127 protein-coding genes and 2 pseudogenes (2 of these 129 running past the window's edge) are annotated in these 115,343 nt (G+C 35.1%); 22 read left to right on the forward strand and 107 right to left on the reverse strand.

All coding sequences use genetic code 11. The features are described from left to right. Positions 1-1,153: the 3' portion of a beta-N-acetylhexosaminidase gene (nagZ, locus tag M948_RS35890; protein ID WP_021291334.1), read on the forward strand. It extends 89 nt beyond the left edge of the window; the window shows 1,153 of its 1,242 coding nt (coding positions 90-1,242); its start codon lies off the left edge, out of view; it ends in the stop codon at positions 1,151-1,153. A gap of 28 nt (positions 1,154-1,181) precedes the next feature. On the opposite strand, the gene M948_RS35895 is transcribed toward nagZ, so the two are convergent. The 22 genes from M948_RS35895 to M948_RS35990 all read right to left on the reverse strand — a co-directional run bounded on the left by M948_RS35895 (position 1,182) and on the right by M948_RS35990 (position 26,952). Next, on the reverse strand, positions 1,182-1,808 hold the full coding sequence (locus M948_RS35895; RefSeq protein WP_021291335.1) for a chloramphenicol phosphotransferase CPT family protein: 627 nt from the start codon (positions 1,806-1,808) through the stop codon (positions 1,182-1,184). 39 nt (positions 1,809-1,847) lie between these two features. After that, positions 1,848-2,510 carry a CPBP family intramembrane glutamic endopeptidase gene (locus tag M948_RS0121955; RefSeq protein ID WP_021291336.1) on the reverse strand — a complete coding sequence of 221 codons (663 nt, stop codon included), beginning with the start codon at positions 2,508-2,510 and terminating at the stop codon, positions 1,848-1,850. A gap of 92 nt (positions 2,511-2,602) precedes the next feature. Then, on the reverse strand, positions 2,603-3,526 hold the full coding sequence (cysK, locus tag M948_RS35900) for a cysteine synthase A (RefSeq protein ID WP_021291337.1): 924 nt from the start codon (positions 3,524-3,526) through the stop codon (positions 2,603-2,605). A gap of 31 nt (positions 3,527-3,557) precedes the next feature. Next, on the reverse strand, positions 3,558-3,971 hold the full coding sequence (locus M948_RS35905; protein ID WP_021291338.1) for a PH domain-containing protein: 414 nt from the start codon (positions 3,969-3,971) through the stop codon (positions 3,558-3,560). Between the two features lie 120 nt (positions 3,972-4,091). Further along, positions 4,092-4,892 carry an ABC transporter permease gene (gene fetB / locus M948_RS35910; protein WP_021291339.1) on the reverse strand — a complete coding sequence of 267 codons (801 nt, stop codon included), beginning with the start codon at positions 4,890-4,892 and terminating at the stop codon, positions 4,092-4,094. Continuing rightward, entirely contained in the window at positions 4,885-5,535 is a 651-nt protein-coding gene (locus M948_RS35915; RefSeq protein ID WP_021291340.1) for an ABC transporter ATP-binding protein, read from the reverse strand. Before M948_RS35915 ends, fetB begins: the two co-directional genes overlap by 8 nt. A 274-nt stretch (positions 5,536-5,809) precedes the next feature. After that, positions 5,810-6,673 (reverse strand): 5'-3' exonuclease, encoded by an 864-nt coding sequence (locus M948_RS35920; RefSeq protein WP_021291341.1) that lies wholly within the window; start codon positions 6,671-6,673, stop codon positions 5,810-5,812. Further along, positions 6,670-10,341: a dynamin family protein gene (locus M948_RS35925; RefSeq protein ID WP_021291342.1), complete on the reverse strand. Its 3,672-nt coding sequence runs from the start codon at positions 10,339-10,341 to the stop codon at positions 6,670-6,672. Before M948_RS35925 ends, M948_RS35920 begins: the two co-directional genes overlap by 4 nt. Before the next feature lie 63 nt (positions 10,342-10,404). Then, the gene (locus M948_RS35930) at positions 10,405-10,875 is read right to left on the reverse strand and encodes a CBS domain-containing protein (protein WP_021291343.1); all 471 of its coding nucleotides are present in this window, start codon (positions 10,873-10,875) and stop codon (positions 10,405-10,407) included. Between the two features lie 108 nt (positions 10,876-10,983). Then, positions 10,984-11,460 carry a flavin reductase family protein gene (locus M948_RS35935; RefSeq protein ID WP_021291344.1) on the reverse strand — a complete coding sequence of 159 codons (477 nt, stop codon included), beginning with the start codon at positions 11,458-11,460 and terminating at the stop codon, positions 10,984-10,986. A 190-nt stretch (positions 11,461-11,650) separates the two neighbouring features. Further along, the gene (locus tag M948_RS35940) at positions 11,651-13,180 is read right to left on the reverse strand and encodes an acyl-CoA carboxylase subunit beta (RefSeq protein ID WP_021291345.1); all 1,530 of its coding nucleotides are present in this window, start codon (positions 13,178-13,180) and stop codon (positions 11,651-11,653) included. Between the two features lie 20 nt (positions 13,181-13,200). Further along, on the reverse strand, positions 13,201-13,980 hold the full coding sequence (locus tag M948_RS35945; protein ID WP_021291346.1) for an enoyl-CoA hydratase: 780 nt from the start codon (positions 13,978-13,980) through the stop codon (positions 13,201-13,203). 33 nt (positions 13,981-14,013) lie between these two features. Beyond that, complete coding sequence (locus tag M948_RS35950) at positions 14,014-14,223, reverse strand: acetyl-CoA carboxylase biotin carboxyl carrier protein subunit (protein WP_021291347.1); 210 nt, start codon at positions 14,221-14,223, stop codon at positions 14,014-14,016. A gap of 13 nt (positions 14,224-14,236) precedes the next feature. Next, positions 14,237-15,595 carry an acetyl-CoA carboxylase biotin carboxylase subunit gene (locus tag M948_RS35955; protein ID WP_021291348.1) on the reverse strand — a complete coding sequence of 453 codons (1,359 nt, stop codon included), beginning with the start codon at positions 15,593-15,595 and terminating at the stop codon, positions 14,237-14,239. 13 nt (positions 15,596-15,608) lie between these two features. Next, on the reverse strand, positions 15,609-17,243 hold the full coding sequence (locus tag M948_RS35960) for an AMP-binding protein (protein WP_021291349.1): 1,635 nt from the start codon (positions 17,241-17,243) through the stop codon (positions 15,609-15,611). A 25-nt stretch (positions 17,244-17,268) separates the two neighbouring features. Next, positions 17,269-18,411 (reverse strand): acyl-CoA dehydrogenase family protein, encoded by a 1,143-nt coding sequence (locus tag M948_RS35965; protein ID WP_021291350.1) that lies wholly within the window; start codon positions 18,409-18,411, stop codon positions 17,269-17,271. Positions 18,412-18,464: 53 nt separating this feature from the next. Further along, entirely contained in the window at positions 18,465-19,085 is a 621-nt protein-coding gene (locus M948_RS0121960; RefSeq protein ID WP_031335546.1) for a TetR/AcrR family transcriptional regulator, read from the reverse strand. Positions 19,086-19,249: 164 nt separating this feature from the next. Next, positions 19,250-21,700, reverse strand: a complete 2,451-nt coding sequence (gene parC, locus M948_RS35970; protein WP_021291352.1) for a DNA topoisomerase IV subunit A — start codon at positions 21,698-21,700, stop codon at positions 19,250-19,252. A gap of 26 nt (positions 21,701-21,726) precedes the next feature. Then, the gene (gene parE / locus M948_RS35975) at positions 21,727-23,691 is read right to left on the reverse strand and encodes a DNA topoisomerase IV subunit B (protein ID WP_021291353.1); all 1,965 of its coding nucleotides are present in this window, start codon (positions 23,689-23,691) and stop codon (positions 21,727-21,729) included. 237 nt (positions 23,692-23,928) lie between these two features. Beyond that, a complete protein-coding gene (locus tag M948_RS35980) occupies positions 23,929-24,345 on the reverse strand; it encodes a CoA-binding protein (protein WP_021291354.1) in 417 nt (138 codons plus the stop codon). A gap of 13 nt (positions 24,346-24,358) precedes the next feature. After that, positions 24,359-25,888, reverse strand: coding sequence for an ABC transporter permease/substrate-binding protein (locus tag M948_RS35985; protein WP_021291355.1), 1,530 nt, complete (start codon positions 25,886-25,888; stop codon positions 24,359-24,361). Next, entirely contained in the window at positions 25,885-26,952 is a 1,068-nt protein-coding gene (locus M948_RS35990) for an ABC transporter ATP-binding protein (protein ID WP_021291356.1), read from the reverse strand. The genes M948_RS35985 and M948_RS35990 overlap by 4 nt, the downstream gene beginning before the upstream one ends. 209 nt (positions 26,953-27,161) lie before the next feature. On the opposite strand from M948_RS35990, the gene plsY reads away from it, so the two are divergent. The 4 genes from plsY to M948_RS36005 all read left to right on the forward strand — a co-directional run bounded on the left by plsY (position 27,162) and on the right by M948_RS36005 (position 29,320). Then, a complete protein-coding gene (gene plsY, locus M948_RS35995) occupies positions 27,162-27,743 on the forward strand; it encodes a glycerol-3-phosphate 1-O-acyltransferase PlsY (RefSeq protein WP_021291357.1) in 582 nt (193 codons plus the stop codon). A gap of 77 nt (positions 27,744-27,820) precedes the next feature. Next, complete coding sequence (gene folE2 / locus M948_RS36000; RefSeq protein ID WP_021291358.1) at positions 27,821-28,747, forward strand: GTP cyclohydrolase FolE2; 927 nt, start codon at positions 27,821-27,823, stop codon at positions 28,745-28,747. Between the two features lie 17 nt (positions 28,748-28,764). Next, a complete protein-coding gene (yidD, locus tag M948_RS42885; protein ID WP_038244018.1) occupies positions 28,765-28,989 on the forward strand; it encodes a membrane protein insertion efficiency factor YidD in 225 nt (74 codons plus the stop codon). Between the two features lie 31 nt (positions 28,990-29,020). Continuing rightward, the gene (locus M948_RS36005; protein WP_021291359.1) at positions 29,021-29,320 is read left to right on the forward strand and encodes a HesB/YadR/YfhF family protein; all 300 of its coding nucleotides are present in this window, start codon (positions 29,021-29,023) and stop codon (positions 29,318-29,320) included. Positions 29,321-29,356: 36 nt separating this feature from the next. Here the strand turns inward: M948_RS36005 and M948_RS36010 are convergent, their stop codons facing one another. The 7 genes from M948_RS36010 to M948_RS36035 all read right to left on the reverse strand — a co-directional run bounded on the left by M948_RS36010 (position 29,357) and on the right by M948_RS36035 (position 35,604). After that, on the reverse strand, positions 29,357-29,659 hold the full coding sequence (locus tag M948_RS36010) for a hypothetical protein (RefSeq protein WP_021291360.1): 303 nt from the start codon (positions 29,657-29,659) through the stop codon (positions 29,357-29,359). Positions 29,660-29,661: 2 nt separating this feature from the next. Further along, positions 29,662-30,084, reverse strand: coding sequence for an acyl-CoA thioesterase (locus M948_RS36015; RefSeq protein ID WP_021291361.1), 423 nt, complete (start codon positions 30,082-30,084; stop codon positions 29,662-29,664). Between the two features lie 109 nt (positions 30,085-30,193). Further along, positions 30,194-30,421 (reverse strand): small acid-soluble spore protein Tlp, encoded by a 228-nt coding sequence (tlp, locus tag M948_RS36020; RefSeq protein WP_021291362.1) that lies wholly within the window; start codon positions 30,419-30,421, stop codon positions 30,194-30,196. A gap of 113 nt (positions 30,422-30,534) precedes the next feature. Next, the gene (locus M948_RS43850) at positions 30,535-30,678 is read right to left on the reverse strand and encodes an FbpB family small basic protein (RefSeq protein WP_074436678.1); all 144 of its coding nucleotides are present in this window, start codon (positions 30,676-30,678) and stop codon (positions 30,535-30,537) included. Positions 30,679-30,734: 56 nt separating this feature from the next. Further along, positions 30,735-31,331 carry a TlpA family protein disulfide reductase gene (locus tag M948_RS36025; protein WP_021291363.1) on the reverse strand — a complete coding sequence of 199 codons (597 nt, stop codon included), beginning with the start codon at positions 31,329-31,331 and terminating at the stop codon, positions 30,735-30,737. A 197-nt stretch (positions 31,332-31,528) separates the two neighbouring features. Next, the gene (gene acnA, locus M948_RS36030; RefSeq protein WP_021291364.1) at positions 31,529-34,240 is read right to left on the reverse strand and encodes an aconitate hydratase AcnA; all 2,712 of its coding nucleotides are present in this window, start codon (positions 34,238-34,240) and stop codon (positions 31,529-31,531) included. Between the two features lie 239 nt (positions 34,241-34,479). Then, the gene (locus M948_RS36035; protein ID WP_231378685.1) at positions 34,480-35,604 is read right to left on the reverse strand and encodes an ATP-binding protein; all 1,125 of its coding nucleotides are present in this window, start codon (positions 35,602-35,604) and stop codon (positions 34,480-34,482) included. Positions 35,605-35,853: 249 nt separating this feature from the next. On the opposite strand from M948_RS36035, the gene M948_RS36040 reads away from it, so the two are divergent. Beyond that, positions 35,854-36,327, forward strand: a complete 474-nt coding sequence (locus tag M948_RS36040) for a DUF2621 family protein (protein WP_021291366.1) — start codon at positions 35,854-35,856, stop codon at positions 36,325-36,327. Positions 36,328-36,353: 26 nt separating this feature from the next. Here the strand turns inward: M948_RS36040 and M948_RS36045 are convergent, their stop codons facing one another. From M948_RS36045 to M948_RS36085, 9 genes are all read right to left on the reverse strand, one after another. Further along, on the reverse strand, positions 36,354-36,833 hold the full coding sequence (locus M948_RS36045; protein WP_021291367.1) for a CcdC family protein: 480 nt from the start codon (positions 36,831-36,833) through the stop codon (positions 36,354-36,356). Positions 36,834-36,856: 23 nt separating this feature from the next. Next, complete coding sequence (locus M948_RS36050; RefSeq protein ID WP_021291368.1) at positions 36,857-37,243, reverse strand: response regulator; 387 nt, start codon at positions 37,241-37,243, stop codon at positions 36,857-36,859. A gap of 14 nt (positions 37,244-37,257) precedes the next feature. Then, a complete protein-coding gene (locus M948_RS36055; RefSeq protein WP_021291369.1) occupies positions 37,258-37,686 on the reverse strand; it encodes a Na(+)/H(+) antiporter subunit B in 429 nt (142 codons plus the stop codon). 65 nt (positions 37,687-37,751) lie between these two features. Then, a complete protein-coding gene (locus tag M948_RS36060; protein WP_021291370.1) occupies positions 37,752-38,456 on the reverse strand; it encodes a cytochrome c biogenesis CcdA family protein in 705 nt (234 codons plus the stop codon). A gap of 185 nt (positions 38,457-38,641) precedes the next feature. Further along, on the reverse strand, positions 38,642-38,863 hold the full coding sequence (locus M948_RS36065) for a YneF family protein (RefSeq protein WP_021291371.1): 222 nt from the start codon (positions 38,861-38,863) through the stop codon (positions 38,642-38,644). Between the two features lie 45 nt (positions 38,864-38,908). Beyond that, complete coding sequence (sirA, locus tag M948_RS36070) at positions 38,909-39,367, reverse strand: sporulation inhibitor of replication protein SirA (protein ID WP_021291372.1); 459 nt, start codon at positions 39,365-39,367, stop codon at positions 38,909-38,911. Positions 39,368-39,505: 138 nt separating this feature from the next. Beyond that, positions 39,506-41,509 (reverse strand): transketolase, encoded by a 2,004-nt coding sequence (gene tkt / locus M948_RS36075; RefSeq protein ID WP_021291373.1) that lies wholly within the window; start codon positions 41,507-41,509, stop codon positions 39,506-39,508. Positions 41,510-41,622: 113 nt separating this feature from the next. Then, the gene (locus tag M948_RS36080) at positions 41,623-41,853 is read right to left on the reverse strand and encodes a DUF896 domain-containing protein (protein ID WP_021291374.1); all 231 of its coding nucleotides are present in this window, start codon (positions 41,851-41,853) and stop codon (positions 41,623-41,625) included. Between the two features lie 121 nt (positions 41,854-41,974). Next, positions 41,975-42,613, reverse strand: coding sequence for a YneB family resolvase-like protein (locus tag M948_RS36085; RefSeq protein WP_021291375.1), 639 nt, complete (start codon positions 42,611-42,613; stop codon positions 41,975-41,977). Between the two features lie 283 nt (positions 42,614-42,896). Here M948_RS36085 and lexA point away from each other — a divergent pair, with 283 nt between their 5' ends. The 4 genes from lexA to M948_RS36105 all read left to right on the forward strand — a co-directional run bounded on the left by lexA (position 42,897) and on the right by M948_RS36105 (position 45,014). After that, positions 42,897-43,520, forward strand: a complete 624-nt coding sequence (gene lexA / locus M948_RS36090) for a transcriptional repressor LexA (RefSeq protein WP_021291377.1) — start codon at positions 42,897-42,899, stop codon at positions 43,518-43,520. Positions 43,521-43,967: 447 nt separating this feature from the next. After that, positions 43,968-44,270, forward strand: a complete 303-nt coding sequence (locus M948_RS36095) for a hypothetical protein (protein ID WP_021291379.1) — start codon at positions 43,968-43,970, stop codon at positions 44,268-44,270. 64 nt (positions 44,271-44,334) lie between these two features. Continuing rightward, on the forward strand, positions 44,335-44,634 hold the full coding sequence (locus M948_RS36100; RefSeq protein WP_021291380.1) for a hypothetical protein: 300 nt from the start codon (positions 44,335-44,337) through the stop codon (positions 44,632-44,634). Positions 44,635-44,771: 137 nt separating this feature from the next. Next, positions 44,772-45,014: a hypothetical protein gene (locus tag M948_RS36105; RefSeq protein ID WP_021291381.1), complete on the forward strand. Its 243-nt coding sequence runs from the start codon at positions 44,772-44,774 to the stop codon at positions 45,012-45,014. Between the two features lie 10 nt (positions 45,015-45,024). On the opposite strand, the gene M948_RS36110 is transcribed toward M948_RS36105, so the two are convergent. Next, positions 45,025-45,885 (reverse strand): manganese catalase family protein, encoded by an 861-nt coding sequence (locus M948_RS36110; RefSeq protein WP_021291382.1) that lies wholly within the window; start codon positions 45,883-45,885, stop codon positions 45,025-45,027. Positions 45,886-46,133: 248 nt separating this feature from the next. On the opposite strand from M948_RS36110, the gene M948_RS36115 reads away from it, so the two are divergent. Continuing rightward, positions 46,134-46,748: a hypothetical protein gene (locus tag M948_RS36115; protein ID WP_021291383.1), complete on the forward strand. Its 615-nt coding sequence runs from the start codon at positions 46,134-46,136 to the stop codon at positions 46,746-46,748. A 579-nt stretch (positions 46,749-47,327) separates the two neighbouring features. On the opposite strand, the gene M948_RS36120 is transcribed toward M948_RS36115, so the two are convergent. Together M948_RS36120 and M948_RS36125 are read right to left on the reverse strand one after the other, a co-directional pair. Then, entirely contained in the window at positions 47,328-47,678 is a 351-nt protein-coding gene (locus M948_RS36120) for a DUF2200 domain-containing protein (RefSeq protein ID WP_021291384.1), read from the reverse strand. A gap of 316 nt (positions 47,679-47,994) precedes the next feature. Beyond that, positions 47,995-49,401: a MocR-like pyridoxine biosynthesis transcription factor PdxR gene (locus M948_RS36125; protein ID WP_021291385.1), complete on the reverse strand. Its 1,407-nt coding sequence runs from the start codon at positions 49,399-49,401 to the stop codon at positions 47,995-47,997. 138 nt (positions 49,402-49,539) lie between these two features. Between M948_RS36125 and M948_RS36130 the strand changes: the two genes are divergently transcribed. Continuing rightward, entirely contained in the window at positions 49,540-50,460 is a 921-nt protein-coding gene (locus M948_RS36130; RefSeq protein ID WP_369759890.1) for a DMT family transporter, read from the forward strand. Between the two features lie 176 nt (positions 50,461-50,636). Here M948_RS36130 and M948_RS43245 read toward each other — a convergent pair whose 3' ends face one another. From M948_RS43245 to M948_RS36250, 22 genes and pseudogenes are all read right to left on the reverse strand, one after another. Further along, positions 50,637-50,792 carry a VOC family protein gene (locus tag M948_RS43245; RefSeq protein WP_148530699.1) on the reverse strand — a complete coding sequence of 52 codons (156 nt, stop codon included), beginning with the start codon at positions 50,790-50,792 and terminating at the stop codon, positions 50,637-50,639. A gap of 173 nt (positions 50,793-50,965) precedes the next feature. Further along, complete coding sequence (locus M948_RS36135) at positions 50,966-51,535, reverse strand: nucleotidyltransferase domain-containing protein (RefSeq protein ID WP_021291387.1); 570 nt, start codon at positions 51,533-51,535, stop codon at positions 50,966-50,968. 534 nt (positions 51,536-52,069) lie between these two features. Continuing rightward, on the reverse strand, positions 52,070-52,702 hold the full coding sequence (locus M948_RS36140; RefSeq protein ID WP_021291388.1) for a DUF421 domain-containing protein: 633 nt from the start codon (positions 52,700-52,702) through the stop codon (positions 52,070-52,072). A gap of 176 nt (positions 52,703-52,878) precedes the next feature. After that, the gene (locus M948_RS36145; protein ID WP_021291389.1) at positions 52,879-53,319 is read right to left on the reverse strand and encodes a cell wall hydrolase; all 441 of its coding nucleotides are present in this window, start codon (positions 53,317-53,319) and stop codon (positions 52,879-52,881) included. Between the two features lie 267 nt (positions 53,320-53,586). Next, entirely contained in the window at positions 53,587-53,898 is a 312-nt protein-coding gene (locus tag M948_RS43680) for a hypothetical protein (RefSeq protein ID WP_021291391.1), read from the reverse strand. Between the two features lie 304 nt (positions 53,899-54,202). Further along, positions 54,203-55,540, reverse strand: a complete 1,338-nt coding sequence (gene glnA, locus M948_RS36155; protein WP_021291392.1) for a type I glutamate--ammonia ligase — start codon at positions 55,538-55,540, stop codon at positions 54,203-54,205. Positions 55,541-55,628: 88 nt separating this feature from the next. Beyond that, positions 55,629-56,003 carry a MerR family transcriptional regulator gene (locus tag M948_RS36160; RefSeq protein ID WP_031335552.1) on the reverse strand — a complete coding sequence of 125 codons (375 nt, stop codon included), beginning with the start codon at positions 56,001-56,003 and terminating at the stop codon, positions 55,629-55,631. Between the two features lie 133 nt (positions 56,004-56,136). Then, positions 56,137-57,390, reverse strand: a complete 1,254-nt coding sequence (locus M948_RS36165; RefSeq protein ID WP_021291394.1) for a methionine gamma-lyase family protein — start codon at positions 57,388-57,390, stop codon at positions 56,137-56,139. Between the two features lie 10 nt (positions 57,391-57,400). Beyond that, positions 57,401-58,636: a GTPase HflX gene (gene hflX, locus M948_RS36170; RefSeq protein ID WP_021291395.1), complete on the reverse strand. Its 1,236-nt coding sequence runs from the start codon at positions 58,634-58,636 to the stop codon at positions 57,401-57,403. Positions 58,637-58,807: 171 nt separating this feature from the next. Continuing rightward, complete coding sequence (spoVK, locus tag M948_RS36175; RefSeq protein WP_021291396.1) at positions 58,808-59,722, reverse strand: stage V sporulation protein K; 915 nt, start codon at positions 59,720-59,722, stop codon at positions 58,808-58,810. A 1,007-nt stretch (positions 59,723-60,729) separates the two neighbouring features. Beyond that, the gene (locus M948_RS36180) at positions 60,730-61,050 is read right to left on the reverse strand and encodes a hypothetical protein (protein ID WP_021291398.1); all 321 of its coding nucleotides are present in this window, start codon (positions 61,048-61,050) and stop codon (positions 60,730-60,732) included. Between the two features lie 1,921 nt (positions 61,051-62,971). Then, positions 62,972-63,160: a helix-turn-helix transcriptional regulator gene (locus tag M948_RS36195; protein ID WP_021291402.1), complete on the reverse strand. Its 189-nt coding sequence runs from the start codon at positions 63,158-63,160 to the stop codon at positions 62,972-62,974. Further along, positions 63,153-63,485, reverse strand: coding sequence for a hypothetical protein (locus tag M948_RS36200; protein WP_231378686.1), 333 nt, complete (start codon positions 63,483-63,485; stop codon positions 63,153-63,155). Before M948_RS36200 ends, M948_RS36195 begins: the two co-directional genes overlap by 8 nt. A 191-nt stretch (positions 63,486-63,676) precedes the next feature. Beyond that, entirely contained in the window at positions 63,677-63,841 is a 165-nt protein-coding gene (locus M948_RS43480) for a hypothetical protein (RefSeq protein WP_188941966.1), read from the reverse strand. A 113-nt stretch (positions 63,842-63,954) separates the two neighbouring features. After that, entirely contained in the window at positions 63,955-64,557 is a 603-nt protein-coding gene (locus tag M948_RS36210; protein ID WP_021291405.1) for a DedA family protein, read from the reverse strand. Positions 64,558-65,045: 488 nt separating this feature from the next. Then, complete coding sequence (locus tag M948_RS42580; RefSeq protein ID WP_021291406.1) at positions 65,046-65,231, reverse strand: hypothetical protein; 186 nt, start codon at positions 65,229-65,231, stop codon at positions 65,046-65,048. A gap of 2,505 nt (positions 65,232-67,736) precedes the next feature. Next, positions 67,737-68,051 (reverse strand): hypothetical protein, encoded by a 315-nt coding sequence (locus M948_RS36230; RefSeq protein WP_021291411.1) that lies wholly within the window; start codon positions 68,049-68,051, stop codon positions 67,737-67,739. Between the two features lie 279 nt (positions 68,052-68,330). Beyond that, a pseudogene (locus M948_RS43690) lies at positions 68,331-68,520 on the reverse strand (DUF6366 family protein). 77 nt (positions 68,521-68,597) lie between these two features. Then, positions 68,598-69,161, reverse strand: a complete 564-nt coding sequence (locus M948_RS36235) for an alpha/beta fold hydrolase (RefSeq protein ID WP_196806078.1) — start codon at positions 69,159-69,161, stop codon at positions 68,598-68,600. Between the two features lie 592 nt (positions 69,162-69,753). After that, positions 69,754-70,485 carry a CPBP family intramembrane glutamic endopeptidase gene (locus M948_RS36240; protein WP_021291413.1) on the reverse strand — a complete coding sequence of 244 codons (732 nt, stop codon included), beginning with the start codon at positions 70,483-70,485 and terminating at the stop codon, positions 69,754-69,756. Between the two features lie 282 nt (positions 70,486-70,767). Beyond that, complete coding sequence (locus M948_RS36245; RefSeq protein WP_031335557.1) at positions 70,768-71,985, reverse strand: MFS transporter; 1,218 nt, start codon at positions 71,983-71,985, stop codon at positions 70,768-70,770. 669 nt (positions 71,986-72,654) lie between these two features. Continuing rightward, positions 72,655-73,068 (reverse strand): MerR family transcriptional regulator, encoded by a 414-nt coding sequence (locus tag M948_RS36250; protein WP_021291415.1) that lies wholly within the window; start codon positions 73,066-73,068, stop codon positions 72,655-72,657. Positions 73,069-73,339: 271 nt separating this feature from the next. Between M948_RS36250 and M948_RS36255 the strand changes: the two genes are divergently transcribed. From M948_RS36255 to M948_RS36260, 3 genes are all read left to right on the forward strand, one after another. Next, positions 73,340-74,086, forward strand: coding sequence for an SDR family oxidoreductase (locus tag M948_RS36255; protein ID WP_021291416.1), 747 nt, complete (start codon positions 73,340-73,342; stop codon positions 74,084-74,086). 96 nt (positions 74,087-74,182) lie between these two features. After that, positions 74,183-74,317 carry a DUF2255 family protein gene (locus M948_RS43695; RefSeq protein WP_231378687.1) on the forward strand — a complete coding sequence of 45 codons (135 nt, stop codon included), beginning with the start codon at positions 74,183-74,185 and terminating at the stop codon, positions 74,315-74,317. A gap of 329 nt (positions 74,318-74,646) precedes the next feature. Then, on the forward strand, positions 74,647-75,225 hold the full coding sequence (locus M948_RS36260) for a DapH/DapD/GlmU-related protein (protein WP_021291417.1): 579 nt from the start codon (positions 74,647-74,649) through the stop codon (positions 75,223-75,225). 848 nt (positions 75,226-76,073) lie between these two features. Here M948_RS36260 and M948_RS36265 read toward each other — a convergent pair. Beyond that, complete coding sequence (locus M948_RS36265) at positions 76,074-76,391, reverse strand: hypothetical protein (RefSeq protein ID WP_021291418.1); 318 nt, start codon at positions 76,389-76,391, stop codon at positions 76,074-76,076. A 139-nt stretch (positions 76,392-76,530) separates the two neighbouring features. On the opposite strand from M948_RS36265, the gene M948_RS36270 reads away from it, so the two are divergent. Genes M948_RS36270 through M948_RS42585 form a run of 3 tightly spaced genes read left to right on the forward strand, consistent with a single transcriptional unit; the run spans position 76,531 to position 77,769 of the window. Continuing rightward, entirely contained in the window at positions 76,531-76,917 is a 387-nt protein-coding gene (locus M948_RS36270) for a MerR family transcriptional regulator (RefSeq protein WP_155974808.1), read from the forward strand. 34 nt (positions 76,918-76,951) lie between these two features. Then, complete coding sequence (locus tag M948_RS36275; RefSeq protein WP_021291420.1) at positions 76,952-77,407, forward strand: hypothetical protein; 456 nt, start codon at positions 76,952-76,954, stop codon at positions 77,405-77,407. Further along, on the forward strand, positions 77,404-77,769 hold the full coding sequence (locus M948_RS42585; protein WP_021291421.1) for a hypothetical protein: 366 nt from the start codon (positions 77,404-77,406) through the stop codon (positions 77,767-77,769). The genes M948_RS36275 and M948_RS42585 overlap by 4 nt, the downstream gene beginning before the upstream one ends. A 479-nt stretch (positions 77,770-78,248) precedes the next feature. Here the strand turns inward: M948_RS42585 and M948_RS36280 are convergent, their stop codons facing one another. From M948_RS36280 to M948_RS36410, 29 genes and pseudogenes are all read right to left on the reverse strand, one after another. Then, a complete protein-coding gene (locus tag M948_RS36280; protein ID WP_021291423.1) occupies positions 78,249-78,785 on the reverse strand; it encodes a GNAT family N-acetyltransferase in 537 nt (178 codons plus the stop codon). A 199-nt stretch (positions 78,786-78,984) separates the two neighbouring features. Beyond that, positions 78,985-79,451, reverse strand: a pseudogene (locus M948_RS36285) (VOC family protein). 392 nt (positions 79,452-79,843) lie between these two features. After that, positions 79,844-80,722 carry a VanY-A/VanY-F/VanY-M family D-Ala-D-Ala carboxypeptidase gene (gene vanY / locus M948_RS36290; RefSeq protein ID WP_021291426.1) on the reverse strand — a complete coding sequence of 293 codons (879 nt, stop codon included), beginning with the start codon at positions 80,720-80,722 and terminating at the stop codon, positions 79,844-79,846. 133 nt (positions 80,723-80,855) lie between these two features. Next, a complete protein-coding gene (locus M948_RS36295; protein ID WP_021291427.1) occupies positions 80,856-81,950 on the reverse strand; it encodes a sensor histidine kinase in 1,095 nt (364 codons plus the stop codon). Further along, entirely contained in the window at positions 81,943-82,638 is a 696-nt protein-coding gene (gene vanR / locus M948_RS36300) for a vancomycin resistance response regulator transcription factor, VanR-F/VanR-M family (RefSeq protein ID WP_021291428.1), read from the reverse strand. Before vanR ends, M948_RS36295 begins: the two co-directional genes overlap by 8 nt. Positions 82,639-82,956: 318 nt before the next feature. Then, positions 82,957-83,289, reverse strand: coding sequence for a hypothetical protein (locus tag M948_RS36305; RefSeq protein ID WP_021291429.1), 333 nt, complete (start codon positions 83,287-83,289; stop codon positions 82,957-82,959). Then, positions 83,279-83,518: a helix-turn-helix transcriptional regulator gene (locus tag M948_RS36310; protein WP_021291430.1), complete on the reverse strand. Its 240-nt coding sequence runs from the start codon at positions 83,516-83,518 to the stop codon at positions 83,279-83,281. The genes M948_RS36305 and M948_RS36310 overlap by 11 nt, the downstream gene beginning before the upstream one ends. A 304-nt stretch (positions 83,519-83,822) precedes the next feature. Beyond that, on the reverse strand, positions 83,823-84,032 hold the full coding sequence (locus M948_RS36315; RefSeq protein ID WP_021291431.1) for a helix-turn-helix transcriptional regulator: 210 nt from the start codon (positions 84,030-84,032) through the stop codon (positions 83,823-83,825). Next, positions 84,033-84,338, reverse strand: coding sequence for a hypothetical protein (locus tag M948_RS36320; protein ID WP_021291432.1), 306 nt, complete (start codon positions 84,336-84,338; stop codon positions 84,033-84,035). It lies immediately after the preceding gene. A gap of 376 nt (positions 84,339-84,714) precedes the next feature. Continuing rightward, complete coding sequence (locus M948_RS36325) at positions 84,715-85,041, reverse strand: DUF3221 domain-containing protein (RefSeq protein ID WP_021291434.1); 327 nt, start codon at positions 85,039-85,041, stop codon at positions 84,715-84,717. 226 nt (positions 85,042-85,267) lie between these two features. Continuing rightward, complete coding sequence (locus tag M948_RS36330) at positions 85,268-85,783, reverse strand: GNAT family N-acetyltransferase (RefSeq protein ID WP_021291435.1); 516 nt, start codon at positions 85,781-85,783, stop codon at positions 85,268-85,270. A 301-nt stretch (positions 85,784-86,084) separates the two neighbouring features. Continuing rightward, positions 86,085-86,228, reverse strand: a complete 144-nt coding sequence (locus tag M948_RS44020) for a PhzF family phenazine biosynthesis protein (protein ID WP_155974822.1) — start codon at positions 86,226-86,228, stop codon at positions 86,085-86,087. Positions 86,229-86,467: 239 nt separating this feature from the next. Further along, positions 86,468-86,863: a VOC family protein gene (locus tag M948_RS36335; RefSeq protein WP_021291437.1), complete on the reverse strand. Its 396-nt coding sequence runs from the start codon at positions 86,861-86,863 to the stop codon at positions 86,468-86,470. Positions 86,864-86,925: 62 nt separating this feature from the next. After that, on the reverse strand, positions 86,926-87,186 hold the full coding sequence (locus M948_RS42915) for a DinB family protein (RefSeq protein WP_021291438.1): 261 nt from the start codon (positions 87,184-87,186) through the stop codon (positions 86,926-86,928). After that, the gene (locus M948_RS36340; protein WP_021291439.1) at positions 87,187-87,537 is read right to left on the reverse strand and encodes a VOC family protein; all 351 of its coding nucleotides are present in this window, start codon (positions 87,535-87,537) and stop codon (positions 87,187-87,189) included. 563 nt (positions 87,538-88,100) lie between these two features. Next, on the reverse strand, positions 88,101-88,718 hold the full coding sequence (locus tag M948_RS36345) for a DUF4352 domain-containing protein (RefSeq protein ID WP_021291441.1): 618 nt from the start codon (positions 88,716-88,718) through the stop codon (positions 88,101-88,103). A 237-nt stretch (positions 88,719-88,955) separates the two neighbouring features. Next, on the reverse strand, positions 88,956-89,078 hold the full coding sequence (locus tag M948_RS43855) for a hypothetical protein (RefSeq protein WP_021291442.1): 123 nt from the start codon (positions 89,076-89,078) through the stop codon (positions 88,956-88,958). A 54-nt stretch (positions 89,079-89,132) separates the two neighbouring features. Then, positions 89,133-89,675: a hypothetical protein gene (locus tag M948_RS36350; RefSeq protein WP_021291443.1), complete on the reverse strand. Its 543-nt coding sequence runs from the start codon at positions 89,673-89,675 to the stop codon at positions 89,133-89,135. A 172-nt stretch (positions 89,676-89,847) separates the two neighbouring features. Then, positions 89,848-90,534 (reverse strand): response regulator transcription factor, encoded by a 687-nt coding sequence (locus M948_RS36355; RefSeq protein ID WP_021291444.1) that lies wholly within the window; start codon positions 90,532-90,534, stop codon positions 89,848-89,850. Beyond that, positions 90,531-91,619 carry a sensor histidine kinase gene (locus M948_RS36360; RefSeq protein WP_021291445.1) on the reverse strand — a complete coding sequence of 363 codons (1,089 nt, stop codon included), beginning with the start codon at positions 91,617-91,619 and terminating at the stop codon, positions 90,531-90,533. The genes M948_RS36355 and M948_RS36360 overlap by 4 nt, the downstream gene beginning before the upstream one ends. Positions 91,620-91,697: 78 nt before the next feature. Next, the gene (locus M948_RS36365) at positions 91,698-91,895 is read right to left on the reverse strand and encodes a DUF5957 family protein (RefSeq protein WP_021291446.1); all 198 of its coding nucleotides are present in this window, start codon (positions 91,893-91,895) and stop codon (positions 91,698-91,700) included. A gap of 1 nt (position 91,896) precedes the next feature. Continuing rightward, the gene (locus M948_RS36370) at positions 91,897-92,316 is read right to left on the reverse strand and encodes a DUF6220 domain-containing protein (RefSeq protein WP_021291447.1); all 420 of its coding nucleotides are present in this window, start codon (positions 92,314-92,316) and stop codon (positions 91,897-91,899) included. 367 nt (positions 92,317-92,683) lie between these two features. Continuing rightward, on the reverse strand, positions 92,684-93,622 hold the full coding sequence (locus M948_RS36375) for a DUF4030 domain-containing protein (RefSeq protein WP_021291448.1): 939 nt from the start codon (positions 93,620-93,622) through the stop codon (positions 92,684-92,686). A 209-nt stretch (positions 93,623-93,831) separates the two neighbouring features. Then, entirely contained in the window at positions 93,832-94,185 is a 354-nt protein-coding gene (locus tag M948_RS36380; protein ID WP_021291449.1) for a hypothetical protein, read from the reverse strand. A 176-nt stretch (positions 94,186-94,361) separates the two neighbouring features. Further along, a complete protein-coding gene (locus M948_RS44025) occupies positions 94,362-94,826 on the reverse strand; it encodes a YcxB family protein (protein WP_021291450.1) in 465 nt (154 codons plus the stop codon). A 230-nt stretch (positions 94,827-95,056) separates the two neighbouring features. Next, positions 95,057-95,875: a CPBP family intramembrane glutamic endopeptidase gene (locus M948_RS36390; RefSeq protein WP_021291451.1), complete on the reverse strand. Its 819-nt coding sequence runs from the start codon at positions 95,873-95,875 to the stop codon at positions 95,057-95,059. A gap of 824 nt (positions 95,876-96,699) precedes the next feature. Next, complete coding sequence (locus M948_RS43255; RefSeq protein ID WP_021291452.1) at positions 96,700-96,867, reverse strand: hypothetical protein; 168 nt, start codon at positions 96,865-96,867, stop codon at positions 96,700-96,702. 1,335 nt (positions 96,868-98,202) lie between these two features. Further along, positions 98,203-99,075: an AraC family transcriptional regulator gene (locus M948_RS36405; protein ID WP_021291455.1), complete on the reverse strand. Its 873-nt coding sequence runs from the start codon at positions 99,073-99,075 to the stop codon at positions 98,203-98,205. 160 nt (positions 99,076-99,235) lie between these two features. Beyond that, entirely contained in the window at positions 99,236-99,736 is a 501-nt protein-coding gene (locus tag M948_RS36410; protein WP_021291456.1) for a DUF4825 domain-containing protein, read from the reverse strand. 292 nt (positions 99,737-100,028) lie between these two features. On the opposite strand from M948_RS36410, the gene M948_RS36415 reads away from it, so the two are divergent. Together M948_RS36415 and M948_RS36420 are read left to right on the forward strand one after the other, a co-directional pair. Further along, positions 100,029-101,045: a DUF3231 family protein gene (locus M948_RS36415; protein ID WP_031335568.1), complete on the forward strand. Its 1,017-nt coding sequence runs from the start codon at positions 100,029-100,031 to the stop codon at positions 101,043-101,045. Between the two features lie 118 nt (positions 101,046-101,163). After that, positions 101,164-101,619, forward strand: a complete 456-nt coding sequence (locus tag M948_RS36420) for a hypothetical protein (RefSeq protein ID WP_021291458.1) — start codon at positions 101,164-101,166, stop codon at positions 101,617-101,619. 147 nt (positions 101,620-101,766) lie between these two features. Here the strand turns inward: M948_RS36420 and M948_RS43860 are convergent, their stop codons facing one another. Beyond that, the gene (locus tag M948_RS43860) at positions 101,767-101,889 is read right to left on the reverse strand and encodes a hypothetical protein (RefSeq protein WP_021291459.1); all 123 of its coding nucleotides are present in this window, start codon (positions 101,887-101,889) and stop codon (positions 101,767-101,769) included. A gap of 213 nt (positions 101,890-102,102) precedes the next feature. Here M948_RS43860 and M948_RS36425 point away from each other — a divergent pair, with 213 nt between their 5' ends. Further along, the gene (locus M948_RS36425) at positions 102,103-102,357 is read left to right on the forward strand and encodes a YolD-like family protein (protein WP_021291460.1); all 255 of its coding nucleotides are present in this window, start codon (positions 102,103-102,105) and stop codon (positions 102,355-102,357) included. A gap of 122 nt (positions 102,358-102,479) precedes the next feature. After that, complete coding sequence (locus M948_RS43260) at positions 102,480-102,635, forward strand: hypothetical protein (RefSeq protein ID WP_021291461.1); 156 nt, start codon at positions 102,480-102,482, stop codon at positions 102,633-102,635. Between the two features lie 79 nt (positions 102,636-102,714). Here the strand turns inward: M948_RS43260 and M948_RS36430 are convergent, their stop codons facing one another. The 13 genes from M948_RS36430 to M948_RS36485 all read right to left on the reverse strand — a co-directional run. Continuing rightward, entirely contained in the window at positions 102,715-103,644 is a 930-nt protein-coding gene (locus M948_RS36430) for a hypothetical protein (RefSeq protein ID WP_021291462.1), read from the reverse strand. A gap of 732 nt (positions 103,645-104,376) precedes the next feature. Continuing rightward, positions 104,377-104,820, reverse strand: a complete 444-nt coding sequence (locus tag M948_RS42590) for a hypothetical protein (RefSeq protein ID WP_021291464.1) — start codon at positions 104,818-104,820, stop codon at positions 104,377-104,379. Further along, the gene (locus M948_RS36440) at positions 104,820-105,014 is read right to left on the reverse strand and encodes a helix-turn-helix transcriptional regulator (RefSeq protein WP_021291465.1); all 195 of its coding nucleotides are present in this window, start codon (positions 105,012-105,014) and stop codon (positions 104,820-104,822) included. The genes M948_RS42590 and M948_RS36440 overlap by 1 nt, the downstream gene beginning before the upstream one ends. Positions 105,015-105,621: 607 nt before the next feature. After that, positions 105,622-106,812 carry a Ger(x)C family spore germination protein gene (locus M948_RS36445; RefSeq protein ID WP_021291466.1) on the reverse strand — a complete coding sequence of 397 codons (1,191 nt, stop codon included), beginning with the start codon at positions 106,810-106,812 and terminating at the stop codon, positions 105,622-105,624. Between the two features lie 537 nt (positions 106,813-107,349). Further along, positions 107,350-107,817, reverse strand: coding sequence for a hypothetical protein (locus tag M948_RS36450; RefSeq protein WP_031335570.1), 468 nt, complete (start codon positions 107,815-107,817; stop codon positions 107,350-107,352). A gap of 21 nt (positions 107,818-107,838) precedes the next feature. After that, positions 107,839-108,849, reverse strand: coding sequence for a DUF3231 family protein (locus M948_RS0122030; protein ID WP_031335572.1), 1,011 nt, complete (start codon positions 108,847-108,849; stop codon positions 107,839-107,841). 67 nt (positions 108,850-108,916) lie between these two features. Then, positions 108,917-109,321: a DUF3231 family protein gene (locus tag M948_RS44030; protein WP_021291468.1), complete on the reverse strand. Its 405-nt coding sequence runs from the start codon at positions 109,319-109,321 to the stop codon at positions 108,917-108,919. Then, complete coding sequence (locus tag M948_RS36455) at positions 109,239-109,928, reverse strand: DUF3231 family protein (protein ID WP_306465037.1); 690 nt, start codon at positions 109,926-109,928, stop codon at positions 109,239-109,241. Before M948_RS36455 ends, M948_RS44030 begins: the two co-directional genes overlap by 83 nt. 407 nt (positions 109,929-110,335) lie before the next feature. After that, on the reverse strand, positions 110,336-110,542 hold the full coding sequence (gene copZ, locus M948_RS36465; protein WP_021291470.1) for a copper chaperone CopZ: 207 nt from the start codon (positions 110,540-110,542) through the stop codon (positions 110,336-110,338). Between the two features lie 30 nt (positions 110,543-110,572). Beyond that, positions 110,573-112,960, reverse strand: a complete 2,388-nt coding sequence (locus tag M948_RS36470) for a heavy metal translocating P-type ATPase (protein WP_369759891.1) — start codon at positions 112,958-112,960, stop codon at positions 110,573-110,575. Between the two features lie 15 nt (positions 112,961-112,975). After that, complete coding sequence (locus tag M948_RS36475) at positions 112,976-113,278, reverse strand: metal-sensing transcriptional repressor (protein ID WP_021291472.1); 303 nt, start codon at positions 113,276-113,278, stop codon at positions 112,976-112,978. A 267-nt stretch (positions 113,279-113,545) separates the two neighbouring features. Continuing rightward, entirely contained in the window at positions 113,546-114,901 is a 1,356-nt protein-coding gene (locus tag M948_RS36480) for an MFS transporter (RefSeq protein ID WP_021291473.1), read from the reverse strand. 121 nt (positions 114,902-115,022) lie between these two features. Then, positions 115,023-115,343, reverse strand: the 3' portion of a protein-coding gene (locus M948_RS36485; protein ID WP_021291474.1) for a nitrite and sulphite reductase 4Fe-4S domain protein. 297 nt of this gene lie beyond the right edge of the window; 321 of the gene's 618 nt are visible here — the last part of the coding sequence; its start codon lies off the right edge, out of view; it ends in the stop codon at positions 115,023-115,025.

Raw genomic sequence — 115,343 nt, forward strand, 5'->3', positions numbered from 1 at the left:
AGCAGCTTCATCCGATCTCACACCAGAGTACAAAGATAATGAACTTCGAATAGGTAATTCAAAAAATAACCTACAAGCTACCATAAAAGATATGAATTTAGATGAAAAAATTGGACAACTAGTAATAGTTGGGGTTGATGGAGATACGATGGATCAAGACATTAATCAATTAATTAAAAAACGGAAAGTTGGCGGCATTATCCTTTTTAGTAAAAACCTATTATCTATCCATCAATCGAAAATGTTGATTAATAAATTAAAACAAGCAAATACAACTAATTCAGTTCCCTTATTTATGGGGTTAGATGAAGAAGGAGGTCGTGTTACTCGTCTGCCAAACGATTTTCTTGCTACTCCTTCTAGTGAAGAAATCGGGAATTCTAATAATCTTGACTGGGCTTATCACACCGGTCAATCCATTGCCAAGAAAGTGAAATCACTAGGTTTCAATATTAATTTTTCTCCAGTACTTGATATCAATAGTAACCCTAATAACCCCGTTATTGGAGATCGATCATTCGGATCGACTCCAAATAAAGTGATTGAATTTGGGTTAAAGCAAATAGAAGGAATGCACTCACAAGAATTAATTTCAGTAACAAAGCATTTTCCAGGTCATGGAGATACAAATGTTGATTCTCATCTTGAAATACCAGTCATTCAACATAATAAATCCCGATTAGAGGATTTCGAATTAGCGCCCTTTAAGGCTGCGATTAAACAAAATGTAGATGCGATAATGATTGGCCATTTACTCGTGCCAGCATATGATAAACAATATCCTGCTACCCTATCAAAGCCAATTGTAACTGAATTATTACGCGGAAAGCTCAACTACGATGGCCTCATCGTAACGGATGATATGACCATGGGTGCAATCAAAGAAAACTATGATCTAGGGAATGCTGCAGTGCTTTCGGTTCAAGCAGGAAGCGACCTAGTTATGGTAGGTCATGGCTATGATGAAGCTAATGATGTATTAACAGCATTGAAGCAAGCAGTTCAATCGGGGGAAATATCGGAGGAACGGATTAATCAAAGTGTGAAGCGTATTCTGGATTTAAAGGAATCTTATCGGCTCACTGATCAACCTATAAAAGATATAAACGTAAAAAAAATCAACAAATTTATTACGGAATTCAATTCTAAGTGAAAACCTACTCACATTGGATAAACATTTTTCAGCTTTGACTGAGGTTAGCAATACGGTTTATAGCTGATGGCTTCGATAGGTCGTTAAGTTCGAATTGAATGAATAAAGCGGCTTCATTTGGAGAGTAAACCGATGTATCTATTTGTAAATCGTAAATACCAACTTTATGAACAGCTTCTTGCCAACGTTTAACGTTAGGAGGAATCGTTCCATCTTCTTCATATTTATTCTGCCAAGTGTTTATTCGACGTTCCATGATGGTGTCAATTGGACAATAAATCCCTACAAGTAACACCGGTAATTCCTTTATGATATTGGCGCAGATAGGTAACAGTTCCAGTGAAGTTGAATAACTATCATGATGACCTACATCAACAACGACATTTAGCCCTAACGTGCTATGCACTCGAATTGACTGATACATGGCTTGATACATGGATACGATAGCTGCTTCTAAATCCGGACGTTCACCTCCAGGGCGTAATCCAATGCCTGGTTGCAGATCATTTGGAATCATTTGCATATATGTATCTACACCGATATTTATCCATATACCGTCAAAGCTATTTTGTATAGCTTTGACGATACTTGATTTGCCTGATCTTGGCGCTCCATTAAGAATAATGATCTTTCCACATTTCGTTTGTTTTTGCATAGGTCCTCCCTCCTTCCATGCATCTTTCTTATTCCACTCTTAGTAAAATAACGTAGTTCCGATCATAATAATCATTATGTCAGCACATATATGAATGATCCACGATGACCAAATGGTTTGTTTTTTTTCATTTACTTTGTGAAATATAAATGCGATAAGCCAGAGTCCAATAAAACAAGCGCCGATTAGATAGGGGCTGAACCATAAAGCGATCATTGGGATATGGTAGGAAGCAAATAATAACGGACTGAATATATATCCTACTTTTCGTGGAAGCTGAAAGAATACAAATCCACGAAAAAAATATTCTTCTAAAAAAGAATTAACAAAAGTGATATATACACCAACAAAAATAAATCCCGTGGCTGTGATACCTAAGCGATCTGTTAAATCATGCTTAATTTGTTCTATATCAAAGAAAGGCTGTAAGAAAATATATGCTAGCAATACAATACTTGCTGAAGCAATCCCCAAAGCTAAAAGACGAAATAAATCCTGTTTTTTTAGTTTCTTTAAGCTCAAAACCGATTTTAAATGATAATCTTTAAAAATTGCTTGATAGAACCAAATGGTTAAAAAGAACATTCCAATTTTGCTAAACGACTTTATCGCATAATTTATTTCTAGTGTATGTTCAATAACGGCTAGTAAGGAACAGGTTATGATTGTACTGCTTATGATAAAGAAAACTTTTTGTCGCACAGTAATTCCACCACTATTTCTTGTTTGTTATGATTTCCTTTATCTTACCATATAAAAAACCAATCATCTAAATGAAGATGATTGGTTTTTTACTATTCGTTGTCAAACAAATTCATGCTTAGGTAACGCTCCCCAGAATCCGGAGCAATACAGACAACTTGTTTTCCTTTGCCTAATTTTTTAGCTACTTGTATCGCGGCATAGACGGCAGCAGCTCCTGAAAGACCAATGAAAATGCCCTCTTGCTTAGCGATTTGCTTAAACATATTCACAGCATCTTCATCGGCTATTTGCATAATTTCATCATAAATATTTGTGTTTAAGATATCTGGAACAAATCCAGGACTCGTACCCACTAACTTATGTTTTCCGGGTTTACCACCCGATAGTACTGGTGATCCTTTTGGTTCGACAACAGCGATGTGAAGATCGGGTATTTTCTCTTTTAATGCTTCTCCCGTGCCAGTTACTGTACCACCTGTTCCTGCCGTACAAATAAATGCATCTAACTCGCCACCCATTTGTTCAAAAATCTCTACAGCCGTTGTCGTACGGTGGATAGCAGGATTCGCTTCGTTTTCAAACTGTTGTGGTATATAGCTGCCTGGATGTTCTTTCTGTAATTCCAATGCTTTTTTTATTGCTCCAGGCATTTTTTCTTCACTTGGAGTTAACACTACCTCTGCCCCGTAGGCACGTAATATATTTCTTCTTTCTTCTGTGCTGTTATCAGGCATAACAATAATTGCTTTATAGCCCTTAGCTGCTGCATTCATCGCAAGTCCTATTCCTGTATTTCCGCTTGTTGGCTCAATAATCGTATCACCCGGTTGAAGTAAGCCTTTTTCTTCAGCAGTTTTGATCATACTATATGCTGCACGATCCTTTACACTTCGACTAGGATTATAAAGCTCCAATTTGACATATACATCTGCAGCATCTTCTGGCAGAATTTTATTTAGTTTAACCATTGGTGTATTACCTATTAATTCACTAACATTATTAACAACTCTCATCTTGTAAAACCACCTTTAGTTGTTGTTTCATTCATACTAACCGTTTATCTATTTCGATCTCAGGATTTATCTCTAATACCGATTTCAGAAATTCCTCTTGATCTCGAGGTGAAATAGAAGTTACATCAAACTTGCCGCAATGTAAAACGATACGATCCAGTGATAATGAAGGAGCAGCGGCGAAAGGATTTTTTCTCGCTTTTATAATCGTTTTAATATCTTTAATTAGAACGGTTTGTCGAATCGGTCCATAACGAATTTTGATTTTATCTTCTTTAATACAGTAGTCCGTTCGAAACCAGAACCATAATAAAAATAATGCAAATGGCAGAATAACGAATGCGGATATAATATCTCCATTAACTAATGGAATGAAAAAGCCCAAACCGGCGATCACCCATAATAAGGTGGATAGCCATCGATCTTTCTTGGAAGGGAACACCATTACAGTTCCTCCTGTTAATAATATTTTACTTCTTTTATTATAAAAGCATCGCTTATTTTTTTCCAACTTTACCTATCAGGATAAACGTAATTATGCTTGAAACGTACGTCCTTTGCATAATCAGTCATTTTGTTTTGTTTCTTGTAATTGCGCGCGATGGTTAAAGAAAGTTTTATAAGCTAAATGCAAAAAGATGATAACAGTAATAGACACCGTACCTGCAACACCAAGCATGATAGCGATTTGATATTTAACAGCACTCACCGGTGAGGCACCAGCGATAATTTGGCCAGTCATCATCCCCGGTAAAAATACAATACCCATGCCAACCATGGAGTTAATAGTTGGCAGCATGGCCGAATCAAAAGCTTCATTTATAATCGAATGGGATGCTTCCTTCGGTGTCGCTCCAAGCATTAATGCTCCCTCTACTTTTGCTTTCTGTTCTCTCATTCCTATTAATAGTTGATTAACTCCTAATGTGATCCCCGTCATTGCATTACCAATAATCATTCCCCCAATCGGGATAAAGAGTTGAGGATTATACCATGGATCTAGTTGTAATACGACAAATAAAAAATAAATCATACTAATCGAAATACCTAGAACCATTGCTACTGCTACTGTTTTCTTCACAGATATATTAATAATGACATTCGCTCGCTTAAACACATTATAAATTGCAAATCCCAACATAAACAGTACGATGACAATCGTAACAATCGGGTGTGGATGTTCAAAAACTATCATTAATAAATAACCGACTAAAATTAATTGTACGGTCATACGTAACGTGGAGATAATAATTAATTTCTCTCTCGGTATTCCCTTTACTCGAACAATGATCCATAAAATAACAATAAATACATAAGCAAAGAGTAATTGCCAAAGTGTAAGATCAATTGCATCTGACTCACTCATTCGAATACTCCTTTCGATCAAGCGACAGAGAGTATTGATTCATATCGATCGTTGCATCAGCAATTCTTTCAGCTAATTGCAAATCATGCGTAATCATTACCATCGTTTTATTTGATTCTTTTACAAATGCTGTAAAGGCATCAATGACTTCAGTCGCAGTCGTATTATCCAATGCTGAAGAAGGCTCATCCAATAAAAACACTTCTGCACTCAATAACATGGCTCTAGCTAATGCCAAACGTTGCTTTTCTCCTCCAGATAAATCATCGGCAGGCATGTCAAGTGATTTATTTAAAAACATCCGATTGAGGACCTGCATTAACTGACTATCTGTTGTTGGGTCCATTCCTGATAAAGTCTGCCCAACTAATAAGTTGTCTCTCACAGTTCCGGGGAAAATTACAGGTGTTTGAGGAACCATGGTAATCATCCGACGTAGTTGAATTGGATCCAACTCAGTAATATCTTGCTCCTTAAAATAGATGTTTCCTTCATCAGGAGAAGTTAACTGATTTAGCAACCTTAGAAAAGTCGATTTACCACTTCCGCTTTTGCCAATGATACATGTTACTTTATTTGCTTCTATTTTAACTTGATCCATCTCTAAAATAGCGTTTACTTTCAAGTTTTCAACTTGCAGCAATTTACCCGATACCACCTTTAATTATCTTATTGCATAGTATTCCTGATTAACTATAAATTATTTTTGATGATTTCGCCAACCCTTCATTACATATGGTGCAGAAGTACCTTACGGCGTATAACCAATACCCCCAGTCCTTCCACTTATACCCTAAAGGGGTATGCGATATACCCCTAACCATTATGAGTTATACCCCCTTTTGTGATGGATTCATCCATGCATAAAAAAATAACTCACAACATCGTGAGTTATTAAAAATTACGATTATATAAAATTAAACTAATTTTTCTAGGTTTTTAAATTCAAGGGACTGAAACTTGTCAGTAATTTTTGTCTTATCATACTTCCAGATTGCATCATCTAAAGTACAGCTTATCGGCACATCACATTTAATTTCAGCTAATGTTCGAGATAAATGGAGCATGTCCAAATTTGCATTTATTTTGGTTTGGACACCTTTTGGAAGCTTGTCTATATTAGTAAGAATATCGTCGATCGTGCCATGTTCTTGAATTAATTTGAGTGCTGTTTTTTCCCCAATACCTTTTACGCCGGGATAGTTATCCGATGTATCTCCCATTAACCCTTTTAAATCGATTATTTGTCTTGGTGTTATTCCTTTCTTTTCGTAAAAGTTCGTATGATCGTATAGTTCATAATTCCCTTGACCCTTTTTCATGATTGCTACACGAATGCCATTATCAACTAATTGTAAAATATCCTGGTCACCTGTTAGAATCGTTACTTCATTATCGATCGCATATTCTCTAGCTAATGTTCCAATGCAATCATCTGCCTCATAATTTTCCAATCCGATATTAGGCATATCAAAACTTTCAACAACCTCTTTGACCAAATCAAATTGTGGTATGAGTTCCACTGGCGGTTCATCGCGATTGGCTTTATAGCCTTCATACATCTCTGTTCGAAATGTTTTACTACCCATATCCCAACAGCAGATGGCATGGGTTGGTTCAAAGGTTTGTACTGCATCTAAGAAGTATCGTAAGAATTGATAGACGCCATTTGTAGGTATTCCTTCACTTGTCTTCATGAAATTTCCACGAAATGCGGTGGCGAAGAAGCCACGGAATAACAATGCCATTCCATCAACAAGCAAGATTTGCTGCTTTTTCATGATTCCCCGTCCTTTTTCTTTATATTGTCTACAATGATTTTAAGTTCTTGTTCTTTCGTAGATAATGTCTCTATCGATATTGTAGAAGTTATCATTGCTAAATAATTTGTTACATGCTGCTGTAACTCTGACCAAAGGTTGTCTTTCATCTCTTTTATTATACCATGCCATTGCCCTTCATAAAATGATTCCATCATCGATTGATTGTCTTGAATATAACGCTTGGCAAAAGGTTGGAAGTTTTCGTAGATCGTTTCTTTCATAACTTCCTTTTCATTCTTTTCAAAGAAAGATTTGGTATTTTTAAACGATCCTAAAGGACGTTCAAATTGTTGAAAGTCAATATCGTCATGCAAAGTACCCTGAAAAGCTGGCGTTTCTATCTCCATTATTTCTGCACCAGGAAGAGAAAAGGAACGATCTATCTGTTTACTTGTTTGGCTGATTTCAGCATAAACAGTCTGAGCCAATTCTTTCATCAGGGACTCTATACGGAGAGAAACGGCTTGCAATTCTCGGATAAGTTCAGATTCGCAATAATTAATTAGGTTTTGTAAACTATCCCATAATTGCCGCTTTGCTTGTTTTCCTGATTCGGTAATTGTTGTTGGATTAAATGTCTCCTTAAACATGTCATGGAAGCGAATGCGAAGTCGTTCCATCACATAATATAGTTGTTTTTCAATTTTTTGATTGATTTGTGTCAAATATGTTTTGGTATGGTAATTCGTTATCACCTCTTGGATCTGCCTTTGTTTGTCATCCTTCTCTTGTTTTAGCGTATCTTTTTGTTGCTGATCGAGTCGCTGTGATTCGATATAGTAGGTCAATTGATCATAGGTTCGTACTATATCCCACTTTGCCGAAGCAATCGTCAGTTGAGTTAAGTCATAGTGAATAAATTGATGAAACGCATCTTCAAAATGCTGCATCTCTGGATTCAGTGGTTTGTTGTTTTGTTTATCACCTAGTGAATTTCGGCTAGATATCGGATACAATCTGGGAAAACGTATCCCTAGTTGTTCTAGTTGCCCTTTTACATAATTCATAACAAGTTCTAACTCTTGTTGATCTTCCGCTAAATCCGAAGCATTGACGATAAAGAACATCTTATCCAATTGGAATGATTCTTTGACTCTTCCTAGTTGCATCAGGAAATCTTTATCTGCACGATTAAGTGCATGGTTATAGTAAGTAACATAAAGGATAGCATCCGCATGTTTAATGTATTCAAAAGCAACATTCGTATGACGAGCATTAACTGAATCTGCACCTGGTGTATCTACCAATCGAATACCTTGACGTGTTAATTCACAGTCATAATAAAGATCAATTGACTCCAAATAACATGCTTTGGTTTCATCCGTTACATAAGAAGGAAAATCATCTAGTCTCAAAGCAATCGTGTCATTTATACGGTGTTTCATATTTTGATAACCGGTAACAACTGCTTTTAAATATGCTTGGTACATATAATCTAAAGAATCATCAAGATATAACTCCTGTTCTGTAATCCAGTCTATTAATTCAGGAAGTTGATCAACCTTCGGAGCGAATTTCTGCGTAATGGTTTTAATATCTTTTTCCAATGATTCTTGTGATTTCACCTTTACTTGAACCGTGCCGTGTTCAAATTCTTGATTAACTGGGTTAATTCGGTTTACCGTTGCTGTTGTAGGATTAGGTGATACAGGAAGTACACCTTCCCCTAATAATGCGTTAGCAAACGATGATTTCCCAGCACTAAATGCCCCAAATAATGCAATTGTATAAGAACGATCCTGGAGCCGGCTTTTTTTAGCATGTAAATCTGAAACAAATGAATGAAATCCAGGAAGATGATAAATTGTGTTCGTTGTACGTTCGAGTGCATCAATGATTCCATCTACCGTATTCGTTGACTGAATAGATGTGCTTGCTTCTTCCTCCTTATCATTCCCTTTGTTCGAAGCAGATTTTTTGGTTGATAATTTCGTTAATTGTTGTCCTTGAATAATGGATTGCTGCAATTCACTTAATTGATCTTCCATCACCTGAATACTCGATGTCATGGAAGGCTGTTCTTCCGTCCATAATTGTTTAATTTCTATTTGCTTTTTCTCCAGTTCCTCTTCAACCATAGCATAATTTTGTAATCTGCTGCGGACTGCTTGTAAATTTGTTAATTGTTGTTGTAGACCATCTATCGTTTGTTTATTTGTATGCTGAATATGTGTCGCTATTTCTTCCCATAAATCATTTGCTTTTTGTTTATATTTACTTTTGATTGTAGCTGCAAGGTCATTGGTGTAATGAATCACATAGTCGCCGTTTAAAGTAGCTCCTTGTTTCATAACCTTGTCAATATCTTTTTGATCGATGGAAATAACAAAGTGCTGTAATACCTCGTGTAATTTAGCATCATCTAGGTGATATTGCTTAAGCATAGTCATCCATTTATCGCGAAGCTTCCATTGCAGCGAAGTATCTGCCGTTTGCTGTAGATGATTTAAAAAATATTCTGTTCGTTGTCTTTTTTCTTCTTCGGTCTTTTTCTTTGACCCAAACAATCCGACCTTAAAGTCTCGTTGTTTTGATTCTAAATAGGAAGCAGCTTTATCTCTTAAATCGGCTGGCATTAGATACGCATTCTTCAATGATTGATTTAATTCTTCAAAGAATACATCCTTTACGTGATCTTCTTTATTTTTCCAATCGTTTATTTCGCGTTCCAATGCTTTTACCTTGGATAATTCTTGCTGTTGTTCAGGCTTAATCCGATACATGGCTAGTTGATCTTCGTATTGAGATTGCAAATAAGCACTATGTTGGTTAATGATGTTATCTACTGCGTGAATGGAATGTAACAGCTCTTGTTTGTTATCGGTTAGCAATAGTTGTAATTGCTGCTTTATTTGATGAAATTGATTATGAGGTACATCCGCATCCTTTAAAGAAGAATAGAAAATTTTCTCTGGCATAATATGCCATAAATCAAACGTTTGTTTAATACTGGCGACAAAATCTTTAAAAGCCAGCTCCTCTTCCTGATGTTTATCAATTTGATTAATAATAATGTAGAAAGGAATCGATTTTTGTTGTAGATCCTTTAAAAACTGCAAATTGACCTCTGATTGTACATGATTATAATCCATGACATAAAACAAAGCATCCATTAGATGTAAGGATGCTTCTGTCATCAAACGATCGGCATCATCCGCTGCATCTATCCCTGGGGTATCAATTAATGCTGTTCCCTTTGGTAATAACGCTTGTGAAGATCGAATCTCTAACTTACGGATCGTATCTTTATCCGTTGAATATTGTTTAACCATATCCATATCATATGGCTCTTGATATTCTACAGGTTGTTCATGATGATAAAATACACGAAGTGTCCCATTACCAGACATAACTTTAACAATATTAGCGCTTGTGGGAATTGGACTATTGGGTAAGATTTCTTTTCCTAATAATGCATTAATCATGGAAGACTTTCCAGCAGAAAAATGTCCGGCAAAACAAATCATTAGTTCCTGCTTTTTATATTTATCATAAAGGTCAAGTATTTTCTTTGCACGTTCCGTATCCTTATTATCAAGTATTTTTTGATATAATGCTGCTAATTGATGTAATAATTTTTCAGTCGAATCCATTGTTACATAACGGCCCATTTTTTCCTCACGCATCCCTTATCCTTTTTACTAGCGTCTATTATACGAGATAACTGTATATATTTCTACTGGTTATATCTACGATTCATCATGACGAACTAATTGATCTGTAATGAACCGAATAACATCCCCTCTACTAATAACTCCTTTTACTACATCGTCTTCTGTAACAACAGGAATCTTTTTAAATGCATGGCTGGAGAATATCTTAACGGCCTCTTCAAAGTTTGAATCTGGATGCACCGTAATAATCTGCTTGTTTCTCATTAGCTCCGTAACATTCATCGTTAAAGCAGCATCTAACTTTTGCTGGAAATTTTGAATTCGATCAATCATCACATGTGCATATAAATCGTACACTGTTCTCCCATTTGGTTGTAAATACCGGATGACATCTCCATCTGTCAGCATACCAATTAATTTCTTATCTTGATTGATGACAGGTACGCCGCCTATCTTATTTGTTGAAAGAACGGTTAAAAGTTCCTTTATCGTTGTTGCAGGTGTCACATATATGACATCCTCTATCATAAAATCGCTAATCTTCATGTAAATCCCTCCATTATCGCTTGCATATATTACTGTTATTGACTTTCAGAGGAAAAATATACAAGTCAAAAAATAACTACCGCTATCGCATTTAGCAAGTAGTTATGTTTATTTAAGTATTTCACTTAGCTTGCGATAGTTTCCTCCGTAAAATATAGATGGGTTCCCTTCATTTTGGTTTATTGCAGTCACTTCCGCAATAAATATCATATGATCTCCTGCTACAACTTTTTCGTTTACTTCACAAGATAGGGTAGCTAACGAACCGTTGATGACTGGAACATCTGCTTGTTGCACAAATGGGATAACTCGGTTTCCTTGATCCAGCTGTCTGGCAAACACCTTTGATAGCTCTGCCTGTTCTTCTGCTAGGATACTGATGCCGAATGCCTTTGTTTCTTGCAGTTTCTTATACATACGTGCATTCTCATCAATGGAAATAGCAATTAACTTAGGGTCTAATGATACAGACATAAATGCATTTACTGTCATGCCGATTATTTCACGATGGTAATTTGCCGATACAACAGTAATACCAGTTGCAAATTGTCCCATCACTTTCCTGAAACTTCGATTATCCACCATTTTGCTCCCCCGTTCCTTCGTGATTCTACTTCTAGAATACCATTTATATAGATAGAATTAAAAGTTATCATTAGTTTACATAATATTTTTATGGTTAATCAAAATAGTTGATGATAACATAATGTATGTTGATTTAGTTACTTTTGATACAAAGTATAAAAAGGTAGCACCATCAAGTGCTACCTTCTTATTATACGGGATATACCCCATGTTTACGTTCTGTGAATGTAACGCTTTTTGAATCATAAAGGGAATATCGTTGAATTAACTCATCTCGTAATTGCTCCGGTTTAATGACTCCGTCAATTACCATTTCAGATGCTAATCGATAAATATCAATGTTTTCTTTATATTCCTCTTGTTTTTCTTTAATAAATGCTGCACGATCTGCTTCCGGTAATTCCTGTATTTTATTGGCATATACAGCATTTACTGCCGCTTCTGGACCCATAACAGCAATTTGAGCAGTTGGTAAAGCTAAGCAGCAGTCCGGCTCAAATCCTGGTCCGGCCATTGCATATAACCCTGCTCCATAGGCCTTACGGACAATAACAGAAATTTTTGGAACGGTTGCCTCGCTCATTGTTGCAAGCATTTTGGCTCCATGCCGAATGATACCAGCACGCTCCACCTTTGTACCAATCATGAATCCAGGTACATCAACTAAAAACAGAAGCGGGATATTAAATGCATCACATAGTTGCACAAATTTTGCTGATTTATCAGCAGAATCTGGAAAAAGAACGCCCCCTTTCATACGTGGTTGATTAGCAATAATCCCAACAGCTCGACCATCCATTCGAGCAAGTCCAGTAATTAATTCAGGAGCAAACTTTTTCTTAATTTCACAAAAACTTCCTTCATCAATAAGTTGATCAATGAGATCATACATATTAAATGGCACATTTTGATTAGTAGGGATTAAATCCGCCAAATTTTTCTCTATTTGTTTAACCCCTTTTTTATCTTTAACTGTAGGTTTTTCTCGGAAATTTTTTGGAAAATAGTCTAAGTATTTTTGTGTATATGCAATGGCCTCTTGTTCTGTTTTAACTAGTACATCGCCAACGCCAGACACAGAACAATGCATCATTGCTCCACCCATTTCTTCCAACGATACTTTTTCACCAATTACCTTTTCTGCCATACGGGGGGAGCCCAAGTACATCGATGCATTTCCTTCAACCATAATAACAATATCACAAAATGCCGGTATGTACGCACCTCCAGCAGCGGATGGGCCGAACAATAAACAAATCTGTGGTACACGACCAGAAAGCTTGATTTGATTGTGAAAAATTCGACCAGCACCTCTTCTTCCTGGAAACATTTCTACTTGATCTGTTATTCGTGCACCAGCTGAGTCAACTAAATAAATCATTGGTATTTCCAATTTCTCGGCAGTTTCTTGGATGCGTAAAATCTTTTCTACTGTTCTTTTTCCCCAAGATCCTGCCTTAACCGTGGAATCATTCGCCATTACACAGACAGATTGGCCATTAATCTTGCCAATGCCTGTAACTACGCCATCAGATGGTAATGATTCGTCCATACAATTTGCAAAGAACGCATCTTCTATATTCATGCTTTCATCAAATAACCGGCGAAGTCTCTCACGAACAAATAATTTACCTTTTTCTTCATTTTTTTGATGGTATTTTGCTTGCCCACCTTGGCTGATTTTGCTCACTCTATCTTGAAATTCTTCCAAATAAGACATGTTGCCCAAGCCTCCTGATTCTAAATTCCCTCATAGTTAGGCATTCGTTTTTCACGGAATGCAAGTAATCCTTCTGTTCTATCTTTAGTAGAAATGGTTTGCTGATAAGCTAGTTGTTCCAATACTAGCCCTGTCCTTAAATCAGTCTCCATTCCTTGATTAATTGCTGTTTTTGCTTGTTTTAATGCAACTGGACCATTGTTAGCTATCGCTTTTGCAAGCTGTAGAGCTGTCTCGTCTAACCGTTCTGATGCACATAACTCTTCTATTAGTCCAATGGATAAAGCTTCATCAGCTGTAACCCGTTTTGCACTATAGATGAGGCGCTTTGCTTGCCCAGTACCGATAAGCCTTGGTAATCGTTGTGTGCCGCCGGCTCCTGGAATAATTGCTAAAGAAGTCTCCGTTAATCCCATTTTTACATGGTTGGCAGCTATACGGATATCACAAGCTAATGCCAATTCTAAACCGCCACCGAAAGCAACCCCGTTTAGAGAGGCGATGACTGGCATCGACATATTCTCAACCGCAGTTACTGTTTCTCCTATGGATGTAACTGCTGCAACCACCTCTTGGTCAGACATCCCTGCTCTTTCTTTTAGATCAGCTCCGGCACAAAAAGCTTTATCACCAGTGCCAGTAATTATGGTACAAATTACTGATGGATTCTGTTCAATTAGTTGAATAACTGAATAGAGTTGTTCTAACAGAGATTTAGACATTGCATTAGCGGCTTCCGGCCGATTTAATGTGACAATGGCAATTGAATCAATATATTCCAATTTTACAAGAGAATTCATTCAAAACCTCCCCCTAATTATTAGATAGTCGATTTATTCAATAACTGCGATGACATCCCCTTCGTTGACGAAATCCCCTTCAGCAACTTTCAGTTCCTTAACTGTACCAGGTGAGTCTGCAGGGATAGGAATTTCCATTTTCATCGACTCTAGTATGACAACATCCTGACCTTCTCCAACAGATTCTCCTTGAGCTACTGCAATTTTCCATACACTTCCAGCCATTGTTGCTTTTATTTCCATCCTCGATTTCCTCCTATTTAGTATTTTCTACTTCCGTTAAATAATATTTATCTACAAAATTAGTAGCCGTATTCCCTCGTTTAAACTGTTCATGATCAGCAATTACTTTTAACATCGGCAGATTTGTTTTAATTCCATCAATTCTGTAGTTCATAAGCGCTTCTTTTAATCGTTTTATAGCTTCTTCTCTGGTTCTGCCATAGACAATTAATTTTCCTATCATCGGATCATAAAAAGGGGTAACATCGTAGCTATTTTTTACAGCAACCTCATTTCGTATATAGGGACCCTCCGGATATTCGAAATTGGTAATATGTCCAGGAGAAGGGAAGAATGTATTCGGGTCTTCCGCATAAATACGTGCTTCTAATGCATGCCCATTCATTGACAAATCTTGTTGATAGATAGATAATGTTTCCCCATTTGCGACTTGAATTTGTTGCTCGACAATATCTAATCCCGTAATTTCTTCAGTAACAGGGTGTTCCACTTGGATACGAGTATTCATTTCTAGAAAGTAAAAATTCTCTTCTTCATCTACTAGGAATTCAATCGTTCCGGCATTGGTGTATTCTATGGCTTTTACAGCCTTTACTGCGGTTTCTCCCATTAGATTTCTTGTATGCTCCGAAATAAAAGGGGATGGCGCTTCTTCAATGACCTTTTGATTCCTCCGTTGAATTGAACATTCTCGTTCAAATAGGTGAACTGCGTTTCCGAAATGATCTGCTAAAATCTGTATTTCTATATGTCTCGCATTTTCAATCTTACGTTCGATAAACATGGAACCATCACCAAAAAAAGTTAAAGCACGTTTTGAATTATGTTCAAAAGCGGTCTGCAGCTCGTTTTCTGAATGAACCACTTGCATTCCTATGCCGCCTCCGCCCGCAGATGCTTTTAACATAATTGGATACCCGATCTCCCGGGCAATGTTTTTAGCTTCTTCAATTGAATTTACTGCTTCTTTCGTTCCTGGTACAATCGGAACTCCTGCCTGCTCCATCGCAGTCCTTGCCGCAATTTTACTGCCCATTTGTCTAATAACTTTACTATTAGGACCAATAAATAATATCCCAGCTTGCTCGCATTGTTCAGCAAACGTTCCGCTCTCACTCAAGAAGCCATACCCGGGATGGATAGCATCTGCCTTTACTTCCTTTGCAACCGTTATAATTTTTTCTACATTTAAATAACTTTCATTTACTCGTGGAGGACCAATCAAGTAGCTTTCATCAGCCATATCCACATGAGGAGAGTTTACATCAGCCTCCGAATACACACTTACTGTTCGTATGTTAAGTCGTTTGCATGTGCGAATGATTCGAGACGCTATTTCACCACGATTAGCAATTAGTATCTTTTCAATCATTTTCAAATCCCTCCTACTTCTGAAATTGCTCTATAGCCATTTCTTTCAATTTATACTTTTGAATTTTACCACTCGCTGTCATCGGATACTCCGAAACAAATTCAATATACTTCGGTATTTTATGCTTTGAGATATTTCCTTCACAAAATGCTTTTATTTCATCTGCGGTGATCATGTTATCGTTTCGCTTCACAATCCAGGCCATGACTTCTTCACCGTATTTTTGGTCAGGAATACCAACAACCTGAACATCTAATACATCTGGATGTTGATATAAAAATTCTTCAACCTCTCGTGGATAAATATTCTCACCACCGCGAATAATCATATCTTTTATTCTCCCAGTAATTTTTAAGTAACCATTTGCATGTTGAACAGCTATATCTCCAGTATGAAGCCAGCCTTCTTTATCTATTACTTCATTGGTGGCTTGTTTATTATTATAATAACCTTTCATTACATGATATCCTCTTGTCAGTAATTCTCCCGGTAACCCAACCTCTTGTTCTTCATTCGTACCTGGAACAACCACCTTTACTTCAACATTTGGATGTGCTTTCCCTACTGTACTTACCCGTAATTCAATTGGATCGTCGGTTTTGGTTTGAGTAATTACAGGAGATGATTCAGTTTGTCCATACGCAATGGTTATCTCGTGTGCCCCCATCTTCTCCATTACATTTTTCATAACTTCCATTGGACAAGCTGAACCCGCCATTATTCCCGTTCGTAAGTTGGATAGATTATATTGGTCAAAATTTGGATGATTCAATTCTGATATAAACATCGTTGGCACTCCATGAAGCGCTGTACATTGTTCAGCAGCTACTGCTTCTAGTACCTTCTCCGGCTGAAATTGTTCTAATAATACCATCGTTGTTCCTTTTGATACAGCTGCTAAGACACCAAGTACACAACCAAAACAATGAAAAAATGGTACTGGGATACAAAGTCGATCATGATTGGATAATTTCATACAGTCTGCGATTTGGTTGCCATTGTTTACAATATTATAATGTGTTAACATAACTCCTTTTGGAAAACCTGTTGTACCAGATGTATACTGCATATTGATAACGTCATGAACATTCAGTAATTGTTTGCGTTTACTTAACTGTTCGTCACTCACATATTTACCAAGCTCAATGACTTCATCCCAGCTATATGCAAACGGCTCGTTTGTATCACTTAATATAATAATATTCTTTAAGTATGGTAAATTTGCAGAAATAAGCTGTCCTTTTTCAGCAGTTTCGAGTTCTGGACAGATTTTCTTTAAAATGTCTACATAAGATGTACCTTTAAAGCTTTCGGCTAATATCAGTGTTGTTGCTTCCGATTGTTCTAATAAATAGTGAAGTTCACTTGCCTGATAACTGGTGTTTACAGTTACGAGGACTGCCCCCATTTTTCCAGTTGCGAATTGGGTAGTTAACCATTCAGGTTGATTATCAGCCCAAATTGCCACATTTTCTCCTTTTTCAATTCCTAGAGACATAAATCCTTTAGCTGCCTCATTTACCATTTCATTGAATGCATGATATGACTTACGTAATTGTAATTCTGGATAGATAACTGCTTCATGATCAGGATATAAATCTACTTGTCTTTCTAATAACTCGCCAACAGTTAAATTTAATAAAGCCATGAACGTTATTCCTCCTTTATTTCAATTAACAACCCAATTGTCTTGCAATCACTAATCGTTGAATTTCTGACGTTCCTTCTCCGATTTCTAATAGTTTGGCATCACGTAAATAACGTTCCACTTCATATTCTCGCATATAACCATATCCACCATGAATCTGTATTGCTTGGTTAGCAGCACGAAATGCCGTTTCAGTTGCATAAAGTTTCGCATAAGCTGCTTCCTTACTAAACGGCTTATTATTATCCTTCAGCCAAGCAGCTTTATGTACCATATTCCTAGCTAGCTCAACCTCCATCGACATATCTGCTAGCTTAAATTGGATCGACTGAAAGTCAGATATTGGTTTCCCGAACTGCTTTCTTTCTTTCGCATAAGCCAATGCCTTTTCAAGTGATGCTTGGGCGATCCCTAATCCTAATGCACCAATTGAGATTCGCCCTCCATCCAATGTATGAAGAAATTGTTTAAACCCTTTTTCTGGGTCGCCAAGTAAATTTTCTTTTGGTACACGAACCCGATCAAGCACGATTTCCGCTGTATCAGAACCTCGAACTCCCATTTTGTCATAGTTACTTGTAATGGTAACCCCTTCTGTGTCTGCAGGGACTATAATGGCAGAGATAATATTTCTTCCTCGATCATTCTTACCTGTGACAGCGGTTACAATTAATGTTTTAGCAAAACTTGCATTTGTAATAAAGCATTTCTCACCAGTAATAATATAATGATCTCCATCTAAAGTAGCGGTTGTTTTTGTACCACCTGCATCTGAACCAGCATTTGGTTCAGTTAGACCAAAAGATCCTAATGCTTCCCCTTTTGCTAATGGCAGTAAAAACGCCTGTTTTTGTGCTTCCGTTCCAAAATAATAAATAGGGCTAGCACCTAGTGAAACAGCAGCTGCATAGCTTAGTCCGGTACTTCCACAAACTCTCCCAATTTCTTCTACCGCTAGCGCATACGAGAGTGTATCTCCACCTGAGCCTCCATATGTTTCAGGAAAAGGAATTCCTAATAAACCAAGCTCGCCCATCTGTTTGAAGATATTGAGGGGAAATTGTGCTTCCTTATCAATTTCTATAGCTCTTGGAAGGATAACTTCTTCAGCAAAGTCTCTTACCATCTTTTTAATCATTGCTTGTTCTTTCGTTAGTTCAAAATCCATGTCACTCCTCCTTAACGATATAGACCGACTGGTTGGTCTGTAACTCAACTAAATTACCCTTTATCAACTAATATTGATTCATACGCATGGCTATTAATGTCTTGTTGGAGAATCGCATGTAGAATCAAGTCGACGAAAATGTCGCTAATTTCTTCAATGGAGTATTTGCCAGTTTGTTGATACCATTTATATGTCCAATTCACCATTCCTAATATTGCCATACCAGTTATTTCAACAGGTAAATCCTGGCGAAATTCCCCATTGGCCTTTCCCTCCTGAATGGTTTGAAAGATAAGCTGTTTAAAGCGGTCGCGTTTCTCTTTTATTAACGATTCATATGTTTGCTTTAAATAGATGTTCTCTTGATAAAAGACTGAGATTTGTGGTTTGTAAATATCAAATACCTTTACAAAATCCTTAATGATAGCTTGTAATTTGTTAGTTGGCGATTGATACATATTATTTGCTTGCATTGCCTTATCCAAAACATAGGTAATGAATGTATCATGAATAAGGTAAAGTAATTCATCTTTTGACGAGAAGTGGTGATAAAATCCCCCTTTTGATGTACCTACATCTTCTACAATTTGGTTTACTGTTACTCCATGATAACCGTATTTTTCAAAAAGTAATAAGGACGTTTGTATAATTTTATCTCGTAATTCCGTTTCAATCCCTCCCCCTGTATTTCTTTTTTAACATACCATAGTTACCTGAAAATTTAAAGTGTTATTACTAGTTATAAAGGATGTCAGAATGGTATTCACACAATCATACAAAAAAACCTGTAGAGAAACCAACTATCCGTTCTCTACAGGCAGTTAACAGAAGCTAACTTTTATTCTTCTTTTTCTTCAAAAGGTTTTTGGTACTGCGCATGCTTCCATACCTGAATTACTTCACCTTGTGTATCTGTATCAACAATAAACGAACCATTACTGTATCGATCACTATTCGATAGCTCTAATGGATAAACATGATGTATTTCACCATTTTTCGTTTGAAAGTTAATCGTATCGTGTTCATTTGCTAAGAAAAATCCTCGAATCCGATGGGCTTTTGTTTTGAGTTCACGAAGCATAACAACGCCTCGTTTTGCACGAGTTGATTTCTCAAACTCCTGCAGTTTCATTCGTTTACATGCACCCCGCTGTGTAAGCACTACAAGAGAAGGCTCCGATAAATCATCAAATACTTGTCCATTTACAACGTGCTCACCTTGCTTTAATTGAATTGCTTTTACACCAGCAGCCCGTTGGCCGACTAATGATATATCCCCTTCGTGATACCACAAGCCATATCCTTTATCCGAGGCAATAAACACATCTGAATAGCCTGAAGTACGATGTACATTGACGACTTCGTCATCACCCTTTAAGTTTAATGCAATTAATGCCTTCGAGTATCGTTGGGCATCATAAAGCTTTAGCTGACTTCTTTTTACCATTCCATTTTTCGTAAAGAAAAGTAAATAGTTTTCTTCTTTAAAATCTCGAACGGGAATACACTCAATAATCCGTTCATTTTTTTCAATGGATACAATATTGGAAATATGCTGCCCTATATCTTTCCAACGAATATCTGGCAATTCATGCACCGGTAAATAAATATACTTCCCTTTATTGGTAAATAACAGAATTTTATCTGTCGTATTTAGCTCAATTAAACGAACTAAATGATCGTCTTCTTTCATTGCAAAATCTTCGCCATTCGAAGCACTATAGGATCGTAAACTCGTTCTTTTTATATAACCATCTCTTGTTACAGAAAGTAATACGTCCTCACTTGCCACCATAACCTCGATATCAATCTTCAATTCTTCAATTTCATCTTCAATCTCGGTTAAACGAGATGTGGCAAACGTTTTTCTTATTTTTCTTAGATCTTTCTTGATTGTTTGTAGTAGTATTTTCTCATTTTGTAAAATGTTCTCTAACTCTCGAATTCGTTTTCGGAGTGTCTCTGCTTCTTCCTGTAGAGATGTAATATCCGTATTTGTTAAACGATATAACTGTAACATAACAATTGCTTCTGCTTGAGCCTCAGAGAATGTAAAGTTAGTAATTAATTGCTGCTTTGCATCTTGCTTATCCTTTGAGGAACGTATCGTAGAAATGACTTCATCCAAGATAGAGATTGCCTTCATTAACCCTTCAACAATATGCGCACGATCTCTCGCCTTTGTTAAGTCATATTTGGTTTGACGAGTAACTACTTCTTTTTGATGTGCTATATATGCATCTAGTATTTGATTTAAAGAGAGCAATTTTGGTGTTTTATCTTGTATAGCAACCATATTAAAATGATAGGTGATTTGTAAATCTGTATTTTTAAATAAATAGTTTAAAACACCTTCACTATTTACATCCTTTTTAAGTTCGATGACAACGCGCAGGCCAGTACGATCTGTTTCATCACGTACTTCTGCAATGCCTTCTACCTTCCTATCAATACGAAGCTCGTCCATTTTCTTAACCATATTTGCTTTATTTACTTCATATGGGATTTCGTCAATTACAATTTGTTGACGATTGCCTCGTATTTCTTCTATCTTAGTCTTTCCTCGTACAATTATTTTGCCACGGCCTGTTTCGTATGCCTTTTTAATTCCTTCAACACCTTGAATGATTCCGCCCGTAGGAAAATCTGGTCCTTTGATAACATTCATTAGCTCTTCTGTTGTTACAGAAGGCTTATCAATCTTAAGAATGACTGCATCCAAAACTTCTTGTAAATTATGTGGCGGAATGTCTGTGGCATAACCAGATGAAATTCCAGTTGAACCATTCACAAGTAAATTAGGGAATTTAGCTGGGAGTACAACTGGCTCTTGAATCGTATCATCAAAGTTCGGAATAAAATCCACTGTATCTTTTTCAATATCCCGTAATAATTCAGATGAAATACTTGACAGCCTTGCTTCCGTGTAACGCATGGCAGCAGGAGGGTCTCCATCAATACTTCCATTGTTCCCATGCATTTCTACTAAAACATTACGAACTTTCCAATCCTGACTTAAACGAACCATTGCATCATAAACAGACGAATCACCGTGTGGATGATAATTACCAATTACGGTACCTACTGTTTTAGCCGATTTTCGAAAATTTTTATCATGTGTATTTTTTTCTTCATGCATAGCGTAAAGGATTCTACGCTGGACAGGTTTCAACCCATCTCTCGCATCTGGTAATGCTCTATCCTGAATAATATATTTACTATACCTTCCAAAACGATCGCCAATGACTTCTTCTAATGGAAGGTCTAAATAAGCTTCTGGTTGTGACAATCCAACCCCCCCTAAAAATTGATATTTTATTGTTGCTCTTCTGTATGGATTCTCTCATTTTCTAATATATTACTTTCGTCGTCTAAACCAAATTCAACATTGCCTTCAATCCATTTTCTTCGCGGTTCTACTTTATCTCCCATTAACGTGGTAACTCTTCGTTCTGCTCGAGCTAAATCGTCAATCGTAACGCGGATAAGTGTCCTCGATTCAGGATTCATAGTAGTCTCCCATAATTGATCCGCATTCATCTCACCGAGTCCTTTATAGCGTTGGATAGTATATCCATTTTTAAACGTTTGGATCGCTTGCTTCATTTCCTCTTCATCCCAAGCATAAACGACCTTTTCTTTCTTCCCTTTTCCTTTGGAGATTTTATATAGAGGTGGAAGAGCAATATAAATCTTACCTGCTTCAACCAATGTTCGCATATAACGATAGAAGAATGTTAGCAGCAAGACTTGAATATGGGCACCATCTGTGTCAGCGTCAGTCATGATAATAATTTTGTCATATTGTACATCTTCTAAATCAAAATCTCCTCCGACTCCAGCACCGATGGTATGGATAATCGTAGAAATCTCTTCATTTTTGAATACATCCTGCAGTTTCGCTTTTTCTGTATTTATTACTTTTCCTCGTAATGGTAGAACGGCTTGAAACTTTCGATCTCTACCCTGTTTCGCAGAGCCGCCAGCTGAATCCCCTTCTACTAGATACAATTCATTTCGTTTTGGGTTTTTAGATTGAGCTGGAGTAAGCTTCCCGCTTAACAATGTATCTTTTCGTCTCTTTTTCTTCCCTGTTCGAGCATCTTCTCTTGCTTTTCGAGCTGCTTCTCTTGCTTCTTTCGCTTTTATCGCTTTTTTAATTAATTGACCGGATATATCCGGGTTTTCTTCAAGAAAGTACGATAGTTTTTCGGAAACAATGGCATCAACAGCGGACCTCGCTTCAGGTGATCCTAATTTCCCTTTGGTTTGCCCTTCAAATTGCAACTTTTCTTCAGGTACACGTACAGAGACAATCGAAGTAAAGCCTTCCCTTATATCCGTTCCTTCCAAATTCTTATCTTTTTCTTTTACTAATCCAGCACGTTTCGCGTAATCATTAAACGTTCTCGTAATCGCTGTGCGTGCTCCAGATTCATGGGTTCCTCCATCTTTTGTTCGTACATGGTTAACAAATGACAACATATTTTCTGCAAATCCGTCGTTAAATTGGAAAGCAAAATCAACTTCGATACCTTGTTGCTCTCCTTCAAACGATACAACCTGGTGCAGCGTATCTTTCTCTTCATTTAAGTAATGAACAAATGCTTTTAAGCCATCAGGAAATTGATATTCTTCCGTTTGATTTTTTCTTAAGTCAGTTAACTGTATTTTTAAACCTTTTAAAAGAAAAGCGGCTTCTCTTAACCGTTCGGATAATGTTTCAAAATCATATATAATGGAATTAAAAATAGCTGGATCTGGTTTAAAGTGTATAATCGAACCTTTCTTTTTCGTAGCCCCTTGTTTTTCTAAAGAACCTACTGGCTTACCACCATTCTCAAATCGCTGAAAATACGTGTGGCCATCTCGATGAATGGTAACTTCCAGCCACTCTGAAAGAGCGTTAACTACAGAAGCCCCAACCCCATGTAATCCACCACTTGTCTTATAGCCACCTTGACCAAATTTCCCACCAGCATGCAGCACAGTGAAAATCACCTCTGGTGTAGGTTTTCCTGTCCGATGCATACCAGTAGGTATACCTCGTCCATTATCCGCAACAGAAATACTATTATCCTTATGTATGGTAACTTTTATAACCTCTCCATAACCAGCTAAGGCCTCATCTACAGCATTATCAACGATTTCAAAAACGAGATGATGAAGCCCTCTAAGATCTGTACTTCCTATATACATACCAGGTCTTTTTCTGACAGCTTCCAGACCTTCAAGTACTTGTATCGAGTCATCGCTATATTGAATGGGTTGTTGCGTCACTCCATACCTGCTCCCTTCTACGCTCTCTTGTATACTCTATAATAGAACGAATGTTTGTTTGTGTAAAGTTTCATCAAAGGCGTTACTATCCTATTTTATTACTTTTTCAACGCTATTTGTCAACATTAACCATAAACATGTACCTAAGTATACTACACTTAAGATTAACTTTCATTGATATTCCGCATGGTAATGCGAAAAGGATGACAATCAGTTGCCATCCTTGTGTACAGATCATTATTTTACTAGTACTGCATGGACTACTTTAATGCAGAGATCCATAACTACTGTAAAATCTCGCTGTTTCAAAAAATCAAACGCTTCTTGATTAATAATTCCTTGTTGTGCCCAAAAGACTTTACAATTGGTTTGTGCAGCTTCGTTTGCAATCTCCGGTAAGAATTCCGGTCTTCGGAAAACGTTTATAATATCAATCTTATCTGGCACCTCTGTTAAGGAAGCATATGATGTTTCTCCTAATACTTCCTCTACAGTCGGATTTACTGGAATAATCCGGTATCCCTGCTGCTGCATTATTTTAGCTATTTGATAAGAAGTCCGACCCGGATTATTAGATAAACCAACGACAGCAATTGTCCTGGCATTCGTTAGTATATCCTTTAAAGTTTCATTTGATGGATTTTCCCAAACCATTATACACACCCCTTTATTCTTTATCAAGTAAACCTTGTTCCTGAAGGTATTGTTTTGCTACTTCATGTGGTGTTTGATCTTCGTAGTCTACTTGGTAATTCATCTGTCTCATTTCATTATCGGTAATTTTTCCAGCAAGTTGATTTAAGATTTCTTCTAATTCAGGGTACTTCTCAAGTGTTTCATTACGCATAAGCGGTGCCCCCTGATAAGGCGGAAATAGATTTTCAGGGTCGTCCAAGGAAACTAAGTCTAATTCTACCATATAACTATCAGTCGCATAAGCATCAATGATGTCAACATCTCCTGTTGTTAGCGCATCTTGTCTTAACCCAGGGTCCATTGTCCGTACATTTGCAATATCTAATTGATATACATCTTGCATTCCTACATAACCATCATATCTGTCTTTAAATTCTAATGTAAATCCAGCTGTTATTTGGTCTTCGATTTGTTTTAAATCACCAATGGTTTTTAATTGATACTGATCTGCTAAGTCTTTCGTAGTTGCAACCGCATAGGTATTGTTAAAAGCCATTGGCTTTAAGTACGCCATATCATATTGATCATCCATTCCTTTTTTTGCCTGTGTATACACTTCACTCGCTTCATTACTTTCTGCTTGTTCTTCTAAATGCGTTACGATTGCAGTGCCTGTGAACTCTGGAAAGATATCGATGCTTCCTTGCTGAAGTGCATCAAATACAAAAGCAGTTTTCCCTAGACCTGGTTCTAATTTCACATTTAAATCGGTTTCTTCTTCAATTAATAATTTATACATATTGATTAATATTGCTGGCTCGGCACCTAATTTACCCCCAATAACTAGATCCGCTTGCTTTGAATTATTAAAAATTAATGGGGAAACAACAATTAAAACAGCGATAATAAGCATGGAAATAAATGATTTAAATCCTGCTCTTCTAGATATACGTTCGAAACCTCTTAGAATAAAATCAAGAATAATTGCTAATAATGCCGCTGGAATAGCACCTAGAAGTATTAAATTAACATCTGCCCCTCGATCCAGTCCAAGTAAGATAAGTTCGCCTAGTCCCCCAGCACCAATTAATGCAGCCAAAGTGGTGGTGCCTACAATTAGAACCATTGATGTACGTATCCCAGCCATGATAACAGGCATTGCTATTGGTAACTCTACTTTTGTTAACCGCTTGAGTGAGTTCATTCCCATTCCAGTAGCAGCCTCTTTTAGTGCTGGATCGACTTCTTTAATTCCAGTATAGCTATTTCGTAGAATAGGTAATAGTCCATAAGCTGTTAAAGCTATAATTGCTGGTAATGTACCAATCCCAAAAAAGGGTATAAGGAAGGCCAACACAGCAAGACTTGGTATCGTTTGTAAAACAGCAGATACGCCTATCATGGGTTCCGCTATTTTTGGATACCTTGTTAACATGAGCCCCAACGGTACAGCAATGATAATCGCAATAATTAAAGAAATCAACGATATCTGTAAATGTTCCCAAATGGTCTCCAACAACATACCTTGTCGATTTTGGAATACCGTAATAAAATCACTCATGATTGGACCACCCCATTTTCCATAGTGGTCTTACTCTTTAAGTACGCAACAATGTCTCGATAGCGAATCACACCCACGAGCTTACTTGATTTGATCACTGGGTAGATTGTTTGCTCTGAAGCTTCAATTATTTCGACTGCTTTATAAAGAGGGAGATTATTTTCTAACGTAACACCTTCTATGAAAGATCCATTTTGTACAATTCCCTCATACATGTTATTTTCATCACGTACGATATAAGTAGTCATTTCATTGCATTCGCCTTTTTCAAATACAGATTTCGATATCACAAATTGCTGTGTCTGATCGGCTATCACATCTACCGCTGTTTGCCATGGCGATTTTCGTTCTCCTATAAATGTTTGAACAAATTGAGTTTGAGGTTGAAGAATTAAATCTTGTGGTTTATCAAATTGGACAATTTCTCCACCCTTCATTAAGCATACCCTATCCCCTAAAGCCATTGCCTCATCAATATCATGTGTAACAAACAGAATTGTCTTTTTAATCTCTTTCTGTAATGATTGAATATCCTGCTGTAATTGCTCTCTGCTGATAGGATCTAATGCACTAAAGGGCTCGTCCATCAAAATAATATCTGGGTCAGCTGCCAATGCTCTAATTACACCGATTCGTTGTTGTTGACCACCTGATAATTCTCTAGGCATCCGTTTTTTAAATGTACTTGGTTCAAGTCCTACCATATCCAATAATTCACTCGTGCGTTTTTGTATATCCTTTTGTTTCCATTTTTTCATCTCAGGAACAACTGCAATGTTCTCTTCAATTGTCATATGTGGAAAAAGTGCAATTTCTTGAAGTACATAACCAATATTCCAGCGAAGTTCATGAATATTAAAACCATTAATCCTCTGATCGTTTATGGATATCTCCCCCGATGTTGGTTCAATTAATCGATTTACCATTTTCATCGTCGTTGTTTTCCCACAACCACTTGGTCCAATCAGGGTTACCATTTCTCCTTTATCTACCCGAAAAGAAATGTCTTTAATCGCTTCGGTTCCATCTGGATATTTTTTCTTCACATGATTAAATTCAATCATAACTTCCTCCTTAGCCTCTCCTTTTAACACTATCATAGAGCATTATAGTGATTTCCCACAATGAAACGATTCCAAACATATTTGAAATTATGGTTCTTAAAACCTTGACTTCATGCTAAAATAAGAAAAGCCTATTTTTTATAGTTTTAAACAGAGATTGATTCACATATCGTTGATAAATTATCATAATTGGGAAAGTAGGAATGCATATGGAATATATTATTTTTGCTATTATTGCTTACTTATTAGGATCCATTCCTTCTGCACTTATAGTTGGAAAAGTTGGTTATAATAAAGACATTCGGTTGCATGGAAGTGGGAATTTAGGAGCAACCAATACCTTTCGTGTACTTGGAATCAAGGCTGGAATAATTGTGACTTTAGCCGATATATTAAAAGGTACAGTAGCAACTCTAATCCCTCTCTTCATGGATGCGGATGTTTATCGGCTTGTCATCGGGCTATTTGCTGTATTAGGCCATACGTATCCTATTTTTGCTAAATTCAAAGGCGGTAAAGCCGTTGCCACTTCCGGCGGGATTATACTTGGTATTAACCCATTATTGTTTTTAATTATGATCTTAACTTTTATTATTAGTCTGTATTTGTCAAAATATGTTTCACTTTCATCCATCATTACTGGAGTCGTTTCAATTATTGCTTCGATTTTCTTTCATAATATCGGACTTTTTATTGTTATTACGGTACTAACTATTTTTGTCATTTATCGGCATTGGGATAACTTAAAGCGAATTAAAAACAAAACAGAACCAAAAATCACATGGATGTAGGAGCACCAAGCCAGAAAATTGAATCTTAAAATGCGGTAAAGTATACTTTTATTATTGAAGAGAAAGGGGACGATGTTATGGAAAACACAAAAACATTCCCACAGAAAAAATTACCTAGCAAAGCACAACGTCATAAATTATTTGGTTCTGTAATGCCGGTCCCAAGATCAAAACCTGTTGATAAAGTTCATATGGCAGATTTACAGAATACAAAAAAAGACTTTTTGTTTGATTTGGATGCCGTCGGAATTACGAAAGTTAAACATCCAATTACGATATATAGTTCAATAGCACCAACTGTTCAAACAAGTATCGGTGAGTTTACTTTTAGTTCTAGCTTAAGCCATTCCAATAAAGGAACCAATATGAGTCGATTTAATGAACAATTAGCTAAGTATCATCGACAAGGGTTTTCCACTGATCTAACGACATTAAAAACCTTTACAAAAGAGTTAGCTGAACGTTTGGACCAGCAAGATGCGTCTTTAAGAGTCGATTATACTTGGTTTTATGAGCGCAATGCTCCAGACACACAACTTGCGGGACTAAACCATGCCGATGTTTCGATTAGCGTAAACTACGACAAGCAACAAGGTTATGATATTCGTTTATCTTTATCTGTTTCTATTACAACACTTTGTCCTTGTTCTAAAGAAATAAGTGAATACAGTGCACATAATCAGCGAGGCAATGTAACGATGGATGTGAAGATTATTGAAGATTTTGATGAAACAACATCCGACTGGAAAAAAATCTTACTAGAAGCTGCTGAGAGTAACGCAAGTGCAAGGCTGCACCCTATTCTGAAACGTACCGATGAAAAAATGGTAACAGAACAAGCTTATGAAAACCCCCGGTTTGTGGAAGATATGGTACGATTAGTTGCTGCTGATCTATATGAGGTCTCAGAAATTAGACAGTTCAAAGTAACTTGTCAAAATGAAGAATCGATTCATATGCATGATGCAGTGGCTTCTGTTACCTACGATAAAGATAATGAATGATAAAAAGAAGGGTAAATATGAAGTATATTTTCATTGGCTTAATAAAATTTTATCGTTCGGCGATTAGTCCTTTTAAGCCTCCTACTTGCCGATTTTATCCGACTTGCTCTGAGTATGGTTTAGAAGCTTATCGGCGATTTGGTTTTTTTAAAGGAAGTTACTTGACAATAATACGAATCAGTAAATGCCATCCTTTTCATCGCGGTGGTGTAGACTACGTACCAGAAGAAAAAAAGAAATAAGGTACTTCCAGTCATAAAGGAGCTGTTTTTCATGAACATACAAATTAGCAAAGAAGCTGCAAAATGGTATAAAAAAGAATTTGATATCGAGGAAGATGAATCTCATATGCGCTTTTTCGTGAGATATGGCGGTATTGGAGGAAATGTGCCTGGGTTTTCATTAGGGGTAAGCAAGGAACAGCCCGTTGATATGCATACTTCTACGGAAGTAGAAGGGATTACATTCTTTATAGAAGGAAAAGATGCTTGGTATTTCGATGATAAAGACCTTAAAATTAATCTTAATCATAAGCAATACGAACCAGAAATGAAATACATTCAAACTAAATAAGCCTATATATTAAAAAGAGCTTGAAACAAGCTCTTTTTAATATAATTGAAACCGATTTATTTGTTCCCACTGTTGTTCTTTATTTAAGATAAAACGCTGTTTCTCTCCAAATAAATCGAAATGTGGGTAATTGTCCTTTTGATCAATCCATTGTGGTGACAGATGATAATTTCTGCCCCACGCCTGTAATTTATGTATATCCTGACACCCCACCTTTGTTACGGTTGTACAATCAGGAAATCGCTCATCCAACCAGTAATGCGTTAAAAAAGCAATTTCTCCAGCTTCTACTTGTTTTTTCCAATTCCTTAGTTCCTGGCGATTGATTCCAAATGCCATATTTATTCTCCTTTGAGTTGTTTCATATATGCTTGATGCCAAGCTGGAAAAGTTTTTCTTAAAGATAAAGGGCGAAATGAATCTTTCTTAACAATTACATGCTCAGTAGTTCCACTTACCGCTATTTCATCTTTTTCGTTTCGTATACAGTAGCCGTATGTGGTTCGAATGCCATTGTAAGCTTCCAACCATGTTTCTATACAAACTTTTTCGCCATAACGAATAGGTCTTTTAAATTGAACATTCGCATTGGTAACAGGAGAAACAATGTCATGCTTTTCCATATCTGTATATTGAAATCCAAGACTTTCAATCAGTTTTGTTCTGCCTATCTCAAACCAAACTAAATAATTTGCATGATAGACTACTCCCATTTGATCTGTTTCTTGATATCTTACTTCAATTGGTGTCTTTACTTTTTGCACGATATTTCCTCCCGTAGTCGTTCTCCCTAATTAGCTTAACATAAATGGAGAAGATCGTAATTTAGAAAGACTCAAAAAACCCGAATGCATGCTGCATTCGGGAATCAAGTTATTGATTATCTCGATGTTCGTCTTTGATTTCTTCTCTCATTCCTTCTATCGCTTGTTCTCTCCGTTTATTCTTTGCTTCTATTGCTTCTTTCTCTTCACCTGATGAAAATTGCATGGTTTCATGTGCTTCTTCTATATTTTGAATTGTATTCTGAACCATGTCTTGCAATTTTTCTTCATTATCACTACGATCATCCGGCTTTGCTCGGTACTTATCTTCGGCCATTTGTTTCACTCCTTTCAATTATCTGCTCCTATTTTTTCAAGTATGCTGTTCATTATACCTAGAAAAAACTTCCACAAAAAAATAACCGCTCCCTTTTGGTAACGGTTAACTAATTATTGTGCTTCTTTTTGTTGGTTCGATTTTCGTTTGCGTTCCAACTGATCTTCAATTCGATCTAATAAATACCTATCTTTTAAAATCTGTTGTCTATTCTCTTTTACCAGTTCATCAAATGTTCGTTTTTTCTTTAAAGAAATGGCTACTCACTCCTTTTTAAAAGAAGCATTTCCAATTCTTTAACAATCTATACGTGTTAATTAAATGAATTAACCGTATCTTCCATAAATTCATAATCCATTGGGCCAGGCTTAATCTGCTGAATATTGCCTTCACTATCAATAAAATAAGTGGTAGGAACAGTTACTACTTGGTAAGCGTTACGAGCATCGGACTTCCGATCCAATGGAATTGGATACGAATATTTATATTTCTCATTATACGTATGTACATCTTCTTCCTTTTTTTCAGAATCTGTTAAATTAACAGCTACAATCTCTACTTCTTCTTGATGATCATTATAAAATTTTTCCATAGCAGGCATTTCTTCACGGCAAGGTGGACACCAGGTTGCCCAAAAGTTTAAGATTACTTTTTTACCACGTAATTCAGACAGTTGCAGTGTTTCTCCATTTAATGTTTCTAATGTAAAATCAGGAGCAGTATTACCTACTTTTAGCATGTTTTCTTCATCCACCGAAGAAATCGAGCCTCCCTGTGTTTCTGAATCACCACTATCATTATACGCATTGGATTCGTCTGATGCGGTTTGATTTTGTTGCTCTATATAGTTAAAGAGAACAATACCAGCCAATACTACAATTACTACAACTCCAAATATCTTTTTATACATATGAAGGACTCCTTGCTTTTAATAATACCTCTATTCAGATATATAAATGCTAATTCAAATAGTATGGAAAAATCAATGCTTTGTAAAGCTCACTACATTAACTTTCGAAAAATAGTCATGTTTTCCTGCTATTTTCATTCTACAAAAAAGTCTCTGTGAGTATGACTCAACAGAGACTTTTTTCCAGATATATATTTCTATACTTCTAACTTATTACGTAGAACCATTTGTAAAATACCACCATGACGATAGTAGTCAACCTCTACCTCACTATCAAAACGTGCAACAGCATTGAATACCGTTGTTTGACCATCTTCATCTACGGCAGTAATTTTAACAAGATCATGTGGTTTCACATTTTCATCAATATCAACAGTAAATGATTCTTTACCTGTTAGACCTAGCTTATCTGCGCTTTCCCCATTTTCAAATTGTAATGGCAGTACACCCATCATTACTAAGTTGGAACGGTGAATTCGTTCAAAGCTTTCAGCGATAACCGTTTTAATACCTAAAAGATTTGTTCCTTTAGCTGCCCAGTCACGTGAAGATCCCATACCATAGTCTTTTCCACCAATAACGATGAGACCTGTACCATCTTGTTGATACTTCATCGCTGCATCATAAATAGGCATGATTTCTTCTGTTGGCCAATACGTTGTATAGCCACCTTCTGTTCCTGGTGCAAGTAAATTACGAATTCGGATGTTTGCAAAAGTACCACGCATCATAACTTCATGATTTCCTCTACGAGAGCCATAGGAGTTAAAGTTACGTGGAGAAACACCTTTATCTTGTAAGAATTTTCCTGCTGGCATATCTTTAGCAATTGCACCCGCTGGAGAGATATGGTCTGTTGTTACTGAATCACCAAACTTACCAATTGCACGTAAATTTTCTAATGGCTTTACAGAATCAGCATTCTTTGCCAGTCCTTCAAAGAACGGTGGATTTTGAATATAGGTAGATTCACTGTCCCAATCAAACAATGGTTCATCTGTTGTATCAATTTCATTCCAACGCTCATTCGAGCTAAATACATCTTCATATTCTTTACGGAAAATTTCTGGTTGAACCACTTTCTCCACTTGTTCTTTAATCTCATCCATTGTTGGCCAGATCTCATTCATATGAACAGGCTTTCCGTCTTTATCTGTGCCCAACGCATCCTTCGTAAGGTCAATATCAACTGTACCAGCAAGTGCGTAAGCCACAACTAAAGGAGGAGAGGCCAAATAGTTTGCTTTCACCAATGGATGGATCCTTCCTTCAAAGTTACGGTTTCCTGATAGAACAGATGACACTGTCAGGTCGTTATCCATAATTGCTTGCTCAATTTCCTCACGTAAAGGTCCGGAGTTACCAATACAAGTTGTACAACCGTACCCAACTAAGTTAAAACCTAATTTATCTAAATACGGCATTAATCCTGCATCTTCTAAATAACGGGTAACTACCTTTGAACCTGGTGCTAGTGAGGTTTTCACATAATCAGGAACCAATAATCCTTTTTCTACCGCATTTTTTGCAAGCAAACCTGCTCCAAGCATTACATACGGATTGGACGTGTTTGTACATGAAGTAATAGCTGCAATTGCTAATGCACCTGTTTTCATAACCGAAGAATTACCATTCGGATGCTCAACTACTGCTTCTTTCTTAAATTCTGATTTATCAAGACCGAAGCCTTGGTTTCCAGAAGGTGCAGTAACTGCTTTATTAAACTCTTTTTTCATGTTAGATAGTGCAATTAAGTCCTGAGGTCGCTTTGGACCAGATAAATTTGGTTCGAGTTCTGATAAATTAATCTCTACTAACTCTGTATACTCAGGATCTTTTTCTTCAGAAGAATACCATAGGTTGTTTAATTTACAATACTTCTCTACTAGATTAATTTGATCTTCACTTCTACCAGTTAACCGAAGATAATTTAATGATTCTTCATCTACAGGGAAGAATCCGCAAGTTGCTCCATACTCTGGCGCCATATTTGATATCGTTGCTCGGTCTGCAAGTGGCATATCTTTTAATCCAGGACCGAAATATTCGACAAATTTACCTACCACATTCTTTTCGCGAAGTACTTGGGTTACCTTCAATGCTAAGTCTGTAGCAGTCGTTCCATTTGGGAAGCTCCCAGTAAACTTAACACCAATAACTTCTGGTGCAGGGAAATAAGAAGGCTGTCCGAGCATACCTGCTTCAGCTTCAATTCCTCCAACACCCCAGCCAAGTACTCCAAGGCCGTTAATCATCGTAGTGTGTGAATCCGTTCCCACAAGTGTATCTGGAAAAGCATCATATTCCCCGTTCTCATTCTCCAATCCGTGAACTACATTGGCAATGTACTCTAGATTTACTTGATGCACGATACCAGTTGCAGGTGGAACAGCACGATAATTGTCAAATGCTTTTTGCGCCCAATTCAAGAATTCATATCGTTCTGCGTTTCGTTCAAATTCTAAATCCATATTTGCTTTAAGTGCATTTTTTGTACCATATTGATCAACTTGTACCGAATGGTCAATAACCAAGTCTACTGGAACCTCTGGATTAATTTCATTCGGTTCGCCACCCATATCAACCATTGCTTTTCGTAACGAAGCTAAATCAACTACGGCTGGTACGCCAGTAAAGTCTTGTAAGATAACACGAGATGGTTTAAATGGTACATCTACTCCATCTCCCTCTTTGCTACCCCATTTGGTTAGTTTTTCAATATGTTCTTCTTTAATTTGATGCCCATCTTGCTGGCGAACAAGGGATTCTAAAAGGACGCGGACTGAAAATGGCAGACGTCCAATTTCCCCTAATCCAGCTTCTTCCAATGTTTTCAGTTGATAATAATTGTAAGTTTTTCCATTGAGTTCAAATTGCTTTTTTGCATTAAATGAATTACTCTTCCCCATGTTTGTACCCCTTTCATCATACGTTGTCGCAAATTGTAACAATCGGCAATACGTATCACTATCTTTGAAACTATAAAAATCAAAAAACTCTTACTCACTTCTTCTATATTAAAGGATATGGCAACATAAAACAAACCATTAACCCTTTAATCCCTATAGCAATAATTTATGAGATGCGATAAGTATTACTTATACATAATTCTGCATCTCCTCATAACTTATTATCAATGAAACTTATATTAATTCATAATCACAGGAAAAAGGATGCGAAATGTACTACCCATTTGTTCATTCGCTTTAATCTCAAGAAATGCATGATGTCTTTCTAATATTTGTTTTGTAATCATGATACCCAGACCAGTACCGCTTTGTTTTGTTGTAAAAAAAGGTTCTCCTAATTTATGTATAATCTCTTCTGGAATGCCCGGACCTTCATCAACAATATTAATCTCTACATGGGTATCTGTGGAATGTGTAATTAGTCGAATCTTCCCACCATCATCCATAGCTTCAATTGCATTTTTCACTAAATTTATAAGTACTTGTTTTACTTGTGATCGATCACAGAATATCTGTTCTTTCTTAGATATCGTATATTCAATTTCAATATTCTTCATTTTTGCCTGGGGTTGCAATAAGACAACGACATCGTGAATCATCGCAGCTATGGATTCCATTTTCTTATTATCTGTTAACGGCTTTGAAATGAAAAGCAGCTCTGAAGTGATGGTTTCCATCTTTTCTATTTCTTCTATCATAATGTTATAGTATTCTTCTTTACGTTTTACACCAGCCTGCAGTAATTGTAAAAACCCCTTTAGCGAAGTTAGCGGATTTCTGATTTCATGAGCAATCCCAGCTGCTAGTTGACCAGCAACTGACATCTTTTCAGATCGAATCATCATCTCCTCTACCTCTTTTTTATCACGAATATCGGCAATTGTGGCTAAATAATAAGTTCTACCATTCTCCTGATCTACGATTTTTGCAGCAGAACACTCAGACCAAATATACTTTCCATCCCTATTTACTACGTTCATTGTAAAACTTTGCGTCTGAGTATGTGTTTCATCAAAATTGTCTTTCATATAACTTGCGTCTTCAGCAGAAATCAACTCATGCCATAACTTTCCCACTAAATCAGATGGGTGGTATCCAAGGATCGATTCGACTGTTTTAGAAACATAAGTAAGCCTCCCTAATGCATCCAAAACTAGAATGATATCATGACTATTATTTTCAACCCATGCAAGCATAAATGAAGGCAGTGAGGATAATTGTGGGTTATTCAGCTGCGTTGGTTCTGTTTCAGCAATATGGATAGTCTCCTTATCATCCCTCATTCGGTTATCGTACCCCATCATTTTTCCCCCTTTATTCGCAAATTTCAACAATTCCTTTCTTCTACAGACTATGATATGATGTAATCTTTGATAGTATGACACTTGTTTGTAAAGCTTTTTCAACTTATAATAATATTATCTACGTACATAACTAAACATCCAATTATTAGTAATCTTACTATAAGTGATCAAAAAAATAAATTAAATAATTAAAAATTTTGTCACATTCCTGCGAATTTTTGGGAAAAAATAGAAGAATAAGGTGAAATTATGTCGGTTATTGTTGATTATTTAATAATTATCTGGTGCTTTTTGATGATTGGGCTTATGACAATCGGTGGTTTTTTCATGTTCCGAAAATTTCTTAAAAAACTCCCAAAAAAAGATGGTAAATCAACGATGGATTGGGAGGAATACTATGTTAATAAAACAAAGGATATGTGGAATGAAAAGGAGAAAGATTTATTAGAAGAATTAGTAGCTCCGGTTCCGGAATTATTCCGTGATGTAGCTCGACATAAAATAGCTAGTAAAATTGGAGAAGTTGCGCTTATGAAGAATCAGCAAGTGATTAATCAAGAAACATTAATTGAAGGCTATATCATTGCAACTCCTAAGCGTGACCATAAGTTCTTACGAAAGAAATTAGCACAGAAGAACATTGATACTGCCCCTTATGAGCAATTTTTTCTTCAATCGAAGGAAGATTACCAAAATAACTGGGAAACCAATTATCGCAAATAAAAGCGCCAGGATTATCCTGGCGCTTTTTATGAATTTATTTTCATATTTAACTGCTTCTCCAGTTGTAGATATTTATAAAGCATAGCCAGCCTCCAAGTTACAATCATTCCGAAAGCTAACATGAAAAACATTCCGCTCGTTTCTCCAACTGATATATGGCTTCCAATCGCAACTTTAACAGCAATTCGAAAAATAAGTAGACCACATAGAATAAAAATAAACGATTTTGAAGGGATTAAATAGATATCTTGATCCCTTATTTCAAACTTGGATGTTTTTATTAAAAAGATAGAACAAATCATTCCAACTGCAATTGCTTCAACTACCTGATACCAGCTTATTTGAAATACGGGAAACAAAAACATTAGCGCACCTGTACTCATAAAAAATGGAGGTAGAATAATTTTCTTTACGGAAGCAGGTTTCTTAGCAGCTTTTAGCCGTATAAAAATCATAGATACCGCCATAATAGCAGCACCTACTGTCGTTGCAATGAACCAAAACATTATGTAATCACTCTTTCTATTGCCTAATTACTCGTCATGGATTCATCCTGTAAATTCAGCACGCGATTGACTGTATCAATTACACGATTCTCATCAAAAGGCTTCATAATAAAGTCTCTGGCACCCGATTCTATCGCTTCAACGACAACCTTTTGTTGACCCATTGCAGAGCACACAATAATAATTGCGTTTTCATCCATATTCATAATTGCTTTAATGGCGTCTATGCCGTTCATGACTGGCATAGTTATATCCATCAGTACTAAGTCTGGTCGCAATTCTTGATAGAGACTGATCGCTTCTTCTCCATTTTCTGCTTCCCCAATTATTTCATGTTGTTTATGCTTCAATAAGGTAGAAAGGGTTGTTCGCATAAATTTAGCATCATCCACAACTAAAATCTTGCTCATCGCCTTCCCTCCTACTATTTCTTATCATTGGCTATCGTTAAGATAATTGTCATCATAACACCCACGACGGTTAAATAAACTCCTACATCAAAGATCATTGCCGTTGCTAATTCTATCTCCCCAAAAATAGGAAAGTGAAAGTAATCAAATGTTTGTGATAGAAATGGAACATCAAATAGGAAAGATCCTACTCCAGTACCAACAGCAATAGCAAGCCCTATTGGAATTAATTTTGTAAAATTAATTGGTAATACTTTCTTAACAACGTCAAACCCATAAGACATATTCATTAGTAGGATGGCACCTGATGTCATTAAACCACCTACAAATCCACCGCCCGGAGAATTATGACCAGCAAGCAGTAAATAAACAGCAAATCCTAGTAATATAAAGGCAATTAGAGATGTAGTGGTGCGTAGGATAAGATCGTTCGTTTTGTACATAGTGTGTTGCCCCTTTTTATAGCGTATATATTATTTATTTTAATATAAAAATAAAAGAAAATCCATTAGAAACCAGTAAAGCCAAATAATCCAGCCAAATAGGAAGTTAAAGCGGTCATCCAATCAAAGAAGAGAGCAACCCCCATAAAAATCATAATATAACCACCAATCTTTACTAGGTTTGAGCTATGTTTCTTGATCCAAGTAAGTCGACCAATAAAGAAAGACAAAAGAAAGAAAGGTACAGAAAAACCTAAGATATAACTGATCATCATGAGCATACCCGTATCCGGATTAGTAGCTGCTAACGATAGTACAATTCCTAATATAGGACCAGTACAAGGTGTCCACCCTAATGAAAACGCTAACCCAATTAAAAAGGAACCAGCAAACCCGGCAGGCCGATTTTTAAAAGTGATTTTTTTATTTTTCATCAAAAAATCAAAATTTAATACACCAATAATTACTAATCCGAAAAAGATAATTAGGATTGCACCTATTTGCCGAATAATATCCTGATACATTAATAAGAATTGCGAAAAGCTGGAGCTTACAAAGCCCATCATAATAAACACTGCAGAAAAACCTAATAGAAAGAACAGTGTATGTAAGATACTTCTAACGTTAAGCATTTTATTATCATCTTTTAATTCACTTACACTCATCCCTGTTATATAAGAAAGAAAAGCTGGATAAAGCGGTAATACACAAGGAGAGATAAAAGAGAGAAATCCTGCTCCAAAGGCAATAAATATATTTATTTCAGACATTGTCCCCCTCCTTCTATTTTGATGTGTTCATTGTATCAAATGACAAGCCTGCTTACGTTATTTATATTTGACAATAAACCAAAAATTCATTATTTTTTTCAATAGAATACCCCTTACTTCATAGAGTTACAAAAGTAAGGGGTATATTTGACGCTATGAACGCTTCTAAGTATATCAATAAGTGCCTATTTTCCTGATTGATTGTTCATTGCACGCATCATTTGATTAATTTTCTTTTGTGATGGCTTTTGCCCCATTTGCATCATTAACGTACGAAGCATTTGCTCATTAATTGGCGGATTCTTTTTTAAATAGCTCATCATATATTTTCTCGCAATGAAAAATCCAAGAGCAACACCAGCAATTAATGCTGCTATAGCAATTAGTACGACCCAAATCGTGTCCATGTAAAGCTTTCCTCCTTCGTGTTGTCTCCTATACAGTATAGTAAATCAAAGAAAAGAATACAATACTTGTTCCCTTCCTGTTTTACTGTATCTCAGAAGTGGTGCTATCCAACCAAAATTTTGAATATTATCTCCAACGATGAAGAGTAATGGCTGAAATTGGCGTAACATCGGGAAAAGCAACGCTTCTGCATCCTGTAATGTTTTACAACGAAATTTTAATTGTTTTTCACTCATATGTAAAGAAATATAGGTTTCTTTGTTATATATTTTTAAAGTATGATGGTTATCTTGCTTCATCATAGTAAATGTTTCATTTTTTTTGAGGTAATCAATGACTACATTTTCATTAAATTCATACGTAATAAATTTAAACTGTTTAGATAAATCCTCTCTTTCTGGATCTGTTTGATAATCTTTGAAGAATCGATATAAGATGCCACTTTTATGGAAGTAATGGGTAGCTACTTCTTCTTTTATCCAAAATATAGAATACGTATACATAGTCTTTTCCTCCTCTATAAAAACTATTATTACGTATTCTAATTTAAAAATCTGTCAGTTTGTATTACAAAAAACCACTTCTTTTGTCGAAGCCAAAAAAAGATGGTCTAAACAATATAGACCATCTTTATATATGCATTAATCTACGTAAGATTCTACCTGTTTAACAACATTATCTACAGTAAATCCATATTCTTCTATTACTTTTTCTCCTTTAGCAGAAGCGCCAAATGTATCAATACCAATTACTTTTCCATGTTCACCTACGAAACGTTCCCAGCCAAATGGAGAAGCCATTTCGATTGCAACACGGTTCTTCACTTCTGCAGGAAGGATCTTTTGCTTATACGTATCATCTTGAGAATTAAAACGGTCCCAAGATGGCATGCTTACAACTCGTACATCCATACCTTTTTCTTTTAATGCAGCTTGAGATTTAATTGCTAATTGAACTTCAGAGCCTGTTGCAATTAAGATTGCATCTGGTGTCACTTTTTCAGCGTCACTTATAACATATGCTCCTTGTTTTACACCTTCATATGCATTGTCTTTCGTTCCTTCTAAAGTAGGAAGATTTTGTCTGCTTAATACAAGCGCTGTTGGCGTATCAGTTGATTCTAATGCTAAGCGCCAAGCAGCTTGAGTTTCATTCCCATCTGCTGGTCTGATTAGCGATAGACCTGGCATTGCTCGTAATGAAGCTAATTGTTCAATTGGTTCGTGTGTTGGACCGTCTTCACCAACTGCGATCGAATCATGAGTGAATACATAGGTTACTGGCATATTCATAATAGAAGATAGTCGTACTGCAGGTCGTAAATAATCACTAAATACAAAGAATGTACCAGCATAAACATTCAATCCACCATGCAATGCCATTCCATTTAATGCAGCGCCCATAGCATGTTCACGGACACCAAACCAAATATTCCTTCCTGCATAATGATTACGTGAGAAATCATTTTCTTCATTAATCGTCGTCTTATTTGAACCTGCTAAATCAGCACTGCCGCCAAAGAAGTTTGGAACTGTATCAGCAATGGCATTAAGTACTTTCCCAGATGAAGCACGAGTAGCTAATGTATCCTGCTCTGGTTCAAATACTGGTAATTCTTTTTCCCATCCTGCTGGTAAATCACCTTTTAATGCTAATTCAAATTCTTGTGCAAGTTCCGGATATGTTTCCTTGTAAGAATCCAATAACTTGTTCCATGATGCTTCCGCTTCAGCACCATCTTTTACAATTTTTTCATTAAAATCTTCATAAACTTCCTCAGGGACATGAAACTCATCATGGGTCCATTTATAGAATTCTTTTGTTAATTTTACTTCATCTCCACCTAATGGTGCGCCATGAGATGCAGCTGATGCTGATTTATTCGGTGAACCATATCCAATAATGGTTTTCACTTCAATCAAAGTAGGCTGTTCTGTATTTTCTTGAGCTAATTTGATGGCATTTCGTATAGCATCTAGATCATTTCCATCTTTTACTGTTAAGACTTGCCATCCATAAGCTTTGAAACGCTCTTCTGTATTATCAGAGAAAGAACGATCTAAATCACCATCAAGTGAGATATCATTCGAATCATATAAGGCAATTAATTTCCCTAATCCTAAATGGCCTGCTAAGGAAGCAGCCTCATGGGAAATACCTTCCATCAAATCACCGTCACTTACAATAGCATAGGTGTAGTGATCAACAATGTTGAAGTTGTCTTTATTGAATTTCGCTGAAAGATGCGCTTCAGCCATTGCCATTCCAACAGACATTGCAATACCTTGTCCAAGTGGACCTGTTGTCGCTTCTACCCCATCCGTATGATGTACCTCCGGGTGCCCAGGAGTTTTAGATCCCCATTGACGGAAGCCTTTCAGATCATCAATGGTTACATTATACCCTGATAAGTGCAACAGACTATAAAGCAGCATTGAACCATGTCCAGCTGAAAGAACAAAGCGGTCGCGATTGAACCACTTAGAATGCTTCGGATTATGATTCATAAAATCAGTCCAAAGTGTATAAGCCATAGGTGCTGCACCCATTGGCAAACCTGGATGACCAGAATTAGCATTTTCAATAGCATCAATCGACAACGTACGAATTGTATTAATAGATTGTTGCTCAATAGTATTCGACATAATAAACCCCTTCCACTTTTTCATCATTGTACTCTTATCATTTTATAACGAAACATTAGTTGCCACAAGCAAAAACAACATTTTCGTTAATTTGTTTTTCTTTTCCTTTATTTTTATTCTTTATCTTTTTTTTGCATATCCTTTACTTTTTGAGGTGTTACATCGTTCCCTTTTGGATCTACCACCTTCATTGATTTAAATTGGTTTTTGAAGGAACTTCGTACATTTTTTAAGTACTCTTGGCGTAATGTTTGTTGTTCCTTCTTCTCCTTATCGGTTAGCCCATCAGCTTTTGCCTTTTTTGCTAACGCATTAATACGTTCGATTTTTTCTTTAGAAAGCATATATATAACCTCCATTAGAGTTTATCAGTGACTTCCGAATTCTTAGTGTTGTTCAACATAAAAAGGCAAGAACACAAACGTTGCTCTTGCCTTTATATCTTACCTATACCCTATCATATATTCAAGTATTTTGAAACTCTTGGTACCTGCGATGAACCGTTGCCTTGGATACAGAATAACCTAAACCATTTAAAGTTGTGGCTATTTCTTTGAAGGTTAAGTTATTTTGTCTTAATCGTACTACCTCTTCTATTGGGAATGTTTTTCTTTCTCTTCCTGGGGCTTTATTTTGGTTAGCTAGATTTTTAGTTGGATCATAGCCATCTTGAATTGCTTTATTCATCCCTCTTTTTATTTTTGCATTATGTATTTTACGTTGGTATTCTTCTACAATCCCAACAATTTGTAATACCATTGAATCCGCCTCGGATAATTCCAGTTTTCCTTCATGATAAGAGGTATAGATAGGTATCTCTAATTTATGTAAATGATGGAAAAGCGCAATCTTGGTGTTTCCCCTTCCTAAACGAGTTTCATCTTGAATAAGTAAGCAATCTGCCTTCCCATCAGAAATTAATTCAAGTATCTCAAATATACCTTCACGATCTACTTTATATCCACTTTCTTGTTCCTGAATACAAGTTACCACTGTAAACTGATGGCTTGCAGCCAATTCTAATAACTCATCTTTTTGTCTTGCTAATGATGTTTCTTGTTCCTTTTTATCTGTACTTACTCTACAGTATATAATGGCGCGCAAAATACCAATCTCCTATCCAAATTCCTTAACTTGTAATAATAGAATAATATAAGAAACCTAAAGTTAGTGCAAAGGCTATGAGGTAAAATGCGTCTGTTTTTGTCAGTTTCTGAAACATTGCAAAAATCCCTCCTCATCATTTAGAACAGTTGTTCGTTTTCCTGTTTATAGTATTACACGAACATATGATCTTGTCAACCGATTTTTCGAACGAACGTTTGCATTTAGAATTACCCGATGGTAAACTAGTAATAATTAATTCTATGCGCGAGGTGATCAATGCATGACCAAACTATCAAAAAGACAACAAATGATACTTGATTATATTAAAGATGAAGTAACGAAAAAAGGATATCCGCCTTCTGTCCGTGAAATCGCTGAAGCTGTTGGTCTAGCATCTAGTTCAACTGTTCATGGACATTTATCAAGAATAGAAAGTAAGGGGTATATTCGCAGAGACCCTACGAAACCACGAGCAATTGAAGTGATTGATCTTTCAGACGATAGTCAAATTCCTAGAGAGGAAGCGAGGTATGCCCCAGTTATTGGTAAAGTTACGGCTGGATTACCGATAACAGCGGTAGAAAATATTGAAGAATTTATTCCGCTTCCAACTACTAGTGCCAATCCAGAAGATAATTTATTTGTATTGGTGATTGAAGGTGAAAGTATGATTGAAGCGGGAATTTTAGATGGGGATATGGTTATTGTTAAGCAGCAAAACACAGCACAAAATAGTGATATTGTTGTTGCGATGACAGATGAAGATGAAGCAACTGTGAAACGATTCTTTAAAGAAAAAGACCACATACGTCTCCAACCTGAAAATGCAATGATGGAACCATTAATTTATGATAATGTTACCATCCTAGGGAAGGTAATTGGATTATATCGTACTATTCATTAAAAACTGCCGCTTGGCAGTTTTTTTGCTACAACAGTAATCAAGTGGTAAACAAAAACCGCATCTTCAAATAAGGAAGACCAAGTATAGGAGAGCTGTTTATGAAAGACAAACTATTGCTTGTCGGTCCATGTCCGACCTACAAGCTATTATCATTGAAGGTATTAATTAAGACAACTGCCTTTTTCCTAACAGCTGTTTTACATATTTCCCTTATCTGAATGCCTATTACGGGCTGGTCATCTTCGCTAGTTTCTCCTCTATTACCCATAAATGAGCCAAATACTTCCTAGACAGTTACCTTATTTTCAATTACCAAAACCTTGTATTCTATGGATTTACGTCATCTTTTCTAGTAAAACAAACTTTTGACATAAGACACAAGCCATTTCAGCTTCTCGTTGCTTGAATATAATAGCATTATCTCAACGAAAAGGAGGAAAAGATGATATGTGGAGAAAGCATAACTGTGGAAGAAACAACCGCGTTTTTGACAACTCTAATGACGATGTAGAAGGTGTAACTGATGCTAATGGTGATAGCTTCGACGGAGAATTCTTCTTTAACGAAAACGATAACGACAATGATAACGACAACGATTTAAAGAACAAAAATCGTAATTTTAACTTTGCAAAAGTCTCTAATAGCGGTAATTCCTATGTGAAATGTGGTTCAGATTCTGATGAAGAATCCGAAGCTGGTGATTCAGATAGAAAGAAGAAGAAGAAGAAAAAGAAGAAATGTGACTATTAAGCATTAAGAAAGTGGGATATGTCTCATATCCCACTACCTTTATTTAGAAAGTGAGGGAAACTCATTGCCAAGAGCAAACAATTTATTTCCAATCCGGCCGAATGAAAATGGTCACTCCGATAATCAAATTTCAAACAAATCTACCGTAAGACACAGCGGTAATTCCGATGTAGATGTAAATGTAATTGTAGATACAACACCGATGGCTTATGCTATGCTTTGCTCAATGTTAGCTTCAAAGCAGATATCCGATCGTGAGTTTGATGATGCTGTGAAGAAGCTAGACGATTTAATTTCTAAAAGAAAAAAACCATCTGTCAAAGAAGTTAATGATATCATCCGACCAAATCAAACAAATCGATGAAATTAAGAAGGCTCCCTTCTTAATTTCTACATATATCTACACTTTTAAATTTTTGTAAAAAATAGGTTATATAGCTATTTTATATGCAGCCACTTTGCTATAATTACTTGGTATTTACATCGTAAGAGAGTGATTAAATGATGGAAAGATATTTAAAAAATGCTATACATATGAAATGTTCTTTAATTGAGATCAGCTTACTTATTGAACTAAACAAGAATTATCCCAAATTTATTGCAATAGATGATGTACAAAGCAATGAGGATCGACATCATATTGCCTATTATTTAAAATGTTTAAAAGAAAAAGGATTCGTGGAAGAAAGAATAGGTGAATTATATAAAATAAAAAAAGAAGAAAATTGGTATCTTTGGAAATGATGAAAAACTATTATTTCATACTTGGTCCGGGCGGATCATCAGATTTACGAAGCGCCCACAGCGGTGTATCGTAAATATATGGTGGTGCTGGTTCTAAATGAGGTACTCCTCCAAAAGCAATTGGTCGATCTACGTAGTTGAATGTACCATATCCGTCCATACTCGGGCCATGAGCCCAGCGTCCCTCGGCGCTTGCGTCTCCCTGAGATAGATTAAATAGCGTATAGGAAACTTGTTGTTTCTCTAATTCTCTAGGAAACGTGCTTGGTACTACAATGTTTTCTTTTTCTTCCAATTCACATATAGCTGCATACCATTGATTTTGATGCATCGTATCGCGGGCTAACAACCAGGAGAGCATATCACGAACACCAGCATCATTCGTCATTTCATATAGTCGAGCTACTTGCAGGCGGCCTTGAGATTCTGCATTTAGATTTGCTCTGAAATCAGCTAACAAGTTTCCACTTGCCGCTACATAACTAGCCGTCCATCGGTTTCCTACACTATCTACAGGCATAGCACCTAACCCAGAAACAATAGCTTGCTGCGGATTCGTTCCACCTATAATCGCAGCAACTACCGGATCTTTCACTGCATCTTCCAATTCTACATCTGGAGCACCATCTAATAACCTAGCTATCATGGTTGCAATCATCTCAACATGAGCAATTTCTTCCGTTCCTGTATCCATTAATAAATCTTTATACTTCCCATCCCCTCTTGTATTCCAACCTTGAAATAAGTATTGCATCATAACCGAAATTTCGCCAAACTGCCCTCCTAAAATTTCCTGCAGTTTCTTGGCATATACAGGATCAGGTCGATCTGGTTTAGCATGGTATTGTAATTCCTTCACATGATAAAACATGCGGTACACTCCCTTATTGTAAATTGTCATTATACTTCCAACTTACAATATGTCGTATAATAGTTGTCTTATGTGTTATTTATATAAATCAATTTTTCACCATCGTCTGACCTAATACTCTTCCTTTGAACTGAGTAATTCGCCTGTCAATAAGATGGCAATCTAATTTAAAAACCTTCGATTTACTTTGAATACATATAAAGGACTTGACAATAATAAAAACAACTTTGCTTATGAGGGAGATTCATATGGTTACCAATGAAGAAATACTTCAAAAATCTAAAGAATTGAACAACTTAGACTTAAATAAATGGCTTAATCAGGAATTATTTTCCCTTCAGTGGTTTTTAATTGTCATTTTAGTACTTGTTTGTTATGTCTTATTTTTTTACTTTGTGGACAAACAGCGATTAATAGAGATACTCCTTTTTGGTTCTTTCGTGTCCGTGTTATTTATAGTTTATCATTCAATTGGAGATTACTTTGGTTACTGGGCGAGTTATATAACTTTGTCTCCTGTTAAACCAGATTTTTTCGGAGATGTCTTTACAGATGTCCCCTTAATTACTATGTTAATATATCAATTCTCATCTTCATGGAAAAAATTTCTACTTATATATATAGGTTTTTCCGTTTTACTTATATTTGGATACTACAATTATGTCTTAGTGAACATAAATGCTTTTGCCTACTTAAAACCATCTGCGACAACCCTTGATTTTATTTCCATGTTACTAATTGGTATTGTTCCTCGTGGCATTATGGTCTATCTATTTAAAATCGAAGCGCGAAATGGAAATAGGAATGCAGAACATTCATTATCAAATCTTATAGCAGAACCCATTACTAATAGAGAGAAATAGAGGGTTGTCGTTTTTTCTGAAATCCTATATTTTAAACGCGTTTTACCGTAACACTACCTGCTAGTTCTAACCTACAATTGTATTATCTATAGCTAGATCAAAAAAGGTAATTCTTTTCCAATGTTTGTCCCTAATATGGTTTGCTATTTTTGTTAGTTGATAGCTTTATTAATTCCTTTAGGGTAAACAAAGAAGTAACAGCCATAGAGATGCCGTATATATAATGCTGTCCTGAAAAATTTAAAAATGCTACGAAAATGCAAAGAAAAACCGATATAATACATGGTACTGGTTTCAAACTTTCACCACTTTTATTAATTACTAGGATTAACAGCTTCTTTCAACAAAACTGTTTTAAATCGATTGTCGAAACTATTATTTAGAATAGATGCTACTTACACCATAATTTGTAACCTATATGTAAGATTTTGTCTTCCATCGGCTCTTACGTCTAAAGAATTCTGTGTTGAGGGTGTGGCAGTTCAATATACGCTTTTTTGTACCCTTCACATCTAATCCGCAAAAAAAACACCGCTTCTTTCTATTTCTATTACAGAATCAGTGATCTCTGGTTTATCATTAGTTTCGTAAAATCTTCTCCATCGCTTTACCTTTCGCTAATTCATCGATCAGTTTATCTAAATAGCGAATTTCCTGCATTGTTGATTCTTCAATGTCTTCCACTCGAACACCGCAAATTACACCTTTGATTAAAGTTCGAGAAGCATTCAGTTGAGGAGCTTCCGCAAAAAAGTTTTCAAAGCTTATCTGCTTTTCCAGTTGCGCTTCTAACTCTCCCTGGCTATATCCTGTCAACCAACGGATGATTTCATCGACTTCTGCTTTCGTCCTTCCTTTTTTCTCCACCTTTGTAACATAATGCGGATAGACACTTGCGAAACTCATTGTATAAATCCGATGTTTCGTCATGATACACATCCTCGTTTATGGTTTTCTTCATTTTATCACAAAACTAATCAGGCAACACCTAACACAGTGTCTGATACTTGTCCTAAATATTAATTGTTCTACTCTTTTTTAATGCATTTTTTATAAAAACTATAGCTCTGGATAGATACAACCTCTCTTATCAACTACTAAAATCCTTAAATGTAATGATTCAAGAGGATCATTATTCTAAAAGAAAAGGCTATTTCGCTAAAGCCCTCCTTCATTGAATTGTACTGTCAACATACCAAATTCTATTATTACACCAACTATTTCTTCTATTCTCTCCAAGTCCTTATTAGTTTTTAATGATTTGACTTAACTGAAATATACCTATTCTAATTTCATCTAGCGAAGCAAACCCAAAGGACAATCGTATAAACTGTCCTGAGTGTTCTGCATAAATACTACCAGGATTAAGAAGCAGACCTTTGGATAATGCTTTATCAAACAGTCTTTTCACTTTAAACATAGGTTTTATTTTAATCCAAATGAAGAACCCACCTGTTGGGATATCCCATGTAGCATAAGACCTTAAATGTTTGTTCAAAGCTTCTAAAGCCGTACCTCTTCGAACTTTAAGCTGTTCTCTTACAGTTTCAAGATGTTGATCATATAATCCACTAGATAACCACTCTGTTGCAACGTGCTGAGACAACGTACTTGATCCATAATCCGACTGCATTTTTAAATCAGCTAATCGGTTAATAACTGATTCTGAACCAACTATCCAACCAATTCGCAAACCAGGACTCAATGTTTTTGACAAACTCCCTAGATATAATACATTCCCATGACAATCCATTGATTTCAATGATTCTGGCGGTGAGGAATCCATCCATAAATCACGATACACATCATCTTCAATAATGGGAAGTTGTTCTCTTTCACAGTATTTAATGAGTTCCTCCCTTCTTTTCTTCTGCATTAACGTACCTGTTGGATTATGAAAGGTTGGAATAGTATATAAAATACTCTTTCCTCTTTCCTTTGTCTGATAAATTGAATCCACCTTAATCCCTTCCTTATCCATTGGTAATCCCTTCAACTCCATACCCACAGATTGAAAAACAGTCAACGAATAAAGGTACGATGGCACTTCTAAAAATACAGTTGACCCTCTTTGTAGAAGTCCTATTGAAATAAGCTGTAAAGCTTGAAGTGCACCTGAAACCACAAGAATGGATGAGGGGGAAATGTCCATTCCTCTCATTTTTAGATAATTACTAATTGCTTGGCGTAACTTTATATTTCCTTTTGGTTCTTCATACCCAAAGGGTGTCAGTTGATTCGAAACCCTTTGTACAATGGACCTCATTTCTTCTAAAGGAAACATCTCTGGAGATAATTCTCCTTTACTTAATTGAATCAAATTATTATTAGATTCAGCTTTATTGATCTCCTGTACCGTCGAAACACTCGGTTTATGAATACCTAATGTGACATTTTCATTCCAATTGGTTGAGGTTCGGTTTCCCATCAACGTCCACGTGTTATTGATTACGACAGTCCCCTTTCCTGTTTTTCCTTCTATCAGTCCGTCTGCCATTAGTTCTTCTAGTGCTGTTATGACTGTACTTCGATTGACATCAAACATTCTTGCTAGATGACGTTGACTTGGTATCCGACCGCCTATCGCCCACTCACCCTTGGAAATTTTTTCTTTTATAAAATCAACAATCAATTGGTATTTTGGCTTTTTCATTAGTACTCCTTTTTCGTAATCCAGTTAAAATTGGTTGGTATTTTTCTGTTTAACCTGTTGAAGACATTTTACCAAAGTGATATTAAGATGAGAAATATCTGAATTAACTGGTTGGATTAAAATATAAGATGAGGTGTATTGATGACAAAATCTATAAATTTTAAACTCACTTCTGCTCATTTGCTTACAAATATATTATGGGCGTCAGCATTCCCTGGGATAAGAGCTGCATTGACTGCTTATTCACCTGAACATTTATCCCTTTTACGACTATTAATTGGATCATTAACATTGGTTCTTGTAGCAGTTATTCAAGGAATTCGTTTACCAGAACGAAACGATGTTCCAATAATTTTATTACTTGGTTTTTTAGGCTTTTCAGCCTATCAGACAGCACTAAATTATGGAGAACAAACAGTTAGTGCAGGAGTTGCTAGTTTATTGGTGTCAACAACACCTATATTCACAGCTTTGTTGGCTTTTCTCTTTTTCCGTGAAAAGTTTGGATTTTTGGGATGGATAGGTTCGTTGACTGGATTTTGTGGTGTTGCGTTTATTTCTTTAGCTGGGACAACTGAAAATTTTTCTTTAAATATCGGAATTATTCTAGTTTTAGTTGCATCCCTTTCAGAAAGTATTTACTTTGTTTTTCAAAATACTTATCTAAAAAAATACGGTTTTATTGCTTTTACGATGTACACGATTTGGTCAGGTACGATTTTCATGATGATATTTTCTCCAGGTCTTGGAGAGGCAGTTATTCATGCGCCCATAGATATAACACTAACAGTGATTTATCTAGGCGTTTTCCCAACCGTTATTCCTTACTTTACTCTAGCGTATATTACCTCACGAACTGGAGCATCAGAAGCAACAAGTGCACTTTATTTAACCCCTGCTATTACTTTTCTTATAGCATGGATCTGGCTTGAAGAACTTCCAACTACTTATACATTAATTGGTGGACTTATCACGTTAGTTGGAGTCATTTTGTCAAACATAAAAAAGCAGCAGAATAATCAACCTACCTCTACTAAATCTGTTGATTGTATACTATGAAATAAAAGATAGAAAGAGGGCTTGCGTTTCACAGAACCAAGCCCTTTTTCTATCTTCTCTTTAATTAAAGCCCCCGTTTCTGGAATAACTTATTGGTCATCAAGACCTTCTTGTAGAATCCTTAGATCTTGCTCAATTCATGCTGTATCTATTCTTTCGAATAGCGGTTTAATCCTCTAGTTTGAATCAGAAGTAATTAATAATGAAAAACAATCATATTTAAAACGCCCACACCGTTCATTTCTACCGTATAATTTTAACCCGATAATGTCTTGATAAAATCTCAAAGATTCCTCAATGTCCTTTACATACAAATAATCTAAAAAGAACATTCATATTTCATTTTCCCTTCTAATTTGTTCTTCAAGAATTCTTCTTTAAGTCCATCATAATTAACAACATCCTAGGAGACCTTACTTTTTTAGAGTTATTCCGTAATTTTTCCCGTTTCAACAATACTAAAGCATATCCTTCCTCCAGAAATACATCCGTTTTTGAAATATATCTAACCTAATAGTTGGAGCCATTCATGCTTTGGTTCATGCATTTCTATTGCTTCTCGGAGCCAATACTTCTGCTTAGCGTGAAGAATATCTTTAACAGATAAAAAATCAATATGGTCTTTTTCTCTTGTGTTTCTTACCTTATATAATAAAACTATTTCCGGAGCCAAATAAGGTAAGCCTGTTTCAGAATACTTCAACACGGATTTTAAAGGATATAAAATTCTTAAATCTCTTCTAAACCTCCAATTAACGGTGTCAGACTCGTTTAAGAGAATTTCTAATTCATGCTTATCCATTTTATTTATAGCATGTATTTCATGAACAGGTAATACTAAATATTCGTTGTACCAAGGTATAAATTCACGATGTACAACTTTTTTAAATTCCCAGCTGCTTAGAAAATGTTTCAATTCAATTTGATCTTCTCTAAATATACCAATCTCAATATCATGGTGAACTCTAGTTTCTTTTCCTAGAAAAAGATCAATTGCCCAACCACCTACAAAGAACCAATTTTTGCTGAAACCTGACATTACGGTTTTTATGTGCTTACATTGTTCAAACGGCATATAAAATCTCCTCATTTAGAAATGATCTTCCATAACTTTGCAGAATAAAAAGCAAATAAGCTTAGCTATATTAATATTGTTACTAATTGCGCTCATATTGAATAAAGTATTATTTTTAAAAGTTAAGAGTAAAAACGCATATTTAGGTTATATAAATATGCCGGCTATATTAAAGAACCTCACATATTAGCTATTTAATATGGAAAATAAAATATCTTAAGTTGAACATCTCCTAATGTACGCTTCCTAAAATTTAAATTATGGAAGCCGCCATTTTTCTTCTTGTTAATTCGTAAAAAGTATCCTCTTCTACAAGCATCGTTTTGACAAAATTTTCAAACAAAAATCTTTATATTGAATGCTAAAATATAGATGTCATTTTTTTCACCCGCATATTGTCTACTTGATTACTGTACAATTATTATAGAATGTAGCATTTTTCATCCAAAATCCCTCTAAGGGTCAGAGAGAAAAGCGGCCAATTATTTAAAGAATTTATTCGCTTAGTTCCCTTCACTTTGTTCTTATTACCAACTATTTTTGTTTCTCCTCAATGTATAGATTCCCACCTGTGTAACTGCAAATAAAAATAGATGATAAATCTGTGTACCCTTTCTGTTCTAACTGTTGGATTAACCACATTTCGTTCACTCCCATTATTTTAACTTGTTCTGTCTGAACCACACCGTCAAGTATTAAAGGTAGACTAAATTTGGTTTGATCATCAAAAACATTTAAGTCTCCGGAAGATTCAAGTACTGCAAACTGAACTTTTGAAATATCAGCAATGTTATTATTCCTAAGTTCAGTATATAGGTCATCAAGGGTGTACCCGATTTTTTTCATTTCAACTTGGTTACATCGACCATTTTCTATAATTAAGGAAGGTCTGCCATCCATAATATCCCGTGTCTTTTGATTTTTTAATGTAACATACGAGAGTATATATTGAATGATAATTAGAATTACGATGGGGACGAGACCATTTAAGATAGATAATTCCGTATCTTCAATAATAATCACGGCTAAATCTGTGACCATTAATGTTATGGCAATTTCTAAGACACTGACCTCACCAACGTCTTTCTTTCCGGTTAATCTAAAAAAGAGAAGAATAATCAGAAACATCAGTGGTGTACGGAACAAAGTAGCAATTATTTCTTCCATATAAATCTCCTAGTTCGCTTAGTGAATGATTTATATAATAATTTGTTCATTTAGTTTAGTTTTATGCTTAATGAGGGTTTTATCGAAAATGACTCCTTAGTAAATGGGTACATGTAAAACCCCCAAAAAAGTAGGTTTCACACTACCTTATGGGGGTGCAAGTATAAAAAGCATGTTTAACCACTATAAACACTGTCACAGGATCCGGCTGCTGGTTCGTAATAACAATGGTTTTTAAATTGTCCAGAAAAGGGTTGATCATACCATGTCGGAGGACATGGAGCATATGGGTTGAAATACCACAGAGCATATTTCCCGGGATGTTGTCTCCAATAATCTAAATTCTTTTTAGCTAATCTTTTTTCAGTAGATCGTGCTCTGTTATAAAATAAGTTGCCTTTTTGAACTGCTTCAAAAGAATAATTACCGCCTTGTACCTGAAAAATGACATCGCGAATGTTTCTCACATCTTTAAAGTCTAAGCAATCCGCTATCGCACGATTAACAATGACATTCCCAACATACAACATACCTTGTTTTCCTTCACCTTCGGCTTCTGCTCGCATCATCCTTGCCATTAAGGCAACATCTGAATCTTTGTAATTAATTCTTGGCATTTTTCTCACCTCAAAAGCATTGTATGAATTGAACATGCATTAAAGTCATTAATTATGAAGTATTTTGTATATTTCTTATCTTTAACCAGTAGTTCATTTCATTTCAGTGGAGTTTAATTGTTTTTCTAAACTGTAGAATTGATGACCTTCAAGCATTCTTTGATCGTATGTTTTAAACCCTAACTTTGTCCAAAAAACGAATGCTTTTTTATTTACAGCGTGGACTGCAATTTGAATACGATCAATTTGTCTATCCTTCATTTGGTTTTAAAAAGTGTTATAAGCCTCTTTTGCCAGCCCTTCTCTATGGTACTGTTTATCAATAATTAGCAAGCTTAACCAAGGTTTTCTTGTACGGGGGCTTACCATCCCGTATTCTAATATACCGATATAAATACCATCTTTCTTTACTAAGTATCTTTCTGTTTTTAACTTTTTTGATTCAGAGTACTGGTCTAAAATGTCTTTTGTTTTTAATTGTTTTTTACTGAATGCGATTAAATTATATTCCATATTTGAATTGAAGATTTTCTTTTCTATTTCTATTTTATTCTTATCATTTTTAACAAATGAAATCATATACATTAACCACCTATAAAAAATCGTTACTTTTACAACGCTTAGGGATCGTTTTTTTTAGCTTCCTAAGCAAAGATACGCTGCTTTACCTTCATAAAATTATTCTTTTTACAGTGGAAGCATGAAAATAACCTCCGATGTTTACCGCTCATGTTTCCAAAAAAATCGCACAAAAAATATCGCCCAACAGAAAGCTTAATGGGCGATATTTTTAAAATATTATTATCTTGTAGTTTTCCAGGGAAGTAGAAACCTTAATCAGACGAAGATAACAACTCGCTTAAACACCACTATGAGGCTAGTCTTAGTACGTGCTCAAGTACTGTTCTCTTTCCCAAGGATGAACTTGTGTCTTAAACATATCCCATTCGATTTCTTTTGCTTCTACAAAATGTTCAAATAAATGTTCACCAAGTGAATTCACAATAACTTGGTTTTTCTTCAATTCTTCTAAGGCATCTGCAAGGGTGCTAGGTAAGTCTTGAATACCGATTTCTTCACGTTCTTCTCTTGTCATCACATAGATGTTACGATCAACTGCAGCAGGCGGAGTCATAGACTTCTCAATACCATCTAAGCCAGCAGCTAATAAAGAAGAAAGCGCTAAGTACGGGTTGGCTGATGGATCGACACTACGAGCTTCTACACGCGTACTTACACCACGAGAATTCGGGATACGCATGAGGCAACTGCGGTTGGAACCAGACCATGCAATATAACTAGGTGCTTCATAACCTGGCACTAAACGTTTATAGGAATTTACCGTTGGGTTTGTCACAGCTGTAAAGCTATTCGCATGTTTGATTACTCCAGCAATAAATTGATATGCTGTTTCGCTTAATTCCATATCTCCTTTTGTATCATAAAATGCGTTCTCGCCATTTTTAAATAGAGACATGTTTACATGCATTCCTGATCCATTAACACCAAATAATGGTTTTGGCATAAAGGTTGCGTGTAAATTATGCTTTCTAGCAATTGTTTTAACTACTAATTTGAATGTTTGAATATCATCTGCATGTTTTACTGCATCGGAATATTTAAAGTCAATTTCATGTTGTCCAGGTGCTACTTCGTGATGTGATGCTTCAATTTCAAAGCCCATTTCTTCTAACTCTAAAACGATATCTCTTCGGCAGTTTTCACCTAGATCAGTTGGAGCTAAATCAAAATATCCACCATGGTCATTTAATTCAAGAGAAGGATCGCCTTTTTCATCTAGTTTAAACAAGAAGAATTCTGGTTCTGTACCAATATTAAACGCATCAAATCCTAGCTCTTCCATCTTTTGAAGATTTCTTTTTAGATTGTATCTCGGGTCGCCTTCAAATGGTGTACCATCAGGTTTATAAATATCACAAATAAAACGTGCTACTTTTCCTTTTTCTGAGGTCCAAGGGAATACAACAAACGTATCTAGGTCTGGATATAAGTACATATCTGACTCTTCAATACGTACAAACCCTTCAATCGAAGATCCGTCAAACATCATTTTGTTATCTAGTGCTTTATCCAACTGACTTAGAGGGATTTCAACATTCTTAATTGTTCCTAACATATCCGTGAATTGTAAACGAATAAATCGAACATTCTCCTCTTTAATTCGTTGTAATATTTCTTCTTTCGTTAAGCTCTTTCCCATTGTTTCTCCTCCTATGAACTTTATTTATTTGAATAGAAAAACAGGTCTATAACATTCAAGTTAAACATCTTTGTTTTCCTAAACGTCACTAATGATTAATGAAAAATCTGGAGAGTTCGCCTTGACGCAAATTTGTCTTACCGTATCTCCCTGGCTCTTTTAGCTCGTTTCGCAAGATTCTTCGTAATTCTTTGTCGGATAAATCGGATGATTCAGACGATTTATTGCCTAGTACCCTTTTTTCTTCTTCCCCACTAAGTAGGAGCTTAATTCCAGCAATATTCAAACCCTTATCCAATAAATCCTTAATTTCAAGCAGCTTATCTACATCATTAAATGAAAATAGACGTTGATTTCCACTGGTCCGTTCTGGATGTATTAACGCATGCTCTTCATAATACCTTATTTGCCTAGCAGTCAATTCTGTTAATTTTATGACAATTCCAATTCCAAATAAGGGCATTGAACGGCGATCTTGATCATTCAATTCATGACCCCCTCATATTTAATTCACTACCATTATATGTTATGTAAAATAACATGTCAATAAAATGTTAGGTTTTCTTACATAAAAAGAGCGTGAACCGCTCTTTTGTCTATATACCCTCATTTATATAGGAATAACCTTGTTCTATCAATTTTTTTAATGATTCCGTTACAGCAATTTTTACGTGCGCATAGGTCAACCCACCTTGAACAAAAGCAATATAAGGAGTACGTAATGGCCCGTCCGCTGATAATTCAATACTAGCTCCCTGGATAAATGTACCTGCTGCCATGATCACCTCATCTTCGTATCCCGGCATTGGACTTGGATATGGCTTCACATAGGAATTTACAGGAGAATATTCTTGAATAGCCTGACAAAAGGCAATCATTTGTTCACGGTCATTAAAGGTAACCGATTGAATTAAATCGGTGCGCTTTTCCGAATAAGCTGGCGTCGTTTTGTATCCAGTCAGCTCCATAATTCGCGCTGTAAATATTGCGCCCTTCAATGCTTCTCCAACTACATGGGGGGCAAAGAAAAATCCTTGAAACATTTCTTGGAGTGTATGTAAGGTTGCTCCTGTTTCCTTCCCTAGGCCAGGTGCTGTTAGTCGGTTGGCGCATTGTTCAATAAGATCTTTACGACCAGCAATATAGCCACCAGCTCTAACTAAACCTCCGCCGGGATTCTTGATAAGTGATCCTGCTATTAGATCTGCCCCTATATGTAAGGGTTCCTTATCTTCAACAAATTCACCATAACAATTGTCCACAAAAACAATTAACTGTTCATCAATTCCTTTAATAAATTGGACCATCTCTTGTATTTCATCGATGGTAAATGAAGGGCGATCATCATACCCCTTGGATCGTTGAATACCGATCATCTTTGTGTTTTTTGTTATTGCTTGCTTAACACCGAGAAAGTCGATTATCCCATCTCGTTTTAATTCTACGTGCTTATAATCGATTCGAAAATCTCGTAACGATCCTGTATTTTCGCCTCTAATTCCAATTACTTCTTCTAATGTATCATAAGGCTTTCCAGTAATATACAGTAATTCATCATCAGGACGTAAAACGCCAAATAAAGCGGTTGTGATTGCGTGGGTGCCTGATACGATTTGAGGACGTACGAGCGCATCTTCGCCACCAAAAACTTCGGCATAGATGCTTTCCAATACTTCCCTACCAAGATCGTCATAACCGTAACCACTTGTCGATTGAAAGTGAGAATCACTGACTCGATAGGTTTTAAAAGCTTGTAGTACCTTTCGTTGGTTTTTCTCTACTGTGGCTGTTATTCGTTCGTGCTGTGCTTTACAATCTATTTCTGCTTGTTCTATGAATCGTTCTATCATTGGCTGTCTCTTACTCCTCTATTAACCGATTTAATGGGATGTGCTTCCGCATATATCCTTTAATTTGGTACACTTGATCCGTCTCATCAAATTGTTTTGACTCAATAATGGTTTGTTGTTCTAGCTGAAGTAGTAATTTGCCCTGATCAGGATTAATGGAAACAGCGTAATATCCCCATTCCGTCTTTAGTAACGCTTCTATTTTTTGTAATAGTCGATCAATATCGTTAGGTTGAAGCGCGCTAATTAATATATTTGGGTGATTAATTGGAATCATAGCTGTATTCATCTGATCTTTTTTATTATACACGGTAAGCATTGGAATCGTATCCGCATCTAATTCTTCCAATAATTTTATTACGGTATCTTGCTGTTGATGTAAATCAGGATCCGAACCATCCACCATATGGATTAAGAAATCTGCTTCCGTGACTTCCTCTAATGTTGATTTAAATGCTGCAATTAAAGATGTTGGCAAATCTTGTAGAAATCCAACCGTATCGGTGATTAGTATTTCAAGACCTGATGGCAGCTTTATTTGTCTAGTTAAAGGGTCTAACGTTGCAAATAACTGATCCTCCTCTAAAGAACGACTGTTTGTTAAGCGATTGAATAGAGTAGATTTACCTGCATTGGTATACCCAACAATTGCAATTTGGAAAACATCATTGGTTTTTCTTCTTTTACGATATTGCTCTCTTTGTTTTACCACTGTTTGTAATCGTTGTTTTATTTCATAAATACGCCTACGGATATGACGTTGATCGGTTTCTAACTTTGTTTCCCCAGGTCCTCTAGTCCCAATTCCAGCACCAAGCCTTGACATCTCTGTCCCTTGTCCACGTAATCTTGGTAGCATATATTCAAGCTGTGCTAGTTCTACTTGAAGTTTCCCTTCCTTTGTTCTAGCTCGTTTTGCAAAAATATCTAAAATTAATTGACTGCGATCAATGATTCGAATGCCAAACAAGCTCGCTAAGTTTCGTAGTTGTCCCGGTGATAATTCATCATTAGAAATAACTAAGTCAATATCCAATTCATCAATCACTGTATTGATTTCAGTCACTTTTCCAGAACCAATGTATGTAGCAGGATGGATTCGTTCTCGTTTTTGCGTCATCACTTCAATGACCTCTCCACCAGCTGTATTGCTTAGAGATTTAAGTTCTTCAATGGATGAAGTGAATCGTTCTTCATTTTGATCTGCTTTTCTTACGGCAATAATTACAATTTTTTCTTTCGTCACAAACAGAACCTCTTTCTTCTCTGCATCTTCACTTACTACAACATGTTTATCTTTTTATCATACCAAACATGTACCAATTCTCAAAAAGAATCGCCAAAAATTCATAGGAAAGAAGGCAACGGTGCATTCTTTGTTTAGAATACACCGTTGCTATCTTTAGCGTAAGATATATTATAATCGTAAATCTTTTGCAGTTAGATGGATTAAATCATCAGCAGTAAAGTGTTCGTTTTCTAATAGTCGTACTGCATGCAAACGGATAGCTCCTTCAATTATATTTCTGACATAGCGAGCATTCGCAAAGTTCCGATTATACTCCTTGGTTTTCTTAAGTAAATGAGCTTTCAACTCCAATTCTGCCTCTCTCGTTAGTTGATACTCCCTTTCTGCAGCCATTCGTTTGGCAATAGAAAGTAGTTCTTGAGAATCATAATCTTGAAAATCCAAAATAAATGGAAATCTTGATTCTAATCCAGGGTTCAATGTTAAAAATCGTTCCATTTCATACGGATAGCCAGCAAGTATTAATACAAAGTCATGTTGGTTATCTTCCATGTGTTTGACCAACGTATCGATAGCTTCTTTTCCGAAATCCTTTTCACCACCTCGCGCTAACGAATACGCTTCATCAATAAATAAGACACCACCCTGTGCTTTTTGAATGATGGCGCGCGTCTTTTGAGCTGTTTGCCCAATATATTCACCGACTAGATCCGCTCTTTCTGCTTCTATAAAATGTCCTTTTGATAATAAGTTCATTTCAAAGTACAACTTCGCTAATTTCCGAGCGACTGTTGTCTTTCCTGTTCCGGGGTTTCCTTTAAATAACATATGAAGTACCTGCTTGTTATTTAATAAGCCAAGTTCCTTCCTTTTTTCACTTATCACTACCGTAGCATATATTTCTTTAATACGCTCTTTTAGGTCTTTCATTCCCACAAATGATGAAAAAGCTTGATCAATATGTTTAAAAGGATTCTTCTTCGTCGGAGCTTTCGCATGCGAATACGATAAATGTGAGGTATGTTTATTGTTTAAAATAATGTTTACTTGCCCATTCTTATTCTTTACCATTTGTGTTTCCATGTCATCACCCCTCTGTCATTGTTAGTATACGTATAAAAACAAAAGGTGTGACATCTGCCTAAAAAATTTAAAAAGATATTGGATACAACTAGCCAAGAATATTAAAAAGAAGGTACTTGTATTGACCCCCCCAGTAAATTACTTGTGTATCTTCATTTAATTTGATGTAATTTGCACCACCTTTTTCTTGGCCATATAATTTTGTGAATAACGTGAGGAATAACGTGAGAACCAGTTCAATTCACCTACTGGAGGTGGTTCATTTATGTTTGGTATAAGCTGGCTCTTATTACTAGGTTGAGGGGTTATCTGGAGAATCCTCACTGATACCATTCTTTGAGACTTGTATTAAGTTTGGGCGGGGGTAGTTCAACTGTAATGTTAAACAATGCTACAAAATTAGATAATTAGCAGGGAATGAATAAATATTTTATTTTCCACTTTAAAAACCTACTTTAGAACTACTAACTCATATAAGTTTTTTAATTCACAGATTGAGAATATCTTCTAGAAAATCAGTAAAAAAGTCGAATTAACCTAGTTCGACTTTTTAATGTCCTTCATTATTCTTGAATCAAATGAGGACAAAAAAGAATACACCGGCAATTAATATATAAGATCCGATGAGTATAAGTCCTAGCTTCCTAAAAAACGATTTGTTTTTGAGATTCTGTTGATACAGTTTCCAAACTCCATACGTACCTAGTAAAAGAGCTACAAGATAAAAAAAGATAGCCATTTTTCTTCCTACTGATTAAGGCGTGTGGTCATATGTTTCTCCATCTATTTCTCCACGTACCACCAATTTATTTCTTGTTTATTAACACCAGAAAAGTTCGTTACCCTAATAGTAATAATTAAGTCTTCATTAATTTTCAAATTCATTAATTCTTTTCTTGTTTGTTGCGGTATAGATGAGAGTATGTAACAGGAGAACGGTCACCCCTATAATATTTTAAAACGAGACAATATGATGTCTCGTTTTTACCATCTTTTCACACCCTCTATTAAGGCGCCCATGGACCAAAGAAGATGAATAATAGAAGATAAAGGATGAAAGTCAAAGTATTTGCTAGTAATATACTTATTCTTACATCACCCTTCATCCCGTACCACCCAAATATAATTCCCAATACTCCTGAAACAATTGGTAAAAATGGGTTTATATCCATGACGAACACAAAGATTTTTTCATTCCATAACAATGAATTGAATGCGAAACAGATCACAGCCAATAACGAAAACACTTTAAGTTTTAGCTTCGCCCTTTGCTTTATAATAAATAAATAACTCAAGCTAAAACAGACAATTAATATGGCCCACGCCATAAACATTCCTCCTCTTTAATGAGAAGTCTGTGCTTTCGTAGGATAAGTGGTGTTACTTCATTCAAACTGCTTTGCTTTTTAATATGTATTGTTCCATATCATTAGCTTATCAATAGATCTGTAGAAAGCAATTAGGGACCTACTAATCATTTGATTTAGTACGACGTAGCATTAGAGACACAATATTTAATATAAACGTAACGATAAGAAGAATTGTTACTGCTAGCACAACACTTGACCTTATATCCATTAGTGCGCTCCAATCCTGAATTGTTACTAGCAAACTTCCACTTAAAATTTGTATATATAATGATATAACACAAAAAGCTAATACTTATTTTAAAGAAACTATAGCCCATTTCTGAAAATCGTTATTATTATATTTTGCCATATTTACAATAGGAAGTATCCATGCTATAAGTCCTAACAATAAACTTCCAATATTAAGCATATGATGCCCCCTTTTATATGTACCTTCATTTAACGATTGAAGCATTATCTATTTTCTATAGACATATAAAGTAACAGAAAAACCGATCAGTTCACCTACATACATTGTAATAATTTCTCCAGCCAACCCTTTCATCAGTCGATAGATGGTAGACAGCTTTCGCTTGAGACCAATATTCCAGCCTATAAAAGTTGTATAAACCGCATACAATATTCCCGATAAATCGTATAATTCTACTTTTATGTATCCCGTACATTGGTTTTGATCTTCTTTTTCTCTAGTACATGTAGATTAATTTCTCTTTTTTATTTGGTACTGTAAATATGCTTGGAATAACGAAATTGATATACCTACGACAATAAGTACATTGATTAGATTTATTGAGTATTCTTTACTCAAATTAATTATTAGGAGTATGCTGAATATCAGAATGCAATAGGATACCTGACAAAGTAACAATAATTATTTATTCGTTCCCCCTCCTTCAAATAAACTTGAGTTCACCAGATAATTTCTTATTGCATTAAAAATTTTACCAGTACATTGTATCAGAATTTTCCTACATGGAAACAGTGATATTGGGATTTTTATCCAAATAGTTATACTTATTCTTTCATTTCCTTCGATTTCAGGCTTTACTTCTTCCTCAAGTTCCTTTATAGCCAATTCATTGCTTTTATATAGTTTAAAATTAGATGAAGTGGATGACATTCTGAAATAATTACATTCTAAAAAAACAAACCCTGATTTTATCACTAAGTTAAAAAATCAGGGTTTTTTCAAAACAAGTTTATGTATAAATTCGGAAAAGATTATTTGTTTTAAATTGATTTTCAGATACAAATCAATATATTCAAATCAAAAGTGCAATATTATTGTCGCTTACTTTTGTAGGGATGAATAATCCTTATCTTAGGATATTCCTTATAAGTAACAAAAGTGGGGGTTTTTAATGAAAAAGTTTCGTATAGGTATTTCCATATGTATTATTTTTAATTATTTTTGATTTGATTAAATATGCAAATCCCAATACTGAAGCTAATACAAATATGGATAAAAAAAACATTGATCAAGCCTATGCGCCGATTTTAAAATACCTAAACGCTATTCAGTTTTTTAGAACTTTTACTCTCTCCTCTCTCAAATTGTCTAATTCAGCAATACGTTTATAAATATTTGATACCTTACCTACAACTTCTAATTTCATTTTATCCCCGCCATCTCCAGTGGTTGCAGTATTTCAAAGCCATAAATTATTTTTAACAATGATTTAGCATCCTCTCGTCTCGGTAAGGTTATTAACAGCATCTAACGTATTTTCAAACTCATTAGCAGCAGTAGTTCCTTTCAATAAACCTCCTCCTCTTTGTTTTTCGGTCAACAAGGACTTCCTCAATGAATATGTTATTCGTTATAGCCCAGCCCGGTTGCGAAATAGCTGAAATGATCCGTTTCCTAATTCTTCTTAGCTTAATTTGTAAACAAATTATCAACTGTTGTATTAAGCACAGTGGCTATTTTAAAAGCGAGCTGCAAGGTAGGATCGTATCGATTATTTTCGATGGCATTAATTGTTTGTCGTGTTACTTTACATTTTTTTGCTAGGGCATCTTGTGTAAACCCTTTTGCCTTTCGAAGTTCTTGAATTTTATTATTCATTGCTGCTCAACCGTCTACTGTAAATCCGATAGTAAATAAAATAGCTAACGACCAGAATAATCAAATAAAATATTTCCGGATGATTAAACGGTGCGCCTTTAAGTAATCCAGTTCTTAAGCCGAAAAAGTTAAAAATAATATTTATAACTAACATTATCAATAAAAAAATCCAACTCCCTACGATAGCCCTCTGTTTGATGAGTTGAGATCGTTCATCATCTTTTGCGCCATACTCCTTATTTCCAGTGAACCAGCCAATTATCAGGAATATCACTAGAGCAACAAATAACGGAACAATCCATCTGATTATATCCAATGCTATCACCTCGTTAAAAAGTCAAAAACTCTTTCCATTTCAATTTATCATAAGGCTTTATTAATGTCGTTTAGATGCTGATTTTTATTCAGATTACAGGCCACTATTAAAAACCCTTTACCAAAATTGGACACAGTTACTTATTTAAATAAGCTTCTGCTGTTTGAATGTACGAAATGTAACAAAACAGCTTCTACTACTTAAACTTTTTCCTTATTAACTTTCACTAACTCTTTTAAGGTGGAATGAATATTTTGAAGACTAATCAAAATAAACCCAAGCATAATAAAGGTTACTATTTCACCTGTAAATATAGAGATCACCGCTAATGCTACTGCATAAAATACATATAGCCATCTTCCCATTTTATCACCTGCCTTATCTAAGAAGATTTTTAACCATAAAGGACGCACGTCTGTTAAAATTTCTTCTTTTGGTAACTAATTGCATTTAACTATTATTGAAAGTAACTCATCCCCTACCGTCTTCTTTTTATAAATAAATATAATAAAATAATAACGCTTAAAAATAGTATAGCGTAAATCAGTCTTGCGTAGATTTCCATATATTCTACAATCACTTCCCAAGAGTCCCCTACTAAAGCACCTAGATACACGAGAATTATATTCCATATCAAAGTTCCTATTGTGGTAAATAACAGAAATAAGCCAACGTTCATATTTGACATACCAGCAGGAATAGAAATTAAACTACGAATTAAAGGAACAAAACGACAAAAGAAGACCGTCCAAGGACCATATTTATCAAACCAAGAATCAGCCTTACGAATATCATTTTTTGTTATACGAAGAATATGCCCCCATCTACCTACAATCTTCTCTAGCCTTGCTACATCAAGTTGTAAACCAATCATATATAGTACAATAGCTCCAATAACGGAACCTGCTGTTGCTGATGTAATTACACCGATAATGCTAAGTTTAGATGTGGTTGTCATAAAACCTCCGAACGTTAGTATTACTTCAGATGGTATTGGAGGAAAAATATTTTCGAAAGCAATTAAAAACATAATTCCCAAATAACCAAACTCACTCATAATTTCAGTTAACCAATTCCCCATACTCTTCCCCTTTTGTTTTTTATTAGAAAAGCACTTTTATTCCACTACCTTACTTCTTTAGCTCAACAGAAAATTTAACATAAAATCAGTATAAATATGTATTTAAAACCCTAAACCTTTTCAACAAAATGGCCTTACTGCTGAACATATTCTATTCCTTTGAAGGCATAAATGAAGAAGAATTTAATTCCTCACTTAATAACTACAGCGGTCTTTTAAGCAACTGTCATAGAATCCAATCCTACTTATTATTAGATATTCGAATTATCTTATCAGCAAACTCTTCTTGAGTTGACATTTGTGTAAATGCTGTATTTAGCTAGTAGCTTATTAGAATTGTGTTTAACAAAGTGTTCATTAAGTTTATACGTATCTTTGTTAGTGGTTACATCTTTTTAATCTTTTATTTAGAACATTAATGGATTCCTTTTCATTTAGACCTGGTAGCATAAGAATACATTTTCGTAGTTATTTAGGACACCCTTTATTTATTCCTTAAATAAATGTTCATCTTCGTAAACGGTATGTCCCGCACCTAAATCATGAATACAATAGGGATGATCCTCTAACGCCCTTTTAACTGCATGTGCTTCAAATAGCTTCCAATACTCATACATAGCCATATAACCATAATTTTCACGTATTTCATTTTGCTTTTCTTTACTAAAATCCATTACTTTATAATAATCAAATCATCCATTGGCCGTCGATGAATTCCGGTTTTTTGAAAGCTCTTCAGCTACCGTACTTTTTCTCGCACAAATTGGTCCAATTAATATAATAGTATCTATCAAAATATCCTCCTTTTCTCACCGTTCCGGAATATTTATTTCGACTTACCATAAAAAGTCTAATCTAGCCCGATTGATCAAGTTCTTATTCCAGAAAATCGCCCTTTTGTTTAATAATACAATTCATTTTTTCTCAAGTTACTATCCACAAGAAAAAATACAATAAGAGCTATTCCCGTCAAAAATGAATTTAATGTATTAGAAATTATTCCGTACTGAGATAGTGTTATTATACTTAGGAGTATAATAGTTAACATAATTTTTGAAATTAAAAATTTCCCTTTGAAATACTTTGACATACATACTCCCCTTTGTATGCTTATTCAATAAATTGGCCTATTTCCGCAAGGTTGGATGCCAATCTTTATTCCGTTTTTACGGCCACTAACGGTATAACTGACTTTTAATAGCTGGTTATATAAATTCACGCATCAAAGTCAGCATATCACTTAAATCAATGTCTATTCCATTATCTTGCAGCCATTCTTCAAACTGATGTTAAGTTGAGTTCAATCGCTGCCTTTTTATCAGGAAAAGACGTTTGAAGTGTGTTTTATAATATCATTTAATTTATTGTTCAGTTCCTTAGCAAAAAATCTAAAAGTTAATATCAGTATTAGGTACCTTATTCCTTAACCAATCACTAGTAGTTCGATGCCGCAATTTAGACCAAATTATTGGAAACAGTAGAAAATAACCTAAAAGTATAACTTTTGCTTTGCCTTTTTACCCCATCCTTGTTCTGTGAAAATGGCCCTATAAAGAAATTTAGCGTCCATCCTTATTCCTGATTTGCGCCCGTTTTTTTAAACAGATCATTACTAAAGCAGCTATCACTCCCCCAACTTTGACTATTAGCTCGTCTCGCAAAATTGCCTTTACTATCTTTTTTCTTTTTATTCCAATCGTATGGTTTTTTCGACCATTCCCAAAAATTATAAAATAAAAAACACATAATAGAAATGCCTATATTATGTATCCAATTAGTATTATCATGTAAGATTAATTGCTTTACTGTTAAAAAAACAAAAAAATAATGGTACTTCAATATTCAATTTAAACATACTAGCCTCCCAGAAATACTGTGACATGCCAAATACTGATGTACTACTTTCTATCCGCTACAGAGTCCAATAACTGAAACCGAGAGTCAAAATTTAAATACTTATATCTTCATAGACTTCCTAGTAGATATATCTTGTTTGAAATGTAATGCATTTTCAATTGAATTTTTTTCAATCATCTCATAAAATAGAACTCCTACAGCCACCCAACTTATAATCAAAGACATTACGAAAACAATCCACAAAATAACATCCCATTTATCAAGTATTTTTACTCATCTAAACACCCTCTTACTCTTTTGCTTAATAACTATTTTTTAAGATTCCCTCCACGTTTACATTAATTTGCATGTATTTATTCTATTAGCGCCTTCTCACTTAGAATATAATTAGTTATAAAATATATAAAAAACTCCCAAAAAGCGTTAAATGAAATGTGAAAACAGAAGCTCCATGTTATCTACTGAATTTTTCATAAAGTTTCATTACTGATTGTAATTCTAAAAAATATTAAAGCAATTTATTATAATAACATATATATCAACACATTTATCCGTCTGTTAAGATATCTACGAGTAGTCCCTATATGCCCTAGAGTTCAATAATACTTATTCTTTATTAGAACCAGTTTTTGGAAACAAACAAAATAAATTTCATTTCTTCACTAACCATAAGGGTATAAATAATTCCCCTTCTATTACTTACGTCAGTTCTTAATCATGGTTTCATTTTTTCCATAAAATGGAACTTCAAATAAAAAAAGAGCGCAATTCTTGCTTATCACGCCTGTTAAAACATCAAGTTTTATCTTTTAATAGCTAAGTAACTATTTTTTAAATCAGTTCACTCATCCTTTTTTGTAATTGTTGACGGCAACAATAGATACACAACAGAAATCCCCAAAAAGTAGTCCTCAAATAATAATTTAAAAGCAACTTTGCTAAATTAAAAACAAAAACTGATTATATATTTAATAAATATTAAATATAGTTCATTAGAACAAGAATATTAAATAATCAGCCATTCTTCAATTGAAGAATGGCTTTATTTCTATCATACATTATTAAGTTGTGTGACTCTGTTGGTTGGAATCCTTAAAGTTTCCAAAATGTCTACAATTAAAACAAATGCATAGATTTCAACACCCAAAAATTATTTTCTCGAATTTAGATTCTTGCATAATTGCGCACTTTAACTTATTAACGGTTATTTCAGGGTTCCCTATAGTCACCAAAGGTTACTTTTTATTTAATTATAATTTAAATCTTGTCGTTTTGTTCTTCGGTAATAAACATAATGGCTGGCGATTTTGCACTTAGGTTTATTAATATAAGGTAATTATAACGATTAAGCTGATAATCGTATAAAGAACAGATCCATAGAACACGACACCAAGATTTGCTCTCATTTCATTCTTTTCTTTCTGGTTTTTCCATTCAAACTCGCTTGTCTCCAAAGCCGCTCCTTTTGAAAAGGCTCCTCCACTACTACTATTAAAAAAGAAAATTATCACTGATAAGGCTAGACCAATAAAAAAACTCCACTCACTATATGAAAAAGTGAAAATGATACTTGCAACCCACACAGCTATAGCAATTATTATTGATGATATTATCGACCAGCTAATAATTTTTTTCATTGACCGCTCTCTCCCTTAACACGCTTTTACGTAGCTATTACTGATTAAGTTCCATATTCCTCGGAATTTTCTAACAAAAGAATTAAAATTACTTAAAATCTAAGTAGTCTAGCAGTAGGTATAAAGGTTAAAAACGTTTCGAAAAAATCAATATCCGTATTAGATAACCCTTTATCTTATAACCAATCGCTACCAGTTTGACTCGACATATCAATCCCCCATTGCGTATTGAACAAGTTGCCCTTATTGTGATACTGACACGTATTAGGTGAAAGCGCTTTAATGGAACGAAGTAGCGTAAACCGCAATGCCTAATATTAATACAAGAATAATTATTCCAGTTACCTTCCAATTCAATCCGCCAACTATCAGAAAGATTACTTCCGCGAATACTGCTAAAAGATTTTTTCAATTCATGCTGTCTTATTCTTTCTCGCCTTAATTCAGGAGTTTCATTATCTCTACCCATTTCTCCAACCCCAAAGTTCTTATATGCATAATACGACAATCGCACCCGATTGTTGAAAGAATATTATAGAAGAAACTTCAATATATGAGATAACAAGGTTGTTGGTTGATCTTCCTGCACAGATGTCCTGCTACAAATGAAGATGTTGAAACCCTCTCATGCAATTTCTGACCCCTCTCTAAGGGAATCCAAGTGTCTTCTTCGCCCCATAAGATTAACACTGGCACGTTTATTGACTTGTACAGTGGCTCTACCTCATCTGTATATTTTTGATTTGCTTGTACAATTTGTCGATAAAAAGCTTCTTGACCTTGTTTACCTAACCAAGGTCTCTTTATACCTTCAAGCGTTTCAACACTTACTTCTTTGTGCATTGCTCCTTTCACATAAGTCGATACGATCTCCTCGTGAATATATTCAGGTATACCTTGAAAAGCATCCTCATAGTTCTTTACATGACGGAAGAATGTTGATCCCCACGGTGCTACAGCGACAGGATCTACAAGTATTATTTTACTGAATGAAACTTCATTTAATAAATGGGTTCTTAAAACTGTTGAACCGCCGAAATCATGCCCAATGATGTAAGGGTTTTCTAGCTTCCAATGAGATAGAAGTTCGCTAAGTGCTCCATTTTGGATCCTAAAGAAACATCGATATCTCCTTTTTCTGACTCTCCATCCCCTATAAGGTCATAGTAGTAAACAGTAAACCAATTACTCAAGGCATTAATAATATGTCTCCAATTAAATGTAGATTATGAAGTACCATGAACGAGAACAATATTCGGCCCTTGTCCCTGTACATCATATTTTACTTTACCAAAGCTAGAATCCAAACTTTTTGTTAGCATATCACCTGTCATAACACTACCTCACTAAATATCTTTTTTTAAAATTATATCTTAGGAGGATAGGGTGTTGCAAAACTCATAAATATTCAAAATTGAATGCATAAAGAATCCGGCTTCTAGGAATAATGACCGTACGGTAAACTATCTCCAGAAAGGAAGGACTTAATAGGGTAGCGTCAGGAAAATGCGGATTTACAACGTTAAGGAAATTACAATATAAAAAGTCCAATTTCTCAGTAAAATTGAGAAATTGGACTTTTTTTCGTTACTCTGGTAAAGCGCCCAACTGTTGAAGAAACTACAATCAAGATTGATTTATGTTTATTTCTTGATGTAAAATCTCACAAGACCTCCATAATTAAATTGGTAATTTCTTAACATCAATTCCATATGCTTTTTTTGTATAGAACTTCCTTAGGATTTATAACAATTAATATAATTGCGGTAACAAAATAAGTAAGCATAACATATACCAAAATGTCTAATAAATCTCCTTTAATCAACACCAGAGAAAAATTAAATAGTTGGTGAATAATAATAGGTATCACCAGGTTTTTATTTAGGTTGTAGAACAGCGTCACAATAATCGAAAAAGATATAATTCCAATCAAAAAAAGCGCAATGTACTTGATTAAATTCATTCCGGTATAGCCCGATGCAAACCATAGTGGCGTGTGCCAACCCCCCCATAAACCACCTGTTATTAGGGCTGATTTTAAAGGAGAGTACTTCTTTTGAAGTTCATTTAAAGCATATCCTCTCCAACCTAGTTCCTCGCCTAAAGGTCCTCTTACTAAAGTATCTAGGAATGCAAAAAACAATAATCCAAGACCTGTAAATGACAAAGCCAAGTTTTGAGTATCGTTTGTAATAGATAGAAGAAATATAGTCACAGCGATGATTATTACTTGAATAATTACTGCTATGCTAAGAACTGAAAGCCTAATTTTTGGAGCAAATTGCTCTTTTACAAAATCCTTTAATCTTAATCCCGGATAGATCTTTTTGAATAATATAACAAATGCTAAGGTTGTTGACCATGCAGAGATGATTTGCAAGATGTTTGTTACGCTCTCAGGTGCACCTAAAATGATACTTATACCGATTACCATAAAAAACACAAAAAATATTACATAACTTGTGATAACAAAACTTATTAATGGTCTTTTTAATGCTTTTTACATTTATAATGATCCGCCCCCATAAATATATCGTTCATAATAAATTGTATTATTAATTGAACTCAAATTCCTCAGACTAGAGGCTGAAACATTATTTTACTCAATATATCATTAGCACTTATTCCACAATCTGGCCCGTTTCAGAAGGAAGCACTTAATTGTTCGCACGACCATTATGAAATGTTTATCAACACGGAACGGTTATTAATTCAATTAAGCAGAACGCTGCGATTCGACGCTACCCTCTGACTGTTTACTTTTTAAAGTAAGCATAATAATAAAGGATAGGCAATATAAAACTGCTAAGTAACTCATCGCTACTGCCATATCATATTCTTGCAAAATATACCCAACCAGGATTGGAGACAAGCCTCCTAAAGCTCTACCAAAGTTAAAAATTGCATTTGTAGCAGTACTTCGAATTTGAACTGGATAAAGACTACTAATTAAAGCTCCATACCCGGCGAACATTCCATTTGCAAAGAATCCTACGATGGCCCCACCAACTAGTACGCCTACACTTCCTTCCGCATACGAGTATAAATATACAGCTGATGCAGAAGCAAGAAGGAACACTCCATAGGAAAGTTTTACCCCAAATCTATCCATAAATCGTCCAAAGGTTAGCATTCCAATAATCATTCCAGCTGCAGTAGCAACTGTCCAAATCGCGGAGCTTGAAACTGATAATCCTTGTGATTGTTGCAACATGGATGGCAACCAAATCATCAAACCATTATAACCCGCAATCTGAACAGTTGCCATGATCGCTAAAGAAATTGTCGTCGCTGTAGCTCTAGGTGTATCAAATAACTGGATTAACCTGCCTTTTTCTTTCCTGTTGTCTAGCTTTTTTTGTTTTTGAGCAGCTACCCATTCTGGTGACTCATCTAAATTTCTTCGCACAACGAATGCAAAAATCACCGGTACTAATCCAACAAAAAACAGTGCTCTCCATCCAAAGGCTGGAAGGATCATAGCGCTTAGCAGCGCTGCGAGAATGACACCGTATTGAGCACCTAGACTTACATATGAAGATGCCCTACCTTGTTTATTCTTTGGCCATGCCTCTGCAACCAGTGCCATGCCAATTCCGTATTCTCCACCAGCACCAAGACCTGCAATAAATCGATAAGCGTAAATCTGTTCAATATTTGTGGCAAACCCAGTTAAAGCAGTACCGATTGCAAAGAGAAAAATACTATAAGTGAAAATTCGTACTCGACCAAATTTATCTGCTAAAACTCCAAAAATCACTCCACCAGCAAGCATTCCTGTGTTTGTAATAGAGGATATGAGTCCACCTGTTGCTAAATCGACATTAAAATGTGTAATAATCATCGACATGGCAAAAGAGATAAACATAATGTCCATACCTTCTAATGTTAAACCTGCTACAGATGCTATTACTGTTTTTTTCTGATAATTCATACGTTCCCCTCCAATTTTTTGAAATAAATTTTGATCCTTGCTTTGAAGGGAATGGGGTGTGAATTTTTCTACCATTCTCTATCCAAGCCTCACAAGACTAAGTTAATAATAAATACCCCAGCCAACATGCAGACATAAAAAATGCCCTATTGTCATAAAGGACAATAGGGCATAAATATCCATCGATATACCATAATCAGATGTTTAGCTTATATCACCCTTTTCAGCCTCTCTGGACTGCATTAAAGGAAATATTCAATTAAAGTTATGTTAGCATTATAGTAAAAATGTTTCAATGGAAAATTCCTGCAATAAGTATTTTATTATAACAATACAAAATACTACACAATAGGTGATCTAATTTCTGAAAGATTGTTTGTTTCGATTGTTTCCCTAAGGATCACGTAAATTATCTCTGAAATAATTAAGAAAAAACGGGCCGATCCGAGCATTAAAAAGTTCAAAAAAATATGATTTCCGGTGCGATGAGACAATAATAGATGTGTTCTTATTCCTGATAAGCGCCCGTTAACGGAAGATCGTTCTTCTACCTTTATAATCAGAATTCTCGTTTATTTAATAATCCTGCCGTTCTGTTGCACTTTCCCAATCCTCAAGTCATCGCACTTGACGGTCTCTAAGGAATAATTGAAAACTATATTTTGTTCATTAGTTAATAGGAATTTCTATTTTATCATTTTTATGAATATCTTCCGTCCCGGCATCCAAAGCTGTCTTGTAATACCAGCATTTATGCTTGATGAGTTCCATAGTCTTGTTTAATTCCTCCAGTTGTGATTCTACCGTAGCTTTTCGCTCCATAAACATGTCAAATCTCTGTCGCAAAGTGGAATCTCCTTCAGAACACCAATCAATAAAATTTTTTATTTCCTTAATAGGCATTCCAGTGGCTTTTAAACATTCAATTACTTTTAAAGCGTCAATATCGGATTCTTTAAACGCTCTTGTTCCACTGGCTGTACGCTCTACAAAAGGCAGAAGTCCTTCTTTGTCGTAGTAACGCAAGGTATATACGGTAAGATTTAATTCTTTAGCAACCTCGCTTATAGAATATGTCTTCATCATTTCTCCCCCTTTTCTTTTTCACAATTTAGATTTCGAGTTAACTCTAAACATAAAAGTGATTATATCAAGGTACTTGCTAATAGTCAAAGCCATCTGAAAAATGCATAAACTTATCTATTGACCTAGAGTTAACTATAAGGTTTAAACTTTTTTTAAGAGAAAAACGGAAGGGGTGAAATGAATAGAGGATATTTTTAACTTAAATTCTTATTCAAATTTATACAAGCGTATTCTCTTGGAATTATAGCTAAAAGGGAGAGAGAGTATTATGGCAATCAAAGACAAGGTAATTATTATTACAGGTGCTTCCTCAGGAATTGGCGAGGCTACCGCAAAATTATTAGCATCAAAAGGAGCGAAAGTCGTATTAGGGGCTCGTCGTGAAGATAAATTACACGAATTAGCGGAAGCTATCTCAAATAACGGAGGAGAAGCCATTTACCAGGTAACGGATGTTACAAAAATAGAAGATAGTCAGAAGTTAGTTGAATTAGCCAAAACGGAATTTGGCAAAGTCGATGTCATCTTTTTAAATGCCGGTTTAATGCCGAACTCCCCATTGTCCGAACTGAAGAGCAATGAATGGAATCAAATGGTTGATGTAAACTTAAAAGGTGTTTTAAATGGTCTTGAAGCAGTTCTTCCGGAATTTAAGAAACAAAAATCTGGTCATGTAATTACAACTTCTTCAGTAGCTGGACTCAAAGCTTATCCTGGTGGTGCCGTCTATGGTGCAACGAAATGGGCTGTTCGCGATTTAATGGAAGTGTTGCGTATGGAATCCGCACAAGAAGGAATCAATATCCGAACAGCAACCATTTACCCTGCTGCCATCAAAACGGAGTTATTGGAAACGATCACAGATGAAGAAACCGCAGAGGGGACAAATGCAATGTACAATCAGTATCAAATCGGTCCGGACCGTGTTGCCAATGTTGTTGCATTTGCAATCGATCAGCCGGAGGATACCAATGTGAATGAATTTACGATTGGGCCGACCACACAACCTTGGTAATAAAGAGGCTATCAGATTTAATTAACGAGAGGAAGGCAGCGATGACTAGATGGACAGATGAACAATTAGAATTTTTTAGTAATCAAGACGATTTTCATGTCTCCCTTTTATAGTGATGGCAAAACGTATAGAACACCGACATGGATTTGGTCAGTTGTAGTTGATAGCAATTTATATGTTCGCGCTTATAACGGACAACGTTCCAGATGGTATCAATCCGCCATTGAATAAGGCGTGGGACAAATGGTTATCAAAGAAGTTTCCTATTCCGTTTACTATATACCGATTGAAACGGGCGCATAATTAACGGAAAATATTAATCAAGCTTATCGAGAAAAGTATGGGGAGAGTCCATATGTACCTCCAATGATGACTCAGTGACCAATCAGTCCGACAATGAAAGTCACACCGCGCGAAGAAGCATAATTGGCGATTAAAAAAGCCAAATAGTGAATAAATAGATGGGAATAATCATCGATTCAGCACAAAATTCCTATCTACTCAGCGGGTAGCGAGCACTTATTTAAGTGAGAAATACAGACTAGAAGGGAGCGTATAAAATGGAACTAGAAAAGCTTTTATTCAAAATGAGAAATGAGGGTGTGATCCATGCTGGTTCAGAAGTAAATAAGGCGATGGTAGCAGTATCCGATGAAGCGAGACGTTTGTGTACACACTTGAATAATGGTGTTTATACAAATGAGCAGATCAGGCAACAAGTTTCACAAATTGTCGGTCAGGAGTTAGATGAAGACTTTTCGTTGTTTTTACCATTCACGACTGATTTCGGGAAAAATATTAAAATAGGGAAAAACGTGTTCATTAATTCTGGATGTCGTTTTCAAGATCAAGGCCAAATCTTCATCGGAGATCAAAGTTTAATTGGCCATAATGTTGTTTTGGCAACCATAAACCATAACTATAATCCATTAAATAGAGGAACCATGTATTTGAAACCAATTATATTGAAGGAGAGAACCTGGATCGGCTCTAATGCAACCATTCTTCCGGGAGTTACAGTTGGTGAAAATTCCATTGTTGCGGCTGGGTCAGTCGTTACGAAAGATGTCGAACCTAATACCATTGTCGGCGGAAATCCCGCAAAATTCATAGCACATTTAGAGGATAAAATAAAATAATAATCACTACAAATACTGTCGCTTTAAATAGTAAAGATAAAGGAGAACTACAAAATGGGCATGATTCAATTACATTAAAAGTAACAATGCCGCTACGTGAGCTCAAATGTTTTTCATGCTTTAAATACCAGCTATTTTAATTGAACAGCTGCCAGTTACCGAAATGAAAAATCCGTTGGAAATGCCGTTAAAAACAGTGGGGATTAAGGATTGCCACCAAGGCAATCCTTTTTTAGTACAGCAGCGATTCCAGTAAAATAGTATTTCACAATCTAGTCCTTTTACGACACCAACATTTGCTATCATTGCATCCTCTTCTTTCTGGATTTTCCATCCAAACTCGCTTGTCCCCTACCCTTCTTCTTAGCCACCAAATTTGGATTTATCTTCATTAGTTAAAAGGGTTGAAATTATCGTACATATACTGAAGAGATTGTTGACTTTCTAGTTGATATGAAATCACTTTTATCTGTAGGCTTTTCTATTGAAAAGTTAAGTTTACTAATAAATCAACAATCTAACACATCTTATCAGGATAAGAAAAAATTAATTGTAGAAAAAATCATCAAAATTAAAAACAACCCGAAGCGGCTGAAAAAGTCGGATAAGTTCTTGAAATGAATTTTGGAAGGAAAAGCAAATTTTCTAACGTGTTAAAAATTATTGTAGAACTGTGGTAAACAAATGGTACTTCCACAAACTGGCCCTTTTATGAATGGTGATTATTTATAGTCCAATTGCATGCTTCTCAAACTAATTAATTTTAATAAAAATTGTAATATTTAGTATACATTTCAAATAGGAAAGTACCATCTTTTCAACTGCGCCCGTTTCTGGAAGAAAGCTATTTATGAATAATTCTCTTTTTCTTTGCTATAAATCTCATAAGCAAAATACCCCAATAATAAACCTATCCCTGCTCCCAAGCCAATTGTAGATAGTAGGGAGATTGAGAAAAATAGGCTGAGAAGTATAGCAGTAGCACAGCCGACCATCATTCCAAGTGGTACTAAACTATCTAATAAATATGGAGTACCTTTTGATTTTTTCTTACCCAGCTTACCTATCTTATATTTATGTTTCACCCTGATACCTACAAATACTGCAATCCCACCTGCTATTAAAACAGGTAATAAAATACGCATAACTTCCAAATTTGGGCCCATATTAGAATGCTCCTTCTTCACTTTTCAATTATTTTAATTTTAATATAATTTACATCATTAAATGACCCTATTGTTCAAGTTCTTATTCCAGATTTGTGCACAATTCTTGATAGTCTTAGATTTTATTAGCTGATAAAATGTGTTTCAACTTGACTTTCACGTTAACGTTAATGTTAATAATAACAATAATCGCTATAAAATAAGAATGATGGATGAGGAGTTGAATCCTATTTATTCGATTGGAGAGATCATAAATAGAGTAAATGTGAGCAGAAGAACATTGCATTATTATGACCAAATTGAACTTTTGAAACCGACCAAAGTCAAAGATAGTGGTTACCGTTATTACGATACTAAAGCGTTAATAAAACTTCAGACTATTCTAGCGTTAAAATCAATGGACTATACGTTAGATCAGATTAAAGAATTACTTGACAAAAGTGAAAAAGCAGCTCCTATAAAACCGGAAGATGCTTGGATTCATTCATTAAGTGAACAAAAAAAATTTTGCATCAAACAAGATTGATGAATTAAGACGAAAACAATTTATTTTAAGGAGTATGTCCCAAACAATTGAAATGTCTGGTCACTATAATGAAGCGCATATTTTTGAATTGATAAAGAGATTGGATAGAACTGATTTTACTGATGGTGAAATACCAGCAACTTTTCCACAAGATATATTTACTGTTGATGAAATAAAAATTCTTGAACAGCTACCCTTAATAGGAAGTGACGACTCACGTATACAATGGACAATCGAACTTATTAAAGAAACACGTAAGAATATGCATGCCCACCCCAGCTCACCTATCGCGCAAGAACTTGCAAAACAATGGAAGCATTGTATATCTAGTTGGTTCAAAGGAGATGTAAAACTACAAGAAAAATATTTTAACTTTATTGATTCCACCAACAAAAATAACCAAATTATATTTGGATTAGATGAAAAGCTCATTAAATATATGGACCAAACTTTGTATTACTTAAGTCAAGAGGAGATTGATAAATCATGAGTTTACCAAGAGAAACGAGCGCTCACAAGGATTTTATAAAACATATAACGTTGTTTATCGTTATTCACATCATCATCAATATGTTGTTACGAACGGAATCTATGCCTCAATTTTTTTCTAGTATACAACAATCTATTTTGGAAGGTGAAATATGGTTTTACCAGGAGCAAACAGGGATCTTTATCACATTTATTTGGTTTGTTATTCTAATAGGACAAGGGTTCTATGTATTTTTTATTAAAAATACAATTAAACAAGAGGGCAACGATTGGTTATCGATTTCATTCTTGATTACAAATGGTATTTTTTTGTTGCAGGGGAAATTATTTTTTGGGGCAGTATCATTGGATTTTTATTGTTAAGATATGTGTTCAAACTAAACCGGCTAAATAAATATCTTATTTTACTATGGTTGCTAAGTGATTTGTGGCTATTGACACTCGGTATTCTCGATTTTATGAGAACAGGACATTTTAATACGTTTCAAATTATAATCATTATTGCCGTTATTTATGCGTTTACCGAAGGTAAAAAAGATATAAAAAAGATTGACGGTTTTGTCAACCGAACGATAACAAAATGGCAAAGCTAACCTCTATCAGAAACGAAATAAAATCGAACAGAGGAAACTTTTGTTAGTTTAAAATAGGGCTGTAAAGTCTGATTCAATAAAAAGATCAGAACCTGTTTTTGAAAAAAGATTGATCAAAACAGGTTCTCAAAATATTTCGTTCCGGAGAATTTTCATAAAAAAGTTTGATCATTTTCTGCTTGTGTTATTACGTTAAAGCGCCCGATTGCTTAACTGTAATTTATCCAAATACGACTGGTATCACAAGAACTACGACAAACCTTGTTTATAGTCTTTTTGAAGCATTCCCATAAGAATTTCATCAGAGTATGTATTGTTCATATATAGTGATTGCCTTAGTGTCCCTTCTTTTTTAAACCCTGCTTTTTCATATGCTTTAATGCCACGAATGTTGTGAGAGAACACCTCTAATTCTAAACGATTTAAATTAAGCTCCTCAAAAGTAAACTTTTGTGCAAGCTGAGTTGCTTCAGTACCATAACCTTTGTTTACAGTATTTCGACTATGTAGCGATATTCTAAACCCTGCTTTTTTATTATCTGAATCAATTTCTAAAATGGATAAATCACCTATAATCTGGTCATTATCTAGCAGACAAATGGCGAAATCATAGCGCGTAGGGTCTTTGCTGAACTGTTTATACTTTTCTGTGATTTCATCAAGTGTAAATGTCTTACGAGTTCCAGTCATATAAAGGAACTCTTCATTCTGACAAGAATTATAAATACTTTCGAAATCTTCATCTTTGATTGGTCTTAAGTACACCACTTTTCCCAGTATTACCATACGACTCCTACTTTCTTTTTCTCTTTGTTAAGAATAGTTTTATATTGTAGGGTTCTCCATCATAAGTAAAAACTCCTTTTTAGGCCCTTATGCACAATACAGGAGCAAATTCTTATTCCATTTTGCGCCCTTATGGAAGACTTGATTTCAAGATAATAGTAAAAACAATCTACTGCTTTTCCCCTATAGCTTACGTACACTACTTCTCAACCTTATTATCTTTTTCCCATTCTTCTAAAGTCATCATGTTAAATTGTTCTTCGAAATCTATCCTCAAAGGAGTAATTAATTCAAGACTATTACCATCGGGGTCTTTAAAATAAATAGCTGCATGAGCCTGAGGATTATTCGGTAGTACCAATGGCTGTTTTTCAGGTGGAAAGCCAAAATTAGTTGAGACAGTTATTCCTCTTTTTTCTAACCACTCTTTAATACTCTTTATATCTTCTCTATCTATTTGTAAGGCTAAATGTCTTAATGAGGGATGGTAAGGTGTATTAACTTTATCTGTCTCCCATAACCCTAACCAGCTTCTCCCTTCTCAATCCAGAAAAATACTAAGTTTTCTTGTTGGTATGCAATTTCTAAATCTAATTTTTTATAAAACTCAATAGATGTTTCAAGATTACTGACAGGTAAATGTGCTTCATAAATTCCTTTAATCAATTTCTTCCCTCCTTTCGTTTCCTAATTTAATTATAAATAATATTCAGTTCATTTAAAATTAAACCGCAACTTTAATGGCATACTTACAAATTCAAGATGAACTATCTATTATCTTTCTTACTCCAGAATATGGATTCAAAAAGTATGCCTTGTTCGACAAGCGCGCCTTTTGTTGAACACTGATCGATACTCATTAGAATGTGAAGAAAACAAATTAAAAGACAAAAAATATTATAACTAAACCACCAATCTGATATATTTAAATAAAGACGGTGATTCTTTTTATTTGCAGGTAATAACGGTAGTGGAAAAAGCACTTTTTGTAATTTGATTATCGACAAAATTGGTATTGATATCAACATTGATGCGATGCTGATGCTAGTGCATGCCTATCAGGGAAACACTGTCACAATCACACCATCCATATTGTTGCCTGATATCTCATAATGAAGTTTGGAAGGCACATGAATGGTCGTATTTTTATTAACAGCATAATAAGAGATCTGATATTTTTCCCCTTTCACACTAACAGAAATGGCTTTTTCTTCTTTTAAGTAATCCAAATATTCTTCTAGAGCGAAATTCTTTTCTTTCATAATCGCACTGTGAGGCAAACCAACATAGCGGATATGCCACGGTTCATATTGAATGCCAGTAATGTCCGTTTTATCCTCTGGATAGCGTAAAATGAACCCGTATTCCCAAGCATTTTCTTCTATCCACTTCCCTTCAGGTGCTTTAGCCATCGTCGTTTGAGTGGTTCCTACATCAAGCGATAAGCCCAAATTGTGTTCGCTATATCCGGCTGGCAAAGCAGTACCAGAGCCCTTTTCTTGATAAAGTTGCCTTTGATCATCAAAATTCCGATAGCCACTAGTAATCCAAAAATTATCAACTCCTTCTTTTTCTGCGGCAGTAATCATTTCTGAAAATTCACGTGCTATATCCACTGACAAATACGTATCGTTATATAACAATCCGAATCCCTTTACCAATTCATTGTGCGTAAAAAGATTGACGACATCTGATTTAATACCTTCTTGGCGAACAGGATATTCACTATTGACTAAAAGCAGATTTCCTTGATAGATTTGTTCTTCTATAATCTTTATTTTTTGGATATTATCATAAACCTTTCTATCCTCTTCTTGATCATACTCTTGTACTTCTACGTTTGCTATATCTTCTTTTGATTCAAAAAAAGAAACATTATTTGCGAAAACGAAACATGAGCACACTAGTAATAAAATTAAAAATCCCCACTTCTTCATATTTTAGCTTCCTCCTATTTTCTCTTTGCTTAAAAGGATAGCGAAAACTTCTTAAAAAAAGAGTGGGGTAAATTTTAAATTTTTCTTAAATCAGGTATCTGAAGTTATTCTATCTTCATTATTTCGTAAAGCTTCACTTTCCTTTTGGTAATCGAACTTTAAAAACTGTCTGTGTTAAGCTGCTTTGAACAGTAATTGATCCGCTGTGTTGCTCTACAATATTCTTCGCAATGAACAATCCAAGACCAGTGCTATTTTTGTGTTGAGTTCTTGCTTTGTCTCCAGTATAGAACATATCAAAGAGATGCGGGAGTTCCTCCGCAGGAATACTATCTCCATAATTCACAACTTGTACAACCACTTCTCCCGACTCAATATAGCCATTAACATCTACAAATTGACCATCGTATCCATACCGAGTCGCATTGATCAAAAGATTTTCAAACACACGTGCTAACAGCTCTCCGTCACCGGTAATAGGTAAGCTAGGAGTCATATTCATTCGGGCGATCAAATCATTTTTCGTAAAGACAGGATATAATTCTTCTTTCAATTGATTAAGGAGGTCACTTAAATTAATATTTTTTTGTTCAATTGGCAACATGCCATAGTTCATTCTCGTTATTTCGAATAATTCATCAATAAGACCTTCTAAACGCTGAGATTTAGTATAAGCAATCGTTAAAAAATGTTTAACTTGGTCTTTCGTCAAATTTTCATCCTTAAGGATTAAATCTAAATAGCCTAATACAGAGGTGAGCGGTGTACGCAGATCATGAGCTAAATTTACAACTAACTGATCTTTACTGCTTTCCGAGAATTCTCCTTTTTCAGTTGCCTGTTTCAATTTTTCACTAGCTAAATTAATATCTTGCGCAATATCTCTGAATTCATCATCTGAAAGGATTTGAACACGGTGATTAAAGTTGCCTTGAGCGAGATAGTGAATTCCGTTAGAAATATTATTAAAATAGGTCACGTAGCGCTTCGTGAGTAAGAAGAAAAACAATATCGAAAGTGGGATAAATATTAGTAAAAAAAAGTTAATGTCTCCAATTTCTCCAATGATTTGACGGAAATGGGCTAATGGACTTTTATAATCAACAACCGTGTAATAAAAATATTGAAGGGTTTTATAAATGATATACGTGATGGTACCTGACAGTAGCATACTTAAGCCAAATATTATAATCATTTTGGAACGAAAACTTCTTGAGAATTTAACCATTGAATGTATACCCCACGCCCCACACAGTTTTAATCCATTTGTGTGTTCGATTATCTTCTTTAAGCTTTTTCCTTATTGTACGAACATGGACCATAACGGTATTCCCACTCTCAAAATATGCTTCGTCCCACACCTGCTGAAAAATATTTTCTACACTGTAAACCTTCTTTGGATGACTGGCCAGTAGATACAAAATATCAAACTCTTTTGGTGTTAGCTCAATGTCCTCATCATATAGAGTAACCGTGCGTTGGTCAGGGGAAATCAATAACCCACCAAATTCTAGTTGCGTTTTATTATCCTTTTGGGGATGATTCAGGTTTATAAAGCGTCGCAATTGAGCATTTACACGAGCAACCAATTCAATGGGGGTGAATGGTTTAGTCATATAATCATCTGCTCCAATTACCAGCCCCTGTACTTTATCAAAATCAGAAGTTTTAGCACTCAAAAATATGATAGGCATATTATGCTGTTCGCGAATGCGACGAGTTACTTCATATCCATCCATTTTCGGCATCATAATATCCAAAATCAGCAAATCAAAGACCTGAGTCTCGACAAAACGAACAGCCTCTTGTCCATCCGATGCTTTAAAACACTGGTACCCTTCTTTTTCTAAATGAAAAGCAATTAAATCAGCAATTTCCTCCTCGTCATCAGCAATTAATATGGAAATATTTTTCATATTTACACCCCTACATAAAGTTTAGCATATAGATCCTATTCATTTTCTATTGTATCTTAACTTTTTCCAAAAAAATGGACGTATTATTGGGCTTAAAATTAACACAGCTCTTCAACTAAACTTCCCTTATTTCCATTAAATCCTTAACCATATCTTTGAAAAATACTGTATTTTCCTTTAAGCGCTACTCCACAATTTGGCCCTTTAGTTGAACTGTTAAGTTCTACGTCTCCTCTTATTGATGATCAGCCTCAGCTAGCATAATGTTATGTGTTTTTGTGTTTAGATAATTGCGTTTCAAATATCTGATCCTCTTGTTTAGTTTAAAAAATCTTTTTTATATCGAAAAGCTAGATATATTCCTGAAGCGATGAATGCAAATGAATATTTAAATAAGAAGAAAATTTGCCACATATATTCTTTTGGGAAAATGATATCGCATAAAATTACTCCAAATAACATAATAAGGGTACTTTTTAATTGTATTTGAATTGTTCTTTCATCAGCTTTTCCCATTTTTAGTAGAAATACGAACGTTAGAGCCAATCCGATTAAAAGCATTACAAAACCGATGCCAATAAGCATATTCCAATTAGCAGTTGATTCTTCCACCCAGGTTTTTAAAGGATTAAAAACAGACTCAATTTTCATTTTGATCACTGCCTTTCACATAAGTAAAAATATCGTTAACATCTACGTTAAAGAAATCAGCTATTCGAAAAGCTAAAACAAGAGAAGGGGAGTAATTATTTTTTTCCATAACAAATATGGTTTGTTTAGACACGCCAACAGCATCCGCCAACTCTTTTTGTGACATTCTCTTTAAAACCCTATGTTCGTACACTTTGTTTTCAATATAATCTTCAAAATCCTCCTTCAAAGTCGCTAACCTCCTTTTTCCTCTATAATCGCATCATAAATTATTTTTATATAAAAGTAAAGTAAAATTATACAAAATTAAAATAAAATATAATCGTATAAAAGTTTATATATGTGTGTGTTTGTTTGTTGGTCAATATTAAAAACAAAAAAAGGGCAGATTCAAATTAGAATCCAACCCACTGCTTAAGCCTTATTCAATAAAACGGTTCTATCCCAGCATACAGTTGTTCGATTATCGCGACCGTCTGGTTAAGGGGGGACTTTGGCAAAGTTCTACTTCGCATACTGATAAACATCCGGTCTCAGGTTTTTGAATATTTGGGGTTATTGACAAATAGCCTATCCACCGTAGTATCTAATGCATTTGCTATATTAAAAGCCAATTGTAAGGTAGGGTCATACTTGTCGTTTTCGATTGCATTAATTGTTTGCCGGGATACTTTGCAAATTTTAGCCAATTCTGCTTGAGATAATTTAGAAGAACTTCTTAACTCTTTAATATAATTTTTCATTTAACCACCGTACTTCTTTTTGAAAAATAATAATGAGATCAAATACACAATTGATATTGTCACAAGAAAAGTAAATGGATTTATCCCTTCGTATGCCCCTTCTATCTCAATGTTCAAATATCCTTTTCTAAAAAGCTCGATTAATACATATCCGATAACTACTGCAAACGTGTAAGATTGGGTTTTCATTTTGATAAAGTTTTTTCTTTCGTCTCCCAAAGGCGTCAAAGATACAAGCGTAAAAATAATTAAAATCACACTAATCATCAAAGCAATGATGAATAAAGTGAAAAAAATCCAATCCATATTTCATTCCTCCTCATCCGAAATGTCAAAAATATTTTACATATTTTCATCATATCATATGTACTTAAAATGTCAAATATACTTTACATCATCAGCAAAAGAGAATCCTCTTTAACGAGGATTACTAACTGTTTATATCCGATGAAATGGCCCAATTGAAGTAAAAACGTGATAAATATCGCCATAATAATAATTACAACTATTATTAAATTTAGAACTTCTAATAAATCCATTAAATAAATACCCCTTTAGTGTGTAATTTCTAAAGTTTTATATTATTATTTAAATCTTAATTATTCAGCATTACGCCCCAATGATAAACACCGATTTTATATTCAACAAAGGTTCCTTGTCTGTCAGGAAACCTTCTTTATAGTTACTCCATCAATTCGACAGAAAGTGTATTAATTTTAGCGGGATGCGATTCTAAAATAATGCCATCATATTCAACATTTATCTTGTCCCCAACTTGAAATTTATCAACTTTATTCACGGAAAGATCCACAAATACATTACCTTCTGTACTTCCTAATTTACCGTACACGAGCGCCGTGTTACCTGTAATTTCATTGATTGTCCCATTGAAATAGACACTTCCTGTATAAATGTCATTAGTTTTTTCATCACTTCCATTAATTGAACTTGAACACCCCAAAATAGGTAACAAGAAAATAATAGCCAAGCCTATACGTAATCTAAGCATCGATTTCTCCCTTCTTTATGGCGTAAGGAATCCTTATTATTAAGGAATGCACCCTTTTATTTATGGATTAATATTAAAAACGTATATCTAGTAACCGCTTGATATCTTTAAATCGTTTCTTATGTTTTTTCAGTAAAGATTTAAGGCTTCTGCAAAGAATTGAAATCTTTGTAAGGAAAAAGGATAGAAGTTATATCACTTAATACATAAAAAGCATTGAAAACATTTACTTATCCCATTCCTCCTTTAAAATAGCATAGGAATATTCATCCCACCATTGATCACCATGAGGGATGCATTTTTTAAAATAACCTTCTCTTCTCATTCCAATCTTTTCCATTACACGATAAGAAGGAATGTTTTCTGGCTGACATGTAGCTACAATTCTATGTATCTTTAAATCCGAAAAGCCATATTTTATTACTGCAGATGCAGCTTCGGATGCGTAACCTTTATTATAATATTCAGGATTAAATACCCACCCTATTTCATAAGAATGATTACCAAAATAGTTAAAAAACTCTAAATGCCCGATTAAACTATCTTCATCAGCTAGTATTACTGGGAACTTCTCAGCTGAATCACCAAGATTTTTCTTAATAAGCTCCTTTGTTTCTTCTTTCGTTAATACACCTTCTGGCATATATTTCATCACATTCTTTTGGGAAGTATACGTATGTACTTCTTCCCAATCAAGTAATTCAAAATTACGTATAATTAATCTTTCTGTTCTTATGTACATTCTTTCTCCTTTAAAAATTGAAGTTTGGAAAAAAACACGTTATTAATAAACGAGCCCTATATGGAACAATTACTTTTTCAGCTAACTTTCTAATAATTGATTACAAAGATCCCCACAAAGGCCTTGTGTTTTATATCTATTTACCATTTCTTTTAAATCAATGAATAAAACATTATCTTTTAGTACTTTCTCAAATTAGTAATATGCTAAATTCGGATTAATCGCTACCTCTGTGCCATCCATACATTTTGGTCTTTAAATTCCACTGGGACTTGTTCTAACCTTAAAATTCAGTTTAATTTCATTTTTTATCTTTCTCAATCACACGTTGAATGACATAAGCAGTACCAATTGTCGGATGGCCTGCAAATGGTATCTGTGAATCAGGGGTAAAAACCTTTACATTATATCCCCCATTCTTTTGTAATCCTAATATTATATTCAGAAAAGTTCATCTCCTTTGCAACCTTTTGCATTTCCTCTTGTCTTATACCCCCTTCAGGGAGGAAGACTGCCAATTAATTTCCTTGGTATTTGTTCCCAGCAAAGACATCAAAAATATAAAATTTCATAATAATCCTTCTCTCTAGGCGAATTTGAATATTTTCCTATTCCACAAAATGGCTTTGTTCTAACATAGAGCATAGATTCCTATCCGGGAAAAAGCGCCTGTATGCAGAACTTTTAAGGTGCTACGAGTTCTACTTTTATTCTGTCTGGGTCTTCAAAGTAAATGGCGTAATGTTCATCTCCCCCGGCGAAAGGATGCTGCTCTGTATAAAGTATGGTAATTCCTTTATCCTTCAATTTCTTAGTCATCTCATCAACGTGTTGGCGTGAGTCCGCATAAAAAGCCAAATGATTTAAACCTACTCTACATCTATGATATGGAACGTCAAGAAATCGTTCTTCTGTTTGGACAAAAACAATGTAGGTATCCTCTATTTTCCAACTCTGTCCACTTTCCCATTTTTGAAAAGGTTCGTATCCTAGTTCCTCAAGGTACCAACACCAAAAATCAATTGACCTTTTTAAATCGGAAACATATATCTCAATATGATGAAGTAATCCGTTTGACAAGAAATAACCCTCCTTCCCCTTATTCTGTTCTTGCGCTCGATTGCGAAAGTTAGATATAAACTTTATTTACCATCCGTATAGAATTTAAAAAACTTTTTCGTTGAGTTGATTTCATAAGGATACAAAGCATACTCAGTAGGTGAACTCGAATAACCATGTTGACATATCATATCCGTAAGATTTCTGCGATGATATGTGCCGTGGCTGACAATATGCTGAACCAATTCGGAAAGATAGGCTAAGAGGGCCCCTTTAAAGGTATTCTCTTGACTCTTAGAGTTTGGCTCGATAGCATCTTGATATACAGGTTTTAAAGCATTCATCTATAGATGGACTAAAATATTGACAAGCTTTCCGAACGGATCCCTAACGAAAAAACGGCGTACATCCCATGGCTCATTAGCCGGTCCATACTCAACTGGAATACCTGCTTCTTTTATGCGGGCTAATGCATCATCAAGATCATCAACTTCAATTGACAAATCGGGCACCGGAGTGCCGGAACCACCTTCTGAAAAGAAACTAATTTGCGTTTCCATTTTTTCATGTGATCCGTATGTTACAATAAAATCCATATTCATTAATTGATCAAGTCCAAGAACTTCCTCGTAAAAGTGCTTAGCTTTTGTAAAATCCTGAGTTTCCACATTGGCAACAATCCGTTTAATCTTCATCCTTATTTCCTCCAGCGCTATCATAAATTTGTTCTACAAATACAGAAGAAAGGGCGCCTCTTACCCCAGATAGGCGCCCGTTAATGTAAAGAGTTATACATTAGAATTTCCAGCAATTAAATAACCAAAGTAAAAAACTAAAAGTCATAAGTACATTTGAAATAATACCAAACTGCAAACTGATTCTCCCCTAATATTCCAAACACAATGACAGGCTGTTCTTCACTACCCATGACCGATGACTCAAAGCCTATATCCCGATAGAACCTAAGTAATTTTCCAATTTTCTTTTAACAGAGATCTTCCTTAATTATTATCCTTAGTAAGAAATTCGACAAATGAATAAAATATCCTTTAAGATGCTATCTTTCCGTCAAATCGGATCGATTGATCAAGTTCTTATTCCAGATCTGCCTCCATTGTGGAGGATTAAATGAAACATCTTGAAGAGAAGCTAGATTTGATTACTCTAAACAAATCAAGTAATACAATGACGTTTATAAGCAATAAAAAAGACTTTTCCTGGTGGTGATCCCTGAAAAGAGCCTTTTTACTACTTATTATTAATTTGTGCTTGATGTTAAATCATTAACTTTCCAGTGTACATCGGTAGGGTCAATAGAACTTACAACATAAAACATGTATTCATCTGCAACATTTGGAACTTCAAAAGAAACATCCAATGTCACTGATTCGTTTGGTTCGATTTGAACGTTTAAAGCGTTTTTGTCAGGAAGAACTTGTCCTTCATAAGATTTGTCCCCTGGTTCTTCACGCAATTCAAACTGTAATTCCGAAGGGTTAACTGTCTTCCCATCATCACGAACATTTTTCACAGTAAAACTAACAACGACAGAATAATTATTGTTAGATGTTGATTCTTCTGGTTTTATTTTTTCAGAATAAGCACTATTTACTGTTGTGCCATAATAACCACCTTTAGATCCTTCACCATACAACATAATCCCCTTTTCTAATCGTTCCATACGCTCTTGATCACCGTAAGGTTTTGTTGCTGGCCCTTGTTCATTATCTTCGTTCATTTTGTTATCCATGTTATTTTCTTCTTTTGCTTTCGTTACGTTGGATTCATTTTCTGATGTACTAATCATTCCATTAACCAAAAATAATCCCATAATTATGATACCTATACATGAGAGTCCAAATATTTTTTTCTTCATACAACCACCTTGATAAAAAAGTATTTATCCAAAATTTAACATAAAATCAGATAAATATGTATTTTAAACCCTAAGCCTATTCCAAAACTTAGCCCGATTGATCAAGTTCTTATTCCAGAAAAGCATCGTTTGTGGCATAGTCAAACCAAGATTCTCAAAATCGGACCTGTTTTATAGCGCCCTTAACGACGCTAATTTTCCCCACAAAAAAGACAACCGCAACAATCTGCGATCGCCTTACTTCGATCTATTTTTCCTCTTTTCAATTTCCTTTTTAATCATCGGTACACCTTTTTCTTTAACTGCTTTTTTCACTTTGGGGTTGTTCAGCAATTTTACAACCTTCGTCAATTTTGACATGGTTCATCCTCCTATTTATCATGACAAGACAAACATCTCTCTGATTTACTTTTATTATAACCTATTACCTGTCCAATATAAAACATTTCCCTTAACCGCCTCTTTAGATATAAAATTGTGTTTGTAGTATTTGATAAATCCGACAAACATTAAAATGGAACCGATGATGTTATAGGCAACGCGGAATCCGTGAACGATAAGGAATTCTTGTGCTGTTCGTTTTAAGAATTCAACAGAATGAACATCTACCCCTTCGATGAACAGAATCTCGTTACGTGACCATGCAAATACAATGGATGTCGCTCCTTCTAACACAATCATAAGGATACTGAATAAAATCCAATATCGGACTGACTCGGTCTTCCAGGCTAGCATCAACGCCAGAATTCCTGTTAAAATACTTGCTGCTCCTAAGGGTGGAAAATAGGTATGCGGGCTTGCCACTGCCATAAATTCCATTCCGAGCTCCAACGACTTGGGAATGTTATGAAAAATATTCGGATACAACAAGAACGTATCCACCAAAATACTTCCCAACAAAAGCCATTGAACCCAGAGGTGGACTAGTACTGTTCCAAACGTAAATTTTATTAACATAATCAAAGCTCCTTTATTTGAGACTCAAGGATGTGTCCCTTTGTTATTTTTCTAAAACCATCATAATCAATAAAGCTTAAATTCTTCTTATACAATTCTTAACGAATCCTTAATTCATTTTAGGTATAAAAAAACGAAGCTCTCGATGAACTTCGCTCTTATAATTCCTTATTTATTTTTTAAACCGGTAGCCTACTCCCCATATTGTTTGTATATACTTTGGATTGGAGGGATCTTCCTCTACTTTCTCCCTTAATTTTCTGATATGGACGGTTACAGTTGTAATATCTCCGAATGAGTCGATCCCCCAAATCCGTTCAAATAATTCTTCTTTCGCAAACACGCGGTCTGGATTTGAAGCAAACAATATTAATAAATCAAACTCTTTCGCACGTAACTCTTTTTCCTCTTCGTTAACAAAAAGCCTACGTGAATTCAAATCGATGTGCAGACCTTTTATACGAATTTCATTTGGTTCATGATTCTTTCCAACGAGCCGTTCGTATCTGGACAAATGGGCTTTCACCCTAGCGACAAGTTCACTAGGATTAAAAGGCTTCTGGATATAATCATCAGCACCACGATCAAATCCGCGTATTTTATTAATATCTTCTTTTCGTGCAGTGACCATTAAAATAGGAATATCCAAGCAATCTCGCAATTGTCTGCAAATGTCAAAACCATTAACACCTGGCAGCAATAAGTCCAGGATAATAAGGTCGTAATTGTTTTGTAAAGCTAGTTTTATTCCTTCTTCACCAGTAGTTGCAATATCAGAGAAATATCCATTTACTTCTAAATAATCTCTTTCCAATTCAGCAATATGCATTTCGTCCTCAATGATTAGAATCTTTTTCAAGACGACACCTTCCTAAGTGTAAAATAAATACTTGTCCCTTCCCCTTGATCGCTTTCAGCCCAAACCTTACCACCATGTTCTTCGATTATTTTTTTAACAATCGCTAACCCAAGTCCACTGCCCCCTGTAGAGGAATTTCTTGAAGTGTCTGTTCGATAAAAGCTTTCGAAAATACGGGGAACATCTTGCTTAGCGATCCCGCTTCCATTATCATTAATCTCAACTTTGACCTGTCGGGACTCAGATTTTAAGTAGACCCCAATCTTCTTATACTCTTTATCCATATATTTCAGGCTGTTTTGAACAATATTGGTCACGATCCGCCTTAATTGCTCACGATCTGCTTTCACGATATAATCATCATTTTTATCAGCCCTCAGAGCAGCTATCCCCTCTTCTTTTTCCAGGTCAAAAGCCAATTCATCAATAAAATCTGTGAAAAAAGAATATAAGTCTACTTCTTCAAACGTAAACGGGATTTGTTCGATATCTAATTTGGAATATCGAAATAAATTATCGATAAGACCATCCATATCGTTAGCCGTTTTATAAATGATATCCATATACCGTTCCAGTTTCTCCGGGTTATTTGCAACTCCATCCTGAATTCCTTTTACGTAGCCTTTTATCGATGTTAATGGCGTCGATAAATCATGTGAAATACTCGCAATCAGCTCCTGGCGGTTGCGTTCATACCTTGCTTGATTCTCTTTTGCCTGTTTTATCCTTAACCTCATCAATTCAAACGTATTGGAAAGCTCACCAAGCTCATCTTTCTTATTAGTTACAATTCTATATTCCAAATCGCCTTCACTAATCTTCCTCGCCGAAAAGATTAGTTGCTTTATCGGTATAATAATACTCCTGGACACGTAATACGTCAGTAAACCATTCGTAACAATCAAAATGAGTACAATCGAAATCAATCGCAAATTAAAAAATAACTGTAAATCCGAACCTTCTATGCTGCCATTAAGAATAACAAACATAACGTATCCTAATACTATTTCTACTAATAAAAACCCAACAATCGGAAGCATCACCATCCCTATGTTAGATAATATTAATCGTTGCTTAATGGACATGACCTTCACCTACTTACATTTACTGTTACTATCAACTATGAATTTAAACTAGTCGTTAAGATGAGTTTAGCATATCACTTATTTAATTTCAGATTGTTTTTTGTCAATAATCGGTACGATAACTGCACAAATAATGGTCGTAAAATACGAAAGATACTTAATACCAATTGGTTCGTTAAATAATATCATTCCCAATACTCCAATAAAACTTGATAACGCAATTCCAAGAACAAATCCTCCGATTAAGCCGACAAGTATTCCTAGAAATATTCTCATATTACGCCTTTCCCTTCAGATTATTTTTGTTATCGAATGTGAATTTCCATACTTTTGAAACCATTGAGTAGGACATTACAAAAAATAGAACACCAAAAACGGGATGCATCGCACCTAACAATGGTAAGTTAGCTGAAATATTCGCGGTGAAATACATTAGGAACATCGAAATTAGAATCCCTAACACTTGCCAATACGCCCAGTGTGGTAAGGCACCGATAAATGCAAAGACCAACATGAAAACCGGTATATTAAATCCAAATAAGTGAACGAATGTCATATGCTTCATCCAATTCGCCGGACTTATAAAAATAGCCATGCCTGCCAAAAAGATTTGAGTGACTACACTTAATGTAAAAATAATGGCTAATACAAGGTAGACAATCCTACCTATACGAACTCTCTGATTTATTTTTCGCAAATTGTTTCCTCCCTGTATTTGAACACTGTATCAATCATACAAACCAAATATAAAATCACTCTTAGGTAATTCTTAAATAATTCTTAAATAAAAACAGGATATTTCAACTAAAATAACGGTAGCTCATTTGGAGCTACCGTTGGTTTCATTACACTAATACTCTTTTCCGTTCTTTCCATTCAACCAAATATTCCTATATGAATAAATTACTAAGCATTATGGTGATCGAGAAATCATTTTAATAATGGGGCGTATAAGACTACTTCTACCTAAAGAATAAGCTTTATTATGCTGCGCTATTTTATCAAATAGTGACAAAATTTTTTGAGTCTTTTCACCTCTTTATTCTAATCTTGCGCCCGTTTAATTACCCTTCATTTATTTTCTTATTATCTTCACTTATAACATAAATTTTTTGAGTGCCGGGAAACGATTTTCTTACATTGTCGTATTGAAATAATCCTTTCACGAGCTTCTCAATATGTTCTCCAATTTCCTTGGCACTTGGATCTGAGCTGTTTATCGAGGTATTAATAAAGACAGGATCATTAGGAGTTAATACGGTCGTAGACGTAATTTGAAGACCTTCTATATCCTTCAATCCCTGGTTGATGGCTGGAATAATTTTCAACTCCCAGTTTCGTTTTATACCATCAGTAAAATATGTTGGGAAGTCCTTAACATTAAGCCCTTTTTCTTCAGCAAGCTTGATAAATTCTTTATGATAGTTGTTAATCTTTTGAGGGTCCTTAATCTTTTTATGTTTTTTATAAAAAGACAAATTAAGTGTTTCATGGCGGCCATCGGTGGATGTAATCCCACCTCCTGCGTGAACCTGTATTTGATGGATCTGTTCCATTTTCTGTGCAACTTCCTTCATCATTTTTTGCTCTCGTTTTAACCTTTCTGTCACATTGGTGTCATTGGCATAAGCAAGAACTTTAACATCATAACCCTTATATTTTTTTGATTTCAGGACCTGTTCAATACGTTGTTTAAGGTCATATAAATAATTTAAATCACTCTTGGCATAAGGCCTATATACAAAAATAATTTCTTTTTGGGCATGGGAAATGGTTAATTCACGGCCATCTGGAAAGCCTTTTTTCTTAAATACCTCTTTTAAAGAGTCGTGTATAGCATTTTCCAATTTGATGTTTTCGTTAATCATTTCATAATGGGTAATTAATTGATTTGAACTGCCTTTAACTTTTGCTGACGTAACTTCACTGAATCCGGTAAAGTCAAGACCAACGAAGCCTATTAACAGCAGCACTGTTATTTTCCTAACAATTCGTTTATTCAACCGTAGACCTCCTAGGTACATTCACTTTATTTATAGTTATATTTACCCTTAGTTAACGATTTATTCGGAGGTTCTATTTCGATTCCAGATATGCAGGCTATTGCGGTACACCTATGGTAACTCGTAAAATCCGTTTATAAGAAGGTACAGTATTATTTGCCTGATGTCCTTCAGCTACGATTTAACTTTGAGAGGATAGTAAACATTTTCTAGAAATCTACTTCACTTAGCTCTTTTATTTCACCTAATAGTTCTTTGTGTTTTTTAATCGTAATTAGAGGTTCTTGTAGTGAATTAACATCACTATATGGAAATATAAAGGTTCCATCTTCTAATACGTAAAAAGCATACGAAGCTTTCTTACCTACTTTTAATTCTTTGCCTTCAGAAAAGGCAAACGTATAATTATCCTGTGTTTTCATTTTCTCAAATACCTTCTCAGAAGTTGTTCTTTTTACCTTAAGTCCCTCTATAATAGTTAATATTTGTTTTATCTTTTGTTTTTCATTCACCATTTTAGTCAATTCTTCAGATGATGAATTATTTACCGATTTTTGAATCAATAACGACCCCGATAAATCTTTATCCTTTACTTGTTTAACTTTTTCATTATCAGAACAGGCACTTAATATAATTGCAAAAAGGATTAGAATTGAAACTAAATATTTAATAAAAACACCCCTAATTTTTCCAAGATTATTCCTGATTCGCGCCCTTTAATGAAAGACTAATTTCATTATTACACTTCTATGTCTAAATTTTTATGGACCATATTTTTTAATAATTCGATGTCTTTATTAGTCTTAAAAAATCTCTTAGGTAAAAGAATGGCTTTATTCCTAGAAACATATAAACGAAACATTTTCTTATGTTCGTATGCTTTAAAAATATCTCCCCATTCAAAATATGTATTCGAACTTCCTCTTTTCTGATGAATTCTTTGTTCACTAATCAAATAAGAAAGATCGTGTCTTATTTGTGTATCGCTTTGAAATTCTTTACGAACTCTTATCCGTAGTATGAATTTAAGTATCAATATTAACGGAACCGTAATAAAAGAAGCTGTAAGAGAAGATAATATTATAGTAATCCAAGCCACGAAAATTGAATACCCAAATAAGAAAGATAAGAAAATCCCTATTTTATAAAAAAGTAAGACAATTATAGCACTTAATATGATTACCTGAAATATAAAATTCCCCATAAGATATTTTCTTATATGTTAAGCATTATGCAGTTTAAAATCCTCATATGTAATGTTCCCCGTTAACAAGATCTCTGCATTTTCTCTTTCCATTTACTTCTCTGCCTCTCTATCATGGTTTTATTCTTAATAATAAGTATCCACAATAACAAACTATATCTCCCTTTTCAAAATAATTCCATAGCCTAATTGCGTTAACGCGCCCTTTGTTGAAGAAATCCATTTTGTTTTTAATTAAAAGGTACTTTTCTTTTCCAATTGTGGTTTGAATAAATAAATGACAATACAGTCGCTCCAACAACACTTGGTAGCAAAATAAATGATAAAAATTGAAGTGTGAACATCCCACTCACATCAAAATGTCCGTGAATAGGTCCTAAAATTTGTGTTGCTGTCATAATTGCAGCATGAAATCCAATTGATGTCCACACACTTCTAGATACAGCCCTAAACACACCTAAAATAATTGCAAAACCTGGGATAAATTGAAGCTGTTCAACAGAATACATCGCCCCTATAAAAGAGGCAAATAAGGAAAACAACAAAGCTTGTAAGATGATTGTCCCCCAATGAGGGAATAACGCATTTAAGTAACGATAGATATATCCCCTAAAAACAAGTTCTTCAGGCAAGGCTTCTAAAAAAAATACAGTTATGAATAAAATCAAAATACTCATCAATAGGTAACTCAAATCTGTATAAACTTTTATTTCAACCCACCCAAGCATTAAGCAAATATATAAGCCAATAAATGCAGGAATTGTCCAGAGAAAAAAACCAAGAAGAAATGAAAAAATATTTGTTCTAACAGTTAACTGCCCAAGTTGGTTCCATGAAGTTTTGTCAGTTTTTAGTGCAATCTGTAAGAGAATAACGGTTAAAACAGTTGTGATTAGAGCAATTATGAAGTGGCTAAGAGGACTATATTGTTGAGCCATAAACGTATCACTAAGATAGGTTATAAAATTCCAAATGATAATACTTGAAGCCGACACTGCAGCAATCCTTATTATTATGTCTTTCATTTTATAATTTTTCACCCAATTCACTTTCCTCTCCGCTCTCACCCTTTAGATTTTAATTTCCTAATATTCAATTCTCCTTTCGCAATCCTTCCTCGTTAGTTTAAGTTCATGTCTCACAATGTAACTATGATCTTAACATAAATATCAAGCTTCATATTCCAAAACCTGGCCCGATTGTTATGCAATCATTAGACCAACCTTTGCACCAAGATCTGTTGCCCAAGAACATAAAAATTTTACCATAATGAGAAACCAAGAAATCGCCAAGTCTTTTTGGGGTATTTAAATTGAATAATATAAAAGATGACTAAGATGCGAAAGAAACTTCAGTAGCATATACATCTCGGAGCCAATTCCCCCTTCACTCATTCCAGTCCCGAATAAGCCTAATACGATATACGACAATAATAAAAGCAAAATAATAATGTTATATAATGAAATGCCTTCTTACTCAACTATATCAATCCTAATATTTAATATTTTTATCCTTTTGCTATTTCTTCCACTAACTGATCCTATTGTTCAATTTCTATTCCAGATTTCGCTCAATAGCTGAAAGATTATCGAAGTAACTTAAATTTGTTTATATTTGTTTGTAAAGCAAATTTCACAATAAATACTCCCATTTGTGGATTCCACCCATTAATTAGTGATCGACTCTGTTATTCCAGAGCACCCTTTTCCGGCGATTTTGCGATTGCTGCCATGAACTCATCAAGTTTAATTTCTTCACAAGTACCACAAGTGTTTTTTCAATTTTGATAAAAGCCCATATTATCACCCCGAATTATTTCATGTAGTGTTATCCTACACAAAATCTTCTCACACTCTTGCTTCCGATTGTTTCTTTATTTCGTTCTTTTTTTTAATGCGGTTATTATAATCGCAAATAAAACTATACTTAATACAGAACCCAGAGCAAAACCTAAAGAAATGAAATCAAAAACAAGATATACAATTAACATACATAAAAGATATCCTGCCACAAAAGCCAGCAAAAAACGCTTTAGCTTCATCACTAATCCCTCCATAAACTAGTCTTTATAAGCAATTTAAACGCATCTCTATATTAAGAATAGCACCTGATTTGAAGAAGATTGGTTTAAAGATTAGAAGACTTTTAAGTGGCGTTTTATTCCAACCCACGCTTATACCTAAAAAACATCACACCGGAATAAACCACTGTGAAGGTTATTGAAGAAATAAGAAAATTGGATAAACCTCCAGAAAATAAAACGAAATCTATTATAAAAAATGTGATGTTCACCAAAAGTAAGACTATTGCTGTCCTCAACAATAAATTATAATTTTTCCATTTGGGCGAACGATCCAACATCAAAGCAAATATACCCAAAACTAACACAAAGAAGAATCCAAATAAGGATACAATTAGACTTTTTTGCTCCACGACATAGGTAGAATAGAAAACAACAGCAGATAAAACAACAAAAAATAAAATACCAATCCACATCTTAACTCCGATTGTCCAGTTCATATTTTCCCTCTCTTTTCCGCAAAATGATCCTTATATACGATATTGACGCTAGAGAACATTGCATTCCTCCTTTGTTGCGTATAGAAAAGAATAGCATGAAAAATTTCAAGTATTTTTTGCTCGCCAACTTGTATATTTCAATCAGCTATTAATTTTTCTCCTAAAATAGTTTTGCTGGATCAGGTGTTAGAGTCAAACCTTTTTTCAATGACCTCTTTTTGTATAATATATAATGTTTATCACTGTACTTAAAATTTACTTTATTGGCACCGAATGTGACAGCCTTACTGTTTCTCATGAGAATTTCATATTTACCGCAGTCACCGTCAGAGTAAGTTACAGCAATTTGTCCTTTAAATGTTCTAGGTTTTTGTACATAGGTACATCAGCTACGAGCCCATCTATCACTTTCTTTAATATATTGCCAAAATATCCTTGAATGACGCCAATTTACTGATCCCTCTATTGATATTATTTTGTAGAGAAACCATTTAATTTTATTGCATAATAATATTCCTGCATTTTAACCACTTTCTGTCGTTATTAACTTTTTAAACGATTAAATAGTTCCAGTAATTAATTTAGGGATTTTTATAAAATTATTGTTTCCTCATCTAAATAACTTGATGGTTGAATTCAAAGTATTCCATGCACCACACATAAATTGTATCAAATTTTTTCCAAATCGCTATCCATCTTTTTTTAATTACGCCAAGAGTAACACCTGCAAGCATGAAAAATACCGGCACGATGTACGCGCGTACGTGCCGGTTACTAATACCACTTGATTGGGTAGTAATAATTAGACTCATTCTTTTTATGCCACAAACGCGCCCGATAGTTGAATATCCTATTGTTATTTTTCTGTGACCGGTATCCATATTTCACTCTTAAATTTCGGCGAGCTTGTATTCTTATTTTCATTCCATAGAATTTCAGGACCTTCTACTTGCTCGTAATTAGAAGACGGGAACCATTCGGAATAAATACGCCCCCAGATATCCTGTAATGTTTCAGGAAATGGTCCAACAGATTCAAATACAGCCCATGTTAGAGCAGGAACATCAAGTTGGATAAAGTTATTAGGACATTCATTTGTTGTTGCAACACCGATATAATGATCAAGTTCCCCTTTTTCTTCCATTCGACCTTCTGAAAAGTTTACAGATCCACTAAGCAGTCCCACAGGTTCAACATTAGAAAGTTTTTTAAGTTCATTTATCGCTTCACCATCTAAACTTTCCCACATAGAGGCGATTTCTGGATTAACTCCGTTGAAAATAATAGGGACTCTTTTTTTAATTCCAATGATGCTAAATGCCTCTTTTTCTTCAATTCGATAGTCCATTGCAATTCCTCCTTTAATTGATAGCTGGAAGGTCATTCGTGGATAGGCTTTTATTGTGTGACCATTATTTCTAGCTTCTGATGGTGTTATCCCATGAAGGCTATGAAAAGCCCTCGTAAAAGAGTCTGGAGAATTGTATCCGTATTTAATGGCGATATCAATAATCCTGAAATTGCTATTGTTCAGCTCAAAAGCTGCAAGAGTGAGACGCCTTCTCCGAATATACTCCGACAACGTTACACCTGCCAGAAACGAAAACATTCGTTTGAAATGATACTCTGAACATAATGCCCGCTTTGCTACTTCACGACTGTCAATTCTATTGGCAAGATTTTCTTCAATAAAGCTCAAAGCATCATTCATGTTTTTAAGTGAATTCACTTTAATGACCTCCCTTACATCAACAGAATAGCAAGAAGTGAAAGATTCTATCCGACTTTTCATGCACACTTATGCAGGGTCAACTTATTCTTCCGCAATATGGCCCCGATTCAGACACAGTGCTTCTTCAGCAACTGCGCCCGATTATTGAACGAGTATTCTATTTTGTAAAAAGCTGATTTACTTTACTTTCATCTTTCAGTTGTTCTTGAACAAAGGTTTTCAATCCTTCTTCATTAGTGAATTCATTTAACTCTTTACCGTACCAATCCTGTAATTTTGATTTAGTGATTTTATATGTATGGTCTCCAAAATTAAAGATAGTCCATTCTGCATTATCAATTAACGCAAACAGGAAAGTAGCATTATAAATTGTTGTTTCTTTATATTCCTTTTCTATCATTGTTGCTTCAATGTTTTCATACTTTAAAGTCATTCCATAGGGCTTTGCTTTTGTTTCAAGTGAAACTTCTTGAAATTCCTCATTGTGTTGCAATTGCCCAATTATATTGGTTACTGCACTGTTATCTCCAATTACAGATCCCTTGTATTGAAATATATCCTCACTTGTATTATTGTTTCCGCCACTATTTGAACCACAACCATTTAGGAACAGTAATATTAATAACGAAAAGAAAATATAACTTATTGTTTTTTTCATTTCAATCCCCCCTCACATAACATTATTTCTGCTCTTTAGCTTAACAATAATTATTTCAAATTCCTATAATTTCTCTAGAAGTTATTCCGCAAAATGGCCCTTATATTTGATTTTGGGGCGATTCTTATTAGTTAATCGCGCCCTTTTCCGGAACAATTTTTTACTTCGTTTTTATAGTGCCTCTCACTCTTCAAATTGTTTCTTTATACCTGTAATTCATTATAAAATCCGTATTAATGTGAATACTAAACTTATCCTGACATATTCTCAAGGAGGTTGCTTAATGAACGAAGTGAATGAAAGGAATATCCCCCTAACATCCGCAGAAATTGGTTCTCTTTGGACTGGGTATATGAATGACAGCATGTCGAAATGTATTTTGGGTTTTATGCTGGAGCACATTCAAGATGCGGATATAAAATCTGTTGTACAGCATGCCTATGATCTTTCGTCTAACCATTTGAACACATTAACAGCTATTTTTGAAAATGAACAATTCACCATTCCAAATGGGTTTACCGAACAAGATGTGAATATGAACGCACCGTGGCTTTTTTCAGACATATTTTGTTTGGTGTATGTGAATCATATGGCGAAGGCGGGAATGTTAATATACGGCGGTTTTGTTTCGATGAGTTACCGGGATGATGTATGTAACTACTTTGTACAGGCGTTAAATGAAACCAGTAACCTTTATAAACAATCACTCGAAACTGGTCTTTCCAAGGGGATAGTTTCCAGACACCCGTATATTGACGTTCCCAAAGAAACAGACTATGTTGACAGTAAAAAGTATTTAAGTGGCTTAAACCCTTTCAGTGATAAACGTCCATTAAATGCTGTTGAGATTTCTCATTTGTATCAGAACGTCCTAACAAATTCAATAGGAATGCACTTATGCATTGCATTTGCTCAAACATCACCATCAAAAGATGTACAGGATTTCATGCTTCGCAGTAAAGACATCTCAAAAAAGCATTTGAAAATTTTTGCAGATACACTTATGAAAGATAATATTGAATCTGCACAGACGAATGTATATTTAAGTGACTCCACAACTCAGACTTTTTCAGATAAATTAGTGATGTTTCACATGGATTTGCTTGTATCTGCGGGAATGGGGAATTATTCTACTGCAGCATCTGCAAGCCAACGAAGTGATTTGATGATTAATTATGAGCGATTATCATTTGAAGTTGCTCGGCTTGCCAAAAGCGGAGCAGATATCATGATTAAACATAATTGGCTGGAACAGCCACCTGGAGTAAAGGATTCTAAAAAATTAGCGAAGAACAAACAAAAAGGATGAACTTAAAATGGAAAAATAAATAAGAAGGTGACATTATGCGTTATGTTCCTATTCCTATGAATGCACAAAATAACCTTTTAGATCGATCACGGATAAATATCAAGGGAAACGTTAGTATTTGAAAGCGGTTGAATCCCTATTATGGAGCATCGCATTACCGGGATTTGGTCAACTATTAAATAAAATGTATATCAAAGGATTGGTATTAATTTTATTAGAGTTTTTGATTAATGTACTGGGAAATTTTAACGAAGTTATTATTTTAAGTTTTCAGGGGAACGTGGAAATGGCAGTTGAACAGGCAAATTATCAGTGGCTTATGTTTTATCCTTGTTTATACTTTTTTGCGATGTGGGATGCGTATAAAGATGCAGGTGGAGGAAAAGAGCCTTATGCCTTTTTACCATTTGTTTTTTCAGCTTATTTTGTGACGGTGGGAACGATCTATTCATCAAAAATATCGTTATTCGGTCAATTATTAGGAGTTATTTGGCTTCCAATGTTGAGCGTACTCCCGGGATTATTTGTAGGATTATTATTAAAAAGAATACTTACAAAAAAGCTGACCTCATAATCAGCTTTTTTCCGTGGAAATGTTTAACACAAATAAACTTATTTTCTCTTAATTATAATCCAAATATCGGAAAAATCAGTGACAATTAAGTTGTTCTTTTATTCAACAAACTGGCCCTATTCTTGAATAGGAGTAAGGGTTACAAGTTTATATGTCTCCAGATTTTTCAGCGCATATTACATCCCATTCCTTTGCATATAGCTTATCCTTAATTATAATCTCCGTCATTCCTGCATCAGTAAATTTATCATCATAATAATCCTCATACATAATAACACCCCCTTATAACTACTATCGAAACAAGTTAGAAGAAGGTGGCATTGTTATCTTAAATTCTTAAAAAATTCAGATTTATTGATAATATCTAGAAAATTTAAGTTAGATAATATCCTTTCAGCAGGAGTAGTAAGAAGGAAGGTAAGTGCTTAATGGTTAATGACAGAGGAACAATTAAATGGACATCGATGATGATGGCTGAACATATTGTTAAAAGAAATTAACGATCAGCAGGACTGGAAAGAAAAGCCCATTATCTCTGATTTTCAAAAAGAAAAAATGAACCTGGCTTTACAACTTGCCTTGAAAGATGACCTTACCATTGAGTTAGAGTATTTTAAGAACCATGTCTACCATAAGATTAAAGGTAAGCTGTTAGGTGTAGGTGTACTTAATCAATTCGTAACAATAGACGATCAGACATTACCGTTAGATAGTTTAACTGGTGCCTGGATAGATTAGAGCCTAAACTTATATCAATCTAATCTTGAAGTGTTAGGATGTAATAGTTTCTGATATATTATTTAATAATTGAATTAGATATGCTAAAGTAGATTTAGTTAAACTTTACTTGAGGTGTAAATATGGAAATTTCTTTAGGTTTACTTATATTTCTTAGTATCATCTTTTATTTCGTGCTTTATATTGTTATTGAAACAGCAGTGAGAAGAGGTATTGATGCATCAAAGACAAACGAAATACTTAAAGAAGTTTATAAAAAAATTGAAAAGAAAGATTAAGGACTAAAATAAAATGAAAATCTCCCTTATTGGTATAGAAATAAGGGAGATTTTCATTAATAACAGAAAAAATGAATCTTTAGTAATAATCATCTTGTGCGTGAGTAGTTATTGAAGTTATATCAGTACTAGATACACCTGACCAGCTTATAGATGGCGCCCCATATGTAAGGCTATACGAGAAATTAGTCTCAGTACTAGTTGCTTGGTGAGAATAATTCCCATAAGCGTTTATGAAGTTTGGTCTTGTGCTAGAACTTCTAGCAATCCAAAAATAAGCATATCCTTCTAATTCGATTACCTCTTCTGCAGCATGGGAATTTTTCAAATTCATTTTTACTCCATAACCTGATCCTTGTCTATTCCATTTGGAACTTGACGAGCTATAATTGGCACTTCCGTAATCAACAACGTTTTCAATAGGATGTATAGTTTTCCAAGATTGTTTCCCGTACTCTGATTCAGGTAACGGGGTGTATAAATCATCAATGGAAGTACTAAGAACATCGATACTACGAGTTTTGGGCATTATGTCCCATACAAATCTTGAATGTAGCCTAATACCAGAAGGGTACTTTTCTATTTGAGTAATAAGCCTTCTGTAGCTAGTTGACGTAGAGTCTTCATCGTCGAAAGTAGTAACCTTGTTTTTTTGTTCTTTTACTCTTTTAAAGTACTCTTCTTTACTAAGTTCTGTTACTTTAGGTTTAAGATTACTACTTATAAATGCATTGCTAGTTTCTATACTAGAATCTTTTACTTCAAAGAATTTAGAATCTCTGGACATTGATTCGGGGTCCAGTTCAATTAATTCATTAAATTCACTTTCTTCCATAGTTCTAATAGTCAAATCAGAGAAACCTAAATCTATTAATTTCTCATATTCTTCATCACTAATATTAATTCCATGAGAATTAGTTAACTTTGCTTCCTCTGCAAAAACAGAAGTCTGAAACAATAATAATACACCAAGTAAAAGTCCTGAACTTAATAAGATTTTTTTAGCCATAGTATACTCCCCCAAGTTTAAATTAAAACTTAATCCTTAACGTTTCCCCCTCCCCAATCGATTAAGTTCACTGAAAGTTTAGCATACATAAAATGATAAAAGAAGGGATTTTTCCCATAAAGGTAAAAAAATGTCTATTTTTTAACTTTTATAGTTTTTCCATGTTTTTCTATTACTTATCTCTCGTTTTAGTTTGAAAGGATTCATAAAAGAATCTTGTTTTTACCTTACCAGACAACTCCGCACCCAACAGACAATGGCGACTAACAAAGATAAAATCAAGAAGTATAAAGAAGTGAGTAAAGTAATATTTAATCAATATTACTTTACTCACTATAAGCATCATCCGATATTAATATGGTATACGATATCTGATTTACGAAGTGGAAAATTAAAAGAATCTTGTGAAACTGTAGGCTTAAGATATCGTATTTATGGTAATATGTAGAAAAAATATTAAGAGAAGATATTTTATGGAAGCAGAAGATATAACGAAAGTTGAAGTACGGTCATACTTTGATAAACAATACTTAAGTATTTTATCCTGTTCAAATACCTTCACTGCGAAGGGAAGAATGATGAAATCTTTTGCTAACTGTTTTAATTCCTCATTCATGGAATCACCTCAAAGAACGTTTGTTCTATTCTTATTATATGCAGTGATTAAGTTTTTATCAACTTTTTGTTCCACAATCGCGCCCGATTGTTTTACAATTCACTTCCAAAACCTAATTATAATAAATCCCTATTTTTACGATAAGAACGGTTTAAAGATATGAAACTTGCAAAAAACCAAACGATACCAATGCTAACAACTAGTCCTAGAACCCCGCGCCATTTATCAAATCCATCTATGGCTAAATACACGAACATCAATACAAAAAACGTGAGGATACGCATCATTATTTCTTTTAACTTTCTTTTATAGCGCTTATCAGTTGCCACATCAGTATATTCAATACCAGCTATGATGTATCTTACTAAGATATAGAATAGAGAAATGACGATTGGTATTAATAAAGCATTTACGACAGACATATCGAAATAATTACTGTATATAATCATTCCGATAAGTGAAAGCAATAGAATTACTACGCCTTCCGAATAAAAGTACAGCATCATCTTTTCTTTATATTCGTCCTTTGGCAATAAAAATGGTATCCAAGATTTCACCATTATTCAACCTCCCAAAATAATTCATCTAACGTTTTGTTTAGTGCCTTGGCTATTGCTACGCATAACTGAAGACTTGGATTATAGGTTCCTTTTTCAATTAAGCCAATCGTCTGTCGCGTTACTCCTGTTTGCGAAGCTAATTGTTCTTGCTTAAGAGAAGCTTTAATACGAGCAATCTTCACATTATTTTTCATAAGTTCACCTACGTTTGAGCAATATATATTTAACATATGCAATTTATATATTACACCATTGGTGAAAAAAGTCAAATTAAAAAGAGGTTTTTACAACCTCCTTTGATTTTTTATTATTAGTGAAATCACAATTCCAGATACCAATGCACCTAATGCTACAGATAGTGCTTGTGAAAAGATTGATTTTGTAAATATACCCCTATAAAAGTTCCAATAGTTAAACAGATAGGAAGTACCCAATTTAAATAAACACACCCGGGTCAACGTATTATGAAAGAATTGGGCTTAAAGTGTCTTGTCCGTTAGTGAAGCGGTAGCCGTGATGAGCGTTGCTATCGCTTCTGTTATTTTTGTAAGACCTTCTAACATTTACTCCCTCCTTGTCTATACTCCTTTTATACTATTAATAGTATAAATTAACAAGAACTTTTTACCATTTTTTCTATTTTCTTTATAAAAAAAGTCTGTAATATACAGACTTTAAATAGCATCATTCACTTCAAAGTCCGTACCTTGCATATATCGCTTCATTGTTTGGTTAGTCATTTTTTTAGATCTTCAGAGAATGTAAACATACCCAAAAAAAGAGGCAGCTAACCTATACAAATTATTCACTTTCAGTTGCTTTATCCTTACGTATCGAACCAACAGATTCAATGACCGCATTTGTAGATACATGTATATTACTTTGCGTAAAGGAGTTTCCCCCTCTAACCCAATTATCCTTTATCTCATTCCAAAGATCGTAGTGTCTCTGATAAAGAATGTCACTAATCCCTAATATATCTACCTTTAAATCTTTTTGGGCTTTTTCGATTGTTTTTTCAGCTAGCTCTTTAACCCTATTTGCAGTTGCTTCTTCTACTTTTTTTAAATATGATGTATCCATAACATTTTCTGCCTGTCCAAACCTTTCACCAACGTCCCCTTCTATGTTAATTGCTACTTCAACACTAAGATTTTCTCTGTTTTCATCCTTAATTTGTATAGTTTGATTTATTTTTGATATCTCAACGGTAAGTTTTTGGCCATCTACTTCTACTTCTATGACACCACCCTCATCCTTTTCCGTCATAAATTCTAAGCCTTTTGTTTCGTCTTCTGAAAGAGAGTCGATTTCATTACTTATCCCCCGAAATACAACTGCTCCTTTATACTGAAGAAATTTGTTATTATATATGTGTAGTTCTGGAACAACATAGCTTATTTCACTTAATAGTTTCTCATGAATATCTTCTATATGCATAGTTTTTAATGCCCCGAAATTTTTATAATTGTTATCCATCAACGAATGGATATATAGAGCAGGTATTTTTTCATTTTCGGGTTTGATATTCAAAGCCTTCCTTGCTTCTCCTTCTACAACTACTATCCTCAAATTTCGACGCATTTCATGATCACGAAGATGAACATCCATGATATTTTCAAATAATCTCGGTTCTTTTACAACGTCTTCCGAAAGAAGAAGTAACTTTATATGGGCAAAAAATAGGGATTGGCTTGTTAATGAAGACATCTCTCGAGTAATTTCAAAAAGACTACCTCCGGTGGCTGATATATTCATATAAGCTTCTTGGTTTCCTTTACTTTCCATTGGTGTTCCTACCCCAGAAGGAACAACTGCTTGATTTGTGAGCATAAGTTCATATGTACCATCCGATTTCTTATCTACTAAATCTATGGCAGAACCAACAACAAAGCCCCGATCTTCAATTTCTACACAATCCCAGCATCCAGATAAGAATGGTAAAATAATTAAGATAAAAAGAAGAAATTCAAAGTAGTGGTATTTCCTCATTTTATTTAACTAACTCCTTAAAGCTATATCGGCTTTATAATTTCAGAAATATATAAGTTATTATCTTAGAAATTCCCTAAAATGAAGGAAATATAATTATTAATTTGATGGTTACGACAGCAAGGTAATTAATTAGAAAATAGTATGTGAGCTTATAACCCAGAAAGAAAACTAGTCGATTATTATTCCAACACCCCCATTAAAAGGGGGGGATTGAAGTAAAATATTTAAAGTTTAATTGTATTTATTTTATTTTGAGGATTGATAGCTTACAAAGTGTTAATCAATGACTAACTTACACGTTATTCCATAGTTGGTCCTGATACCGTTTGTGGTTATCGGTTGTTTTAAAGGGAATTGAGATACTTTAGGCACTTTAAGGCATTTAAGCATTTAAGTAGCATTCCTGGCTACTTTAGCTCCTATAAGTAGACCTTTGGACAACCGCCGAGAGAGTGTTTTTTTAAAACTTTCTTTCTGGTTTATCAACTCTCAAATTTCTTTTTTATATAATTCTTTTTAAAAAAAGCTGACCGTTTAAGTAATTAGCTTTTTCCTTAGAATCCATTGTAATAGAAATCCCAAAAGCAAACCCGGAATCACACTTAATATTGGAAGCCAAATTGGCCCCAACAACAGCCCAAATAAAGTCAGCCTAGACGAATATATGGTTCCAACGGCCACAAAATAAGCTGAAAATACAAATGGTAAAGAAGAATATGGCTTTTTCCCACCGCCTGCATCTTTATAGGCATCCCACATAGCAAAAAAGTACAAACAAGGATAAAACATGATCCAATGGTAATTGGTTTGTTGAATCGCTGCTTCAATTTCTCCATGAAAACTTAGAAGTATGACCTCGTTAAAATTTCCTTGTACATTGACCAAAATTTCTAAAAGAAACAATAAGATACCTTTAAGATATTTTTTGTTGAGGATTTGTCCAAACCCAGGAAGGGCAACACTCCATAATAATGCTTCCAATTTGTGGCTTTTTTCTTTCATACGACCTGACATAACGTGGCCTTATTTCGTCAGGTTTTTTCTATCAGCTGCAATTGGTGGTTGTTCCATCCAAGCATTATTAATCATAATATTTGCTCCTTGATTGGCATACTTAGAAATTTCAGCAATTAGTCGCCCGTAATGAACACCTAAATCATGTCTTGGACTAATAGACATGAAGGACCCATATTGGCCCATACCTGAAGCAATAAGTGTTGTAACTAGAAACATCATTAATTTATCCGAAAAAGGTGCAGTTGTTGAGTTAGTTACTTCGGATGTCAAGATACGGGATCCATCAGAGATAAATTCTTCGTTTAAGATGGATGAGAAAATTTCTAGATGTTTTGCGGCAATATCACGTCCTTTTTCAAAATACTTTTTAACCTCTTTTGACTGTGCTACTTGAGCGAATCCAGCAACAAGTGCCTGGCCAAGTGCATTACGCCTGGTGTTTAATACAAGTGCTGTAATCTCCACACCCAGTAATGGCCTGCGTTCACCCAGCCATCCTGCCAAAAAGCTATCATTCGTTACAAAGTCGATTTGCTTCGCCTTTGGAATTTGCGGATAACGGATATAAAGGCCCTTTGCTTTGGCTGTATCTTTTGTTATTTTGTACATTCTCTGTGTTTCGTCTACAGCTTCTATATAAAACTGAATAATATCATCTCGTTCAACTTGAGATGAGGCTAATCCGTAAATAGCCATACTAAAATTAGTTACATTTAACATTAAATCAAGATATATGCGATCGGAAAAAAGTCTTGGTGCTTCCGAATTAACATCTTGTTCTGTAAAACCTTGAGGAATTGGATAGTTTTCAGCATTAAATATATCAGTAATTTTCTTTTGATGTTCCTCCGATATTGCTAAAAATTGTTCTAGTATGGAACGGATTTCTTCATCGGTAACATTTGCTAAAAAATGACGCAATCCACAAATTAACATGGTGTCATTTTGATAGGATGTCCAAAGGGTTGAAACCTCTGCTACTGTTAATTCTTCTTGATAGTAATAATTAGTTTCCAACTTTAAAACCCCCAATTAATTTGCGTAAAGTGGTTTATATGCAATAAATGTATCTTAACTCTTCCATTCATTTTTTCTTAGCTAATTCGTCACGATCACTTGCACGTGGAGGTTCTTCCATCCAACCGTTATCAATAAGAATGTTCGCACCATCTTCTGAATATTTAAGGATTTCATGTATCAATCGATCATAGTGTGCTGTTAAATCACGCCTTATGCTAGTCGATATACTTGTTCCATAATATCCAATCCCCAATGCGATTAAACCAGTAATGATAAACATCATCATTCTATCAGAAAATGGGGAAACTGTGGATTCTGTCACATAAGTATCTGAAGTCATTGGAACTGGTAGGTCATCTTCTCGTAATATTGATCCAAATACTTCATTATGCTTGGAAGCGATTCCTTTTCCACGAATAAAGAATTGTACTACTTTTTGTGAATTCGCTACTTGACTGAAACCAATCAAAGTAGCGACCCCCTAAAGCATTACGCTGGAAATTAGCATAAAGATTGGTCATCTCCAGTGATAATAGTGGCCTTCTCTCGCCAAACCAACCTGTAAGAAAACTTTGCTTCTTAACAAGGTCTACTTTTTGAGGGTAAGGGATATACGGGGAGCGTACATAAAGTCCCTTCTGCAAAAGAACTTTTTTTACCATTGTATCCATTTCATTCGATTCTGTCAGACATTGCCCAAAATATTGGTCAATATCTGAACGTACGGCTAAAGACTTTGACACACCGTAAGCATTTAGAGATATTTGCGCCATCTGATTCATAAACTGCAGCATATAATTATCGGTAAACAAGCGTGGAGCATTCACGTTTAAGTCTTGATCTTCTGAAAATCCTTTTGGCAATGGGTAATTTTCTTTAGTGAAAATGGCCGTTAGTTTTTGGATATGAGTTTGAGATAACTCCAAAGCATGTTCTAAAATTGGACGAACATCAGCATCTTCAACGTTCTTCAAAAAATGCTTTAACACGCATATGGAGCCGGTGTCATTTTGGTATGAAGCCCAAAGTTGGGATAGCTCTGCAGAGGTTAGTCTTATGTTCTTTTCGTTTTCCATTATTTCCCATCCTCCATTACAGCGTTTTACTCTCCAATATTATTTGGAATTATTGAATAGAATATTCATTTTACATCTTATTTTTTCTAATGAAGCTAGCATCAAAAAACAGTATTTTAGAGTTACCTTTCTCTAAGTTTATAAAGAGCTTTAGTTAATTTTTATTAAACAATCTGGCCCGTTTGTTGCATTGTCAAAATCCATATTGTCAACTGTCTCGATCTGTTCTTCCTTTTTATTAATCAAAATTTTAAATGTCTCGTCTGACTCAAAGTTTGTGGAATCAAGGTTGGCTTTGGCTAATGCTGGAGGTATTATTAATGGGGGGAAACACATGGCTATATTTTTCCCATCTTATTTTATAAAAGCTGGTTTCCAAACAGAAAACCAGCTTTCCTATTTTATATTTAGGCACTTACATGATAACCTTGTTCTTCAATAGCTTCTTTCATGGCATCAACATGTACTTTTGATTCATCAAAAGCAACTTCTACATTACCAGTATCTAAATTAACTTCAGCTGCTGATACGCCATCTAGTTTTTTTAATGCGCCTTCAACTGACATTTTGCAATTACCGCATGTCATGCCTTGCACATTTAACGTTTTCTCCATGACTTTTTCACCTCCTTTAAATTTGTCTATTTATAGTTTCACTCGTTTTAAGCGAAGGGAGTTCGAAACAACACTTACCGAACTTAATGCCATTGCCGCACCTGCAATCCACGGTGCAAGTAGCCCAATAGCTGCAACTGGAATCCCTGCTGTATTGTAGCCGAATGCCCAGAAGAGGTTTTGACGAATATTTCTAATCGTTGAATGGCTGATTTTAATTGCTTTCGGTATGAGTAATAGCTCACCACCTAGAATTGTAATGTCAGCAGCTTCAATTGCCACTTCTGTACCGGTCCCAATGGCGATTCCTATATCTGCAGTAACCAATGCAGGTGCATCGTTCACACCGTCACCTACCATTGCCACTTTTTTATCTAGTGACTGAATTTCTTTGATTTTATCTGCCTTTTCTTCAGGTAATACTTGCGCAATTACATGGTCGATTCCTGCTTGTTTTGCAATAGCCTGCGCTGTTCGTTCGTTGTCCCCTGTTAACATGATCACTTCTAAGCCTTGTACCTGCAATTCTTTAATTGCTTGTGGTGCGGTTTCTTTAATGGTGTCAGCAACCGCGACAATTCCACGATAGTTTCCATCAATGGCAATTAACATCGCTGTTTTTCCTTCAACTTCGTAATCAATCAATTCTTGTTCCGCACCACCAACGTCGACATGATGATCTTGCATTAATTTTCGATTTCCAACAAGAACGTGTTTTCCAGAAATTTTAACTTCAATACCATGACCAGGTATAGCATCAAATTCCTTTACTTCCACAAAATCAACATCATGCTCTGTTGCATAAGCAACAATGGCTTCAGCAAGTGGATGTTCTGAACCTTTTTCCGCACTCGCAAGCAACTGTAATGTTTCCTCATCACCTGTAAAGTTTGTTACTTCAGGTTTTCCCTTTGTAATCGTTCCAGTTTTATCAAGAACGATTGCCTCTAACTGATGTGTTTTTTCTAAGTGTTCTCCACCTTTAAACAAAATTCCACTTTCAGCAGCCTTTCCTGTACCTACCATAATAGAAGTTGGTGTTGCAAGCCCTAACGCACATGGACAAGCAATAACAAGTACAGCAATTCCCGCAACTAAGGCAGGCTCAAATTGACCAGGCTGGACAAATGAAATCCAAACGATAAATGTTAGGATGGCAATACCTACTACAATTGGAACGAAATAACCTGAAATAACATCAGCTAACCGTTGAATTGGCGCCTTTGACCCTTGAGCTTCCTCCACGACTTTGATAATCGATGCAAGGGCGGTATCTTTCCCTACTTTTGTCGCTTCCATTTCAATCGAGCCATTTTTGTTTATCGTTGATCCGATAACAGCTGCGTCCACGTCCTTTTCAATTGGAATGGATTCCCCCGTAATCATCGATTCATCAACAGAAGTTTTCCCCTTTATAACCATACCGTCTACCGGTATTTTTTCGCCTGGTTTTACAACTAACCGATCACCGGCGACAACCTCCTCAACTGGCGTCATGATTTCCTCTCCATCTCTTATTACGCGAGCTTCTTTTGCCTGTAAATTTAGCAAAGAGGATAGTGCATTCGTTGTCTGGCTTTTGGCTCTTGCCTCCAAATATTTACCAAATAAAATCAACGTAATTAATACAGCACTCGTTTCAAAGTATAAATGCGGCATATATTCAGGATTACCGATAGTCTTAAATGCTTCGTATAAACTATAGAAATAGGCAGCACTCGTACCTAATGCAACAAGTACATCCATGTTCGCTCCACCATTACGAAGGTTCTTATAGGCGCCAACATAAAATTGCCATCCGATGATAAATTGAACGGGTGTTGCTAAAGCAAATTGGAACCACGAATTCATGAATATATCTGGTATCGTCATATTAAATAAATGAACCAACATTGTTACTAATAACGGTAAAGCTAACACAGCTGAAATGATTAACTTCGTCTTCTGATGTTTTAGTTCCTTTTCTTTGTGTGTTTGCTTTTCTGATGCTTCAGCTTTAGGTTTTGCATCATAGCCAACATTTCGGATTTTCTCAATCAAAGCCTTTTGATCGACTAATCCAGCGTTATACTCAACCGTTGCACTTTCCGTCGTTAAGTTTACAGTTGCAAGCTTAACACCATCCTGTTTATTCAAAACTTTCTCAATACGGTTAGAACAAGCTGCACAAGTCATCCCAAAAACATCAAATTCGGCTTTTTCCGTTAGTACATCGTAACCAGTATTTTCTATTTTCTTTGTAATCTCTTCAATAGAAGCCTTCTCTGAATCGTAATCGACGGTCGCCTTTTCTGTTGTTAAATTGACTTGGGCTTCTACTCCATCCATTTTATTTAAAACTTTTTCAACGCGATTGGAACAAGCAGCACAGGTCATTCCTGTTATACCAAGTGTTGCATGATTTGTTTCGCTCATCATCGTTCCCTCCCTTAATTACTTGGAAAACTGCTTCAATACACTCATTAATTCCTCAATCGTTTCTGTACCTTCACCTTCTCTGATCGCATCACTGACACAATGATTGATATGTCGTTCCGTGACAGAGAAACCTACATTTTTTAATGCGGATTGAATGGCGCTAATTTGTACTAAAATATCTACACAATATCGATCCTCTTCCACCATTTTCTGTATTCCACGAACTTGACCTTCAATTCGCTTTAAACGGTTAATGGTTTTCTCCTTTTCATCTCGTGTTCTTGGTTTACTTGGTTGATTACGTAAGAATTTATCCAACTCAATCACTTCCTTTTTGTTTATACTTATACTATACCCCCATATGGTATATTTGTCAACAAAAGCTTCATATTTTGTAAAATAACCTAGAAAATTCTTTAATATTAGATTGAAAGTACAGGCTTAATTTACCACTTTTATTTCAAGGTCAAGTCCCGGCTATATAACTCTGGGACTTACCCTATTTTTACCTATTAGATTCTTCCTGCTTTGGTGAACGGGTAAACAGAAGTGCTAATACAGCACCTAAAAAGGCTATGATACCGCCTAGAAAAATGCCTGCTGAAAACCTTCATTCAAAGCAACTAACTGAGACCCGGCTGTACTGGAAGCAGTTGCTACTCCAGCAATAGCCACCAGTATAGCTAGACCAATTGCGGAACCAATTTGGAAATTGGTATTGTATAAACCGGAAGCAAGTCCTGATTTTTTCGGCTCTACTTCCGATACAGACGCTGTCGTAGACGCTAAATAAGCAAGTGCATTACCGAGTGCTGCTACAAATGAAGGGAATAATACACTTATGACGTAAGTACCATCTACTGTTGCAAATTGCGAAAATAAAATATTACCTAAGCCGAGAATCACGAAACCAACAACCATAGTCATTTTTATACCCAATTTGGCCAATACTTTTTCTGCCACGACAATTATGAAGAAAGCCATAAACAAAGGTACAGGCAATACTGCCATTGCGCCGGCTGTCGGAGAGTATTGTAACACTTGTTGCAGATAAAGGATCAACATATATATTAATGGGAACCATGCTGCCTGTGTTAAAAAGACACCGACATTACCGATACCTAAGTTAGGTGTTTTAAATATATTGAGTGGTAATAGCGCTTCTTTCATTTTGGATTCTACGATAAGAAAAATCAGAAATAGAACAACTCCGACAATAAGAGAAATCACAACATTACTTGATGTCCAGCCACTGTGTTCCGCTGATACAATGCCGTAAACAATTAACATCAAAGATGCTGTGGCTAAAGCAGCACCAACATAATCAATACGTCCTTTAAGTCTTTGCCCGGATTTTTGTAATAGTTTAGGGCTAAGAATCAAAACAAGAATACTTAATGGTACATAGATGAACAATGTCCAGCGCCATCCGAAGAATCCGGTTATGAGTCCGCCAAAAACAATTCCGAATGCACCACCTGCTGCACCGGATAAGCCCCAAAAAGCAAGTGCTTTTTCTTTTTCGGGAGTGCTGAAATTGAAGAGTCGCATTACCATAGACAAAGCTGAAGGTGCAATTAATGCTGAACCCAATCCTTGAATCCCACGGAATATATTTAAACTTATCTCATTCCAGGCTAAACCTGCAAACAAGGACGAAACAGCCAAAATAAAAACACCTAAGTTAAAAATACGGCGATTACCATATAAATCGGCTAATTTACCCCCTAATAACAGGAAACCTCCAAATATAAGAAGGAAAGCGCTCATCACCCATTGTAAACTTTCTTGGGTATATCCGAGTGATTCTTGAATTGACGGTAATGCGATTTGAATAATAGACGCATCCATTATTACGAGAAAGTTTGCAAAACATAATAAAAACAGTGCCTTCCATCTTTTAGGGTCAGGTTGCGAAAGTGTCTGTGAATGTGTAGACATAATGATATTACCTCCAGTGTTACAGTTTAATCTTTGTTTTAATATTAAAATAATTGTTTGTGAAAAGGTGAATTATAAGTCCTTACCTATTATTAATCCACAACGGATAAAGCATTTTATATTAACTTATCAATTGATCCTTACCTATCCTTTTCCAAAATTTAAAGAATGATTCCCTTTTTTTACCCAGATGTGAATAGGCAGAAATAATCTTATCTACGATATCATACAATTCCTCTGGTGTTAGATTCTCCCTCAGCAAGAAACCAACCGCAGCGTCTTTTCCTTTTGCTTTTCCACCAACATATAAATTGTAATGATCCTTAAATTTCATAACACCTATATCGCTTAGCATAGGTTCTCCGCAACCTATTGGGCAACCTGTATAGGCGATCTTTAGGGTAAAGGGTACAGGTTTTCCAGCAAAGCGTTTATTTAATTC

Origin of the sequence: Virgibacillus sp. CM-4 (genome assembly GCF_000445495.1) — a bacterium.
GTDB lineage: Bacteria > Bacillota > Bacilli > Bacillales > Amphibacillaceae > Virgibacillus > Virgibacillus salexigens.

Excerpts from the sequence above, each read along its gene's own strand:
- yidD (WP_038244018.1), top strand. The coding sequence starts at position 28,765 with ATGAAGTATATTTTCATTGGCTTAATAAAATTTTATCGTTCGGCGATT.
- M948_RS36145 (WP_021291389.1), bottom strand. The coding sequence starts at position 53,319 with ATGCCAAGAATTAATTACAAAGATTCAGATGTTGCCTTAATGGCAAGG.
- M948_RS36135 (WP_021291387.1), bottom strand. The coding sequence starts at position 51,535 with ATGCCGTTTGAACAATGTAAGCACATAAAAACCGTAATGTCAGGTTTC.
- vanY (WP_021291426.1), bottom strand. The coding sequence starts at position 80,722 with ATGAAGAAGTGGGGATTTTTAATTTTATTACTAGTGTGCTCATGTTTC.
- M948_RS36315 (WP_021291431.1), bottom strand. The coding sequence starts at position 84,032 with ATGAAAAATTATATTAAAGAGTTAAGAAGTTCTTCTAAATTATCTCAA.
- M948_RS36325 (WP_021291434.1), bottom strand. The coding sequence starts at position 85,041 with ATGCTTAGATTACGTATAGGCTTGGCTATTATTTTCTTGTTACCTATT.
- M948_RS36350 (WP_021291443.1), bottom strand. The coding sequence starts at position 89,675 with ATGTTAATAAAATTTACGTTTGGAACAGTACTAGTCCACCTCTGGGTT.
- M948_RS36440 (WP_021291465.1), bottom strand. The coding sequence starts at position 105,014 with ATGAAAAATAATGTGAAGATTGCTCGTATTAAAGCTTCTCTTAAGCAA.
- M948_RS35955 (WP_021291348.1), bottom strand. The coding sequence starts at position 15,595 with ATGATTGAAAAGATACTAATTGCTAATCGTGGTGAAATAGCGTCTCGA.
- M948_RS36095 (WP_021291379.1), top strand. The coding sequence starts at position 43,968 with ATGTGGAGAAAGCATAACTGTGGAAGAAACAACCGCGTTTTTGACAAC.
- M948_RS35960 (WP_021291349.1), bottom strand. The coding sequence starts at position 17,243 with ATGGCTTTATTAAATTTAACTGTTGGCGAGTTATTAGAAAGACAAGTA.
- M948_RS42580 (WP_021291406.1), bottom strand. The coding sequence starts at position 65,231 with ATGGATTTTAGTAAAGAAAAGCAAAATGAAATACGTGAAAATTATGGT.
- M948_RS35950 (WP_021291347.1), bottom strand. The coding sequence starts at position 14,223 with ATGGAAATAAAAGCAACAATGGCTGGAAGTGTATGGAAAATTGCAGTA.
- M948_RS35935 (WP_021291344.1), bottom strand. The coding sequence starts at position 11,460 with ATGGTGGATAATCGAAGTTTCAGGAAAGTGATGGGACAATTTGCAACT.
- M948_RS36195 (WP_021291402.1), bottom strand. The coding sequence starts at position 63,160 with ATGAATAATAAAATTCAAGAACTTCGAAAGGCAAAAGGGTTTACACAA.
- M948_RS36080 (WP_021291374.1), bottom strand. The coding sequence starts at position 41,853 with ATGCTTTCTAAAGAAAAAATCGAACGTATTAATGCGTTAGCAAAAAAG.
- M948_RS36410 (WP_021291456.1), bottom strand. The coding sequence starts at position 99,736 with ATGAAAAAAACAATAAGTTATATTTTCTTTTCGTTATTAATATTACTG.
- M948_RS36105 (WP_021291381.1), top strand. The coding sequence starts at position 44,772 with ATGATGGAAAGATATTTAAAAAATGCTATACATATGAAATGTTCTTTA.
- M948_RS36065 (WP_021291371.1), bottom strand. The coding sequence starts at position 38,863 with ATGGACACGATTTGGGTCGTACTAATTGCTATAGCAGCATTAATTGCT.
- M948_RS36140 (WP_021291388.1), bottom strand. The coding sequence starts at position 52,702 with ATGGAAGAAATAATTGCTACTTTGTTCCGTACACCACTGATGTTTCTG.
- M948_RS43855 (WP_021291442.1), bottom strand. The coding sequence starts at position 89,078 with ATGTCAAAATTGACGAAGGTTGTAAAATTGCTGAACAACCCCAAAGTG.
- M948_RS36055 (WP_021291369.1), bottom strand. The coding sequence starts at position 37,686 with ATGTACAAAACGAACGATCTTATCCTACGCACCACTACATCTCTAATT.
- M948_RS36360 (WP_021291445.1), bottom strand. The coding sequence starts at position 91,619 with ATGTCCATTAAGCAACGATTAATATTATCTAACATAGGGATGGTGATG.
- lexA (WP_021291377.1), top strand. The coding sequence starts at position 42,897 with ATGACCAAACTATCAAAAAGACAACAAATGATACTTGATTATATTAAA.
- M948_RS36305 (WP_021291429.1), bottom strand. The coding sequence starts at position 83,289 with ATGAAAATTGAGTCTGTTTTTAATCCTTTAAAAACCTGGGTGGAAGAA.
- M948_RS35920 (WP_021291341.1), bottom strand. The coding sequence starts at position 6,673 with ATGAAAAAGCAGCAAATCTTGCTTGTTGATGGAATGGCATTGTTATTC.
- plsY (WP_021291357.1), top strand. The coding sequence starts at position 27,162 with ATGGAATATATTATTTTTGCTATTATTGCTTACTTATTAGGATCCATT.
- acnA (WP_021291364.1), bottom strand. The coding sequence starts at position 34,240 with ATGGGGAAGAGTAATTCATTTAATGCAAAAAAGCAATTTGAACTCAAT.
- M948_RS42585 (WP_021291421.1), top strand. The coding sequence starts at position 77,404 with ATGAGTTTACCAAGAGAAACGAGCGCTCACAAGGATTTTATAAAACAT.
- M948_RS36470 (WP_369759891.1), bottom strand. The coding sequence starts at position 112,960 with ATGATGAGCGAAACAAATCATGCAACACTTGGTATAACAGGAATGACC.
- M948_RS36040 (WP_021291366.1), top strand. The coding sequence starts at position 35,854 with ATGTCGGTTATTGTTGATTATTTAATAATTATCTGGTGCTTTTTGATG.
- M948_RS36280 (WP_021291423.1), bottom strand. The coding sequence starts at position 78,785 with ATGGTAATACTGGGAAAAGTGGTGTACTTAAGACCAATCAAAGATGAA.
- M948_RS36115 (WP_021291383.1), top strand. The coding sequence starts at position 46,134 with ATGGTTACCAATGAAGAAATACTTCAAAAATCTAAAGAATTGAACAAC.
- M948_RS36025 (WP_021291363.1), bottom strand. The coding sequence starts at position 31,331 with ATGTATAAAAAGATATTTGGAGTTGTAGTAATTGTAGTATTGGCTGGT.
- M948_RS36120 (WP_021291384.1), bottom strand. The coding sequence starts at position 47,678 with ATGACGAAACATCGGATTTATACAATGAGTTTCGCAAGTGTCTATCCG.
- M948_RS36330 (WP_021291435.1), bottom strand. The coding sequence starts at position 85,783 with ATGTACATAAGAACAGAAAGATTAATTATACGTAATTTTGAATTACTT.
- M948_RS43695 (WP_231378687.1), top strand. The coding sequence starts at position 74,183 with ATGTCTCCCTTTTATAGTGATGGCAAAACGTATAGAACACCGACATGG.
- M948_RS36210 (WP_021291405.1), bottom strand. The coding sequence starts at position 64,557 with ATGGGGAATTGGTTAACTGAAATTATGAGTGAGTTTGGTTATTTGGGA.
- M948_RS35965 (WP_021291350.1), bottom strand. The coding sequence starts at position 18,411 with ATGGATTTTGAACTAACGAAAGAACAAGCAATGATTAAAAAGATGGTA.
- M948_RS36255 (WP_021291416.1), top strand. The coding sequence starts at position 73,340 with ATGGCAATCAAAGACAAGGTAATTATTATTACAGGTGCTTCCTCAGGA.
- M948_RS36430 (WP_021291462.1), bottom strand. The coding sequence starts at position 103,644 with ATGGCTAAAAAAATCTTATTAAGTTCAGGACTTTTACTTGGTGTATTA.
- M948_RS36275 (WP_021291420.1), top strand. The coding sequence starts at position 76,952 with ATGTCCCAAACAATTGAAATGTCTGGTCACTATAATGAAGCGCATATT.
- M948_RS35895 (WP_021291335.1), bottom strand. The coding sequence starts at position 1,808 with ATGCAAAAACAAACGAAATGTGGAAAGATCATTATTCTTAATGGAGCG.
- M948_RS36035 (WP_231378685.1), bottom strand. The coding sequence starts at position 35,604 with ATGATGGGGTACGATAACCGAATGAGGGATGATAAGGAGACTATCCAT.
- M948_RS35930 (WP_021291343.1), bottom strand. The coding sequence starts at position 10,875 with ATGAAGATTAGCGATTTTATGATAGAGGATGTCATATATGTGACACCT.
- M948_RS42915 (WP_021291438.1), bottom strand. The coding sequence starts at position 87,186 with ATGAATGCTTTAAAACCTGTATATCAAGATGCTATCGAGCCAAACTCT.
- M948_RS36125 (WP_021291385.1), bottom strand. The coding sequence starts at position 49,401 with ATGAAAAAGCCAAAATACCAATTGATTGTTGATTTTATAAAAGAAAAA.
- M948_RS35925 (WP_021291342.1), bottom strand. The coding sequence starts at position 10,341 with ATGCGTGAGGAAAAAATGGGCCGTTATGTAACAATGGATTCGACTGAA.
- M948_RS35905 (WP_021291338.1), bottom strand. The coding sequence starts at position 3,971 with ATGGTGTTCCCTTCCAAGAAAGATCGATGGCTATCCACCTTATTATGG.
- M948_RS35985 (WP_021291355.1), bottom strand. The coding sequence starts at position 25,888 with ATGAGTGATTTTATTACGGTATTCCAAAATCGACAAGGTATGTTGTTG.
- M948_RS36480 (WP_021291473.1), bottom strand. The coding sequence starts at position 114,901 with ATGTCTACACATTCACAGACACTTTCGCAACCTGACCCTAAAAGATGG.
- copZ (WP_021291470.1), bottom strand. The coding sequence starts at position 110,542 with ATGGAGAAAACGTTAAATGTGCAAGGCATGACATGCGGTAATTGCAAA.
- M948_RS36320 (WP_021291432.1), bottom strand. The coding sequence starts at position 84,338 with ATGGATTGGATTTTTTTCACTTTATTCATCATTGCTTTGATGATTAGT.
- M948_RS36160 (WP_031335552.1), bottom strand. The coding sequence starts at position 56,003 with ATGCCCTTATTTGGAATTGGAATTGTCATAAAATTAACAGAATTGACT.
- M948_RS43255 (WP_021291452.1), bottom strand. The coding sequence starts at position 96,867 with ATGAAGCTAAAGCGTTTTTTGCTGGCTTTTGTGGCAGGATATCTTTTA.
- M948_RS42590 (WP_021291464.1), bottom strand. The coding sequence starts at position 104,820 with ATGGTGAAATCTTGGATACCATTTTTATTGCCAAAGGACGAATATAAA.
- M948_RS36240 (WP_021291413.1), bottom strand. The coding sequence starts at position 70,485 with ATGGTAATCGGTATAAGTATCATTTTAGGTGCACCTGAGAGCGTAACA.
- M948_RS36450 (WP_031335570.1), bottom strand. The coding sequence starts at position 107,817 with ATGAAAGAAAAAAGCCACAAATTGGAAGCATTATTATGGAGTGTTGCC.
- M948_RS36345 (WP_021291441.1), bottom strand. The coding sequence starts at position 88,718 with ATGAAGAAAAAAATATTTGGACTCTCATGTATAGGTATCATAATTATG.
- tlp (WP_021291362.1), bottom strand. The coding sequence starts at position 30,421 with ATGGCCGAAGATAAGTACCGAGCAAAGCCGGATGATCGTAGTGATAAT.
- M948_RS43480 (WP_188941966.1), bottom strand. The coding sequence starts at position 63,841 with ATGGGAAGATGGCTATATGTATTTTATGCAGTAGCATTAGCGGTGATC.
- tkt (WP_021291373.1), bottom strand. The coding sequence starts at position 41,509 with ATGTCGAATACTATTGAGCAACAATCTATTAATACAATTCGTACGTTG.
- M948_RS36295 (WP_021291427.1), bottom strand. The coding sequence starts at position 81,950 with ATGGTTAAATTCTCAAGAAGTTTTCGTTCCAAAATGATTATAATATTT.
- M948_RS36060 (WP_021291370.1), bottom strand. The coding sequence starts at position 38,456 with ATGTCTGAAATAAATATATTTATTGCCTTTGGAGCAGGATTTCTCTCT.
- vanR (WP_021291428.1), bottom strand. The coding sequence starts at position 82,638 with ATGAAAAATATTTCCATATTAATTGCTGATGACGAGGAGGAAATTGCT.
- M948_RS36260 (WP_021291417.1), top strand. The coding sequence starts at position 74,647 with ATGGAACTAGAAAAGCTTTTATTCAAAATGAGAAATGAGGGTGTGATC.
- M948_RS36250 (WP_021291415.1), bottom strand. The coding sequence starts at position 73,068 with ATGAAGACATATTCTATAAGCGAGGTTGCTAAAGAATTAAATCTTACC.
- M948_RS35940 (WP_021291345.1), bottom strand. The coding sequence starts at position 13,180 with ATGTCTTATTTGGAAGAATTTCAAGATAGAGTGAGCAAAATCAGCCAA.
- sirA (WP_021291372.1), bottom strand. The coding sequence starts at position 39,367 with ATGTATACGTATTCTATATTTTGGATAAAAGAAGAAGTAGCTACCCAT.
- M948_RS36230 (WP_021291411.1), bottom strand. The coding sequence starts at position 68,051 with ATGAAAAAAATTATTAGCTGGTCGATAATATCATCAATAATAATTGCT.
- glnA (WP_021291392.1), bottom strand. The coding sequence starts at position 55,540 with ATGGGAAAGAGCTTAACGAAAGAAGAAATATTACAACGAATTAAAGAG.
- M948_RS36045 (WP_021291367.1), bottom strand. The coding sequence starts at position 36,833 with ATGTTTTGGTTCATTGCAACGACAGTAGGTGCTGCTATTATGGCGGTA.
- fetB (WP_021291339.1), bottom strand. The coding sequence starts at position 4,892 with ATGAGTGAGTCAGATGCAATTGATCTTACACTTTGGCAATTACTCTTT.
- M948_RS36110 (WP_021291382.1), bottom strand. The coding sequence starts at position 45,885 with ATGTTTTATCATGTGAAGGAATTACAATACCATGCTAAACCAGATCGA.
- M948_RS36010 (WP_021291360.1), bottom strand. The coding sequence starts at position 29,659 with ATGGCATTTGGAATCAATCGCCAGGAACTAAGGAATTGGAAAAAACAA.
- folE2 (WP_021291358.1), top strand. The coding sequence starts at position 27,821 with ATGGAAAACACAAAAACATTCCCACAGAAAAAATTACCTAGCAAAGCA.
- M948_RS36340 (WP_021291439.1), bottom strand. The coding sequence starts at position 87,537 with ATGAAGATTAAACGGATTGTTGCCAATGTGGAAACTCAGGATTTTACA.
- M948_RS43680 (WP_021291391.1), bottom strand. The coding sequence starts at position 53,898 with ATGATTTCATTTGTTAAAAATGATAAGAATAAAATAGAAATAGAAAAG.
- spoVK (WP_021291396.1), bottom strand. The coding sequence starts at position 59,722 with ATGGAAACACAAATGGTAAAGAATAAGAATGGGCAAGTAAACATTATT.
- cysK (WP_021291337.1), bottom strand. The coding sequence starts at position 3,526 with ATGAGAGTTGTTAATAATGTTAGTGAATTAATAGGTAATACACCAATG.
- M948_RS36365 (WP_021291446.1), bottom strand. The coding sequence starts at position 91,895 with ATGAGAATATTTCTAGGAATACTTGTCGGCTTAATCGGAGGATTTGTT.
- M948_RS36005 (WP_021291359.1), top strand. The coding sequence starts at position 29,021 with ATGAACATACAAATTAGCAAAGAAGCTGCAAAATGGTATAAAAAAGAA.
- M948_RS35945 (WP_021291346.1), bottom strand. The coding sequence starts at position 13,980 with ATGAATTCTCTTGTAAAATTGGAATATATTGATTCAATTGCCATTGTC.
- M948_RS43260 (WP_021291461.1), top strand. The coding sequence starts at position 102,480 with ATGGAAATTTCTTTAGGTTTACTTATATTTCTTAGTATCATCTTTTAT.
- M948_RS44025 (WP_021291450.1), bottom strand. The coding sequence starts at position 94,826 with ATGGGGAATTTTATATTTCAGGTAATCATATTAAGTGCTATAATTGTC.
- M948_RS36445 (WP_021291466.1), bottom strand. The coding sequence starts at position 106,812 with ATGAGGAAATACCACTACTTTGAATTTCTTCTTTTTATCTTAATTATT.
- M948_RS36455 (WP_306465037.1), bottom strand. The coding sequence starts at position 109,928 with ATGGAAAACGAAAAGAACATAAGACTAACCTCTGCAGAGCTATCCCAA.
- M948_RS36180 (WP_021291398.1), bottom strand. The coding sequence starts at position 61,050 with ATGGCGTGGGCCATATTAATTGTCTGTTTTAGCTTGAGTTATTTATTT.
- M948_RS43245 (WP_148530699.1), bottom strand. The coding sequence starts at position 50,792 with ATGTTCTTTTTAGATTATTTGTATGTAAAGGACATTGAGGAATCTTTG.
- M948_RS35980 (WP_021291354.1), bottom strand. The coding sequence starts at position 24,345 with ATGGTTTGGGAAAATCCATCAAATGAAACTTTAAAGGATATACTAACG.
- M948_RS35990 (WP_021291356.1), bottom strand. The coding sequence starts at position 26,952 with ATGATTGAATTTAATCATGTGAAGAAAAAATATCCAGATGGAACCGAA.
- M948_RS36265 (WP_021291418.1), bottom strand. The coding sequence starts at position 76,391 with ATGGGCCCAAATTTGGAAGTTATGCGTATTTTATTACCTGTTTTAATA.
- M948_RS43860 (WP_021291459.1), bottom strand. The coding sequence starts at position 101,889 with ATGTATGAGGATTATTATGATGATAAATTTACTGATGCAGGAATGACG.
- M948_RS36050 (WP_021291368.1), bottom strand. The coding sequence starts at position 37,243 with ATGAGCAAGATTTTAGTTGTGGATGATGCTAAATTTATGCGAACAACC.
- M948_RS36165 (WP_021291394.1), bottom strand. The coding sequence starts at position 57,390 with ATGATAGAACGATTCATAGAACAAGCAGAAATAGATTGTAAAGCACAG.
- M948_RS36245 (WP_031335557.1), bottom strand. The coding sequence starts at position 71,985 with ATGAATTATCAGAAAAAAACAGTAATAGCATCTGTAGCAGGTTTAACA.